We start from the raw sequence: 113358 nt of genomic DNA, 5'->3' as shown, positions 1-113358 counted from the left end.
TACGGCGACTGGTACATCAGCTCGGGCACCCGGTCCAGGTCGGTGTGCCGGAACCCGCCGATGTCGAGGAGACCGCTGAGCAGCGGGGCTCCGGACGGCGGGCTGATCAGGTCGTTGACCGCCGTCTCCTCCAGGCCCTTCACCATGGGCGTGATGGTGAAGTCCTCGTCGCGGTCCCAGGCGGTCAGCTCCTCGGTGCCGTAGATCGTCGCACCGGTGCCGTACATCATCCGGTCGGAGTCGAACGGGTCGATCTCCAGCGACTCGGTCATCCAGCCCAGCTTGGGCGCGGTCTCCGGCGGCGCGGGGCTGCCGCCGAAGGTCAGCCACGGCACGGAGGAGACGTCCATGGTGAAGCGGTCGGAGCGGTTGGGGTAGCTGCTGTACTCCCACGCCCGCGTCCAGCTCCCGCCGCTGTCGGTGCTGCGGAAGATCTGGGTGTCCGGCCACCAGGAGCTGTAGCCGGTGACCATGACCGTCCCCGGGTTCTGCCGGTCGACCGTCAGCCCGCTGTAGCCGAAGTAGGTGTCGGCCTCGGGGACCGGGCTGATGTCCGTCCACGTGCCGCTGCCGGTGTCGTAGCGCCACACCTGTCCCTTGGCGCCGTCGTAGGGGCCGCCGGTGTCGCTGGTGGCGATGTAGAGGTGGCCGCCCGCGGTGTCCAGCACGCCCTTGTGGGGGAGGTAGCCGGTGGGCTGGCCGGGCACGGCCTCCCAGGTGGCGCCGCCGTCGGTGGAGCGGTAGACCGACTCCTCCTTGTCGGCGACGCCGACGTAGACCGTCTGCGTCCGCTTCCCGGGGCTGCCGGTGCGCTCGTCGAAGACGACCCAGACGACGCCGACCTCGTCGGTCAGGTAGCTGTTGTCGCTGGTGGGATCGGGGACGTAGGTGCCCGGGTTGGGGAAGCCCGCCACCTGTGACCAGGTGGCGCCCGCGTCCGTGCTGCGCCACAGCCCGTGGCCGCTGGGGGCGCCCAGGTACAGGACGCGGTTGTCGTTGGGGTCGACGGCCAGCCGCTCGCCCATGCCCCGGCCTGGCATGTTCCCGCCAAGCTTGAAGGGGAGTTCGGTGGTCCGCCACGTCGCGCCGCGGTCGGACGAGCGCATGACCGCGCCGTTGTCCGGGTCCCAGTCGTTGGTGTAGTTGCCGACGGCGACGTATACGTTGTCGGGGTCGACGGGGTCGGTGGCCAGGGAGGCCACGCCGGTGTGGCCCCACTTGTCCCAGCCGACCGAGTCCAGCAGCGGGATCCACTCCCTGTCCGCCTGGTCCCAGCGGTAGGCGCCGCCGATGTCGGTGCGGGCGTACACCAGGTCCTTCTCGGAGCGGTTGAAGACGATGCCGGGCACGAAGCCGCCGCCGTCGATCCGGACGTTCTTCCAGGTGTAGCTCTCGGCCGAGACCTCGGCCCGCGCGTCGCCGGCACCGGGGCCGGCCGCGGCGGTGGTCGCGGAGGCGGTGAGCAAGCCGCCGGCCAGGGCCAGTGCCGCCAGGGCGGCACCGGCCGTTCGTCGTCTGCGCACGGATACGTCCTCTCCGGGCAAGACCGCCACAGGGCGGTACGGGGGTGAACCACTGGGTGGGAGCGCTCCCATATGTGCGTGGCGTGGATGCTAGTTGTCGAACGGTGTTCGCATAAGGGGGTGTGTCAAGAGGACGCGGCGGCGGGGGAGGGGCACCCACCCCGCCGGTACGAGGAGTTGCCGGACCGTCACCCACCGCTCATGATCGGGTGGACCACCCTCAGGAGGAGGCAGGATGGGGCGTTTCACTCGGAGGACCTTCGGGGTCGCGGCGGCCGGTGCGCTCTCGGGGGCGCTGCTGACCGGAGCGGGCGCGGGGACGGCCGCGGCGCGGGAGGGCGGAGCGGGCGGCGGCGGACACGGACGCGGACACGGACGCGGACGCGGACACGGACGGAGTCCCCGGATGCGCGGTATGTGGGTGGCGACCGTCGCCAACATCGACTGGCCCTCGACGGCGGGGCTGACCGCGCAGGAGCAGCAGAGGCAGTTGCTGGCGCACCTGGACACGGCGGTCGAGCGCCGCCTCAACACCGTGGTCCTCCAGGTGCGGCCCACGGCGGACGCCCTGTGGCCCTCGCCCTTCGAGCCCTGGTCGCAGTACCTCACCGGCACCCAGGGCAGGGACCCCGGCTGGGATCCGCTGGGCTTCGCGGTGCGCGAGGCGCACCGGCGCGACCTGGAACTGCACGCCTGGTTCAACCCCTACCGGGTGGCCAACCACGCCGACCCGCAGCGGCTGGTGGCCGACCACCCCGCGCGGCGCCATCCGGACTGGGTGGTGTCCTACGGGGGGAAGCTCTACTACAACCCGGGCCTGCCCCAGGTCCGCCGCTTCGTGCAGGACGCGATGTTCCACGCGGTGGAGCGCTACGACATCGACGCCGTGCACTTCGACGACTACTTCTACCCGTATCCGGTCTCCGGCCGGACCTTCGACGACGACGCGGCCTTCGAGCGGTACGGCGGGGACTTCTCCGACCGGGGCGACTGGCGGCGCCACAACGTCGACCTGCTGGTGAGCGAGGTCTCCTGCCAGCTGAAGCAGGTCAAGCCGCGCGTGCGCTTCGGTGTCAGCCCCTTCGCCGTCTGGCGCAACAAGGGCACCGACCCGGCCGGCTCCGACACCCGCGCCGGGGTGCAGACCTACGACGACCTGTACGCCGACACCCGCAGGTGGGTGCGCGAGCGCTGGGTCGACCACATCGTGCCCCAGGTGTACTGGAACATCGGCTTCGAGGCCGCCGACTACGCCCGGCTGGTGCCCTGGTGGGCCGGTGTGGTGCGGGGCACCGGAGTCGATCTGTACATCGGCGAGGCCCTGTACAAGGTGGCGGACCCGGCCCAGGGGCCGGCCTGGCACGACCCGGCCGAGCTCTCCCGGCACCTGACGCTGTGCCGGGAGCACCCCGAGGTGAGCGGCAACGTCTACTTCTCGGCCAGGCACGTCGCCGCGGATCCGATCGGAGCCATGAGCCGGGTGGTGCGGGACCACTACGGCACCCTGGTCCGGCCGCCCCGCTGACCGGCGCCCACCGCCCCGCCCCGGCACCCGCCCTCAGCGGTGCCGGGGCTCGCCGTGCTGGAACAGGGGCTCGCCGTGATGCCGCACCACCGAGTCGGGGCCGGGCGAGACCACGGTCTCGTGCCCGTCCTCGAAGCGGACCCGGTACGGCGGCTCGCCGCCGTCCCCCAGCACCTCGACGATCTCCGCGACCCTGTCGTGCTGCCCCACGGTCCTGCCGTGGATCAGCAGCAGATCACCCTCGTACGCCCGCATCTGAACCCCCTCGGTCCGATGTGCGGTGATTGCTCCCTATGCCCACGAGTCTAGGGGCGTGCCCGGGCGGCGTCCTCCCGGTGTGCGGGGGGCGGAGGGCGCGCCGGAGGCTCCCGCCCTGCTTATATGACCGGAAACAGCCGTGCACGCCCCGTTCGCCCATACGGTTCACGGTTCTACCATCCGGTAATGCACCTCCGGATCACGCTGCTCGCCGCCGCCCGCAGCTCCTCCCTGCTGGACGTGCGCTTCGAGGACGACAGGCCCCTGGACGCCACCGGATGGCGGGAGGCCGAGCGGGCCGTCCCGGTGTACGGGCACCTGGCCGGCGCGGAGCTGCGCTACTGCTCGCCGACCCTGCGGTGCCGGGAGACCGGGGAGGCGCTCGGTCTGCGGCCCATCGCGCAGCCCGCGCTCCGCGCGTGCGGCATGGGCCGCTGGCGCGGCCTCACCTTCCGGGACGTCGCCGCCCGCGAGCCGGGGGCCGTGGACGCCTGGCTCGCCGATCCCCACGCGGCCCCGCACGGCGGCGAGTCGCTGTTCTCGTTCATCCTGCGGGTCGGCGACTGGCTGGACACCCGCCCCGGCGGCGAGGACGGGGACTGCGTGATCGCCGCGATCGTGGAGCCGACGGTGCTGCGGGCGGCCGCGGTCTACGCGCTGAAGGCGCCGCCGCACACCTACTGGCGCGTCGACGTCCACCCGCTGTCGGCCGTCACCCTGACCGGACGGGCGGGGGACTGGATGCTGAGCATGGACCACTGAGCACGGGCCCACCGGAGGCGGGTCCACCGGGCCTGCCCCGCCCGCCGGGCGCGGGGCCCGGCGGGGCGCGGCGGCCGTTCCGCGCCCCGCCGGGATCACAGCTCGCGCTCGGCGTAGGCGCCCATCGCGTCCCGGACGAAGGCCGCCGTGCCCTCGCCGTACCGGGCGTACGCGGCGGTGAAGCGCGGGTCGTCGGCGTACATCTGCCCGAGCCCGGTGAACTGCTCCGCGGTCGGGCGCCTGCCCTGCCAGCCGGCCGTGACCCACTCGTAGTGCCGCCGGGTGATCGCCAGCACCTCGTCGCAGTCCGGCGCGAGGCCGGCCAGGTGGGCGCGGGCGAAGTCGCCGGCGATGCCGGCCTGCCGCTGCCGGAACCCCGTCCTGTCGTCCTCCGGCAGCGAGCGCCACCAGCGGTCGCCCCGTTCGTAGGCGTCGCGTCCCCAGCGCTCGGCCACCTCGTCCTCGTACCGGGTGTGGTCGAACCCGTCGAAAGCCTCCTGCGGCATCAGGGGCTCGCCTCCTTCCATCTTCGCCAGTGTGGTCCGCACCGACTCGATCTGCCGTCCCAGCCGCTCCCTCTCCCGTTCGAGCAGGGCCAGGTGGGTGCGCAGTGCGGCGGCCGCGTCCCGCTGCCCGTCGAGGGCATCGGAGATGGCGGCCAGTCCCAGCCCCAGTCCGCGCAGGAGCAGGATCCGCTGGAGGCGCACCAGCGCGCGCTCGTCGTAGTGGCGGACCCCGCCGCGCCCGACCCGGCTGGGGCGCAGCAGCCCGATGGCGTCGTAGTGACGCAGGGTGCGGCTGGTCGTCCCGGCCGAGCGGGCGATCTCCTGAATCGGCCACTCCATCGTCTCCGGCCCTCCGATCCGTCGGTGCCCCCGACGCTAGGGGCTTCCGCTGCGTCAACGTCAACCCGCGGCCACGGGCGCCGCCGGAGCCCGCCGCCCCGGTTCCTCCGCCGCATACTCATTGCATAAAACTTCTGTACTGCGTATAGTCATGCCATCGACGAGGAGGGAACCGATGGCGGTACGAGTGGCAGTGGCGGGGGCCAGCGGGTACGCGGGGGGCGAGATCCTGCGCCTGCTGACCGCGCACCCCGAGGTCGAGGTCGGCACCCTGACGGGCAACTCCAGCGCCGGGCAGCGCCTGGGCGCGCTCCAGCCCCACCTGCCGCCCCTGGCCGACCGCGTCCTGGAGGCCACCACGGCCGAGGCGCTGGACGGCCACGACGTGGTCTTCCTCGCCCTGCCGCACGGCCGGTCGGCCGCCATCGCCGAGCGGCTCGGCGACGGAGTGCTGGTCGTCGACTGCGGGGCCGACTTCCGGCTGAGGGACCCGGCCGCCTGGGAGCGCTTCTACGGCACTCCCCACGCCGGGACCTGGCCGTACGGCCTCCCCGAGCTGCCGGGGGCCCGCGAGGCGCTGACGGGGTCCCGGCGCGTCGCGGTCCCCGGCTGCTATCCGACGACGGTCACGCTCTCGCTCTTCCCGGCCTTCGCGGCCGGCCTGGTGGAGCCGGACGTGGTGGTGGTCGCGGCGAGCGGGACCTCGGGGGCGGGCAAGGCGCTCAAGCCCCACCTGCTGGGCAGCGAGGTGATGGGCTCGATGAGTCCGTACGGGGTCGGAGGCGTCCACCGGCACACACCGGAGATGGTGCAGAACCTCTCGGCGGTGGCGGGCGAGCCGGTGACCGTCTCCTTCACCCCGACCCTCGCCCCGATGCCGCGCGGGATCCTCGCCACCTGCACCGCCAGGGTCCGGCCCGGGGTGGACGGCGAGCGGCTGCGTGAGGCGTACGAGAAGGCGCTGGCCGCCGAGCCGTTCGTCCACCTGCTGCCCGAGGGGCAGTGGCCCTCCACCGCGGCCGTATACGGCTCCAACACCGTGCTGGTGCAGGTCGCGTACGACGAGGCCGCCGGCCGCGCCGTCGTCGTGGGGGCGCTCGACAACCTCACCAAGGGCACCGCGGGCGGCGCGGTGCAGAGCATGAACATCGCCCTCGGCATCCCCGAGACGACCGGGCTCCCCACCACCGGGGTCGCGCCGTGAGCCGCGGCGGGGACGGAAGCGCGGACGGGACGGACAGGACGAACGGTATGGACGGAGGAACGCTGTGAGCGTGACCGCGGCGAAGGGGTTCACGGCGGCGGGCGTCGCCGCCGGGATCAAGGACAACGGCGGCCCCGACCTGGCCCTGGTCGTCAACACCGGGCCGAAGCAGGCCGCCGCGGGGGTGTTCACCTCCAACCGCGTCAAGGCCGCCCCCGTGCTCTGGTCCGAGCAGGTCCTGCGGGGGGGACGGGTCTCGGCGGTCGTCCTCAACTCCGGCGGCGCCAACGCCTGCACCGGCCCGCTCGGCTTCCAGGGCACCCACGCCACCGCCGAGAGGGCCGCCGAGGTCCTCGGCCACAGCGCCGCCGAGGTGGCCGTCTGCTCCACCGGCCTCATCGGTGTCCGGCTGCCGATGGACCGGCTGCTGCCCGGGATCGAGAAGGCCGCCGCGGAGCTGTCCGCGCACGGCGGCGACCGGGCCGCCGTCGCGATCAAGACCACCGACACCGTGCACAAGACCGCCGTCGCCGAGGGCGAGGGCTGGGTCGTGGGCGGCATGGCCAAGGGCGCGGGCATGCTCGCCCCCGGGCTGGCCACCATGCTCGTCGTCCTCACCACCGACGCCGACGTGGACGCGCCCGGCCTGGACACGGCCCTGCGCGAGGCCACCCGCACCACCTTCGACCGCGTCGACTCCGACGGCTGCATGTCCACCAACGACACCGTGCTGCTGCTGGCCTCCGGGGCCTCGGGGATCACCCCGGACGCGGGGGAGTTCGCCGAGGCCGTCCGGACCGTCTGCGACGACCTGGCCCAGCAGCTCGTCCGGGACGCCGAGGGGGCCTCCAAGGACATCCGCATCGAGGTGGTGAACGCCGCGAGCGAGGACGACGCCGTCGAGGTGGGCCGCTCCATCGCCCGCAACAACCTCCTCAAGTGCGCCGTGCACGGCGAGGACCCCAACTGGGGCCGGGTGCTCTCCGCCATCGGCACCACCTCCGCGGCCTTCGAGCCCGACCGCCTGAACGTCGCCATCAACGGGGTCTGGGTCTGCAGGAACGGCTCCGTCGGCGAGGACCGCGAACTGGTGGACATGCGCTACCGCGAGGTCCGCATCACCGCCGACCTGGCCGCGGGCGACGCCTCCGCCGTCATCTGGACCAACGACCTCACCGCCGACTACGTCCACGAGAACAGCGCCTACTCCTCATGAGCACCCGCAAGCACACGGCCCTGCCCAAGGCCGAGATCCTCATCGAGGCCCTGCCCTGGCTCACCCGCCACCACGGCAGGACCGTCGTCATCAAGTTCGGCGGCAACGCCATGGTGGACGAGGAGCTGAAGGCGGCCTTCGCCCAGGACGTGGTCTTCCTGCGGCACGCCGGCCTCAAGCCCGTCGTCGTCCACGGCGGCGGCCCGCAGATCAGCGCCCACCTGGACAGGCTGGGGCTGGTCTCGGAGTTCAAGGCCGGGCTGCGGGTCACCACCGACGAGGCCATGGACGTCGTGCGGATGGTGCTGGCCGGGCAGGTGCAGCGCGAGCTGGTCGGCCTGCTCAACCAGCACGGGCCGCTGGCCGTCGGCATGACCGGCGAGGACGCCCACACCATGACCGCCACCAAGCGCTACGCGGAGGTGGACGGCGAGCGGGTGGACATCGGCCGGGTCGGCGAGATCACCCGCATCGAGACCGGCGCGATCCAAGCGCTGCTGGACGACGGCCGCATCCCGGTGGTCTCCTCCATCGCCCGCAGCGCCGACGACGGCCACGTCTACAACATCAACGCGGACACCGCGGCCGCCGCGCTCGCCGCCGAACTGGGCGCCGAGACGCTGATGGTCCTCACCGACGTCGAGGGCCTGTACGAGGACTGGCCGAACAGCGACGAGGTGATCAGCCGCCTCACCGCGAGCGAGCTGGAGAAGCTGCTGCCGGACCTGGCCAGCGGCATGGTGCCCAAGATGGAGGGCTGCCTGCACGCGGTCCGCAACGGCGTGCGGACCGCCCGCGTCATCGACGGGCGCGTCCAGCACTCCATCCTGCTGGAGATCTTCACCGACGAGGGGATCGGGACCATGGTCGTCCCGGACGAGGCCGCACCGGGCCGGGGGGAGAGGGCATGAACGACGCAGCCGACACGACCGGCACCGCGAACGCCGGCACCGCGGGGGAGGGCGCCGCGGGGGAGGGCGCCGTGTCCAACGCCGGACTGACCGGCCGCTGGCAGGGCGCGCTGATGGACAACTACGGAACCCCGCGCATCCCGATCGTCCGCGGCGAAGGCGCCCGGCTGTGGGACGCCGACGGCAGGGAGTACCTGGACTTCGTCGGCGGCATCGCCGTCAACTCCCTCGGCACCGCGCACCCGGCGGTCGTCCGGGCCGTCTCCGACCAGATCGCGGTGCTCGGCCACGTCTCCAACCTCTTCGTCGCCGAGCCGCCGGTGGCCCTGGCCGAGCGGCTGCTGCGCCTCTTCGGGCGGCCGGGGCGCGTCTACTTCGCCAACTCCGGCGCCGAGGCCGTCGAAGCCGCCTTCAAGATCGGCCGCCGGACCGGCCGGCCGCACCTGGTCGCCACCGAGGGCGGCTTCCACGGCCGCACCATGGGCGCCCTGGCGCTGACCGGGCAGCCCGCCAAGAGGGAGCCGTTCCTGCCGCTGCCCGGTGAGGTCACCCACGTGCCCTACGGCGACGCCGACGCGCTGCGGGCGGTCGTCACCGAGGAGACGGCCCTGGTGATCGTCGAGCCGGTCCAGGGCGAGAGCGGCGTCGTCGTCCCGCCCGAGGGCTACCTGGCCGAGGTCCGCGAGATCACCGCCGCCACCGGCACCCTGCTGGTGCTCGACGAGGTCCAGACGGGCGTCGGGCGCACCGGCCACTGGTTCGCCTGCCAGGCGCAGGGCGTCGAGCCCGACGTGGTCACCCTCGCCAAGGGACTGGGCGGCGGGCTGCCCATCGGCGCCACCGTCGCCTTCGGGGAGGCCGCCGAACTGCTGGCGCCCGGCCAGCACGGCAGCACCTTCGGCGGCAACCCGGTGGTGTGCGCGGCCGCGCTCGCGGTGCTGGACACCATCGAGCGCGAGGGGCTCCTGGACCACGTCAAGCGGATCGGCGGCCGGCTGCGCGACGCCGTCTGGGGGCTGGGACACCCGCTGGTCGACCAGGTCCGCGGTGTGGGGCTGCTGCTGGGTATCGTACTGACCGAACCCGTCGCGCCCCAGGTGCAGAAGGCGGCCCAGGAAGCGGGCTTCCTGGTGAACGCGTGCGCCCCGGACGTCGTCCGGCTCGCCCCGCCCCTGATCCTCGGCGAGGAGGAGGCGGACGCGCTGGTCCGCTCCCTGCCCGCCGTCCTCGACGCCGTCGACGGGACCCGACGAGCCGGAGACTGACGAGGCGATGACCGAGGCGCAGGGCACTACCAACGGGGGCGGCCCGGCCGTACCGCACACGCGGACGGCCCGGCACCGCAGGATCGTGGAGATCCTGAACCGCGAGCCGGTCCGCTCGCAGAGCCAGCTGGCCAAGCTCCTCGCCGACGACGGGCTGAGCGTCACCCAGGCGACGCTCAGCCGGGATCTGGACGAGCTGGGCGCGGTGAAGATCCGCAACACCCGGGGCGAGCTGATCTACGCCGTGCCCGGCGAGGGCGGCGACCGCACTCCCAGGGCCCCGCTGGGGGAGTCCGCGAGCGAGGGGCGGATGGCGCGCCTGGCGGGCGAACTGCTCATCTCCGCCGAGGCGTCGGCCAACCTGGTGGTGCTGCGCACCCCGCCGGGAGCCGCGCAGTTCTTCGCCTCCTCCATCGACCAGGCGGAGGTCCACGACATCATCGGCACCATCGCGGGCGACGACACCGTGCTGCTGATCAGCCGGCACCCCACCGGCGGCCAGGCCCTCGCCGACCACCTGCTGCGGCTGGCGCAGAAGCACGCCCACTGACCCGCCTCCCCGCCGGGGCCGACGGCCTCCGGCGGGCCGGGCCGGTCCTCAGCCCCGGGCCGCGGCGGCCCTCCACTCCCCGGCCAGCAGCGCCCAGACCTGGAGGTCGTGGCGGCGGCCGCCCAGGGGGAAGACGCTGCGCAGAGTGCCCTCGTGCGTCATGCCCAACCGCTTGGCCACCGCGATGCTGGGACCGTTGCGGGGGGAGACCAGCCACTCCACCCGGTCCAGGCCGCGGACGCCGACCGCCCAGTCGATCATGCGGGAGGCGGCGGTGGTCACCAGTCCGCGCCCCTGCGCCGCGGGAGCCAGCCAGGCCCCCAGCTCGCAGGAGCCCGCGGCGGCGTCGAACAGCCGGAACATCATGCCGCCCACCAGTTCGCCGTCGAGCCGGATGCCGTAGATCCTGCCCTCGTCGGCGGCCTGCCGGTCCGCGTGGCGCTGGAGGAAGGCCCGCGCGGACTCCTCGTCGGTGACGGAGTGGGCCCACGGCAGCCAGGGGGCCAGGTGGTCGCGGACGCGCTCGGTGTACGCGGCCAGCTCCGGGGCCTGCCACGGCTCCAGGGGGCACAGCTCCGCGCCGTCACCGAGAGGGGTGCTGAGCATGGGGCGGATCTCCTCGGGATCGTCCGCGGGCGCGTGGCCGCCGCGGTGGGGTGTGCACGGAACCGCTGCCACGGTAGCCACGTCCCCCGCACGGGACCATCGGAGAGCCGGACCGCCCCGCGGTCCGGCCCGGCGGCGGGGCCCTCAGCCGAGCTTCTTGTGGAAGAGCGTGGTGGGCCGCAGTACGCCCGCGGTGTCGGCGGCGTAGTCCGGGATCGTCCCGTCCTCCGTCCAGCCCGCCGAGCGGTAGAGGCGTTCGGCGGGGCTGCCGGTCTGGGTGTCCAGGACCAGCAGGGAGATCCCCGCGGCCGCCGCCTCCCGTTCGGCCAGCTCCAGCAGCGCCCTGCCCAGGCCGCGGCCGCGGGCGTCCCGGTGCACGATCAGCTTGGCGACCTCGGCGCGGTGGCGGCCGTTGGGCATGCCGCCCCGGCGCAGCTGCACGGTGCCCACGATCCGGCCGCCGTCCTCCCGGGCGACCCACAGCACCGCCTCGCCCTCCGCGACCGCGGGGGCCGTCCCCTCCCACCAGGCGGCGATTCCCGCCCGGTCGGGAGGGGCGAGGAAGCCGATGGAGGAGCCGCCCTCGACGGCGTCGCACACCAGGTCGGCGAGGTCGCCGGAGAGGGCGGGGAGGTCGGTGGCGGAGAGCCGGTCGATCACCGGGGCCGCCCTGTCCAAGGGGTCGGTTCGCACCGCATGATCAAACATCCTCCCCGGGCGGCGCGCAACAACGTTCCGCCCGGCGGTCGGCCGGCCGCCGTCAGGCGGGGGTGGGCGGCAGGGGCAGCGGCAGCCCCGGGAGGCCGTCGATGCTGGTGGCGACGTGCTCCTTCGTGTGGAAGTACGCGTCCAGCGACTCGTCCGTCTCGCGCGCGAAGCGGGAGCCGTGCAGCGGGCGGTCGCTCTCGTACGCCATCAGCGGCACGGCGTAACCGCAGGTGTCGCGGATCAGCTCGGCGGTGACCACGATGATCGCGCGCAGGCCGTGCCGGGAGTGGTCGATGCCGGGGAAGCGGCCGATCAGCTCCCTCCAGCGCGGGTCGTCGCGGAAGACGGGTTCCCCGCGGCCGTGGACGCGCACGATGTTCGGCGGGCCGGAGAAGGCACACCACATCAGGGTGATGCGGCCGTTCTCCCGCAGGTGCGCGACGGTCTCGGCGTTGGAGCCGGCGAAGTCGAGATAGGCGACGGTGCGTTCGTCGAGGACGGCGAAGGAACCCCTCAGCCCCTTGGGGGAGAGGTTGACCGTGCCGTCGCCGGACAGCGGCGCGGTGGCGGTGAAGAAGACGGGCTGCGCTTCGATGAAGTCCCGCAGCCGTCCGTCGATGCGTTCGTATGTCTTTCCCACACGGGCATCATGCCGCCGCGGGGGCGTGCGCGCCCCCCCGCCTTCGGCCCGCCGTGCCGCAGGCCGGGGGGTGCATTGACGAACCATGCGGAGGAGTGCATACTTATACCAGTCAGCGCATGCATCGTAAGGAGCCCCCCGTGACCGAGCGCGTCGTACTCGCCTACTCCGGCGGCCTGGACACCTCCGTCTGCATCGGCTGGATCGCCGAGGAGACGGGCGCCGAGGTCATCGCCGTCGCCGTGGACGTCGGCCAGGGCGGAGAGGACCTCGACGTCATCCGCAAGCGCGCGCTCGCCTGCGGTGCCGTCGAGGCGGAGGTCGCCGACGCCAAGGACGAGTTCGCCGAGGAGTACTGCCTCCCGGCGATCAAGGCGAACGCGCTCTACATGGACCGCTACCCGCTGGTCTCCGCCCTCTCCCGGCCGGCCATCGTCAAGCACCTGGTGGCCGCCGCCCGCAAGCACGGCGCCACCACCGTCGCCCACGGCTGCACCGGCAAGGGCAACGACCAGGTGCGGTTCGAGGCGGGCATCTCCTCCCTCGCGCCGGAGCTGAAGTGCATCGCCCCCGTGCGGGACTACGCCATGACCCGCGACAAGGCCATCGCCTTCGCCGAGGACAAGGGCCTGCCGATCGCCACCACCAAGAAGTCGCCGTACTCCATCGACCAGAACGTCTTCGGGCGGGCCGTGGAGACCGGCTTCCTGGAGGACATCTGGAACGCGCCGATCGAGGACGTCTACGACTACACCCAGAACCCGGCCACCCCGCGCGAGGCCGACGAGGTGGTCATCACCTTCGACAAGGGCGTCCCCGTCGCCATCGACGGCAGGCCCGTCACCGTCCTGCAGGCCATCCAGCAGCTCAACGAGCGGGCCGGGGCCCAGGGCGTCGGCCGGATCGACATGGTCGAGGACCGGCTGGTGGGCATCAAGTCCCGCGAGGTCTACGAGGCTCCCGGCGCCATCGCGCTGATCACCGCCCACCAGGAGCTGGAGAACGTCACCGTCGAGCGCGAACTGGCCCGCTACAAGCGGCAGGTCGAGCAGCGGTGGAGCGAGCTCGTCTACGACGGGCTGTGGTTCTCCCCGCTCAAGCGCGCCCTGGACGGCTTCGTCGAGGAGGCCAGCGAGCACGTGTCCGGCGACATCCGGATGACCCTGCACGGCGGACGGGCCACCGTCACCGGCCGGCGCTCCCAGAAGTCGCTGTACGACTTCAACCTGGCCACCTACGACACCGGCGACACCTTCGACCAGTCGATGGCCAAGGGCTTCATCGAGATCTTCGGCCTGAGCAGCAAGATCGCCGCCAAGCGGGACCTGGCGCAGTAGCCTGCCCCCGGCAGCCGCACACCGCCCGCCTCCTCCGCCCCCGTGGCGGGGGAGGCGGGCGTCCTCCCACCCCGCCACGTTTCTGTACGACCGGTACGCGCACGAGGAGCACCGATGACCAACGGCCCGCAGACCCCCGAGCCCGCCGCGGGCGGCGACGTACGGCTGTGGGGCGGTCGCTTCGCCGACGGTCCGGCCGAGGCCCTGGAGAAGCTCTCGGCCTCCGTCCACTTCGACTGGCGCCTGGCCCCCTACGACATCGCCGGATCGCGGGCCCACGCGCGCGTGCTGCACAAGGCCGGGCTCCTCACCGGCGACGAGCTGGAGCGGATGCTCGCCGGGCTCGACCGGCTGGCCGCGGACGTCGCCGACGGCACCTTCACCGGGACCATCGCCGACGAGGACGTCCACACCGCCCTGGAGCGCGGGCTGCTGGAGCGCCTCGGCCCGGAGCTGGGCGGCAAGCTCCGCGCCGGGCGCTCCCGCAACGACCAGGTCGCCACGCTCTTCCGGATGTACCTGCGTGACCACGCCCGAATCATCGGCGGTCTCCTCGCCGACCTGAACGAGGCCCTGGTCGCCCTCGCCGAGGCCCACCCGGACGTGGCGATGCCCGGCCGCACCCACCTCCAGCACGCCCAGCCCGTGCTCTTCGCCCACCACGTCCTCGCCCACGTCCAGGCCCTGTCCCGGGACGCCGAGCGGCTGCGGCAGTGGGACGAGCGCACCGCCGTCTCGCCCTACGGCTCGGGCGCGCTCGCGGGCTCCTCGCTCGGCCTGGACCCGCAGGCGGTCGCCGCCGACCTCGGCTTCGAGCGCGGCTCGGCGGCCAACTCCATCGACGGCACCGCCTCGCGCGACTTCGTCGCGGAGTTCGCCTTCATCACGGCGATGATCGGCGTCGACCTCTCCCGGATCGCCGAGGAGGTCATCATCTGGAACACGAAGGAGTTCTCCTTCGTCACCCTCCACGACGCCTTCTCCACCGGCTCCTCGATCATGCCGCAGAAGAAGAACCCGGACATCGCCGAGCTGGCGCGCGGCAAGTCCGGGCGGCTCATCGGCAACCTCACCGGCCTGCTGGCCACCCTCAAGGCGCTGCCGCTGGCCTACAACCGGGACCTGCAGGAGGACAAGGAGCCCGTCTTCGACTCCTGCGACCAGCTGGAGGTCCTCCTCCCGGCGTTCACCGGGATGATGGCCACCCTCACCGTCAACCGCGAGCGGATGGCCGAACTGGCCCCGGCCGGCTTCTCCCTGGCCACCGACGTCGCCGAGTGGCTGGTGAAGCGGGGCGTACCGTTCCGCGAAGCGCACGAGATCGCGGGGGAGTGCGTGAAGGTCTGCGAGGCCGCCGGGATCGAGCTGGACGAGCTCACCGACGAGCAGTTCGCGAAGATCTCCCCGCACCTGACCGGTGAGGTCCGCTCCGTGCTGAGCGTGGCGGGGGCGCTGGCCTCCCGCGACGGACGCGGCGGCACCGCGCCCTCCGCGGTCGCCGTCCAGCTCGCCGAGGTCCGGAAGGAGTTGGCCGTCCAGCGCGCCTGGGCGCAGGCCGCCTCGGGCGCGGTCCGCTAGCGCCGCATCAGGCGGCGTCCGCCCTGCCGGCGCCCCGGAGGAGGCCGGGGAGCGGCGGTGCGGTGCTTCCCGCAGCCGCCGGCCCGGTTCCGGGGCCGGAAGACTCGGACGCGGGGGAAAGCCGGTGCCCGCCGCGCCGGGACCTGCCAGGATCCCTGCATGGAGATCCGTCGCATCACTCGGGCCGAGGCCGTCCAGGACGCCGGGCACCTCTTCGACGCGTCCCCTCTTCCGGAGGGGACCGGGAGGTTCTTGGCGGACGAGCGCCACCACCTCCTGATCGCCTACGTCGACGGCGTCCCGGCCGGGATGGTCACCGGCGTCGAGATGACACACCCGGACAAGGGCACCGAGATGTTCCTGTACGAGCTGGGCGTGGACGAGTCGTTCCGCGGACGCGGCGTCGGCCGGGCCCTGGCGTCGGCGCTCGCGGACCTGGCGCGCGAACGGAACTGCTACGGCATGTGGGGGATCACGGACGAGGACAACGCGGCGGCACGGGCGACCTACCTCCGTACCGGAGGCGTCCCGGAAGAGAAGCAAGTGGTGTTCGTCTGGACCTTCGACCGGGCGTAGGGGCACAGGGCGGAGCGGCCTGCCGCACGAGCCGGTCCGGGGCGTGCTCCCCGGCTCCCGCGCCGAGTCCGCAGGACCGCCGGGCCGTGCGGGTGGCGGAGCGAGTGCGCGTCCGCGGGGTCGGCGGCGACGAAGGACAGGCCCCGCGGCCGCACCGAGCCCGAGAAGGACCGGACGGGGTTCCTTCGGTTCTGCCGTCACCTGCGCGGTCCCCAGCCGCCCGGGAACCGGATCGCGATCGTGCCCGGCGGCTCCCCCCCCGCACCCGGCCACGAGGAGCAGGGCGGCGTGATCCGCCGCTGCACCACCCGGCGGGACCGCCCCGCCGGCGACCGGCGGCCACACGCCGTCGCCGACAGGGCGGACGCTGCCCGACACGGCACCGGGACCGGGCTCCGGGGCGGCCTCCGGAAGGGGGCGCCGGGGGCTCAGGCCGCCTTGGCCTTGGTGGCGTACACGTCCACGTACTCCTGGCCCGACAGCCGCATCACGTGGCTCATCACCTCGTCCGTCACCGCCCGCAGCACGTAGCGGTCGCGGTCCATGCCGTCGTAGCGCGAGAAGTCCAGCGGCTCGCCGAAGCGGACGGTGATGCGCAGACCCGGGCCGATCCGGGGCAGGCCCCGGCCGCCGGGCTGGACGCGGTCGGTGCCGATCATCGCGAACGGCACCACCGGCGCCCCCGTCATCAGCGTCAGCCGGGCGATGCCGGTGCGGCCCCGGTACAGGCGGCCGTCGGGGGAGCGGGTGCCCTCCGGGTAGATGCCGAAGACCTTGCCCTCCTCCAGCACCCGCCGGCCGGTCATCAGCGCCGCAACCCCGCCGCGCCCGCCGTCGCGCTCCACGGGGATCATGCCGACGCCGGTGAAGAACCAGGCCATCAGACGGCCCTTGAGGCCGGTGCCGGTGACGTACTCGTCCTTGCCGATGAAGAAGACCTGCCGGTCGACGACGAGCGGCAGGACCATCGAGTCGATGAACGTCAGGTGGTTCCCGGCCAGGATCACCGGGCCGCTGCCGGGAATCCGCTCCGCCCCCTCGACCCGCGGACGGAACAGCACGCGCAGGAGCGGGACGAGCAGCGCCTTGATGAGCTGGAAACGGGACAACATGCCCTCCGGTCGTGACGGTCAGCGCGCACACCCGCGCAGGTGAGTACGGTACCCGCGGCCCCTGCCGGGCACCTGTCGGGCCCGGCCCACGAATACCCCACGACGGCGTGGTTCGCCAGTCGTTCGCGTCACGTTCCGCACGCGGTCTCCCACCGGCAAGGGACGCCCGCCTAGCATGCGCGGGTTCCGCCCCGCCGGGGCGCGGGACCGCCACAGGCGCGTGAGACTCGGGAGACCGGGAGAGGAGTGTCCATGGGACAGGCGGGCAAGGCGTCGGGACCGGACCGCAGGGCCGTGCTGGGAGCGGCGGTACTGGGTGCCGGGGCGGCGGCGATGGGTCCGGCCGCCGCGGCCGCGGCGGCCGACCGGAGCGGCACGGGCCGGGGACGCCGGAAGCTGCCGGTGCCCACGGTCGTCGCCCACCGCGGCGCCAGCGGCTACCGCCCCGAACACACCCTCGGCGCCTACCAGTTCGCCCTGGACATGGGCGCCGACATCGTGGAGCAGGACCTCGTCCCCACCCGGGACGGCCATCTGGTGTGCCGTCACGAGAACGACATCACCGGCACCACGGACGTGGCCGACCACCCCGAGTTCGCCGACCGCAGGACCACCAAGACGGTGGACGGCACCGAGCTCACCGGCTGGTTCACCGAGGACTTCACCCTGGCCGAGCTCAAGACGCTGCGCGCCACCGAGCGCATCCCGCAGACCCGCCCCGGCAACACCCTCTACGACGGCCGCTGGGAGGTGCCCTCCTTCGAGGAGGTGCTGAGCTGGGCCGAGCGCGAGGGCCGCCGGCGCGGACGCCCGGTCTGGCTGTACGTCGAGACCAAGCACCCCACCTACTTCCGCGGTCTGGGCCTGGGGCTGGAGGAGCGGCTGGCGAAGCTGCTGCGCCGGTACGGGCGGCACCGCGCCGACTCCCCGACCTTCCTGCAGTCGTTCGAGCCCGGCAGCATCCAGCGGCTGGCCCGGCTGGTGCAGACCCCGCGCGTGGTGCTGCTGTCGTCGGCCTCCTCCCGCCCCTGGGACTTCGTGGAGTCCGGCGACCCGCGCACCGTGGCCGACCTGGTCACACCCGAGGGACTGCGGTGGATCTCCGGCTTCGCCCAGGGCATCGGCCCCACGCTGGACCTGGTGATCCCCAGGGGCGCGGACGGGCGGCTGGGGCGGCCCACCACCCTGGTGCGCGACGCCCACGCCCGCGGGCTGCTGCTCCACCCCTACACCCACCGCAACGAGAACCGCTTCCTGCCCGCCGACTTCCGCCGCGGCACCGACCCCGACGCCTTCGGGGACGCCTTCGGGGCCCTGCGGGCGTACTTCGAGGCCGGCATCGACGGCGTCTTCTCCGACCACCCGGACACCGCGCTGCTGGCCGCCGAGGACTTCCGCCGGAGCTGAGCCCGCGGCCGGCCCACCCGGCCCTCCACCGGCCGTCCCCCGGGCGCGGACCGCACCCGGGGGACGGCCGTGTCACCCGGACGGGTGGCCGGCGGCCGCCCGCGCAACCGGTCGGCCGCACCGTGCCGTCACGGTGGTCGTGACACCGGACGCCGCCTCGCCCGCCCCCGCCGGACTGCCGCCGGCCCTGCGCGGCCTGCTGGCGGCCGAGTGCGCCGCGGAGGCGGCCGGGCAGGGGGTCGACCCCGCCGACCTCGAACAGGCCGTGTGGCTGCGCTGGCTGGAGCGCGGACGCGCACAGGACCCGCCGTCCCGCCCGGCCGAGTGGCTGCGGGCCGCGGTGCGGGCCGAGGTGCGCACCGCGCGCCGCCGGGCCCGGCGCGAGACCGCCTACGACCCGGCGGCGGGCGGCGCCGGAGCGGGGCGGCGCGGAGGCACCGGGGCGGCCGCCGGAGCGGAGAGCGCCGAGAGCCGGGTCCTGCGCGCCGAACGGCACCGGGCGCTGCGCGCCGCGGTGGGCCGGCTGCCCGGGCGCTGCCCCGGCGTCCTGGCCGCCCTGTTCTCGTCCCGCGACCTCACCTACCCCGAGGCGGCCCGGGAGTTGGGAATCTCACAGGGCAGTCTGGGGCCGATTCGTTCCCGTTGCATCGATTGCCTGCGCAGAATGCTCGCAGCGGAGGTTGCGCCCCCCGAACCCCGGGGAAGGGTGCGGTAAACCACCGGCGTCATCAGGGCAGACAGTTCGGGCGCGCGACCCTCGTTCCACCTGCGCGTCCGGACACCACCACACATGGGGAGTAGTGCGCACATGGGAATGAGCGTGACCATCTCCGCGGCGACGGACGTCGACGCGGAGCAGATCCTCAAACTGCAGTACCTGTGCTACCAGTCCGAGGCCGCGCTGTACGGCGACTACGGCATCGAGCCCCTCACCCAGACCCTCGACGACCTGTGCGCCGAACTGGCCCGCGGCTGCGTGCTCGTGGCCCGGCTCGGCGAGGAGGTCGTCGGATCGGTGCGCGGCAGCGTGGAGGAGGACGGCACGGCCGTGATCGGGAAGCTGATCGTGCACCCGCGCATGCAGCGGCACGGCCTGGGCAGGCGGCTGCTGTCGGCGATCGAGGCGCGGCTGGCGCAGGAGCGGTCCGCCAAGCGCTACCGGCTGTCCGTCGGCCACCGCAGCGAGGGCACCATCCGCCTCCACCGCAGCCTCGGTTACACCCCCGTGGCCACCGAGCCGGTCTCGCCCCGGCTGAGCATGGTCACCCTGGAGAAGTACCCCGCCCCCCTGGGGCGGGAGGCCGTCCGGCAGGAGTACGCCGCCAGCGCCTGACGGCCCGGCACCCGTGCCCGCGGCGAGGCGGCCCCGGCGGAACCCCTCCGCCGGGGCCGCCCCGCCGCGGCGCGGTCCTCAGACCGCGGAGGCGCTCCCGCGGCCGTCCCCGCCGCGGGAGCGGCGCAGCCACAGCAGGCCCACCACCGGCAGCACCAGCGGCAGCAGCAGGTAGCCGGCGCCGTAGTCCGACCAGACGGTGGCGTCGGGGAAGGCGTCCGGGGCCGCCACGGTCCAGGTGCCGACCGTCAGGACCCCGGCCAGCTCGGCGGTGCAGCACGCCAGGCCCACCCGGCGGGCGCCCTCGCCCCCGCGGACCAGGGCGACGGTGATGACCACGTAGACCGCCGCCGCCACCGCCGAGAGCGAGTAGGCCAGCGGCGCCTCGTGGAAGCGCGTCGAGAGCTGGTAGACCGAGCGGGAGGTGGCGCCGACGGCGAAGATCCCGTACAGCGTGACCAGCAGCCGCCCGGGGCCGCGGCCCAGCCCGCCCGCGGCACCGGCCCCGGACGCCGGCCCGGAAGGCCCCCGGTCGCGGTCGTCAGCCATGGCCGCCTCCCCACACGTCGTACAGCCGCACCTGGAGCACCGCCATCACCACCGCGCCCGCGGCGACCGTCGCCGAGCCCCACCGGGTCCGCTCGGCCAGCGACAGGAAGCCGACCGCGGGCACGCAGGCCGCGACCCCCAGCAGGTAGGAGACGAAGACCACCGTGCCGCCGTCCGGCTCCCGGCCGCGGACGAGCTGGACGACGCCGACGACCAGCTGGACCAGGGCGAGGAGGGTCACCAGGGCCATCCCGGCGAAGTGCCAGTCCTTGGTCGGCTGGTCCCGGTAGGCCGCGAAGCCGCACCAGGCGGCCAGGGCGAGCGCGGCCACGGCGACCGCGACCGTCAGCGGGATGAGCATGCCCGCACTGTATGCGAGGGCCGCATCCCGGATGAAACGACCCCTCGCCCCCGGCCGGGCGGGTGGAGGGCCCGCCGTGGTCTTGGCCACAGAACGGGCTCGGACGGGGTGCCGCCGGAGGCCGGATCCGGCCTCCTCCGGGGGTGTCGGCGCAGCTCACGGCGGGTGCGGGGGGAACGGGGCGGGAGGCTCGCGGGTCGGGTCGCCCCCACCGGTTGTCCACTATCCGGACATCAGTGTCCGCGTTTTACGTGTAGAGCCCAGGTGTCTGGTTTACTCGTCCGCATGACCGCGACGAGCCACCGCATCCCCGCGACCGAGGCGACGATGACGCCCGGTGCTCGTCGCATGTGTCGAATGTGTGACCGCTGAGGGCCCCCGCCTGAGCCGCCTCGCGCCCCGAAGCGAGACCTGAGCCCCGCCCGTCACGGCCGCCGCCCGGCCGGTGCCGGCCGGGCGCGCTCGGGCCCGTGCTCGCCCGCGCCCGCACCGCCCGCCGGCGGAGCGGAGCGCCGGTCCCCACCACCTGCCAGGAACACCCCCGTGCCCGGCGCCGTACCCCGCGCGCCGCGCACTCGACAGTGACGGACACCCAGTGATCACCACCACGGGACTCACCAAGGTCTACCGATCCCGCGGCCGCGAGGTGACGGCCCTCGACGGCGTCGACCTCCACGTCCGCGAGGGCGAGGTCTTCGGCGTCGTCGGCCGCAGCGGCGCCGGGAAGTCCTCCCTCATCCGCTGCGTCAACCTGCTGGAGCGGCCCACCTCGGGCACGGTCGTCGTCGACGGCCGGGACCTCACCGCCCTGGCCGGCCGCGGCCCGCGGGCCGGCGCCGAGCTGCGCCGGGCGCGCAGCCGCATCGGCATGGTCTTCCAGCACTTCAACCTGCTGTCCTCCCGGACCGTCCAGGGCAACGTCGAACTGCCCCTGGAGATCCTGGGCGTGCCCGGCCGCGAGCGCGCCCGCAAGGCACGGGAGCTGCTCGGACTGGTCGGCCTCGCCGACCACGCCCGCTCCTGGCCCGCCCAGCTCTCGGGCGGGCAGAAGCAGCGCGTCGGCATCGCCCGCGCGCTGGCCGGGGACCCCAAGGTGCTGCTCTCGGACGAGGCCACCTCGGCCCTCGACCCCGAGACCACCCGCTCCGTCCTGGAGCTGCTGCGCGACCTCAACCGGCAGCTCGGGCTGACCGTCCTGCTCATCACCCACGAGATGGACGTCGTCAAGACCGTCTGCGACTCGGCGGCGCTGATGCGCGACGGCAGGGTCGTGGAGTCCGGGACCGTCTCCGACCTGCTGGCCACCCCCGGCTCGGAGCTGGCCCGCGAGCTGTTCCCCCTCGCCGGCGGACGGCCCCGGGAGGGGGAGGAGGGCGGGGACCGCACCGTCGTGGACGTCACCTTCCACGGCGAGAGCACCACCCGGCCGCTGATCTCCCAGCTCTCGCGCACCTACGGCATCGACGTGTCGATCCTCGGCGCGGCGATGGACACCATCGGCGGCCGCCAGGTCGGCCGGATGCGCATCGAGCTCTCCGGCAGCCCCGAGGACAACGCCGTGCCGATCGGCTTCCTGCGCGAGCGCGGCCTCACCGTCGAGCCCGCCGCGCCGTTTGGACCCGCCGCCGGGACCACCGGGACCACCGAGACCACCGAGACCGTGAAGGAGCTGCGATGACCTGGGACGAGATGCAGCCCATCCTCCTCCAGGGCACCGTCGACACGCTCTACATGGTCGGCTGGTCCACCCTCGTCACCGTCCTCGGCGGGCTTCCGCTGGGCGTCCTGCTGGTGCTCACCGACCGCGGCGGGCTGCTGGCGAACAGAGCGGTCAACAAGGCCGTCGGCACCGTGGTCAACGTGGGGCGCTCCCTGCCCTTCATCGTCCTCGTCGTCGCCCTGATCCCCTTCACCCGCATGCTCGTCGGCACCTCCATCGGGCCGACCGCCGCCGTGGTGCCGCTCTCCATCGGAGCCATCCCCTTCTTCGCCCGGCTGGTGGAGACCGCCGTGCGCGAGGTGGACCACGGCCTGGTCGAGGCCGTGCTGTCCATGGGCGGCGGCACCGGCACGGTGGTGTTCAAGGTGCTGCTGCCCCAGTCGCTGCCGTCCCTCGTGGGCGGCCTGACCACCACCGTCATCACCCTCGTCGGCTACTCCGCCATGGCCGGCGCGGTGGGCGCCGAGGGGCTGGGCAGCAAGGCCATCACCTACGGCTACCAGCGCTTCGAGACCGGTTTCATGATCGCCACCGTCGTGGTGCTGCTCGCCGTCGTCACCGCCGTGCAGCTCCTGGGCGACGCGGTGGTGCGGCTGCTCTCCCGCCGGGAGCGCACCGCCTCCTGACGCGGCCCGGGCCCGAACCCGGGCCCCACAAGCCCCCACCCCCCACACAGGAAGCCGGACCCCTTGTCCGGCGCCCCCCGGAAACACCGGAAAGAACAGAGAAAGAGGCACTCTTCGTGCGCACCGTCCTCAAGTCCGCCGCCGCCGCGGCCACCGCCGCCCTCACCCTGGGCCTGACCGCCTGCGGCACCGACTCCGACCCCTCCGCCTCCGGCGGCCGGGGTGACGCCGACGCGCCGCTGACCGTGGCGGCCTCCCCGACCCCGCACGCCGACATCCTGGGCTTCGTCAGGGACAACCTGGCCGAGAAGGCCGGACTGAAGCTGGAGGTCAGGGAGTTCACCGACTACGTGCTCCCCAACACCGCGACCGAGAACGGCGAGGTCGACGCCAACTACTTCCAGCACAAGCCCTACCTGGACGACGTCAACGCCAAGCAGGGCACCCACCTGGTGCCCGTGGCGGGCGTGCACCTGGAGCCCCTGGGCCTGTACTCCTCCACCCTGAAGAAGGCCTCCGACCTGGGCGCCGGCGACACCGTCGCGGTACCCAACGACACCACCAACGAGGGCCGCGCCCTGAAGCTCCTGGACGACCACGGCCTGATCGAGCTCAAGGAGGGCGCCGGCCAGGACGCCACCCTGGCCGACATAGCCGACGCCAAGGGCCTGGAGTTCAAGGAGCTGGAGGCCGCCGCGCTGCCCCGCTCCCTGGAGGACGTGGACGCCGCCGTCATCAACGGCAACTACGCCATCGAGGCCGACCTGGACCCCGCCGAGGACGCGCTGGCCCTGGAGGAGGCTGAGGGCAACCCCTACGTCAACCTCCTGGTGGTCAAGGAGGGCAACGAGGACGACCCGCGGGTGAAGAAGCTCGCCGAGCTCCTGACCTCGAAGGAGGTCGCGGAGTTCATCGAGGGCAAGTACCGGGGTTCGGTCGTGGCCGCCTCGGGAACCGACGCCTCCTGAGCCGCGCGGCGGCGTGCGCCGGGCCCCGGCCTGCGGGCCGGGGCCCGGTCCTGCACACCGTCCGGGCGATGCTGCATGCTGTGCATCCGACCCCTTCAGGCTGGAGCGGCGCATGACATCCAACTTCCCGGAGACCACGATCAGTACGGAGCGGCTCGTGCTGCGTCCTCTCGAGGAGGCGGACATCCCCGCGTTCGCGGAGATGATGAACGACGAGCTGGTCACCGCGTGGACCTCCGTGCCCGTCCCCTACACCGAGGAGGACGCCCGGAAGTGGATCACCCGCGGAGCACCCGCGGAGCGCGGCGAGGGACGCGGGATCGTCTTCGCCGTCACCGAGTTCCTCACCCAGCGCCTGGTCGGCACCGTCCACCTGGGCAAGGCCGACTGGCGGGCGCGGTCCGTCGAGGCGGCCTACGTGATCGCCCCCTGGGCGCGCGGCGAGGGGTACGCCGCGGAGTCGCTGCTGGCCGCGGCCCACTGGCTGTTCCGGGACCGGGGGTTCGAGCGGCTGGAGATCCGCACGGCCGCCGGCAACACCGCCTCCCAGCAGGTGGCCCAGAAGGTCGGCTGCGTGAGCGAGGGCGTGCTGCGCAACGCCTGGATAGCCCGGATCCGCACCGAGGACGGCGGCTGGACCGACGTCCGCACGGACCTGATCGTCTGGAGCCTCCTGCCGGAGGACCTCGACGGACCGCCCGACGAGATGGCCGGGGCCGGCGGCTACCCGGCCTACCCGGAGTGGCGCTGACCGGGCCGCGGTCTCCCCGCCCCCGGGGGGACGGGGAGCGCCGGGAGAGGTAATCTCGCTGCGGCGGTCCCGCCGCCCGCCCCGCGCCGGCGCCACCGCACCACCGCAGCCACCCCCACCGCCCCCGCCCCGCGACGCGCCCAGGAGAGAGCCGACGATGGCCGACCGTGTCACCGTGATCGGGTGGGACGGCTCCCCGCTGACCGAGGCCGCCCGGTCCGCACTCGGCGCTGCCACCCTCGTCGCCGGCGCCGCCCACCACCTGGCCCTTCCCGAGGTCCCGCCCGCCGCCGAGCGCATCCGCCTGGGCAGTGTGGCGCTGGCCGCCCGCCGCATCGCCGGACACCGCGGCACCGCGGTCGTCCTCGCCGACGGAGACCCCGGCTTCTTCGGCGTCGTCCGCACCCTGCGCGCGCCCGAGTACGGCCTGGAGGTCGAGGTCGTCCCCGCGGTCTCCGCCGTCGCCGCCGCCTTCGCCCGCGCCGGGATGCCCTGGGACGACGCCCGGATCGTCGTCGCCCACGGCCGCACCCTGCGCCGCGCCGTCAACGTCTGCCGCGCGCACCCCAAGGTCGCCGTCCTCACCTCCCCCGGCGCCGGACCGGCCGAACTCGCCCTGCTCCTGGAGGGGGTGCACCGCACCTTCGTCATCTGCGAGGCGCTGGGCACCGAACGCGAGCAGGTCACCGTCCTGACCTCCGACAAGGTCGCCGACCACGTCTGGCGCGACCCCAACGTCGTGATCGTCGTGGGCGGCCGGGGCTCCGGGGGCGAACCGGCCGCCGACCGCGGCGGCTGGCTGGCCGGTCACGAGCCGGACTTCCCCTCCGCGGTGCGCGGCTGGGCCCTGCCCGCCGCCGAGTACACCGGACGGGACCCGTCCGCGGGGGCGGGCGAGGGCCGGGACTCCGCGCAGCTGCGCGCCGCCCAACTCGCCCGCCTCGGACCCCGCCCCGGCGACCTGCTGTGGGACGTCGGCGCGGGCAGCGGTGCGGTCGCCGTGGAGGCCGCGCGCTTCGGCGCGGCCGTCCTCGCCGTCGAGCGCGACGCGTCCGCCTGCGCCCGGACGACGGCCGCAGCACGGCGGTTCGGCGTCCAGCTCCAAGTGGTGCACGGAACGGCGCCGCGGGCGCTGGAGGCGCTGCCCGAACCCGACGTGGTGCGCGTCGGCGGCGGGGGAGCGCGCACCGTCGCCGCCTGCGCCGACCGCAGGCCCGAACGGATCGTCACCCACGCCGCCACCCGCGACGAGGCCGAGGCCGTCGGGCGCGTGCTGTCGGAGGCCGGGTACGCCGTCGAGTGCGCGCTGCTGCAGTCCGTGGAGCTGGACACCCGGGTCTGGGCGGAGCGGCAGAGGTCGGTCGTCTTCCTGCTCTCCGGGAGCCGGATGTGATCTGCCCCGGAGGAAGCACGACCAACCGGGAGCAGTCCTCCACCCCGGGCCTGCGCGGCACTCGGTGCCGGGTAGGCTGATGGATCGTTGTGCCGCCAACCGGGGTTGGGGCTTTGTCTGCCGATGTCCGGATGGTTCGGCGGGGGTACGTACCGCACCGCGCCCGCGCTCGTTGTCCTCGACGGCGCTGTTCGAGCGGCGCCGTTCCCGAGGCGGGGACGGGGCGGGCACCCGCTGGGGCTGCTGGAAGGAGCACTACCGATGGGCGAGGGGTACGCATGACTGACACCGGCCAGGTCCCGGGCGAGGGACTGCCGGAGAACGCAGGCGGACAGCCGGAGGGGCCGGACGCACCGGCCCACGGCGCCTACACCTTCGCGGGCCCGGTGGAGGGCGTGGCGGCGGGCGACGAGGACGATCTGCTGCTGCCCGGCTCCCAGGGCGCGTGGAGCGAGGCCTCGGCGTCCGCCCAGCACACGCCGCACCCGGCCGCGCCGGCTCCCGGCCCGTACGGGGCGCCGGGGACACAGGGCGTCCCGGGGCCCGCGGCGCAGTACCCCGCGCCGCCCGCGCAGCAGTCGACCCACGTCCAGGTGCCGCACTCCACGCCGACGCCTCCCCGGCCGCTGCACCTGGGCCCGCCCGTGCCGGAGCAGTCCGGCGCGGTGCGCTCGCTGGCCGACCGCGGCCCCAGCCCGGTGGCGCCGCCCGCGCCGACCGGCCCGGCGCACACGCCGCCGCAGGGCATGCCCGTGCGGCAGCCGGGTCCCCCCACGACGGGCCCCGAGTACTTCGACGTCGCCCACGAGGAGCCACCGGCCCCCGCCCCGGCCGCGCCGGGGGACGCCGGCCCGCTGCCGGCGGAGCCCGTCCAGGCGGACGCCTGGGCACCGCAGGCCCCGGGGCCGGTGCACGACCCGGGGCCGGTGCACGACCCGGCCGGGGTCCCGGCGCCCGCCGAGGCGCCCGAGTGGCCCGCCGGCCCGCTGCCCGGTCCCGCCGCGCCCGCCGCCGCGGAGGGCGGTGCGGTGCCCGCGCCCGAGGCCCCCGCCGGGGAGCCGTCCCCCGCGCCGGCACCCCAGGAACCCGCCCCGGTCCCCGCGGAGCCGGCCCCCGCCGAGCCCCCCGTCGCGCAGGCTCCCGTGCCGGAGCCCCCCGTTGCGGAGGTTCCCGCGTCCGAGGTCCCCGCCGGGGAGCCGGCTCCGGCCCAGCCTCCCGTCGCGCAGGCTCCCGTGCCGGAGCCCCCCGTTGCGGAGGTTCCCGCGCCCGAGGCCCCCGCCGGGGAGCCGGCTCCGGCCGAGCCCCCCGCCGCGGCGGAGGCCCCGGTGGAGGCGGAGCCGGAGCCGGAGGCCGCCGCATCCGGGGCCGACGGGGCCGCCGTGCCCGAGGCCCCCGCCGAGGAGCTTCCGGAGCAGCAGGAGCAGCAGGAGGAACCCGTCGCGCAGGCTCCCGCCGAGGACGGTGCCCAGGGCGCGGAGGCCGCCGCGGAGGACGAGGCGCCGCCCGCGCCCGCCGGGACCGCTGCCGACGCCGTTCCCGGGGCGCCCGGCGAACCGCCGACCGGGACGGTTCCCGCCGACGCCGCGGCCGCCGGCGCGGGGGAGCCCGCCCCGGCACCCGAGCAGCAGCTCGCCATGACGGCGGTGCCTGGTGCCGGGCCCCAGGTGATGGAGGCGGTGGCGGTCTCCGCCGAGCCCGCCGGCACCGCCGGGGAGCAGCCTCCGGCCGAAGCGGCGGAAGCAGCCGAAGCGATGGAAGCGGCCGAAGCGGCGGAAGCGGCCGAAGCGGCCCCGGCTGCCGCCGCCGCGGAACCGGAGTCGCCGCAGGAGGCCCCGGGCGACGGCCCGTCCGTCGCCGCGGAACAGGCGCGGCCCTCCGCCCCCGAGGGCGCGCCGGAGAGCGGGCCCGACGGCGCCCGCGGACCGGGCGGGCCCGGCGGAACCGGGGACGCGCCGGACGCCGCCGCGCCCGGGGACGCCGCCGCGTCCGCGCCCGACCCCGGCCCCGCGCCCGACCCCGGCCCCGCGCCCGGCTACGACGAGGCCGAGCGCGAGGCGCTGCACCGCGTCATGCGCGAGCGGCGCGACGTCCGCAACGGCTTCCGCCCCGACCCGATCCCGCACGAGGTGCTGCTGCGCGTCCTGGAGGCGGCCCACACCGCCCCCAGCGTCGGCCACTCCCAGCCGTGGGACTTCGTCATCATCCGCTCCGAGGAGACCCGGCGCACGATGCACGAGCTGGCCATGCGCCAGCGCGAGGCGTACGCCAGGTCGCTGCCCAAGGCGCGCGCCCGGCAGTTCAAGGAGCTGAAGGTCGAGGCGATCCTCGACACCCCGGTCAACATCGTCGTCACCGCCGACCCCACCCGCGGCGGCCGCCACACCCTCGGCCGCCACACCCAGCCGCAGATGGCGCCGTACTCCTCCGCGCTCGCCGTGGAGAACCTGTGGCTCGCCGCGCGCGCCGAGGGCCTGGGCGTGGGCTGGGTCAGCTTCTTCGACGAGCGCGAGATGGTCCGGGTGCTCGGCCTGCCCGAGCACCTGGAGGTCGTCGCCTACCTGTGCATCGGGTACGTCGACGCCTTCCCCGAGGAGCCGGAGCTGGTGCAGGCGGGCTGGTCCAAGCGGCGCCCGCTGTCGTGGGTCGTCCACGAGGAGTCCTACGGCCGCCGCGTGCTGCCCGGTGCCGACGAGCCCCACGACCTGCTCACCGAGACCCTCTCGGGCATCCGCCCGCTGGACGCCAAGGCGCTGGGCGAGGCGTGGGAGCGGCAGAAGCGGATGACCAAGCCGTCCGGCGCACTGGGCATGCTGGAGATCATCTCGGCCCAGCTCAGCGGCCTGGCCCGGCAGTGCCCCCCGCCGATCCCCGAGCCCGCGGCCGTGGCCGTCTTCGCCGGGGACCACGGTGTGCACGCCCAGGGGGTGACCTCCTGGCCGCAGGAGGTCACCGCGCAGATGGTCGCCAACTTCCTGGCCGGCGGGGCGGTCTGCAACGCCTTCGCGAACCAGGTCGGTGCCGAGGTGTGCGTGGTGGACGTGGGCGTGGCGGGCGAACTGCCGTCCGTGCCCGGCCTGCTGCCGCGCAGGGTGCGCTCGGGCACCGCGGACTTCACCGCCGGCCCCGCGCTCACCCGCGAGGAGGTGCTGCGCGCGGTCGAGGTGGGCATCGAGACGGCCCGCGACCTGGTCGCGGCGGGCAACAAGGCGCTGCTCACCGGTGAGATGGGCATCGCCAACACCACCGTCTCGGCGGCCCTGATCTCCGTCTTCACCGGCGCCGATCCGTCCGAGGTCACCGGCCGGGGCACCGGCGTGAACGACGAGATGCACGCCCACAAGGTCGACGTCGTGCGCCGCGCCCTGGAGCTGCACCGGCCCGACCCCTCCGACCCCCTGGGCGTCCTCGCCGCCGTCGGCGGCCTGGAGCACGCCGCGATGACGGGTCTGATCCTGGGCGGCGCCTCGCTGCGCACCCCGGTGATCCTGGACGGCGTGAGCGCGGGGGCGGCGGCCCTGGTCGCCCGGGCGATCGCCCCGGAGGCCCTGGCCGCCTGCATCGCGGGCCACCGCAGCGCCGAGCCCGGCCACGTCGCCGCGCTGACCAAGCTGGGCCTGCGCCCGCTGATCGACCTCGACCTCAGGCTCGGCGAGGGCACCGGAGCCCTGCTGGCGCTGCCGGTGGTGCAGAGCGCGGCCCGCGCCATGCACGAGGTCGCCACCTTCGACTCGGCGGGCGTCACCGAGAAGGGCTGACGTCCGCCGGCCGCCGGCGGGAGCGTTCCGCGTCCCCGCCGGCGGCCCGTCGGTGATCCCGGGCACAGCGGGCCGGGACACGGCGTCGTAGGCTGCTGCCGCCCGCCGTGCCCCGCGCCGGCGCCCGGCCCCGCACGACCCGTCCCGCCCGTCCCGCCCGCCCCGTCCGTCCCCGTCCCCGCCGCTCCACCGCCGCAGCGGCCGAGGAACCCCGCCCGGCCGCCGGGGCGCGCCCCGCGCCGGCCGGGGTGAGACCGCCCAAGGAGCCGCACCGCCATGTCCGACCGCCCCGACCGCTCCGAGTACCCCGCCTACCCCGTGGGCCTGCGCCTGGCAGGGCGCCGCGTGGTCGTCCTCGGCGGCGGGACCGTTGCCCAGCGGCGGCTGCCCGCGCTGCTGGCCGCGGGTGCCGACGTCCTGCTGGTCGCGCCCTCCGCCACCGCCACGGTGGAGGCCATGGCCGAGGCGGGCGAGCTGCGCTGGGAGCGCCGCGCCTACCGTCCCGGCGATCTGGAGGGCGCCTGGTACGCGGTGGTCGCCACCGACGACGCGGAGGCCAACGCCGCCGCCTCGGCCGAGGCCGAGGAGCGCCGGGTGTGGTGCGTGCGCAGCGACGACGCCGAGTCCGCCACCGCCTGGACCCCGGCGACGGGCCGCAGCGAGGGCGTCACCGTCGCCGTGCTCACCGGACGTGATCCGCGCCGCTCGGCCGCGGTGCGCGACGCGGTGGTCGAGGGCCTGCGCGACGGCACCCTGAACGCCCCCCGGCACCGGGCCCGCCGGACCGGCGTCGCGCTGGTCGGCGGCGGCCCCGGGGACCCGGACCTGATCACCGTGCGCGGCCGCCGGCTGCTGGCGGAGGCCGATGTGGTGATCGCCGACCGGCTCGGCCCGCGGGACCTGCTCGACGAGCTGCCGCCGCACGTCGAGGTGATCGACGCGGCCAAGATCCCCTACGGCCGCGCGATGGCCCAGGAGGCCATCAACGACGCCCTCGTGCACCACGCGAAGGCGGGGAGGTTCGTCGTGCGCCTCAAGGGCGGCGACCCCTTCGTCTTCGGCCGCGGGATGGAGGAGGCCCAGGCACTGGCCGAGGCGGGGATCCCGGTCACCGTGGTGCCGGGCATCTCCAGCTCGGTCAGCGTGCCCGGTGCGGCCGGGATCCCGGTCACGCACCGCGGGGTGGCGCACGAGTTCACCGTCGTCAGCGGCCACGTCGCGCCGGACGATCCGCGGTCGCTGGTGGACTGGGCGGCGCTGGCCCGGCTGCGCGGCACGCTGGTGCTGCTGATGGCCGTCGAGAAGGCCGGCGCCATCGCCGCCGCCCTGGTGGAGCACGGACGGGACCCGCACACCCCCGTGGCCGTGGTCCAGGAGGGCACCATGGCCGGGCAGCGCCGGGTGGACGCCACCTTGGCGACGGTGGCCGAGCGGATCCGGGCCGAGGGGGTCCGGCCGCCCGCGGTGATCGTCGTCGGCGACGTGGTCGAGGTCGGCCGGGACACCGGCGGTCTCCGGTGACGGCGCCGGGGGCCGGGCCGCGGTGCGGGACGGAGGGGGGTGCGCCGTGGCCGAGGGGGCGGTGATCGCCGTCGAGGACCCCGGCGACCCGCGTCTGGCCGACTACACGGACCTGACCGACGTCCAGCTGCGCCGCCGGCGCGAACCGGCCGAGGGGCTGTTCATCGCCGAGGGCGAGAAGGTGATCCGCCGCGCCCTGGCGGCCGGTTGCACGATGCGGTCGATGCTGCTGACGCCGCGGTGGGCCGAGGCGATGCGCGACGTCGTGGCGGAGGCCCGGGCCCCCGTCTACACGGTCGCCCCGGAGGTGGCCGAGCGGGTGACGGGGTATCACGTGCACCGCGGGGCCCTGGCCTCCCTGCACCGCAGGCCGCTGCCGGCGCCGGAGGCGCTGCTGGCGGACGCGCGGCGCGTCGCGGTGCTGGAGGCCGTCAACGACCACACCAACGTCGGAGCGCTCTTCCGCAGCGCCGCCGCGCTCGGCGTGGACGCGGTGCTCCTCTCCCCGGACTGCGCCGATCCCCTCTACCGGCGCTCGGTGAAGGTCTCCATGGGGGCGGTGCTCCAGGTGCCCTGGACCCGGCTGTCCTCCTGGCCGCGGGAGATCGAGCTGCTGCGCGGGGCCGGGTTCGCCACGGCGGCGCTGGCGCTGGAGGAGGACTCCCTGCGGCTGGACGAGCTGGCGGCCCGCCGCCACCCCCGGCTGGCCCTGATCCTCGGCTCGGAGGGCGACGGGCTGCGCCCCTCCACCGTCGCGGCCGCCGACGTGACGGTGCGGATCCCCATGAGCGCGGGCGTCGACTCCCTCAATGTCGCCGCGGCCGCCGCCGTGGCCTTCTACGCCACCGGGCCCGCCGCCGGATGAGCCGTTCGAGGCGACACAATCCCCCAAAGCGGGCATTACGTAACTTTACGTGATAAGTTCGACACGTCAGTACTCGGTCGGCGTGCCGGGCGACCCGGTGGACCGGGCCCGGCACGCCCGTGTCGGCGAACCGACCACACGGGGGTCCCACCGGGGGTGCGGCCCCCGGACCCGCTCCGCCCGGAGGACGGCCGCGACCGGGCCGCAGACGCACCGGCCCGGCCGCCCTCCCCAAGGGAAGGAAGGCGACCGATGAGTGTCCAGCCCGTCTCCCGCCCCCCCGCGCTCAGGGCCCTGTGGGTCCTGGCGACCGTCCAGTTCTCCGCCCTCGTCGCCCTGGTGGCCGGCATCCTCTCCGGAGCCTCGGGCACCTCCCTGCCCGGAGCCGTGCTGCACGCGGGCGGCGCGTTCGCGGCCACCCTGCCGCTCTGCCTGGCCGTCCTGTCGGTGCTCGGAACCCTGTGAGCGGCCCGGACCGCCGGAACCCGGCTACCCCCCGACGCCCGCGCCCGCGGGGACCGCGGTGGTGACGGCGCCTCCCGCCGGACCGCCCGCGGGACCGCCCAGCCCCCGCGCCGGCCCCTGGCAGCCCTGGGCCGCGGCGATGCCCAGCGCGACCAGGAGCGTCACCGTCACGAACACCACCAGTCGCTGGCGCAGCAGGTGCGGGTTGGCCGGGGGGCGCCGCCCGCCCGGCCGGGTGCCGGCCCCGGTGCGCGCGGGACGCCGGCCGGTGGGGCGCGCCGCCTTCCGGGCCGCACCGCCCGCCGCCCGTCCGCCGGCGGACGGGCGGGCACCGCCCCGCGGGGGCGTGCGCGGGACGGTCCCGCCGGAACCCTCCGGGCCGCTCCGCTCCCGGCGCGCCGAACCCCCCTGCGAGCCGGACCCCGCGGGGGCGCGGTCGCCGTCGCGCGCGGTGCGCTGCCCCGTGTACCGCTCCGTGCGCCGCCCTCCGGCCGGCCTCCCGGCGGGCGGACGCCCCGAGGACGGTCTCGCCGGGCGCACGGCCGCGCCCGTGGCGGCGCCCTCCGGCAACCCGCGCGCCTCCCGGGCGGCGATCTCCCGCAGCCGCATCGCCAGCTGCAGCGTGCTCGGCCGGTCCTCCGGGTCCTTGGCCAGACACGCCCGCACCAGGGGCGCCAGTGCCACGTGCACGCCCTGGAGCTGCGGCTCCTCGTGCACCACCCGGTACAGCATCACCTCGGAGCTCCCCTGCCCGAACGGCGAGTCGCCGGTGGCCGCGTACGCCAGCGTCGCGCCCAGCGAGAACACGTCCGTCGCGGGGGTCACCGCCGCGCCCCGCACCTGCTCGGGCGCGAGGAAACCGGGCGAGCCCACCGCCGTGCCGACGTGGGTGAGCGTGCTGGCCCCCGTCGCCCAGGCGATGCCGAAGTCGATGATGCGCGGGCCCTTGGGGGAGAGCAGGATGTTCGACGGCTTCAGATCCCGGTGCACCACACCGGCCTCGTGCACCGCCACCAGCCCCTCGGCCAGCGCCGCGCCGATCGAGGCGACCTGCGCCGCGGGCAGCGGCCCCTCCTCGTTCACCTTGTCGTGCAGCGACGGCCCCGGGACGTACTGCGTGGCGAACCACGGGCGGTCGGCCTCCAGATCGGCCGCCACCAGCCGGGCCGTGCAGCCGCCGCGGATCCTCCGCGCGGCCGAGACCTCGCGCGCGAAGCGCGTGCGGAACTCGGGGTCCTCCGCCAGGTCCGGCCGGATCACCTTCAGGGCCACCCGCTGCCCGCGCCGGTCGGAGCCGAGGTACACCACGCCCATGCCGCCCGCACCCAGCCGCCGGTGGAGCCTGAACGAGCCGACGACTCGCGGGTCCTCGCGCCGGAGCCGCACCATCGCCATGTCCTTCCCCTACCTCCGCCGGCCGTCGGACCCGGGCCCGCCCGCGGCGGGCCGGCCCCGCGCCGCCCGGTCCCTGTGACGTGCCACAGCTTACGGACTGCGGCCCCCCGGCGCCGATAGGCCGCGCACGCCGGCCCCGGCGCATGTCAGTGCCGGGTGGGAGACTGGGAAGGTGGGCGCGAGGGGATCCGGAGCGGGAGAGCCCCTGCTCGAAAGCGCCCAACGGGCCTTCCCGGAAAGGGGATCGGGTATGAAGGGCGACTGGGTCGAGATCGTGGTGGACGCGGGGGACACCACCCGCACCTACGAGATGGCGGCCACGCGTGCGGGCCGACGGGTGGAGACGCAGGTGCGCAGGGGAGTGGTGGAGGTGAGCGAGGTCACCAGGAACGGCTCGGCGGTGCGCACCGCCCGCTTCATGGCCACCCGGGTGCTGGCGCTGGTGGAGCACCCCGTGCCGCGCGAGGAGGCCTCGGAGGCGGCGGCCTGAGCGGCGGCGGGCCGTCCGCCGCGGGGCGTCCCCTCGGGGAAGTCCCCGGCAGGTCGGGGCCGTTGTCCGACCTGGGGAGTAGTCGGGGCGCGGCGGAGTCATCCTGGGGGAGGCCCCGAATCGGTACGCGGGCATGACGCCCGCACCTCCCCGGCTGCCTAGTGTTGGTGTCAAGCGGCGGGTGCGAGCACTCGTCCCCCGAGGTCAGACACCCGCCGCCCCAGACACGACAGGAGCGGAACCATGGCGCACACGGCAGAGCGCCCGTCGGCCCGGATCCCGGGCCGGCCGGCGGGAACGGCCCCCTTCGGGAGCCGGCCGGGCGATCGCCGCCACCCGCTGGTGGCCACCGCCATGGTCCTTCCGCTGGCCGTCCTGCTGGCCGTCGTCTTCGGCGGCGTGGAGGCGGTGATCACACAGGCGTCGTCCGTGGCCGGGGCCCTGGGGCTCTGACACGGGCCCGGGCTCGGGAGAGCGGCCCGAGCCGGGAGACCCGGCCACCCACCCCGTGGGGACGGGGGTACGGCGGACGGCGTGATGCCCGGGCAGTTGGGGAACTGCCCGGGCAACGCGCTGTCCGGGGCCGTACGATCGGTCCGCCGCGGACGCCCGCGGCCGCGGCGCACGGGACCGCGGGCCGGAGGGGAGGCACACCGTGGACACACCGCCCGCCGGGCACCCGCAGCACCCGGCGGCGTCCGCCTTCCCCGCCCCCGGCGCCGCCGGCCCCCCGCCCGTGGTGCTCGCCCGGCGCGCCGACGCCACCGTCGTCCGCATCGGGGGGACCGTCGCCAAGGCGCACGCCGCGGACTGCGACCGCGCCGCCCTGGGGATCCGGCTGCGCGTGGCCGCGCACCCCCTGCTGCGCGGCATCCTGCTCGCGCCGCTGCCGGCCGGCGACGGACCGGAGCCGCTGCTGGGCACCTGCCCCGACGGCCGCCCGGTCAGCCGGTGGCCCCACGGCACTCCCGTCGACCCCGGTGATCCGGCCGCCGCGCCCTGGGAGGCGGCCGGCGAACTGCTCGCCCGGCTGCACACCGTCCCGGTGGCCGACCTGCCCGGCCCGCTGCCGCCGATGCGCGGCCCGGCCGGGGTGGCGCGCGCCCTGGCGGCGATGCGGCGCGAGGCCCGCTCCCCGGCCGCCGTCCGGGCCGTCGAGGCGGCCGCGGCCACCCTGCCCGGCTGGGCGCGCGGGGAGGAGCCGCCGCCGCGGGCCGACGCCCTCTGCCACGGCGACCTCCACCTGGGGCAGTTCGTCCGGCACCCGGCGCCCCGCGGGGCCTGGCGCCTCATCGACGTCGACGACCTGGGGCTGGGCGACCCGGCCTGGGACCTCGCGCGGCCCGCCGCCTGGTTCGCCGCGGGACTGCTCGCCCCCGCCGACTTCGGCCGCTTCCTGGACGCCTACCGGGGCGCGGGCGGCACCGCCCTGTCCGGCCCCGGGGCGGAGGACCGGGCGGCCTCCGCGGACCCCTGGCCGCGGCTGGACGCGCCCGCACGGGCCCTGACGGTCCAGACGGCCGCCCGTGCCCTGGCCAGGGCGGCGGCGGAGGGCCGCGGTCCGGACGAGGTGGACCGGACGCTGGTCGACGCCTGCTCGCGCATCGCGCAGACCCGCTGATCCCCCGCGGAACCCGCCCGGGACCGCCCGCCGGCGAGACGATGCGGCCGGAAGTGCATCCGCGGGGCCTCCCCGCGCGTCCCTACCGGCACACAGAGGCGTACACGGGCGGCCGGACACACCGTCGGCCCGTGACCGAGGACACGGAGGCGAGACCGCGATGCAGTGCCCCAAGTGCCGAGCACCCATGCACACCTACGACCGCAGCGGAGTCCGGATCGAGCAGTGCAGCGGCTGCCGGGGGATCTTCCTCGACTACGGCGAACTGGAGACCCTCACCCGCCTGGAGGCCCAGTGGTCGCAGCCCGCCGCCCCGCCCCCGCCGGGCCCGGCCCCCCAGCCCTACCCGGCGGCTCCCGCCTGGGGAGCGGCACACCACGGGCACCACCCGCACCACGGGCGCCACAAGAGCTTCAGCCGGATGCTGTTCTCCTCCTGACCGGGCGACCACGTGGCCGGCCGGCCGCGGACACGACGGAGGGCCGGAGCCTGATGGCTCCGGCCCTCCGTGCCGCGTGGACGATACTGGGATTGAACCAGTGACCTCTTCCGTGTCAGGGAAGCGCTCTCCCGCTGAGCTAATCGTCCGCGATGCGGTGTTCCGCGTGCGCGATACTGGGATTGAACCAGTGACCTCTTCCGTGTCAGGGAAGCGCTCTCCCGCTGAGCTAATCGCGCTGGGCAAAGGCCCCGAGGGGCCCTCAGTGGACGATACTGGGATTGAACCAGTGACCTCTTCCGTGTCAGGGAAGCGCTCTCCCGCTGAGCTAATCGTCCGAGGTGGAGACGGGATTTGAACCCGTGTAGACGGCTTTGCAGGCCGTTGCCTCGCCTCTCGGCCACTCCACCAGAGCGGGGGCCGAAGACCCCCATCGAGCGGACGACGAGACTCGAACTCGCGACATCCACCTTGGCAAGGTGGTGCTCTACCAACTGAGCTACGTCCGCAGTGCCTCCCCCGGCGCACGTCCGGGAGCTGCCGCCGCCGACCGCTTGCGCGCTCGGTGACGTCATGAACTTTAGCGGATTCCCCGGCCAGCTCAAATTCCGTTTCCCCGGTGCGCCCGCCATAGACTCGCGGCGTGCACGATCCGGCCCCCATCGCCCGCTTCGGCGGCACCGTCGCCTCCGACCTGCGCGACGTCACCAGCGACCCCGCGGCACTGGACTCCCGGGGCTGGTGGGCCGTGGCCGCCGACTTCGAAGGGCGCCTGGTCTGCGCCCGCTTCGGCGACGTGCGCCCCGCCCCTGTCCCCCGCCCCCGCCCGGGGGCCTGGCGCGGACCGGCGCCGGACGCCTGGAAGTCCTCCCTGGACCGCGCCGCCTACACGGCCGGGGTGCGCCGCATCCGCGAGCACATAGCGGCGGGCGAGGTGTACCAGGCCAACCTCTGCCGGGTGCTCACCGCGCCCCTGCCCGACCCGGCCGCCGCCGACCCCGACGAGCTGACCGCGCTCCTGGCGCGCGGCAACCCCGCCCCCCACGCGGGCACCGTCCGGCTCCCCGCCCACGGCGTCGAGATCGCCACCGCCTCGCCCGAGCTCTACCTCGCCCGCCGCGGCCGCACCGTGGAGTCCCGCCCCATCAAGGGCACCGGCCGCACCGCCGGGGACCTGCTGGAGAAGGACCGCGCCGAGAACGTGATGATCGTCGACCTGGTCCGCAACGACCTCGGGCGGGTCTGCGCCGCCGGCTCGGTCACCGTCCCCGCCCTGTGCGCCGTCGAGCCGCACCCCGGACTCGTCCACCTCGTCTCCGCCGTCCGCGGCGAACTCGCCCCCGGTGCGGGCTGGGCCGACCTGCTGGAGCACACCTTCCCGCCCGGCTCGGTCACCGGCGCGCCCAAGTCCCGCGCCCTGAGCGTCATCCGCTCCCTGGAGACGGCCCCGCGCGGCCCGTACTGCGGGGGCATCGGCTGGGTGGACGCCGACCGCGGCACCGGCGAACTGGCCGTGGGCATCCGCACCTTCTGGATCGACCGCGCCGCGCCCGGCGGCCCGGTGCTGCGGTTCGGGACCGGCGCCGGGATCACCTGGGGCTCGGACCCGGAGCGGGAGTGGGAGGAGACCGAGCTCAAGGCGGCCCGGCTGCTCGCGGTAGCGTCGGGGGAGCGCGGCACGGAGACCGCGGCGGCCGGCGCGGCCGGCGGGGCGACCGGGTGCGCGGCGGGCAGGACCGGCGGGAGCGGAGGAACGACGCCATGGCGCTGATCTGGGTGGACGGGAAGCTGTGCGGAGCGGACGAGGCGCGGGTCTCCGTGCTCGACCACGGCCTGACCGTCGGGGACGGCGTCTTCGAGACGCTCAAGACCGTCGAGGGCCGGCCCTTCGCCCTGACGCGCCACCTGGACCGGCTCGCCGCCTCCGCCCGCGGCCTGGGACTGCCCGAGCCCGACGCGGACGAGGTGCGCCGTGCCTGCGCCGCCGTGGCCGAGGCCAACCCCGTGCCGCTGGGGCGGCTGCGGATCACCTACACCGGCGGCCTCTCCCCGCTCGGCTCCGACCGCGGCGACGCCCCGCCCACCCTGGTCGTCGCCCTGAGCGGCATCGATCCGCGCCCCGACACCACCGCGGTGGTCACCGTGCCGTGGACCCGCAACGAGCGCGGCGCGCTGACCGGCCTGAAGACCACCTCGTACGCCGAGAACGTCGTCGCGCTCGCCCGGGCCCGCCGGCACGGCGCCTCCGAGGCGCTGTTCGCCAACACCGTCGGGCAGCTGTGCGAGGGCACCGGCTCCAACGTCTTCGTCGTCCTCGGCGGCGAGCTGCACACCCCGCCCCTGGCCTCCGGCTGCCTCGCGGGCGTCACCCGCGCCCTGGTGCTGGAGTGGTGCGGGGCCAAGGAGACCGACCTGCCGCTGGACGCCCTGGAGCGGGCCGAGGAGGTCTTCCTCACCTCCACCACGCGCGACGTCCAGGCCGTCCGCCGGATCGACGACCGCGAGCTGCCCGGCGCGCCGGGACCGGTCACCGCCGAGGCCATGCGGGCCTTCGCCGAGCGCTCGGCGGCCGACGTCGACCCCTGATCCGTCCGCACCGCCGCCGGCGGTGCGGACGCGGGGCCGGAACCCCGGTGACAGGGAGGCGCCGCGCCGGGTAGAAACCAGGCGATGACCACCACCTTGCGCCCCACCGGACCCGAGCGGCACGCCGAGGACGGCTCCCGCTCCCGCTCGTACGACATCTGCGTCAACGGCCGCCCCGTCGGGAGCGTGCGCCTGACCGCCGACGGGCGGCCGGGCCCGCTGTCCACCGGGCGGCTGGAGGACCTCGCCGTCCGCGAACCCGACCGCCGCCGGGGCCGGGCCACCGTCGCCGCGCTCGCCGCCGAGGAGGTGCTGCGCGGCTGGGGGTGCCGCCGGGCCGAGGTGCGGATACCGGCCGGCGCCGAGCCGGCCCTGCGGCTCGCGGCCGCCCTGGGGTACGCCGAGCGCAACCGGCACCTGGCCAAGGAGCTGCCGCCGTCCCCGGCCGGGGTGCCGGAGGCGCCGGAGGGCTCCGCGGTGCGCCCGCTGGAGCGCGGCGAGTACCCGGCGTGGCTGGAGTCCCGCACGGCGTCGTACGCCCGCCACTGGACCGGGCGGGGCCTGTCGGCCGCGGAGGCCCGGCGCAGGTCCGAGGAGAGCCACGCCGCGCTGCTGCCGCACGGGCCGGACACCCCGCGCACCGCCCTGCGGGCCCTCGTCCGCGACGGCGCGGTCGTCGGCACGCTCTGGCTGGCCCTGGAGGCCCCCCACGGGCCGGGCGGATGGGTCTACGACGTCGAGGTGGAGGCGGAGCACCGCGGCCGGGGCCACGGCCGGACCCTGCTGCTGGACGCCGAGCGCGTCTGCCTGGCGGCCGGGGTGCGCGTCCTCGGGCTGAACGTCGTGGCGGACAACACCCCGGCCCGGCGGCTGTACGAGTCGCTCGGCTACCGGCCGACCGCCCACCACCTGGACAAGACGCTGCTGTAGGGGTGCCGCCCGGCCCCGGGCGGCGCCCCGCGCCGCCTCCGCGTCAGCCGGCCGCGTCCCGGCCCAGGAGCCGGTCGGCGATCTCCTCGATCCGCTCGCGCAGGCCCTCCTGGCTCCTTCCGCCGTCCAGCCGCTCGCCGCCGATCACGTACGTCGGGGTGCCGGTGACCCCGATCGCCCGGCCCTCGGCCTGGTCGGCGTCGACGGCCAGCAGGTGCCGGCCGTCGATCAGCGCGGTGTCCACCTCCTCGGCGTCCAGACCCAGCTCCCGCGCCACCTCCACGAGCAGCTCCTCGCCGCGGCGGCCGAGCTCCTCGGCGCGGGCCAGGACCGCCGCGACGTACTCGTCGCCGCGGCCCTGCGCGTACGCCTCCTCGGCGGCCTGCGCGGCGGCGTAGGCGTGGCGGTGCTTCTCCAGCGGGAAGTGGCGCAGTCTGATCTCCAGGGCGTCGCCGTACCGCTCGCGCAGCGCGCGCAGGTCGGCCGCGGCCCGGTGGCAGTCGGGGCACTGAAGTTCGCACCACACGTCCAGGACGGCGCGGGTGGCGGGGGTGGGAGGGGAGTCGTTCATGGGGCCAGTCTCCCAGCCGCCCTCCGCGGCACCGTCCCGCGGTGGGGTCCGGCGGCCCCGGCCGTCGGCCCGCAGGAGGAGGACCCCCCGGAGATCCCCCGGACTCCGGGGCCCGGGGCGTGGCACGTACGGGGTGGGGCGCGGCACGATGGAGACATGCTGACCACGACCGTCTGCGCGGCCCTCTCCGCGGCGGGGCTGGCCGTCGCCTTCCTGACGGCCTACCGCCGCCGCTTCGCCGCGGCCACCCGCATCGCCGCCCTCGCCCTGGTGCCCGTCGGGCTGGCGATGTCCGGCCTGCTCGGGCTGTTCGGCGAGGTGGGCGGCGCGGTGGCCGCCTGGGCCTCGGACCTGGTATTCGAACCGACGGTGTGGGCGGGCTTCGGCGTGCTCGCCGCGGCGGTGGTCCTCTTCGTGGCGGGCGGCGCCGCCGCGCGGCGCACCCGGAGCCGTGCGGGCGGCGGCGGGAGCCGCCGGGAGCTGCGGGCCGCGGAGCGGGATGCCGCGCAGTCCGCAGCGAAGCCCGCCCTGGGAGCGGAGCGGAAGCCCGGCCGGACGGCCGCCGGCGAGGACGACTTCTCGGACATAGAAGCGATCCTGCGCAAGCACGGCATCTGAATCGGGTGAACCGTGCCGGGAGCCCCGCCCGACGACCGCTGCGGCGGTCCGCCGTGGGCCATCATCCCGGCGAGATGCAGCACACCACCGAGGACCGCCGTCCCGCCCCCGACGCCCCCGACCCGCCGGATCCGCAGGCGCGCGGCTGCCTGTACGCCCTCTCCCAGCCGCCGCTGATGCTCTTCCTGGCCGTCGTCGCGGGACTGGTCTTCCTGGCGGCGGCGCACGACCTGCTCCTGCTCTGACCGCCGCGCGGGTCCGCGGCCGCGGACCCGCCGGCCCCGCGCACCCCGTCAGCTCCCGGCGGCCTCGCGCTGCCGCGCCCGGTAGGCGGCCACGTGCAGCCGGTTGCCGCAGGTGCGGCTGTCGCAGTAGCGGCGCGAGCGGTTGCGGGACAGGTCGATGAAGGCGCGGCGGCAGTCGGGGGCGGCGCAGCGGCGCAGCCGCTCCCGCTCCCCGGCGACGATCAGGAAGGCCAGCGCCATGCCGCCGTCCGCCGCCAGGTGGTCGGCCAGGGAGGCGCCGGGGGCGAAGTAGTGGATGTGCCAGTCGTAGCCGTCGTGGTCGGTGAGCTGGGGAGTGGTGCCGGCGGCGGCGACGAGCGCGTTCACCAGTTCGGCCGCGCCCCGGGAGTCGGGCGCGGCGAACACCTCCGCGAACCGCTCGCGCACCCTGCGCACGGCGGCCAGGTCCGCCTCGTCCAGCCTCTCCACGCCGCTGAGGGAGTTGCGCTCCACGTAGGCGCACAGGGCGCGGACGTCGGTGAGGGTGTCGGGGCCGTACTCGTCGGGAGCGGTGTTCAGCAGGTCGACGACGCTGTCGAGCGCGCACCGGGTGTCGTGGTTGATCAGCACGGTCGTCGCTCCCTGGCCGGTGTCTCGTCGGCGGCCCCGTGGGCCCTGCTGCGGTGAGACTCTAGCCGCTTCCGCACGCACGGCGACGCCGCCGCCGGGTGGGATCGGCGGCGGCGCGCGTCGGCGCAGGGGCCGGGCCCCGAGCCGTCGCCCCGAGTCGGACGGCAGCGGGGCTCCGGGCGCGTCAGCTCTCCGCGAGGATGTGGGAGAGCTCCGTGTCGAGGTCGAAGTGCCGGTGCTCGGTGCCGGGGGGGACCGCGGCGTCGGTCCGCTTGAGGAAGGACTCCAGGGCCCGCGCGGGGGCCTCCAGCAGGGCTTCGCCCTCCGGGGAACTGAGAGCGATGCAGACGACGCCCTGGCCGTGGCTGCGGGACGGCCACACGCGGACGTCCCCCGTACCCGTGGGACGGTGCAGCCCTTCGGCGAGGAGGTCGCGGGCGAACACCCACTCGACGGTCTCCTCGGCGCCGGTGTGGAAGGTGGCGTGCACGGCGTAGGGGTCGGCCGTGTCATACCGCAGGCCCGCGGGTACAGGCAGGGAGGACTCGCTCGATACAACGAGGCGCAGGTGCAGCTCGCAGCTGACCGTGGTGTTCATAAGCGCCAGGGCCTTTCGCTCAGTGTGCGCTCGGGGATTCGCACGTCGGCCAGATCGACATGCCACCTACGGGAGGGATGTAAACCCCTCTGCACCTTTTGTTGTCCTTCATGTCATTCGGATGGAGGAATGGTCATTTGGCGGGTGCTCCATCGGGGCGAAGGGGGGAGGGGCCTCGGGTAGTCTGGGCCGGGTGAAAACCGAGAGTAAGGAAGGGGCCCTCGGTTCGCGGGCGCCGCATTTCATCAAGTCCTCCCGGGCGCTCCATCTGAGCTGGCAGGTGGGGGTCTTCCTCGTCGGGTCCGCCGTGGTCTTCGCCGGGGTGCTGATGCTCGCACTCCCCGGGCCCGGATGGCTGGTGATCTTCTCGGGGCTGGCGATCTGGGCGACGGAGTTCGTCTGGGCCCAGCTCGTCCTGCGCTGGACGCGGCGCAAGGTGTCGGAGGCCGCCAAGCGCGCGCTCGACCCGAAGGTCCGCCGCCGCAACATGCTCATCACGGCCCTCGGGCTCGCCGTCGCCGCGGCGCTCATCGGGGTCTACCTGGCCCGGTACGGGCTGGAGGTGCCCTGGGAGGTCGCCGGCTGAGGGATCGGCGCCGGCTCTGCCGGGGCGGGGTGCCGCGGTGGTCACGAGCACCCGCTGACATGCGGTAATGTTGTCGGCGCACCGGGGCGATTAGCTCAGCGGGAGAGCGCTTCGTTCACACCGAAGAGGTCACTGGTTCGATCCCAGTATCGCCCACCGCAGACCGGGGCCCGGAAGGACGCAGTCCTTCCGGGCCCCGGTCGTCGTCCTGCCCGTGGTCGTCGTCCTGCCCGGGGCCGGTGCCGCGCCCCCGGCCCGCGTCGGCTCCGGATGATCGGCGGTGAATTCCGTCCGAACCGTTGACGCCCCTCCCCGTCATCCCTAGGTTAACCCGGCAAGCGCTTGCCTAAAACGTTTCAAGCACTCGGGGTGGCGGGACGAACCCGCCCGGGAGGGGCGTGTCATGAGTTCTCGACGGAGCAGGATCACCAGCCTGCGGGCGCTGGGCGCCGGTCTTGCCGCACTGGGGCTGCTCGCCTCCGGATGCGGAGGCGGCGGTGACAGCGCGAACGGCAAGGTGACGATCCGCTACTCCTGGTGGGGCGCGCAGGACCGGGCCGACATGATCAACAAGACCATCGACCTGTTCGAGAAGGAACACCCGAACATCGAGGTCAAGACCGACTTCCAGGAGTACAACGACTTCTGGACCAAGTTCAACACCCAGGCCGCGGGCGGCAACCCGCCGGACGTCTTCCAGAACTCCCACGCCTTCCTGCGCAAGTACGGGCAGAAGAACCTGCTGCTGGACCTCAACGCCCAGGTGAAGGCGGGCAACCTGGACCTGGGCGACTTCCGGCAGGGCCTGGACAAGGCCGGCGAGGTCGACGGGAAGCTCCTGGGCGTGCCGGTGGGCGCCAACACCTTCTCGCTCGTCTACGACGTGAAGGCGTTCGAGGAGGCCGGCGTCACCCCCGAGCCCGGATGGACCTGGGAGGACTTCGACGAGGCCGTCGAGAAGATCGGCGCCTCGAAGGAGGACTTCTGGGGCGCCAGCGACAACGGCGGCGTGATGTACCTGTACGACCTGTACCTGCGCCAGCAGGGCAAGGCCTTCTTCACCGAGAAGGGGCTGGGCTTCTCCGAGGCCGACCTGAAGAAGTGGTGGGGCGACCACAACGCGAAGAACAAGAAGGGGCTGCTCGTCCCGGCCAAGCAGTCCGAGCAGGTCAAGCCCAAGTCCTCGCTCAGCGCCGGCCTGTCGGCCGCCGAGTTCACCTGGGACAACTTCCTGGTCCGCTACACCTCCGAGACCGACAGGGAACTCGCCCTGGCGCCGATCCCGACCACGGACGGCGAGAAGACCGGGCAGTACCTCTCCTCGCTGATGCTCAGCGCCTCCGCCCGCACCAAGCATCCGGAGGAGGTCGCCACGTTCATCGACTTCATGGTCAACGACCCCGAGGTCGGAAAGATCATGGGCTACAACCGCGGCGTCCTTCCCACCAACGCGCAGTTCGAGGCGTACGAGCCCAAGGGCCCCGACGCCCTGATCGCCGAGTACGAGAACAGCGTCACCGAGTACCTGGAGCCCATCACGCCGCACCCGGCCGGCGCCGACACCGTGGAGGCCGCCTTCCTGAGCATCTACGGCTCGATCGCCCAGGGCACCACCTCGGTCGACGCCGGAGTCGCCCAGTTCTTCGACGAGGCGAAGACCGCGCTCGGCTCGTGATCCAAGGGGAAAGCTCCGTGACAAGCACCGACACCCACACCCCGGTCGTGGACGGCGAGGAGCGCCGGGCCCGGCAGCCCCGGCACCCCGCGCCGTCCCCCGGGTCCGACGCCACCGCACGGCGGCGGGCCCGGCGGGAGACCCTGGCCGGCTACCTGTTCCTCTCCCCGTGGTGCCTCGGCATCCTGCTGCTCACCCTGGGGCCCATGCTCGTCTCGCTCTACCTGGCGTTCACCGACTACAACCTCTTCGACTCGCCCCGCTGGGTCGGCCTGCAGAACTTCTCCGAGATGTTCTCCGACGACCGCTGGTGGCAGTCGGTGCGGGTCACCGGGGTGTTCGTGCTGATCGCCACCCCGCTGAAGCTCGCCATCGCGCTCGGCGTGGCGATGCTGCTGGTCAAGCCCCGCAAGGGGCAGGGCTTCTACCGCTCGGCCTTCTACGCCCCCTCGCTGATCGGGGCGAGCGTGAGCATCGGCATCGTCTGGCGTGCGCTGTTCCAGGACGACGCGGTCGTGGACCGCTCCCTGAGCCTGTTCGGCTGGACCGGCGGCGGCTGGGTCGGCGACCCCGAGTGGTCGATACCCACGTTGATCGCGCTGTCCGCCTGGCAGTTCGGCGCACCGATGGTCATCTTCCTGGCCGGCCTCAAGCAGGTGCCCCGCGAGCTGTACGAGGCGGCCCAGGTGGACGGAGCCGGCGCCTGGCGGCGGTTCTGCTCCATCACCCTCCCCATGATCTCCCCGGTGGTCTTCTTCAACCTCCTGCTGGAGATCATCCACTCCTTCCAGATCTTCACCTCCGCGCTCGTCGTCGCCGGCCCCGTCGTCGGACGCGCGGGCGGCCCCGGCGACTCGCTGCTCGTCTACACCTGGTACCTGTACGAGCAGGGCTTCTCCAACCTCCGCATGGGCTACGCCTCCGCGATGGCGTGGATGCTGCTGGCCGGGATCGCCGTGGTGACCGCCGCACTGTTCTGGTCCCAGCGCCGCTGGGTGCACTACGAGGAGGGAGGCCGATGAGCGCCCCCGCCGGAACCGCCCGCCCCGCACGTGCCGGCACCGCCGGGCACAGGCGGCTGGGATCGCTCCTGTGGCACGTCGGTGCCCTGGCCGTCCTGGTCGTCGTGCTCTACCCCGTGATCTGGGTGGTCGGTGCCTCCCTCAAGCCGGGCGACAAGATCGTGGGCAGTCTCCAGCTGCTGCCCACCGACCCGATCACCGACAACTTCGAGCGGCTCGCCGACGGCATCGCGGGCATCGGCATCCACACCTTCTTCCTCAACTCCCTGTTCGTGGCGCTGGGCTCGGTGGTCGGGGTGCTGTTCTCCTGCTCCCTGGCGGCCTACGCCTTCGCCCGCATCCGCTTCGCGGGCCGCAACGTGCTGTTCACGCTGATGATCGGCACCCTGCTGCTGCCCGTCCACGTCCTGCTGGTGCCGCAGTACGTGCTGTTCCAGAAGATGGAGCTGATCAACACCTACGTGCCCCTGCTGCTGGGCAAGTTCCTCGCGGTGGACGCCTTCTTCGTCTTCCTGATGGTGCAGTTCATGCGGAACCTCCCCAGGGAGCTGGACGAGGCGGCCCGCATCGACGGCTGCGGCCACTGGCGCATCTACTGGACCATCGTGCTGCCGCTGTGCCGCCCCGCGCTGATCACCAGCGCCATCTTCGCCTTCATCTGGGCCTGGAACGACTTCCTCGGCCCGCTGCTCTACCTCAACGAGCCCGACAAGTACACCGTCTCGCTGGGGCTGAAGATGTTCATGGACCAGGACAGCCTCGCCGACTACGGAGGCATGATCGCCATGTCGCTGGCGGCCCTGCTGCCGGTGCTGCTGTTCTTCCTCGCCTTCCAGCGCCACCTCGTCGAGGGCGCGGCCACCTCGGGACTCAAGGGATGAGGGCCGCCGTGGACACCGCGCCCGCCGCCGGGGGGAGCGGGCCCACCGCCGCCGGTTCGGGGGCGGCGGTGGGCCGGGGTTCCCCGGCGGGCCGGTTCGCGCTCTTCGCCGAGTGCCTGCTGGCCGGTGTCTGGCTGCTGCTCGCCGCGCTGCCGCTGGTGACCGCGCTGCCGGCGTTCGCCGCCGCCTGCGGGCACCTGCGGCGGTACCTGGACGCCGAGCAGGCCGGGTGGCGGGAGTTCGCCGCCGAGTGGGCGGCGGCCGTACGCGCCGGCTGGCGGTTCTCGCTGCTGTGGTGGGCCGCCTTGGCCCTGCTCGTCTTCGATCTGCGGGCGGCCTCCTCCGGGGTGCTGCCCGGCGGGCCGGCGGCGGTCGCCGCCGGGGCCGCCGCGGCCGCCGCCGTGGTGGCCGTGGCGGTCACCGGGCTGCGCGCGGCGGCCGCCTGGCGCCCGGGCGCGGACTGGGCCGGTGCCGGGCGTGCGGCGGCCCGCCGGGCCTGGCGCGCCGATCCGGGCGGCTCGCTGCTGCTCGCGGGCGGGCTGGCCGTCACCGCCGTCGCCGCCTGGATGCTGCCCCCGCTGATCGCTCCGGCGCTCGGCTGCCTTGCGGCCTGCGCGGTCGCCGTCGAGCGCCGGTACGCCCACCGCTGACCGGGCCGGGCGGGGCGTCCTCCGCGTCCCGCCGGGCCCGCCGTCCCCCTCACCCCCCACCCGACCGGGCGGTCCGGTCCTCCGGCCGGACCGCCCGGACCCCCGCCATGTCATGAGCCTGACATAAGAATGGGAGTGTCCATGTCCCCGATCCCCCGCCGCACCGTGCTCCGGGCGGCAGCCGTCGCCGGTGCCGCCGCCCACTCCTCCCTGCTGCTCGGCGCCCCCGCCCACGCGGCCCGCCCCGCCGCGGACGGCCCGAAGACCGCGGACGGCCCGGTACGGATCACCTGGCTGGAGGAGGGCGGCCTCGGCGCGGCCCCCGGCAGCACCTTCGGCGTGCCCTGGCCCAAGGGAGGGGTCAGGGCCGGCACCGAGTTCTCGCTCGCCGCCGAGGACGGCAGGAAGGTCCCCGTCCAGACCTGGGCCACCGCCTACTGGCCCGACGGCACCGTCAAGTGGACCGCGCACGCCGTCGGCCCCGAGGCCGGGGACGCCGCCGCCTACCGCCTCACCCCCGGCGCCGCCCCGGCCGCCCCCGCCAAGGCCGTCACCGTCGGCCGCAGGGGCGGCACCGTCGAGGTGGACACCGGCGCCATCACCGTCCGCATCGGCCAGGACGGCAAGGCCCTGGTGAAGTCCGTCCGCAGGGGCGGCACCGAGATCGCGCGGAACGGCCGCCTCGTCCTCCTCCGCCAGGGGGAGATCGACGACGGTGACCAGGGCTCCCAGAAGTGGGAGCGCTTCGACGGCGACATCGAGAAGGTCACCGTCGAACAGGACGGCCCCGTACGGGCGGTGGTCCGCATCGAGGGCAGGCACCGCAGGGGGAGCCGCGGCTGGCTGCCGTTCGGCATCCGCCTGTACTTCCACGCGGGCGCCGAGTCCTTCCGGATGCTGCACACCATCACCTACGACGGGGACGAGCACAAGGACTTCATCCGCGGCCTCGGCGTGCGCTTCACCGTCCCGATGCGCGACGAGCACCACGACCGGCACATCCGCCTCGGCGGCGAGGGCCGGGGCCTGCTGTCGGAGGCCGTCAGGGGCATCACCGGCCTGCGCCGCGACCCCGGGGCCGAGGTGCGCGCCCGGCAGGTCAGGGGCGAGAAGCTGCCCGACCCCGCCACCTGGGACCAGCGCGTCACCAGCCGGCTGCAGTACATCCCCACCTGGGGCGACTACACCCTCGGCCAGCTCTCCGCCGACGGCTTCACCGTCCGCAAGCGCACCAAGCCCGGCCACGGCTGGATCGCCGCGGGCGGCGGACGCCGGGCCTCGGGCTTCGGCTACGTGGGCGGCGTCAGCGGCGGACTCTCCTTCGGGCTGCGCGACTTCTGGCGCAAGCACCCCACCCAGCTCGACGTACGCGGCGCCGCGGACGACGAGGCCGAGGTCACCGTCTGGCTCTGGTCGCCCGAGGCACAGCCGATGGACCTGCGCTTCTACCACGACGGGCTCGGCCAGGACACCCACGAGAAGCAGCTCGAGGGCCTCAACATCACCTACGAGGACTACGAGCCGGGCTTCGGCACCCCCTACGGCATCGCCCGCACCAGCGAGCTGATGTTCTGGGCCAACGCCGCCACCCCCGACGCCGAGACCCTCGCCCGCCAGGCCGAGGCCGTCCAGACCCCGCCCCAGCTCGTGGCGCCGCCCGAACACCTGGCCGCCACACAGGTCTTCGGCGGCCTGTTCGCCCCCGTCGACCGCTCCACACCCGCCAAGGCGAAGCTGGAGGACCACCTGGACTTCCTCTTCACCTACTACAAGGAGCAGGTGGAGCAGCGCCGCTGGTACGGCTTCTGGGACTACGGCGACATCATGCACACCTACGACCCGGACCGGCACCAGTGGCGGTACGACGTCGGCGGCTACGCCTGGGACAACTCCGAGCTCTCCCCGGACCTGTGGCTGTGGTACGCCTACCTGCGCTCCGGCCGCGCCGACATCTTCCGCTTCGCCGAGGCCATGACCCGCCACACCGGCGAGGTCGACGTCTACCACCTCGGCGAGTGGGCCGGACTCGGCACCCGCCACGGCGTCCAGCACTACGCCGACAGCGCCAAGCAGCAGCGCATCTCCACCGCCGTCTACCGGCGCCCGTACTACTTCCTCACCGCCGACGAGCGCTGCGGCGACCTCATGCACGCCCTCGTCGACTCCGACGAGACCTTCCTCGCCCTCGACCCCCTGCGCAAGATCCGCACCGAGCCCTACGAGCCCGACCCCAGGGCCCTGGCCATCGGACTGGGCACCGACTGGAGCGGACTGGCCGCCGCCTGGCTCACCGAGTGGGAGCGCCGCGGGCCGAAGGCGGCGAAGGCCGAGGAGAAGCTCAAGGCCACCATGCGCACCATCGCGCGGATGCCCAACGGCTTCTGCACCGGCGAGGGCCTCTACGACATCGAGACCGGGGAGTTCGCCGAGACGGGGAAGAAGGTCTCGATGAGCCACCTGAGCGCGATGTTCGGACAGGTGGAGATCTGCGCCGAGCTCATCCACCTCACCGACGTCGAGGGCTTCGAGGAGGCCTGGCTCCAGTACTGCCGCCTCTACGGCGCCACGCGGGAGGAGCAGCAGGCCGAACTCGGCGGGTACGCCACCAACCTCATCCTCCAGCAGGGGCACTCCCGCCTCACCGCCTACGCCGCCTCCCGACTGGAGGACGAACGGGACAAGTACGCCACCCGCGCCTGGCGGGAGTTCTACACCAAGGACCGGTGGGGCTACTCCGAGTCCTCGCCCTGGAGGACGGAGAGGATCACCGGCCCCATGGCGCTGGTGGAGGGCAGCGGGGCGTCCTGGGTGGACACCAACACCACCGCCCTGTACGGCCTGGCCGCCATCCAGAACCTCGCCCTGATCGGGGACCGCATCCCGGAGTGACCCGGACGGGGCGGACGGGCCGGCTCCCGTCCGCCCCGCCGGACCCCGGCGCGGCAGCGCGCCCCCGTGCCCGCCGCCGGGCACGGGGGCGCGCACGGGGGAACGAAGGGCGCACGGACCGGACACCGGCTCCGCCTGGCGGCCGGCAGTCCGCGGCGGCGGGCGGCCGGCCGCCACGGCTCCGCGTCGATCCCCACCGGTTCCCCCGCCCCCGGACCGGTCCGCGGTGCCGGTCCCCGGGGAGCGGGCCGGGGCCGGGACGCCCGGGGGAGTGGCAGGGGGCAGCCGGGGCAGGAGGGGGGCGGAACGTCCGGCATGCGCGGAGTGCGGCGCGCACCGGGGAGGACGGACATGGACGGTGGTGCTCGGCGGCGGCCGAGCACCACCGCCCCCGTGCGCAGGAGGGGGTCGTGGGCCTGAACCACTACCGCTTCCGCAGCGTCTGGGAGGTGGGGGCACCGGCGGCGGAGGTCTACGGGGTCCTGGAGCGGGCCGGGGAGTACCCGGCGTGGTGGCCGCAGGTGCGCGGGGCCGTCCGCGGGGACGGCGGGACCGGGCCGGACGGCTGGTCCGGCACCGTCCGCATCCGCTCCCTGCTGCCGTACGAGCTGCGCCTCGCCGTCCGGCTGACCCGTCGCGAACCCGCCGCCGGGCGCCTGGAGATCGCGATGGACGGGGACCTGCGGGGCCGGGCGGGCTGGCAGGTGGTGCCGTGTCCCGGCGCGCCGGGCACCACCCGGGTCCGCTTCGAGCAGGAGGTGGAGGCGCGCAGGCCCCTCCTGCGGCTGCTGGCCCCGGTCTGCCGCCCCCTGCTGACCGCCAACCACGCGCTGATGATGCGGGCCGGGCGGCGCGGGCTGCGGCGGGTGCTGGAGGAGCGCGGCGGCGCGCGCGGCGGGCGGCCGGGGAGGGGGTCGACGGCGGGGCGCGGCAAGGGGTTTGGATGAACCCCCGGCCCCCCTGTATTGTTCTCGTCGTGCCGCAGGGCACCGCGAGGGCGATTAGCTCAGTGGAAGAGCGCTTCGTTCACACCGAAGAGGTCACTGGTTCGAACCCAGTATCGCCCACCAGCCGACGAGGCCGGTTCCGTCCGACGGAACCGGCCTCGCGCGTTCTCCGGGGCGGTCCGCCGTCCGGGACGCCCCTCGCCCCGGGGCGAGGGCCCGCCGCGCTGCGGCCCCTCGGGGGCTCAGACCGCCGCGGCCGCCACCGGGGGCCGCAGCGGCCAGGCCGGGTCGACCTCCTCCTGCGACCCGTTGCGCGCGAACCACGCCTGGAGGCCGCGGGCCTGCGCCGCGTGCCAGACCTCCTGCAGGGTGTGCAGCTCGGCGGGCGAGAGCGACGACAGCCGCCGGGCGAAGCGCCGCCCCACCTCCCGTACGACCCCCAGGGCGGCGGTGGCGTCCGCGGCGGCGTCGTGCGCGCCGGCCAGCTCCACGCCGTAGTGGGCGCACAGGTCGGTCAGGGTGCGGCGGCCCCGGCGGTAGCGGTCCAGGTGCTTGTCCAGCACCCGGGGGTCCAGCACGCGCAGCGGCGCCGGGCCGCAGGCGCCGGCCAGCGGGGCCCCCAGGTGCCGGCGCAGCTCCCGGTCCAGCAGCGTCAGGTCGAACGGCGCGTTCATCACCACCAGCGGCCGGCCGGCCTCCCCCTGCTCGGCCAGCGCCCGGACGACCTCGCCGAGCACCTGCGCCGGGGGCCGGCCGTGCTCGCGCAGGTGCTCCCCGGTCAGCCCGTGCACGGCGGACGCCGGTTCGGGGACGGGCACACCGGGGTCGACCAGCCAGTGCTCGGCGCGCACCGGGGCGTCCGGCGCGTCCTGGACGACGAGGGCGGCCGAGACGATCCGGTCCCGCTCGGTGTCCACTCCCGTGGTCTCGGTGTCGAAGGCGGCCAGCGGCCCCTCGTACCACACCGTCATGTTCCCGTTCCCCTCCGTGTCGATGCCGGACCCGGACCGGCGCGCCGCCGGTCCGGCGGGCCGCGCCCGCCGACGGGGCTGATACCTCACCCGGCCCGGCGCCAACCCCTCCGGCCCGGTGGCGCGCAACCGTTTCGCGGCGGGGGTACCCGGCTCGGTACGATTCACCGTGCGCGGCGATCGTCCGCGCCTCGAGGCAGAACCCGAGTCGCAAGGCAGTCAGGAGAGACCGGTGGCGGACGTCCGTGTGATCATCCAACGCGATTCCGAGCGGGAAGAGCGCGTGGTGACCACGGGCACCACGGCCGCCGCCCTCTTCGAGGGCGAGCGCTCCGTCGTCGCCGCGCGCGTCGGCGGGCAGCTGAGGGACCTGGCGTACGAGCTCGCCGAGGGCGACGAGGTCGAGCCGGTGGAGATCTCCAGCCCCGACGGCCTGGACATCCTGCGGCACTCCACCGCGCACGTGATGGCCCAGGCCGTCCAGGACCTCTTCCCGGAGGCCAAGCTCGGCATCGGCCCGCCCATCAGGGACGGCTTCTACTACGACTTCGACGTCGCCGAGCCGTTCACCCCGGACGACCTCAAGCGCATCGAGAAGCGGATGCAGGAGATCGTCAAGCGCGGCCAGCGCTTCTCCCGCCGGGTGACCGGCGACGAGGAGGCCCGCGAGGAGCTGGCGGCCGAGCCGTACAAGCTGGAGCTGATCGGGCTCAAGGGGAACGCCGCCGAGGCCGCCGAGGGGGCGTCGGCGGAGGTCGGCTCGGGTGAGCTGACCATCTACGACAACCTCGACGCCAAGACGGGCGAGCTGTGCTGGAAGGACCTGTGCCGCGGTCCGCACCTGCCCACCACCCGCGCCATCCCGGCGTTCAAGCTGATGCGGTCGGCCGCCGCGTACTGGCGGGGCAGCGAGAAGAACCCGCAGCTCCAGCGGATCTACGGCACCGCCTGGCCGTCGAAGGACGAGCTGAAGGCGCACCTGGAGTTCCTGGCCGAGGCCGAGAAGCGCGACCACCGCAGGCTCGGCGCCGAACTGGACCTGTTCTCCATCCCGGAGGAGCTGGGCTCGGGCCTGGCGGTCTTCCACCCCAAGGGCGGCATCGTCCGCCGGGTGATGGAGGACTACTCCCGCAAGCGGCACGAGCAGGCGGACTACGAGTTCGTCAACACCCCGCACATCACCAAGGAGGGCCTCTTCGAGACCTCCGGGCACCTGCCGAACTACGCCGAGGGGATGTTCCCGCCCCTGGAGTTCGAGGGGCAGAACTACCGCCTCAAGGCGATGAACTGCCCGATGCACAACCTGATCTTCAAGGCGCGCGGGCGCTCCTACCGGGAGCTGCCGCTGCGGCTGTTCGAGTTCGGCACGGTCTACCGCTACGAGAAGTCCGGCGTGGTGCACGGCCTGACCCGGGCCCGCGGCTTCACCCAGGACGACTCGCACATCTACTGCACCAAGGAGCAGATGCCCGACGAGCTGGACAGCCTGCTCACCTTCGTGCTGGACCTGCTGCGGGACTACGGCCTGAGCGACTTCTACCTGGAGCTGTCCACCCGCGACGACTCCGAGAAGTTCATCGGCGAGCCCGAGGAGTGGGAGGAGGCCACCGAGATCCTGCGGCAGGCCGCCGGCAAGCAGGGCCTGGAGCTGGTGATGGATCCGGGCGGCGCCGCCTACTACGGTCCCAAGATCTCGGTCCAGGCCCGCGACGCCATCGGCCGGACCTGGCAGATGTCCACGATCCAGGTCGACTTCCAGCAGCCCAAGCGGTTCGAGCTGGAGTACACCGCGGCCGACGGCTCCCGGCAGCGGCCGGTGATGATCCACCGGGCGCTGTTCGGGTCGATCGAGCGGTTCTTCGCCGTGCTGCTGGAGCACTACGCGGGCGCCTTCCCGGCGTGGCTGGCCCCGGTGCAGGCGGTCGGCATCCCGATCGGCGACACCCACGTCCCCTACCTGGAGGAGTTCGCCGCCAAGGCGAAGGCCGCCGGGCTGCGGATGGAGGTGGACTCCTCCTCGGACCGGATGCAGAAGAAGATCAGGAACGCGCAGAAGAGCAAGGTGCCGTTCATGATCATCGCCGGTGACGACGACATGGCGGCCGGGGCGGTGAGCTTCCGCTACCGCGACGGCTCGCAGAAGAACGGCGTGCCGGCCGACGAGGCGATCGCGGAGATCGTCAAGGCGGTCGAGGACCGCGTGCAGGTCTGACGGCCGCCCGCCGCGGCCGGCGGCCGGGCCCCGGAGCGACAGCGCCCCGGGGCCCGCGCCGTCTTCGGCCCCGGCACCCGGATCCGCCCCGGCGGCGCACCGCGGGCCGGTGAAGTCCTATGCTGGCCCGCATGAGCAGCGAGCCGGAGCAGCAGATCGGAGTGGGGTCGCCGGACGCCTTCCAGCGCCTGTGGACGCCCCACCGGATGGCCTACATCCAGGGCGAGAACAAGCCGAGCGGCCCGGGGGCCGACGACGGCTGCCCGTTCTGCGCCATCCCGGCCAAGTCCGACGAGGACGGGCTGGTGCTCGCCCGCGGCGAGCACGTCTACGCGGTGCTCAACCTCTACCCGTACAACGGCGGCCACCTGATGGTCGTGCCCTTCCGGCACGTCGCCGACTACACCGACCTCACCGGCGAGGAGACGGCGGAGCTGGCCGACTACACCAAGCGGGCCATGCGGGCGCTGCGCGCCGCCTCCGGGGCGCAGGGGTTCAACATCGGCATGAACCAGGGCGCGGTCGCGGGCGCCGGGATCGCCGCCCACCTGCACCAGCACGTCGTTCCGCGCTGGGGAGGCGACACCAACTTCATGCCGGTGGTGGGCCACACCAAGGTGCTGCCGCAGCTGCTGGCCGACACCCGCCGGATGATCGCCGAGGTCTGGCCCGCCTCCTGACCCCGCGCCGGAGCCGCGCCCGCCCCCGCTCGGCGGAGACCGGGACCGCCGCCGGCCCCGCGCACCTCCGTGCGCGGGGCCAGCGGCGGTCGTCGTGTTCCGTCAGGCGTCGTAGACGTCGGGCCTGCCCGGCTCGGCCGCCTGCACCTGGCCGCTGAGCGCCAGCGAGCGGGCGTCGAACTTCGTGACGTCCACGCCGTTCTCCCGCAGCACCTTCATCGCCGCCGAGTGGACCGCCCGCAGCACCGGGGTGGCCGCGCGCAGCGCGTCGTCGGCCATGAAGCGGTGCCGCCACGGCTGGTCGGCCCAGGCGTGCCGCAGGCCGAACGGCTCGGGGAGGGTCAGCTTGCCGCCGAGGAAGTCCAGCACCTGCGGGAACCAGGTCAGGGGGGCGCGTGCGGTCAGCCGCACCACCTCCCTGGCCTCGATCAGGGGAAGGGCGATCTCCTTGGTCTCCCAGAACCTGACCGTCTTGGAGACCGTCTTGCTCCGCGCCTTGGGCTTGTCGAAGAAGACCGGGTGCACCGGGCCCAGGGCGTGACCGGTCACCTCGATGCGCAGCGTGTGGTGCAGCATGGTCACGTTGATCAGCATGGTGAGCACCAGCTGGCCGTCCCACAGGACGAACTGCACGCCCAGGTAGTGCCGGTTGCCGCTGCCGAACTGCTGCTCGTTGCAGATCCGCTGGACCTCGAAGTCCTTGATGCGGTACGCCTCGACCTCCTGGCCGTCGGGCCGCGCCACCTCCGAGGCGCCCTCCCCGATCGGGGCGACGACCCAGTGCCGGACGGAAGGGGGCGGGAAGCCGCCGGTGTGCAGCGAGGTGCGCTCCAGCATCCGCAGCCGGTCGTGGATCGCGCGGGCGACGTCCCAGCTCCTGAAGGGGTTGATGTCCTTCCCCGGCGTGGCGGGCACCAGCTCCTCGGCGAGCTGCCAGCTGCCCCACCGGGTGCCCATGCCCAGTATCCCCTTGGGACCGGCGTAGAAGACCAGGTTGCTGCGCTGCTCGGCCGTCAGTTTGGCCAGATTCAGCCGGATCTCCTCCGCCCCCGCGTCACCGGGGTTGTGCGGCACCGCCTCGGGGACCTTGGCGCCGATGCCGCCGCCCGACAGCAGACCCTCCCAGCGGGAGCGCAGGTCCTTGGCGTAGCGCTCGCAGACCTGCTTGGCCCACAGCCAGCCCAGGACCGGGGCGACCAGCATGGCGCGCAGGTAGATCCCCCAGAACCCGGTGAACGGCAGCTGGACCAGGAAGACCACCGCCAGCACCCCGATCCCGGCGAGCGCGGCCATGCCCAGCGGGCCCGCCTTCCTGTCCTGTGAGCCCGCCAGTGTCCGGCGGAGCTGGAAACCGCCGAGCCACAGCAGCACACCGGGCAGGAAGAGCAGGCCGAAGAGCGCCATCACGGCGGTGAGCCGGGCGTCGCGCTGCCGGCGGATGCGGTTGGCCGCCAGGCAGTGCTCGACCACGGTCTGCGGATCGCAGCCGAAGGACTGGATCAGCGGCTTCCGGGCGCCGCCGAGCGTCCGCACCTGCACGGCCCGGGCGAACGCCTCGCCCAGGTTCGGCTCGAACAGGGAGAAGCGGGGCGCCGAGACCTTGACGGCCTCGTTGGCCTTGGCGAGGTCCGTCACCGGCCCGTCCCGGTAGGCGGCCGAGGCCAGTGCCTGGGTGGCGGCGGTCTGCCCCCCGCCGGCCCCCGTCAACGGGACCTGGGCGCCGGGACTGAAGTCGTACGCGCCGCCCTCGACGTCATCGAAGCCCGCCAATGGTGCCCCCACTCCGCTCGCGCCGTCCGACGTCAGGCTCGTTCCCACCGTTCCCAACCGCGGCCCGCCGCACACCTGTTGGCGCGCACGCACCGAGCCCGCCGCCGCGGCGTTCAGCGTATCCTCATTCCGGCTCCCGCTCCCGTCCGCCGCGGCTCCCGCCCCCCGGAGGCCGCCGGATCACGCCACACCGGCCCCGGCCTGCTCGCGGATCCTCGCCTCCACCTGGCGCGGCACCGGTTCGTAGCGGAGCCGCGTGCGGCCGAACCGGCCCGTGCCGTGGGAGAGGGAGCGCAGGTCCACCGCGTAGCGGCCGATCTCCGCCTCCGGGACCTCCGCCCTGACCAGCGTGCTGCCGCCGGGCACCTGCTCGGTTCCGGTGACGCGGCCGCGCCGCCCGGACAGGTCGCCCATCACCGCCCCCACGTACTCGTCGGAGACGGTCACCCGCACCTCGGCGACCGGCTCCAGCAGGTGGATCCGCGCCCCGGCGGCCGCGTCCCGCAGGGCCAGCGCGCCGGCCGTCTGGAAGGCGGCGTCGGAGGAGTCCACCGAGTGCGCCTTGCCGTCGACGAGGGTCACCCGGACGTCCACCAGCGGATAACCGGCGGCGACACCGCGCGCCGCCTGGGCCCGTACGCCCTTCTCCACCGACGCCACGAACTGGCGCGGCACGGCGCCGCCCACCACCGCGTCGGCGAACTCGACGCCGGAGCCGGGCGGGAGCGGCTCCACGGTGATGTCGCAGACGGCGTACTGGCCGTGGCCGCCGGACTGCTTGACGTGCCGCCCGTGCCCGGCCGCCGGCGCGGCGAACGTCTCGCGCAGCGCCACCCGGTGCGCCACGGCGTCGACCCGGACGCCGTACCGGGAGCGCAGCCGCTCCAGCGCCACGTCCCGGTGGGCCTCGCCCATGCACCACAGCACCACCTGGCCGGTGTCGGGGTCCTGCTCCAGACGCAGGGTGGGGTCCTCGGCGGCCAGCCGGGCCAGGCCCTGGGAGAGCCGGTCCTCGTCGGACCTGCCGTGCGCCTCGACGGCGACCGGCAGCAGCGGGTCGGGCATCACCCAGGGCTCCATCAGCAGCGGGGCGCCCCGGTCCGACAGGGTGTCGCCGGTCTCGGCCCGGGAGAGCTTCGCGACGCAGGCCAGGTCGCCCGCGACGGCCTTCGGCAGGGGGCGCTGCCGGCTGCCGAAGGGGGCGGTCAGGGCGCCGACGCGCTCGTCCTCGTCGTGGTCCTGGTGCCCGCGGCCGGCCAGGCCGTGGCCGGAGACGTGCACTGCCGCGTCCGGGCGCAGGGTGCCGGAGAAGACCCGTACCAGCGACATCCGCCCCACATAGGGGTCGGAGGAGGTCCTGACCACCTCGGCGGCCAGCGGACCGTCCGGGTCGCAGGGGAGCGGGGGGAGCGGACGGCCGTCGGGGGTGGCGACCGGGGGGGCCTCGCGCTCGGCGGGGGAGGGGAAGCCGCGGGTGACCAGCTCCAGCAGCTCCACGGTGCCCAACCCCTGCCGGGCGCCCTCGGCAGCGGGCGCGGCGGCCAGCACGGGGTGGAGGACGCCGCGGGCCACGGCCTTCTCCAGGTCCCCGACCAGCGTCTCGAACCGGATCTCCGCGCCGCCGAGGTAGCGGTCCATCAAGGTCTCGTCCTCGCTCCCGGCGATGATGCCCTCGATGAGCCGGGCCCGGGCGGCGGCGATCAGCGGCAGATGCTCGGGGTCCGGGTCGCGCTCGACGCGCTCCCCGGAGGAGTAGTCGAAGATCCGCTGCGACAGCAGCCCGATCAGCCCGGCGACCGGCGCGTGCCCGTCGGGGCGCTCCTCGCCGTGCAGGGGCAGGTACAGGGGGAGCACGGCGTCGGGGTCGTCGCCGCCGAAGACCCGGCGGCAGACCTCCGCCGTCTCGTCGAAGTCCGCGCGCGAGGCGTCCAGGTGCGTGACCACCAGGGCCCGCGGCATGCCGACCGCCGCGCACTCCTCCCACACCAGCCGGGTCGGGCCGCTCACGCCGTCGGCGGCCGAGACGACGAAGAGCGCCGCGTCCGCCGCCCGCAGGCCGGCCCGCAGCTCCCCGACGAAGTCGGCGTGGCCCGGGGTGTCCAGCAGGTTGATCTTGATCCCGTTCCACTCCAGGGGGACCAGCGACAACTGCACCGAGCGCTGCTGCCGCCGCTCGATCTCGTCGTGGTCGGAGAGGGTGTCGCCGTCCTCCACCCGCCCCGCCCGGCTCACGGCCCCCGATGCCAGGGCCAGTGCGTCGACCAGTGTCGTCTTCCCCGCACCGCTGTGGCCGACCAGCACCACGTTCCGCAGGGAACCGGGGCGGTCGGCCGCCGGTGCCGCTCCGGCGGCCCCGGCGCGCGTGCTCGTCCTGTCGCCCATCTCCTCCGCCTCCCGGTCGGCCCAGCGGGCCGGATGGTCGGGCCGGCACGGCACCCGGCCGCCGGACCGGCGGGCCGTTCCCGGCCCCGTGCCCGGCGGGCGCCGCGCGGAATGTGCTTCCTTCGAGCTTTCCACCGGCAGTGAAGTCCGTCCATACGAGGGCATACCGTGCCATGTGAGCTACACGGCGCACACCGAGCGCCAGCGGACCGAACGGGACGCGGCGGGCGCCCGCCCGGCTCCGCACCTCCCCGGCTCCCGCAGGCCGCGCGCACGGGCCGTGACGCGCCGACGGCGGGCGGACGGCGGCTGGCTACGATGGGCGGCGCCGACGGCCCCCTGACCGCCGGCCCGTCACGACCCCCGGGAAGGCCATGCTGAACAAGTACGCGCGTGCTTTCTTCACGCGTGTTCTCACGCCGTTCGCCGCTCTGCTCCTCCGGCTGGGGGTCAGCCCCGACACGGTCACGCTCATCGGCACCGGCGGGGTCGTGACGGGGGCACTGGTCTTCTTCCCGCGCGGCGCGTTCTTCTGGGGCACCGTCGTCATCACCCTGTTCGTCTTCTCCGACCTGGTCGACGGCACCATGGCGCGGCAGTCGGGCCGCTCCAGCCGCTGGGGCGCGTTCCTCGACTCCACCCTCGACCGCGTCGCCGACGCCGCCGTCTTCGGCGGCATCGCGCTGTGGTACGCGGGCGGGGGCGGCGATCCGGTGCTGTGCGCGGTGGCGATCTTCTGCCTGGCCAGCGGCCAGGTGGTGTCGTACACCAAGGCGCGCGGCGAGAGCATCGGGCTGCCGGTGAACGTCAACGGGCTGGTGGAACGGGCCGAGCGGCTGGTGATCACGCTGGTGTGCGCCGGGCTCGCCGGGTTCGAGGAGGCCTTCGGCGTCCCGCACATCGGGGTCCTGCTGCCCGTCGCCCTGTGGGTGGTGGCCGGGGGCAGCATGGTGACGATCGCCCAGCGGATGGTGACCGTGCGCCGTGAGGCCGCCGAGGCGGACGCCGCCACGGCCCCGGAGGGCGGGGCATCGTGAGGGACCGCCTGACCGACGGCCTGTACGGCCTGGGCTGGGGCGCGGTCAAGCGGCTCCCCGAGCCCGCCGCCGCGGCGCTGGGCCGCACGATCGCCGACGCCGCCTGGCGGCGCCGCGGCCAGGGCGTCCGGCGCCTGGAGGCCAACTACGCGCGGGTCGTCCCCGGCGCCGGGCCCCGGGAGCTGGCGGAACTCTCCCGCGCCGGGATGCGCTCCTACCTGCGTTACTGGATGGAGTCCTTCCGGTTGCCGGTGTGGAGCGCGCAGCGCGTCCGGGAGAGCGTCGAGGTCGAGAACCTGGACCGGCTCACCGGCACCCTCGACGCCGGCCGCGGCGTGGTGCTGGCCCTGCCGCACATGGGCAACTGGGACCTGGCCGGCGCCTACCTCACCGCCGGCCTGGGCATTCCGTTCACCACCGTCGCCGAACGGCTGAAGCCCGAGAGCCTGTACGACCGCTTCGTCGCCTACCGGGAGGGCCTGGGCATGGAGGTGCTGCCGCACACCGGCGGCGCCGCCTTCGGCACCCTGGCCCGGCGGCTGCGCGCGGGCGGCCTGGTGGCCCTGGTGGCCGACCGGGACCTGTCCGCCTCCGGCATCGAGGTCACCTTCTTCGGCGAACCGGCCCGGATGCCCGCGGGCCCTGCCATGCTGGCCCTGCAGACCGGGGCCGCGCTCCTCCCGGCCCACCTGTGGTTCGACTCCACCCCCGTGATGAAGGGCCGGGTCCTGCCCGCCGTCGAGCCCCCCGAGGAGGGCTCCCGGAGGGAGAAGGCCGCGGCCATGACCCAGGCGGTGGCCGACGGCTTCGCCGCGGGCATCGCCGAGCACCCCGAGGACTGGCACATGCTCCAGCGGCTGTGGTCGGCCGACCTCACGCCCCGGCCGGGAGCGGGACCGCGGTCCGCGGACCCGGCGGACCGGGGGACGGGGGAGCGGTGAGGATCGGCATCGTCTGCCCCTACTCGTGGGACGTCCCCGGCGGCGTCCAGTTCCACATCCGCGACCTGGCCCAGCACCTCATCGGCCTCGGGCACGAGGTGTCCGTCCTCGCCCCCGCGGAGGAGGAGACGCCCCTGCCGCCGTACGTCGTCCCCGCCGGGCGGGCCGTCCCCGTCCCCTACAACGGCTCGGTGGCCCGGCTGAACTTCGGCTTCCTCTCGGCGGCGCGGGTGCGCCGCTGGGTGCACGAGGGCGCCTTCGACGTCCTGCACATCCACGAGCCCGCCACGCCCTCGCTCTCCCTGCTCGCCTGCTGGGCCGCGCAGGGACCGATCGTGGCCACCTTCCACACCTCCAACCCGCGCTCCCGGGCGATGATCGCCGCGTATCCGATCCTCCAGCCCGCGCTGGAGAAGATCAGCGCGCGGATCGCCGTCAGCGAGTACGCGCGCCGCACCCTGGTCGAGCACCTGGGCGGGGACGCGGTCGTCATCCCCAACGGCGTGGACGTCGGTTTCTTCGCCGGGGCCGAGCCCAGGGCCGAGTGGCAGGGCCGCGAGGGCGGGAGCACGATCGGCTTCATCGGGCGCATCGACGAACCCCGCAAGGGCCTGCCCGTGCTGATGCGGGCGCTGCCGCGGATCCTGGCCGAACGCCCCGGCACCCGGCTGCTGGTCGCCGGGCGCGGCGACGAGGAGGAGGCCGTCGCCGGCCTGCCGCGCGACCTGCGCCCCCGGGTGGAGTTCCTCGGCATGGTCAGCGACGAGGACAAGGCGCGGCTGCTGCGCAGCGTGGACCTGTACGTCGCCCCCAACACCGGCGGCGAGTCCTTCGGCATCATCCTGGTCGAGGCGATGTCCGCCGGGGCCCCGGTGCTCGCCAGCGACCTGGACGCCTTCGCCCAGGTGCTGGACGGGGGAGAGGCGGGGGAGCTGTACGCGAACGAGGACGCCGACGCACTGGCCGCCGCCGCGGTGCGCCTGCTGGGCGACCCGGGCCGGCGCGCCGAGCTGCGCGCACGCGGCAGCCGCCATGTGCGCCGCTTCGACTGGGCCACCGTCGGCGCCGACGTCCTGGCCGTCTACGAGACGGTCGCCGACGGCGCCGCCGCGGTCGCGCCGGACGAGCGCGCCGGACTGCGGGCCCGGCTGGGCCTGACCCGGGACTGAGAACCGACGAGGAGCCAACCGTGATCACCACGATCGTCTGGGTCGCGGCGGCGCTGCTGCTCGTCGCCGTCTACCTGAGCTGGACCGCCGGCCGCCTGGACCGGCTGCACGCCCGCATCGACGCGGCCCGCGCCGCCCTGGACGCCCAGCTGCTGCGGCGCGCCTCCGTCGCCCAGGAGGTGGCCACCTCCGGGGTGCTCGATCCGGCCGCCTCGATCGTCCTGTACCAGGCCGCCCACGATGCCCGGCAGGCCGAGGAGGACCACAGGGAGGTCGCCGAGAGCGAGCTCAGCCAGGCGCTGCGCGCGGTGTTCGCCGACGCCGCCCAGCTGGAGGCGGTGCGGGCGGCGCCGGGGGGCGAGGCGACCGCCGAGGAGCTGGGCGCCGCGGTGCGCCGGGTGCCGATGGCGCGGCGCTTCCACAACGACGCCGTACGCGCCGCCCGGGCCCTGCGCCGGCACCGCACGGTGCGCTGGTTCCGGCTGGCCGGGCACGCGCCCTTCCCGCTGGCCTTCGAGATGGACGACGAGCCGCCCGCCGTCCTCGCGGACCGCTCCGGTTCCACCGGGGAAGGCCACTGACTTCGGATTGGCCCTTGATTCGAGGCCAGTGGCGGCGTTCCATCGGTTCTGTCGTGCGGATCACTGCGAACTGGACCGGGTGATGGCCCCGGAAGCGGATCGAACAGTCCTACGATGGTGTCACCGCACGGTCACCGGGCCGTGTCGCGTGCGGGCGGCCGGCCGGCCGCCGGCGGCACCGAGGTCCGCGGACCGGCCCCGGTCGGCGCGGTTCGCCGCCGTCCGCCGCCGTCCACCGTCCCAACCGTCGTCGAGTGAGGTCAACCTTGTCCACCACGCCGTCCACCACGTCCCCCAGCACGCCCGAGACCGGCACCGCGCGCGTCAAGCGCGGCATGGCCGAGCAGCTCAAGGGCGGTGTGATCATGGACGTCGTCACGCCGGAGCAGGCGAAGATCGCCGAGGACGCCGGCGCCGTCGCGGTCATGGCCCTGGAGCGGGTGCCCGCCGACATCCGCAAGGACGGCGGCGTCGCCCGCATGTCCGACCCCGACATGATCGAGGGCATCATCGACGCCGTCTCCATCCCGGTGATGGCCAAGTCCCGCATCGGCCACTTCGTCGAGGCCCAGGTCCTCCAGGCGCTCGGCGTGGACTACATCGACGAGTCCGAGGTCCTCACCCCGGCCGACGAGGTCAACCACAGCGACAAGTGGGCCTTCACCACGCCCTTCGTCTGCGGCGCCACCAACCTGGGCGAGGCCCTGCGCCGGATCGCCGAGGGCGCGGCCATGATCCGCTCCAAGGGCGAGGCCGGTACCGGCAACGTCGTCGAGGCCGTCCGCCACCTGCGCCAGATCCGGGGCGAGATCGCGCGCCTGAGGGGCCTGGACAACAACGAGCTCTACGCCGCCGCCAAGGAGCTGCGCGCCCCGTACGAGCTGGTCAAGGAGGTCGCCGAGCTGGGCAAGCTGCCGGTGGTGCTGTTCTCCGCCGGCGGTGTGGCCACCCCGGCGGACGCCGCGCTGATGCGCCAGCTCGGTGCCGAGGGCGTCTTCGTCGGCTCCGGCATCTTCAAGTCCGGCGACCCGGTCAAGCGTGCCGCCGCCATCGTGAAGGCCACCACCTTCTACGACGACCCCAAGGTCATCGCCGACGTCTCCCGCGGTCTGGGCGAGGCCATGGTCGGCATCAACTGCGACACCCTGCCCGAGGCCGAGCGGTTCGCCGGCCGGGGCTGGTGACCGGCCGCCGCGACTGAGCCCGGACGGCGGGCGGCCCGCCCCGGCAGGCCGCCCGCCGTCCGGCGTTCCCGCCCCTCCCCGTCCCGCACGTCCGTCCACGAAGAGGTACGTCCCGTGACCATTCCCACCGGAGAGACCGCCGCCACCATCGGTGTCCTCGCCCTCCAGGGCGACGTCCGCGAGCACCGCGCCGCGCTGGAGGCGGCCGGGGCCGCCGTCCGCGAGGTGCGCCGCCCGCAGGAGCTCGCCGAGGTCGACGGGCTGGTGATCCCCGGCGGCGAGTCCACCACCATCCACAAGCTGGCCGCCGCCTTCGGCCTGCTGGAGCCGCTGCGCGAGCGCGTCCGCGCGGGCATGCCCGCCTACGGGTCCTGCGCGGGCATGATCATGCTCGCCGACAAGATCCTCGACCCGCGGTCCGGCCAGGAGACGATCGGCGGCATCGACATGATCGTGCGCCGCAACGCCTTCGGGCGGCAGAACGAGTCCTTCGAGGCGCCCGTGGAGGTCGCGGGCGTGGCGGGCGGACCGGTCGAGGGCGTCTTCATCCGCGCCCCCTGGGTGGAGTCCACCGGGGCCGGCGTGGAGGTGCTCGCGGTCCACGACGGGCACCCCGTCGCGGTGCGCCAGGGCCGGCTGCTGGCCACCGCCTTCCACCCCGAACTCACCGGCGACCACCGGGTGCACCGCCTCTTCGCCGAGATGGTGCGCGCACCGGGCCGGTGAGACGGCTGTAGGATCGGCGCGTCGAATTCCCGTTGGTGACATCGAAGGAGCGAGGCTGTGTCCGGCCACTCTAAGTGGGCAACCACCAAGCACAAGAAGGCCGTGATCGATGCCAAGCGCGGCAAGCTCTTCGCCAAGCTGATCAAGAACATCGAGGTCGCGGCCCGGATGGGCGGCCCCGACCCCGACGGCAACCCCACCCTGTACGACGCCATCCAGAAGGCGAAGAAGAGCTCCGTCCCCAACAACAACATCGACCGCGCGGTCAAGCGCGGCGCCGGCCTGGAGGCGGGCGGCGCCGACTACCAGACGATCATGTACGAGGGGTACGGGCCCAACGGCGTCGCGCTCCTGATCGAGTGCCTCACCGACAACCGCAACCGCGCCGCCTCCGACGTGCGCGTCGCCATGACCCGCAACGGCGGTTCCATGGCCGACCCGGGGTCGGTGTCCTACCTGTTCAACCGCAAGGGCGTCGTCATCGTCCCCAAGGGGGAGCTGACCGAGGACGACGTGCTGGCCGCCGTCCTGGACGCGGGCGCCGAGGAGGTCAACGACCTCGGCGAGTCCTTCGAGGTGATCAGCGAGGCGAGCGACCTGGTCGCGGTGCGCACCGCCCTGCAGGAGGCGGGCATCGACTACGACTCGGCGGACGCCAACTTCCTGCCCACCATGCAGGTGGAGCTGGACGAGGAGGGCGCCCGCAAGATCTTCAAGCTGATCGACGCCCTGGAGGACAGCGACGACGTGCAGAACGTCTTCGCCAACTTCGACGTGTCCGACGAGGTCATGGCGAAGGTCGACGCCTGACCCCGGTCCCGCCCCTCCCCGCCGCCGTGTCACCCGCAGGCGTTGTCAGCGGCAGCCGATAGCCTGCGGGAACAGGTGACCGAACGACAGGTGGACGAGAGGGGGCCGCGGTGCGCGTGCTCGGCGTGGACCCGGGGCTGACCCGCTGCGGCATCGGCGTGGTGGAGGGCACCGCGGGCCGCCCGCTGCGGATGGCGGGAGTCGGCGTCGTCCGCACCCCCGCCGAGGCGGAGACGGCCGAGCGGCTGGTGGCGGTCGAGCGCGGCATCGAGGAGTGGCTGGAGGAGCACCGGCCCGACGTCGTGGCCGTCGAGCGGGTCTTCAGCCAGCACAACGTCCGCACCGTGATGGGCACGGCGCAGGCCAGCGCGGTGGCCATGCTCTGCGCCGCCCGGCGCGGCCTCCCCGTCGCCCTGCACACCCCCAGCGAGGTCAAGGCCGCCGTCACCGGCACCGGCCGCGCCGAGAAGGCCCAGGTCGGCGCCATGGTGGCCAGGCTGCTGCGGCTGGACTCCCCGCCCAGGCCGGCGGATGCCGCCGACGCCCTCGCGCTGGCCATCTGCCACATCTGGCGCGCCCCCGCGCTCAACCGCCTCCAGCAGGCCCACGAGCGGCAGCTCCGCCTCGCGCGGGCCCGCTCCGGGGCCGTCCGAGCGGCCCCGGTGGGCCGCGCCGCCGGGGCCGCCCCCTCCACCGCACGCACTCCCGAGGACACCCCATGATCGCCTTCGTCTCCGGAGCGGTGGCCGCCCTCACCCCCGACACCGCCGTGGTCGAGGTCGGCGGCGTCGGCATGGCCGTCCACTGCACCCCGGGCACCCTCGCCCGCCTGCGGGTCGGCGAGCAGGCCCGGCTGGCCACCTCGCTGGTGGTCCGCGAGGACTCCCTCACGCTGTACGGCTTCGCCGACGACGACGAGCGCCAGGTCTTCGAACTGCTCCAGACGGCCAGCGGGGTCGGTCCCCGGCTGGCCCAGGCCATGCTCGCCGTGCACAGTCCCGACGCGCTGCGGACGGCCGTCGCCACCGGTGACGAGAAGGCCCTCACGGCCGTGCCCGGCATCGGCAAGAAGGGCGCGCAGAAACTGCTGCTGGAGCTGAAGGACCGGCTGGGCGAGCCGGTGGGAGCCGCCGCGGCCGGAGCCGGGCGGGCGGGGGGTCCCGCCGCCGCGGAACCCGGCTGGCGCGAGCAGCTCCACGCCGCCCTGGTCGGCCTCGGCTACGCGCCCCGCGAGGCGGAGGACGCCGTCGCCGCCGTCGCCCCGCAGGCGGAGGCCGCGCTGGCCGACGGCGGCCGGGCACCGGTGCCCCAGCTCCTGAGAGCCGCCCTGCAGACCCTGAACCGCGCACGCTGAGCCGAGCCGCGCCGCCCGCGGGCACCGTACAGGGGCACCGCGGACGGCGCGTCCGGCGCCGGACCGACGAGAGACCGACCATGACGCCGCACGCCCGCCCCACCCGCTCCCCGTCGCGCGCCCCCGCCCTGCCGGGCCGGGCGCCGCACCGCCCGGCCGCCCGTCCGCAAGGCCCCCTCCGCACCGGCGGCCCGGCGGGCGGCGAGGGGAGGGCGGCGCGGTGACCCGGGACGACCACCCCGCCGAGGGGTCCGCCGAGCGCCTAGTCGGCGCCACCGCGGACGGCGAGGACAGCGCCGTCGAGGCGGCCCTGCGCCCCAAGGACCTGACGGAGTTCATCGGCCAGACCAAGGTGCGCGAACAGCTCGACCTGGTGCTGCGCGCCGCCCGCGCCCGCGGCGCCACCGCCGACCACGTCCTGCTCTCCGGAGCCCCGGGCCTGGGCAAGACGACCCTGTCCATGATCATCGCCGCGGAGATGGGCGCCCCCATCCGGATCACCTCGGGCCCGGCCATCCAGCACGCCGGCGACCTGGCGGCGATCCTGTCCTCCCTCACCGAGGGCGAGGTCCTCTTCCTCGACGAGATCCACCGGATGTCCCGGCCCGCCGAGGAGATGCTCTACATGGCGATGGAGGACTTCCGGGTCGACGTCATCGTCGGCAAGGGACCCGGCGCCACCGCCATCCCGCTGGAGCTGCCGCCCTTCACCCTGGTCGGCGCCACCACGCGGGCCGGTCTGCTGCCGCCGCCGCTGCGGGACCGGTTCGGCTTCACCGCCCACATGGAGTTCTACGAGCCGGCCGAGCTGGAGCGGGTCGTCCACCGCTCCGCCCGCCTGCTGGACGTCGCGATAGACGCCGAGGGCGCCGCCGAGATCGCGGGCCGCTCCCGCGGCACCCCCCGCATCGCCAACCGGCTGCTGCGCCGGGTGCGCGACTACGCCCAGGTCAGAGCCGACGGCGTGATCACCAAAGAGGTGGCCGCCCGGGCACTGGCGGTCTACGAGGTGGACGACCGCGGCCTGGACCGGCTGGACCGCGCGGTGCTCGACGCCCTGCTCAGGCTCTTCGGCGGCGGGCCGGTCGGCCTGTCCACCCTGGCCGTCGCGGTGGGGGAGGAGCGCGAGACGGTGGAGGAGGTCGCCGAGCCGTTCCTCGTCCGCGAGGGGCTGCTGGCCCGTACCCCCCGGGGCCGGATCGCCACCCCCGCCGCGTGGGCCCACATGGGTCTCACCCCGCCGCAGCCGCCACCGGCCGCCGGACCGGGGCAGCCCGGTCTCTTCGGATCCTGACGGCGCGCGAACCCACCCGCAACGGAACCCGGGTGCGATGCTTGACGTTGTTCCCCGGGTGCGGGCTCGCTTAGACTCCGCCGATGCCTTCCGTCCCGGACGGCACGACCACACCCCCGAATACCAGGCCGCCCCCCAGCGGTCGTGCGAAGGAAACCTTCCGCCGTGGATATCGCATTCTTCCTCCCCCTCATCATCCTCATCGGGTTCATGTTCCTGATGACGCGCTCGGCCAAGAAGAAGCAGCAGCAGGCCATGCAGATGCGTGACCAGATGCAGCCGGGCACCGGTGTCCGAACCATCGGCGGCATGTACGCGCGGGTCAAGGAGGTCCGCTCCGACACGGTCGTGCTGGAGGTCGCGCCGGGCGTGCACGCCGTCTACGCCAAGAACGCCGTGGGCGCCGTGCTGGAGGCCGACGAGTACGAGGGCATCATCGACGGCGAGCGGGAGCACGACGACGCCCCCGCCGTCCCGGACGACGCCTCCTCGCTGACCTCCGGGGGCGCCACCGCGTCCGACGCCGCGGGCAGGACCGACCTGAGCAAGGCCGACGACGCCTCCGCCGACGACGCGGAGTCCGAGGACGGCAAGCGGAACGGCGACACCGACTCCAAGTGAGTCGCTCCGCCGCCGGGCCCCGCGGGCCCGGCGGCGCCGCACGCCCTCACGACAACTTCGCGTGCCGTGCGCGGCGGTCACCCGTGCGCGGGCGGTTGGACAGGGAGATACGAGAAGGTGGCAGCACCGAAGAAAGGTCGCAGACCGGGGAGCACCCAGGGGCGTCCGTGGCGCCCCCTGGCGGTCATCCTGGTGGCCATGGCGGCACTCACCGGGGTGATGTTCGTCTCCGGGCACACGACGCCCCGCCTGGGCATCGACCTCGCCGGCGGCACCAGCATCACGCTCACGGCCAAGGCCCAGCCGGGCAAGGAAGAGGCGATCAACGAAACCAACATGAACACCGCCGTCTCCATCATCGAGCGGCGGGTCAACGGTCTGGGAGTCGCCGAGGCCGAGGTGCGGACCGAGGGCGCCGAGAACATCGTCGTCAACATCCCGCGGGGGACGGACGAGAAGCAGGCGCGGGAGCAGGTCGGCACCACCGCCCAGCTCGCCTTCCGGCCGGTGCTGACCGTCGTCTCCGGGACCCCCGCGGCCCCCGATCCCTCGGCGAGCCCGTCGGGCGGCGCCTCGGCGGAGGACGGGGAGCAGCAGGCGGAGGACGAGGCGGCGGGGGACGGCGAGCCCTCCGGCAGCCCCTCCCCCAGCGCCTCCACCCAGGGCCGGGCCGTCACGGACGGCCTGTCGGCCGCCGACTCGGCGTCCCCCGACCCCCGGGCGTCCGCCTCCGGTGAGGAGGAGGCCGAGCCGGAGCCGTCCGCGGAGGCCCCCGCACAGGGGACCGACATCCCGGCCGAGCTCCGGAAGAAGCTCGACGCGGCCGACTGCACCACCGCCGAGGGCCGCGCCACGGTGGCCCAGGAGGCCGCACAGGCCGGGAACCCCGAGTCCGTGGTCGCCTGCGACGAGTCCGGCCAGTTCAAGTACGCGCTCGGCTCCGTCGCCGTCCCCGGCACCGACGTCACCGACGCCAAGACCCTCTTCGACGACCAGCGCGGTCAGGGCTGGGTCGTGACGATGGAGTTCGACTCCGACGGCTCCGAGAAGTTCGCCGACATCACCGAGGAGCTCTCCACCCAGGTCGAGCCGCGCAACCAGTTCGCGATCGTGCTGGACGGCGAGGTCGTCTCGGCCCCGCGCGTCTCCGAGCGCCTCGGCGGCGGCAGCGCGGAGATCTCCGGCAGCTTCACCCAGGAGTCCGCCGACGAACTGGCGAACATCCTGTCCTACGGCGCCCTGCCGCTCTCCTTCGAGGAGAGCAACGTGACCACGATCTCGCCCACGCTCGGCTCGGAGCAGCTCAAGGCCGGCCTGATCGCCGGTGCCATCGGCCTGCTGCTCGTCGTCGTCTACCTGGTCTTCTACTACCGGGTGCTGGCCCTGGTGGCGATCGCCAGCCTGATCGCCGCCGCCGTCCTGACCTACGTGGTCATGACCCTGCTCGGCCCGGCCATCGGCTTCGCCCTGAGCCTCCCGGCCGTGTGCGGCGCCATCGTGGCCATCGGCATCACCGCCGACTCCTTCATCGTCTACTTCGAGCGGATCAGGGACGAGATCCGCGAGGGCCGCAGCGTCAGGGCCGCCTTCGAGCGGGCCTGGCCGAGCGCCAGGCGGACCATCCTCGTCTCCGACGTGGTCTCGATCATCGCCGCGATCGTGCTGTTCATCGTCTCGGTCGGTTCGGTGCAGGGCTTCGCCTTCGTGCTCGGCCTGACGACGGCCCTGGACCTGGCCATCGTCTTCCTGCTGACCAAGCCGATGATGACGATCCTGGCGAGCCGGAAGCTCTTCGCCGACGGCCACCCCTGGTCGGGACTGGACCCGAAGCGGCTCGGGGCCACCCCGCCGTTGCGCCGCGGCCGCCGTACGGCCGCCCCCGCCGAACCGAAGGAGGCCTGAGATGTCACGACTCGGTGATCTCGGTGGCAAGCTCTACCGCGGAGAGGCCAGCTACGACTTCATCGGCAGGCGGAAGCTCTGGTACGGCGTCACCCTGGCGCTGATGCTGATCTCCCTGGCCGGCCTGGGAGTCCGCGGCCTGTACATGGGCATCGAGTTCCAGGGCGGAGCGGTCTTCACCACCCCGCCGACCAAGTTGTCCGTGGCGGAGGCCCGCGAGACGGCCCTGGACGTCTCCGGCGCGGAGCCGCGCATCCAGGAGCTGGGCAGCGGTGCGCTGCGCATCCAGGTGACCGGGCTGGACAAGGCGGAGTCCGAGAAGACCCGGGCCGCCCTGGCGGAGGAGCTCGGGCTGGAGACCCAGGAGCTCGACACCGAACTGGTGGGACCGAGCTGGGGCGACCAGATGAGCAGCAAGGCCATGCAGGGCCTGGCCGTCTTCCTGGTGCTGGTGAGCGTCTACCTGGCCATCGCCTTCGAGTGGCGCATGGCCGTGGGCGCGATGGGCGCCCTGATGCACGACCTGGCGGTGACCATCGGCGTCTACGCCATCGTCGGCTTCGAGGTGACCCCGGGCACGGTGGTCGGCATCCTGACGATCCTCAGCTACTCGCTGTACGACACGGTGGTCGTCTTCGACAAGGTCAAGGAGAAGACGCGGGGCTTCGGCAAGCAGTCCCGGTACACCTACGGCGAGCTGGCCAATCTCGGCATCAACGCCACGGTGGTCCGCTCGGTCAACACCTCGGTGGTGGCGCTGCTGCCGGTGGCCGGCCTGCTGTTCATCGGCACCGGCCTGCTGGGCGGCGGCATGCTGAAGGACATCTCGCTGTCGCTGTTCATCGGTCTCACCGCCGGTACGTTCTCCTCCATCTTCATCGCCACCCCGATCGTGGTGGACCTCAAGCTCCGCGACCCGGAGATCAAGGCCCACGACCGCCGGGTGCTGGGCAAGCGCGCCAAGGGCGGCGCCGACGCCGACGCCGAGGGGGAGTCCGAGCCGGTGCCCGCCACCGCGGCGGCGCCGGCCGGGTCCGTCGCGGCACCCCGCGCGCCGGAGTCCGGCGCCCGGGGGCGGGGCCGCCCGTCGGGACGGCGGCGGTGATCCGATGACCTCCCCGACCATCGGTTCCGAAGCCCTGCGGGGCCTGCTGCTGAGCAGGATCCGGGACGTGCCCGACTACCCCAAGCCGGGAGTGCTGTTCAAGGACATCACCCCGCTGCTGGCGGACCCGGAGGCGTTCACCGCGCTCACCGACGCGCTGGCCGGCCTCGCCCGGGAGCGCGGGGCCACCAAGGTCGTGGGCCTGGAGGCGCGCGGCTTCATCCTGGCCGCGCCGGTGGCGGTGCGCGCGGGCATCGGCTTCATCCCCGTCCGCAAGGCGGGCAAGCTGCCCGGCGCCACCCTGTCCCAGGCGTACGAGCTGGAGTACGGCAGCGCCGAGATCGAGATCCACGCCGAGGACCTCGCCCCCGGCGACCGGGTGCTGGTGATCGACGACGTGCTGGCCACCGGCGGCACCGCCGAGGCGTCGCTGCGCCTCATCCGCCGCTCGGGGGCGCAGGTCGCCGGAGTGGCGGTCCTGATGGAGCTGGGCTTCCTGCCCGGCCGCACCAGGCTGGAGGCGGAGCTGGGCGGTGCCCCGCTGGACGTGCTGATCACCGTCTGACCGCGGACCGGGCACCGGCCCGGCCCCGGCGACCGGCCCCGCGGCACCGCGCCGCGGGGCCGGTCCCTCGTCTCCCGACCGCCGGTCCCTCGTCTCCCGACCGCCGGCCCCTCGGCGGCCCGGCCGGTCCCAGGGCGCCGCGGACGCCGGCGGACCGGCCGGACGGGAGCACCGGCACCCGCCCGGCCGACACGGCGGAAACCGCCCCTCCGTCGCCTCCCGCCCCCTGCCGTGCCACCCTCGGAAGGGTGGGACACCACCCCGGCGCCCCCAGCGCACGCCCGGCCCGTTCCGGCGCACGGGTGGATACCATGGCAGTCCGGCCAGTTCCCGGCCGGAACCTCCCTCTTCCCCCGCCACCGGCGAGGAGGGGGCCCACCGAGGAGTTGCCCTTGCCAGACGAGGCCCAGCCGCTCACCGCAGCACAGCACCAGGACGCCGGGCCGGCGTCGAAGTCCGCCGGGGCGAACGCCACCGCGGCCGGGAAGCGCGGCGGCAACCCCAAACCGTCGCCTCCCACCGCCGGCCAGTCCCGCACGGGCTCCTCCGCACCGCCCGGCGGCAAGCGCGACGAGGCGGCCCAGCGGGAGAAGGCGCCCGCCACCCGCGGCGTCTCCGGCGTCTCGGGCCGCTCCGGGTCCTCCAACCGGGTCCGCGCCCGGCTGGCCCGCCTGGGCGTCCAGCGCTCCAGCCCGTACAACCCCGTCCTGGAGCCGCTGCTGCGGATCGTGCGGAGCAACGACCCCAAGGCCGACACCGCCACCCTGCGGCAGATCGAACGCGCTTACCAGGTCGCCGAGCGCTGGCACCGGGGGCAGAAGCGCAAGAGCGGCGACCCGTACATCACCCACCCGCTGGCCGTCACCACCATCCTCGCCGAGCTGGGCATGGACCCGGCCACGCTGATGGCCGGCCTGCTGCACGACACGGTGGAGGACACCGAGTACGGCCTGGACACCCTGCGCCGCGACTTCGGCGACCAGGTGGCCCTGCTGGTGGACGGCGTCACCAAGCTGGACAAGGTCAAGTTCGGCGAGGCCGCGCAGGCCGAGACGGTCCGCAAGATGGTCGTCGCCATGGCCAAGGACCCCCGCGTGCTGGTGATCAAGCTCGCCGACCGCCTGCACAACATGCGCACCATGCGCTACCTCAAGCGGGAGAAGCAGGAGCAGAAGGCGCGCGAGACCCTGGAGATCTACGCGCCGCTCGCCCACCGCCTAGGCATGAACACCATCAAGTGGGAGCTGGAGGACCTCGCCTTCGCGATCCTCTACCCCAAGATGTACGACGAGATCGTGCGCCTGGTGGCCGAGCGCGCCCCCAAGCGCGACGAGTACCTGGCGACCGTCATCGACGAGGTCCAGGCCGACCTGCGCGGCGCCCGCATCAAGGCGACCGTCACCGGCCGGCCCAAGCACTACTACAGCGTCTACCAGAAGATGATCGTGCGGGGCCGCGACTTCGCCGAGATCTACGACCTGGTGGGCATCCGCGTCCTGGTCGACACCGTCCGCGACTGCTACGCGGCGCTGGGGACCGTCCACGCCCGGTGGAACCCGGTGCCGGGGCGGTTCAAGGACTACATCGCGATGCCCAAGTTCAACATGTACCAGTCGCTGCACACGACGGTCATCGGGCCGGGCGGCAAGCCGGTCGAGCTGCAGATCCGCACCTACGACATGCACCGCCGCGCGGAGTACGGCATCGCCGCGCACTGGAAGTACAAGCAGGACGCCGTCGCCGGCGCCTCCAAGGTCCGCACCGACGCGCCCGCGAAGAAGGGCGACGCCGTCAACGACATGGCGTGGCTGCGGCAGCTGCTGGACTGGCAGAGGGAGACCGAGGACCCGGGCGAGTTCCTGGAGTCGCTGCGCTTCGACCTCTCCCGCAACGAGGTCTTCGTCTTCACGCCCAAGGGGGACGTGATAGCGCTCCCGGCGGGTGCCACCCCGGTGGACTTCGCCTACGCCGTCCACACCGAGGTCGGCCACCGCACCATCGGCGCCCGGGTCAACGGCCGGCTGGTGCCGCTGGAGTCCACCCTCGACAACGGCGACCTGGTGGAGGTCTTCACCTCCAAGTCGCCCGGCGCGGGCCCGTCCCGCGACTGGCTGGGCTTCGTCAAGTCGCCGCGCGCCCGCAACAAGATCCGCGCCTGGTTCTCCAAGGAGCGCCGCGAGGAGGCCATCGAGCAGGGCAAGGACGCCATCGTGCGGGCCATGCGCAAGCAGAACCTGCCGATCCAGCGCATCCTCACCGGCGACTGGCTGGTCACCCTCGCCCACGAGATGCGCTACCCCGACATCTCGGCGCTCTACGCCGCGATCGGCGAGGGGCACGTCTCCGCGCAGAACATCGCCCAGAAGCTGATCCAGGCCATCGGCGGCGAGGAGGCGGCCAACGAGGACATCGCCGAGACCGCCCCGCCCCTGCGCCGGCGGACCAAGCGGCGCGCCGGCTCCGACCCGGGGGTGGTCGTCAAGGGCGTGGACGACGTCTGGGTCAAGCTGGCCCGGTGCTGCACGCCGGTGCCCGGGGACCCGATCCTCGGCTTCGTCACCCGCGGCAACGGGGTGTCCGTCCACCGCGCCGACTGCGTCAACGTCGACTCCCTCTCGCGGGAGCCGGAGCGCATCCTGGACGTGGAGTGGGCGCCCACCCAGTCCTCGGTCTTCCTGGTCGCCATCCAGGTCGAGGCGCTGGACCGCTCCCGGCTGCTGTCGGACGTCACCCGCGTGCTGTCCGACCAGCACGTCAACATCCTCTCCGCGGCCGTCCAGACCTCCCGCGACCGGGTGGCCACCTCCCGCTTCACCTTCGAGATGGGCGACCCCAAGCACCTGGGGCACGTCCTGAAGGCGGTGCGCGGCGTGGAGGGCGTCTACGACGTCTACCGCGTCACCTCGGCCCGCCGCTCGTAGCCCCGCCCGCGCGGAAGGGCCCGGCACCCCGTTCCCGGGGTGCCGGGCCCTTCCGTGTTCCCTTCCCTCCCCGGTCGGGGAGGGAAGGGGAGCGCGGGGCCTCAGCCGCCGAGCTCCTGCAGGCCCTTGAGCGCCTGGTCCAGCAGGGCCTGACGGCCGGCGAGCTCCTTCTCCAGCTTCTCCGCCTTGGCGGTGTTGCCGGCCGCGCGGGCCTTGTCGATCTGCCCGCGGAGCCTGTCCACCGCGTCCTGGAGCTGACCGGTCAGCCCCTCGGCCCGGGCCCGGACCTCGGGGTTGGTACGGCGCCACTCGGCCTCCTCGGCCTCCTGGATCGCCCGCTCCACCGCGTGCATCCGGCCCTCGATCCGCGCCCGGGCGTCCCGCGGCACGTGGCCCACGGCGTCCCAGCGCTCGTTGATCGCGCGGAAGGCCGCCCGGGCCGCCTTCAGGTCGGTGACGGGCAGGAGCTTCTCCGCCTCGGCGGCCAGCTCCTCCTTGCGGGTCAGGTTCTCCCGCTGCTCGGCGTCCCGCTCGGCGAACACCTCGTTGCGTGCCGCGAAGAAGACGTCCTGGGCGCCGCGGAAACGCTGCCACAGGGCGTCCTCGTGCTCGCGCTGGGCGCGGCCCGCGGCCTTCCACTCCTGCATCAGCTCGCGGTACCGGGCCGCCGTCGGGCCCCAGTCCGTGGAACCGGACAGCGCCTCGGCCTCGGCGACGAGCTTCTCCTTGCGCCGCCGCGCCTCCTCGCGCTGCGCGTCGAGCGAGGCGAAGTGGGCCTTGCGGCGCTTGGAGAAGACCGAGCGGGCGTGCGAGAAGCGGTGCCACAGCTCGTCGTCGGACTTGCGGTCCAGCCGGGGCAGGCCCTTCCAGGTGTCCACCAGCGCGCGCAGCCGCTCCCCGGCCGTCCGCCACTGGTCGCTCTCCGCCAGTGCCTCCGCCTCGGCGACCAGCTCCTCCTTGGCCTTCCGGGCCTCCTCGCTCTGGCGGGCCCGGGCCGCCCTGCGCTCCTCGCGGCGGGCCTCGATCACCCGGGTGAGCTCGTCCAGCCGCCTGCCCAGGGCCGCCAGGTCGCCCACCGCGTGCGCCTCGTCGACCTGCTGCCGCAGGTGGTCGACGGCCGCCAGGGCGTCCTTGGCCGACAGGTCGGTGGTCTTCACCCGGCGCTCAAGGAGGTCGATCTCCACGACCAGGCCGTCGTACTTGCGCTCGAAGTAGGCGAGGGCCTCATCGGGGGAGCCGGCCTGCCACGATCCGACGACCCTCTCGCCGTCGGCGGTACGCACGTAAACGGTCCCCGTCTCGTCGACGCGGCCCCACGGGTCGCTGCTCACAGCGCCTCCTCCACATGACGCCGTCGGGAGGCGTGCTCTCCCGGGCGTCGTCCACAGTTGTCATCCGGCCGACAGTCGGAGTCGGCCGGTCGGGCCAGTTCCGCTGACCGACCAGGGGTTTTGCCGGGCCGTCGGCGCAGGCACCCTACACAACGCCCAACATAGGCGACCGGTGCCCGCCCTGTCCGCATTCCCGGTGACCCAAATCCGGGCGCGGGCCCGGGGCGCGGCGGGCTCGGCCGGCCGCGCCCCGGACCCGGCCGGTCAGCCCTTGCGCACGGTCGCCTTGTCGATCACGACGGTCGCGTTCGGCGCGGTGTTCCCGGTCTGCGGGTCCGGCGTCGCCCCGGCCTCCGCGATCTTCTTCAGCACGTCCATGCCCTGGGTGACGGTGCCGAAGGGGGTGTAGTCCGCGGGCAGCGGGCTGTCCTCGTAGACCAGGAAGAACTGGCTGCTGCCGCTGTCCCGGTTCTCGCCGGTCTGGGCGTTGTACCGGTTGGCCATGGCCACCGTGCCCGCCGGGTAGGTGCCGCCCTTGATCCGCGGGTCGTCGAGGTTCTCGTCCGGGATGGTGTAGCCCGGGCCGCCGGTGCCGGTTCCGGTGGGGTCGCCGCACTGCAGCACGTGGATGCCCTCGGTGACCAGGCGGTGGCACTTGGTGTGGTCCAGGAAGCCCTCGCCCGCCAGGAACGCGAAGGAGTTCACGGTGCGCGGGGTCTTGGCGGCGTCCATCTCGATCCCGATGTCGCCGCAGGTGGTCTCCAGCGTCATGGTGTAGGAGGCCGACTCGTCGATCGACATCTTCGGCTCCTTCTTCCACTGCTTGCCGTTCGGCTCGCCCTTCGCCGGCCTGCCGCAGGGGTCCGGGGCCTTGCTGGTCGGCGCGGCCGAGGGCTTCGCCGAGGCGCCGTCGTCCTTCCCCTCGTCCCCGGCCAGCCCGGCGAAGGCCGCGTAGACGCCTCCCACCACCAGCACCAGGGCCAGGCCGCTGGCGACGGCCGCGGTGCGGATCCGGGCCTTGCGCCGTGCCTCGGCCCGCCGCCTCTGCTGCCGCAGGTACTTCTCGCGGGCGAGCTGCTTGCGCCGCTGCTCACTGCTGACCACGGGTCGTCTCCTTGTCGATCCTTCGGGGGTGTCCTGGGGCGTGTGTGCGCACACGTGTGCCAAGGCCTGGGCCGTACCGTATACGGGATACGGGTTCGCGGGCCCCGCCGCGTCGCCGGTAGGCTCTTGGCGGCGGCCGGCCGCCGTTGCGACGGCCGCCGAATCCCAGACGGACGACCGAAGGACGATCGTGCTCATTGCCGGGTTCCCCGCCGGGGCCTGGGGGACCAACTGCTACCTGGTCGCCCCCGCCGCCGGCGAGGAGTGCGTGATCATCGACCCGGGCCACCAGGCCGCCCAGGGCGTCGAGGAGGCCATCGCCAAGCACCGGCTCAAGCCCGTCGCCGTCCTCCTCACCCACGGCCACATCGACCACGTCGCCTCCGTGGTCCCGGTGTGCGGCGCGCACGACGTGCCCGCCTGGATCCACCCGGAGGACAGGGAGATGATGAGCGACCCCGAGAAGTGGCTCGGGCGCTCCATCGGGCAGCCGCTGATGGGCGAGCTCACCGTGGGCGAGCCCGGCGACGTCCGCGAGCTGGCCGACGGTGCCTCGCTCTCCCTGGCGGGCCTGGAGCTGGCCGTCTCGCACGCGCCGGGCCATACCAGGGGGTCGGTGACCTTCCGGACGCCCGGACAGGCCGACGTTCCGCCGGTGCTGTTCTCGGGCGACCTGCTGTTCGCCGGCTCCATCGGACGCACCGACCTGCCCGGCGGCGACCACGCCGAGATCCTGCGGTCGCTGGCACGCGTGTGCCTGCCCCTGGACGACTCGACCGTGGTGCTGTCGGGCCACGGCCCCCAGACCACCATCGGCCGCGAGCGCGCCACCAACCCGTTCCTGCGGGAGGTGGCCGCCGGCGGCCCGTCCGGAACGGAAGGCGGCTCGGCCGCCCCGCGACGAGGAATGTGACGACGAAGAAGACGTGAGCACCTTCTCCGCCCCCCGGGGCACCTACGACCTGATCCCGCCGGAGTCCGCCGACTACCTGGCGGTGCGCGAGGCGATCGCCGCACCGCTCAGGCGCGCCGGCTACGGCTACATCGAGACCCCCGGTTTCGAGAACGTGGAGCTGTTCGCCCGCGGCGTCGGCGAGTCCACGGACATCGTGACCAAGGAGATGTACACCCTCACCACCAAGGGCGGCAGCAGGCTGGCGCTGCGGCCCGAGGGCACCGCCCCGGTCGTCCGCGCCGTGCTGGAGCACAACCTGCACCGCGGCGCGCTGCCGGTGAAGGTGTGGTACTCCGGGTCCCAGTACCGCTACGAGCGGCCCCAGGCCGGCCGCTTCCGGCACTTCTCGCAGGTCGGCGCCGAGGCGCTGGGCGCCGAGGACCCGGCCCTGGACGCCGAGCTGGTCATCCTGGCCGCGGACGCCTACCGCTCGCTGGGGCTGAAGGGCTTCCGGCTGCTGCTGAACTCCCTGGGCGACCGCGAGTGCCGCCCCGCCTACCGCGAGCGGCTCCAGGAGTTCCTGCGCGGCCTGGACCTGGACGAGGCCACCCGCGCCCGCATCGAGATCAACCCGCTGCGGGTGCTGGACGACAAGCGCGAGGCCGTCCAGAAGCAGCTCACCGGCGCCCCGATGATGCGCGACCACCTGTGCCAGGCGTGCCGGGAGTACCACGAGCAGGTGCGCGGGCTGCTGACGGCGGCCGGCGTCGCCTTCGAGGACGACGAGAAGCTGGTGCGCGGCCTGGACTACTACACCCGCACCACCTTCGAGTTCGTCCACGACGGGCTGGGCTCGCAGTCCGCGGTCGGCGGCGGCGGCCGCTACGACGGCCTGTCGGAGATGCTCGGCGGGCCCCCGCTGCCCTCGGTGGGCTGGGCGCTGGGTGTGGACCGCACGGTGCTGGCCCTGCGCGCCGAGGGCGTGCGGCTGCCCGAGCCCTCGCCCACGCAGGTGTTCGCCGTGCCGCTGGGCGAGCAGGCGCGGCGGGAGCTGTTCGGCGTCGTCACCGAGCTGCGCCGGCAGGGGGTCGCGGCGGACTTCGCCTACGGTGGCAAGGGCCTGAAGAACGCCATGAAGTCGGCCAACCGCTCCGGCGCCGCCTACGCGGTGGTGGCCGGGGAGCGCGACCTGGCCGAGGGAGTCGTGCAGGTCAAGGACCTCGGCAGCGGCGAGCAGGGCCCGGTGGCGCTGGAACGGGTGGTGACGGAACTGCGACGGAAGCTCGCCTGACTCGTTGGGCGTTGTGCAGAATGAAAACCCCCACCTGAGACGACGGGATGACCGCCATGACGACGACCACGGCACCACGAGACGATCTGGCACGCACCGCCGAGGACGCGCCCGTACGACGTGGTGCCGTGGGCGCCGGCCGGGCCTACGCCCTGCTGCTGGTGATCACCGGCCTGGCCGGGGTGCTCGCGGCCTGGGTGATCACGGTCGACAAGTTCAGGCTGCTCGAGGCCGAGATCGCCGGTGAGGAGTTCATCCCGGCGTGCAGCCTGAACCCGATCGTCTCCTGCGGCGACGTGATGGAGAGCGCGCAGGCCGAGGCGTTCGGCTTCCCCAACCCGGTGCTGGGCCTGGTCACCTACGGGATCATCGTCTGCGTCGGCATGAGCCTGCTGGCGGGGGCGAGGTTCCCGCGCTGGTACTGGCTGACCATGAACGCCGGGATGCTCTTCGGTGTCGGCTTCTGCACCTGGCTGATGTACCAGTCGCTGTACAACATCGGCTCGCTGTGCCTGTGGTGCAACCTGGCCTGGGTCGCCACGCTGCTGATGTTCTGGTACACGACGTTCCGTAACGTCCGCAACGGCTTCCTGCCCGCACCGGGCTGGCTCCGCAGCACGGTGACGGAGTTCCACTGGGTGATCCCGGCGGTGCACATCGGCATCATCGGCATGCTGATCCTGACCCGCTGGTGGAGCTTCTGGACGAGCTGACCGGCGGCCGCCGCACGGCCGCGACGGGCCGCCCCGCACCCGCGGGGCGGCCCGTCGCCGTCCGCCCGCACCCGCGGGGCGGGCACGGGGCGGCGGCGAGGTGTCGGCGGCGTGTCCTAGGGTTGCGACACGTGGAAGAGGATCTGTTCACCGCCGCGGCAGAGGAGCGCCGGGAGAAGGACCCCGCCGGCAGGCCGCTGGCGGTCCGGATGCGCCCGCGCTCCCTGGACGAGGTCGTCGGCCAGCGGCACCTGCTGCGCCCCGGCTCCCCGCTGCGCCGCCTGGTCGGCGAGGGCGGGAAGGGCCCGGCCGGGCCGTCGTCGGTGATCCTGTGGGGGCCGCCGGGCACCGGCAAGACGACCCTGGCCCACGTCGTCAGCCTGGCCGGCGACAAGCGCTTCACGGAGCTGTCGGCGATCACCGCCGGAGTCAAGGAGGTGCGGGCCGTCATCGACGGCGCGCGCCGCTCCTCGGGCGCCTACGGCAAGGACACCGTCCTCTTCCTGGACGAGATCCACCGCTTCAGCAAGGCCCAGCAGGACTCCCTGCTGCCCGCCGTGGAGAACCGCTGGGTGACGCTGATCGCGGCGACGACGGAGAACCCGTACTTCTCGGTGATCTCCCCGCTGCTGTCCCGCTCGCTGCTGCTCACCCTGGAGCCGCTGACCGACGAGGACCTGCGCGGGCTGCTGCGCCGCGCGGTGTCCGACGAGCGCGGGCTGGGCGGCGCGGTGAGTCTGCCCGAGGACGCCGAGGCCCACCTTCTGCGGATCGCCGGGGGGGACGCGCGGCGGGCGCTGACCGCCCTGGAGGCCGGCGCGGGGGCGGCCCTGGCCAAGGGCGAGGACGCCATCACCCTGGAGACGCTGGAGGAGGCCGTCGACCGCGCCGCGGTGACGTACGACCGCGACGGCGACCAGCACTACGACGTGGCCAGCGCGCTCATCAAGTCCATCCGCGGCTCGGACGCGGACGCGGCGCTGCACTACCTGGCCCGGATGATCGAGGCGGGGGAGGACCCGCGGTTCATCGCCCGGCGGCTGATGATCTCCGCCAGCGAGGACATCGGCCTGGCCGACCCCACCGCCCTGCAGACGGCCGTCGCCGCCGCGCAGGCGGTGGCCATGATCGGTTTCCCCGAGGCGCGCATCACCCTGGCCCAGGCCACCATCGCCCTCGCCCTCGCCCCCAAGTCCAACGCCGCCTACCTGGCGATCGACGCCGCCCTGGCGGACGTGCGGGCCGGCCTGGCCGGCCCCGTGCCCCCGCACCTGCGCGACAGCCACTACCAGGGGGCGCGCACGATGGGGCACGGCGAGGGCTACCAGTACCCGCACGACCTGCCCGGCGGCATCGCCGCGCAGCAGTACGCCCCCGACGCCGTCCACGGCAGGCGCTACTACGAGCCCACGCGCTACGGTGCCGAGGCCCGGTACGCCGAGGTGGCCGAGCGGGTGCGGGCCAGGCTGCGCGGCGAGCCGCGGCGGGAGCCCCGCGGGGAGCGGCGCGCCGAGCCCCCCGGAGAGGGCGGGCAGCCGGGGAAGGGGTGAGGCACCGCGGCCCGGGGCGGCCCTGCCCGCCGCCTGCCGGACGGCCGGCGTCAGCCGGCCGAGGCCGCGTCGAACAGGGCGTGGACGGCCCTGCGCAGCCCGGCGACGTCCCGCACCGGCCGGGGGAAGTCGAAGCGCGCGTCGAAGCTCCGGCCGTCCGCGCAGAACCGCACCCGCAGCCCGAAGCGGTCCAGGGCCACCGGCACCACCCGCTCCCAGGCGCCGCAGGCCCGCTCGCGCTCGCCCAGCAGCGAGCACAGCCCGTGCACCAGGTCGCCGTGGGCGGCCGCGAGGTGCTGCAGCAGCCCGGCCTCGTGGCGCGCCAGCGGGTCGGGCGGGGCGGCGGCGAACTCGTCCGGCTCGACCGGGCCCTCGCCCCACAGGTCGTCGACCCATCCCTCGCCCACCTCCAGCCGCAGCAGCGTCCACGAGGGACCCGGGAACGGTCCCGCCGGGTGCCGCTCGGTCAGCAGCCGGGCGCAGGCGGCCCGGTCCCGGCCGGCCACGGGGGTGAGCCAGCCGGCCAGGCGGGCCCGGCCGCGGATGCGGTGGGGGACGGCGACGGGGGCGACGTCCGTGATCTCCATCACGGCCACCAGGTCGTCGCCCCGGGCGTGGGCGGCGGCCCGGGCGGCGGGGGAGTCCGCCGGGACCAGCAGCACCACGTCGCCGCCGCGGGTGACGGCACGGGTCTCGGGCGCGCCCTGCCCGGGGGACGGGTCGTGGGGCTCGACGCCGGGAATGACCAGGGCGGCCGACGCGTTCGACTCCACGAGGGTGCGCAACCGCTCGGCGGCCCCGGGCCGCCGGACGTCCGATTCCTCCTCGGGACGCGGCTGACTCCTCCCCGCGCCTTCCGCGCCGCCGGCGGTACCGTGGTCCTCTTCGGTGCCGCCGGCGCCGCGCGCGGAACCGGCGCCGGGCAGGGGACTCCCAGGTCGAAACATGCGTTCTCCTCCGCTAAGGTTAGGCTCGCCTAAATTACACGGAGGTCCGTTCAACGTGAACCAGTCGCGTCCCAAGGTCAAGAAGTCGCGTGCGCTCGGCATCGCGCTGACGCCGAAGGCCGTCAAGTACTTCGAGCAGCGTCCCTACCCGCCGGGCGAGCACGGCCGGGGCCGCAAGCAGAACAGCGACTACAAGGTCCGGCTGCTGGAGAAGCAGCGGCTGCGCGCCCAGTACGACATCAGCGAGCGCCAGATGGCCCGCGCCTACGAGCGCGCCCGGAAGGTCGAGGGCAAGACCGGCGAGGCCCTGATCGTCGAACTGGAGCGCCGCCTGGACGCGCTCGTCCTGCGCTCGGGGCTGGCCCGCACCATCTACCAGGCCCGCCAGATGGTCGTGCACGGCCACATCGAGGTCAACGGCCGCAAGGTCGACAAGCCCTCCTTCCGCGTCCGCCCGGACGACGTGGTGGCCGTCCGCGAGCGCAGCCGCGCCAAGCACCCCTTCCAGGTGGCCCGCGAGGGCGGCTACGCGCCCGACGGCGAGACCCCGCGCTACCTCCAGGTCAACCTCGAGGCGCTGGCGTTCCGCCTGGACCGCGACCCGAACCGCAAGGAGATCCCGGTCATCTGCGACGAGCAGCTGGTCGTCGAGTACTACGCCCGCTGAGGCGCCCCGCGCACGTGCGGGACGCCCGGCGCGCCCGGCCTCCGGCCCCTCGGCCCTCCACCGCCTCCGGCGGGGAGGGCCGCCGCCGTTTCCGGGGCGGGAGCGCCGACGCGCCCGGCCCGGTGCGGGCCCGGCCCGCTGCCCGCCCCGGCGCGCCGCGGCGGGGGCGCGGGGGCGGGGGAATCCGGTACGGGAGGGGCTCTGTGGCGCGATAAGGTCGGTATTCGCCGTCGCACCCGTGGAACCGGTGGGCGAAGACCCCCCGCGCGTCGCAGGCCGCGGCGGCCTACCCCCGTACGACCGACCGAGGGAAGCGGTGCAGCGTGTCCGGTGGAGAGGTGGCCGGCCTCCTGGTGGCCGTCTTCTGGGCGATCCTGGTGTCGTTCCTCGCCGTGGTGCTGGTGAGGCTCGCGCAGACGCTCAGGGCTGCGACCAGACTGGTGACAGGAGTGACGGAGCAGGCGGTCCCCCTCCTCACCGAGGCGTCCGCCGCCGTCCGCTCGGCGCAGAGCCAGCTCAGCCGGGTGGACGCCATCGCCTCCGACGTCCAGGAGGTCGCGGCCAACGCCTCGGCGCTCTCCTCCACCGTCTCCACCGCCCTCGGCGGGCCGCTGGTGAAGGTCGCGGCGTTCGGCTACGGCGTACGCCGCGCCCTCGGCCGCCGGGGCGAGGAGCCACGCCCGAAGCGGACCGTCGTGGTGGGCCGGTCCGTGCCGGCCGCGCGCCGGGCCGCCCGCGCACGCCGTGACGCCCGCGGCGGGAAGGACTGATCCACCGTGTTCCGCCGCGCCTTCTGGTTCGGTGCCGGCGCCGCCGCCGGCGTCTGGGCCACCACCAAGGTCAACCGCAAGCTGCGCAGCCTCGCCCCCGAGAGCCTCGCCGCCCGTGCGGCCGGGCAGGCCGTGGAGGCCGGGCACCGGCTGAAGGAGTTCGCCCTCGACGTCCGCGCCGGAATGGCGCAGCGCGAGAGCGAGTTGAACGACGCACTGGGGCTGACGGCCGCCGACCCGGCGCCCCTCGGCACCGCCACCGACCGCCCCGGGCTCCCGCCGCGGTCCGTGCCCCGGACCCCCTCCGGACCGCGCGCCCGCCGCGAGCTCGGCACCAACCACCCGTACGACCGGAATGAGGACCACTGATGGAGTCGGCTGAAATCCGCCGCCGCTGGCTGCGCTTCTTCGAGGAGCGGGGGCACACCGTCGTGCCGTCGGCGTCGCTGATCGCGGACGACCCGACGCTGCTGCTGGTCCCGGCGGGCATGGTCCCCTTCAAGCCGTACTTCCTGGGGGAGGCCACCCCGCCGTACCAGCGCGCCACCAGCGTGCAGAAGTGCGTGCGCACCCCCGACATCGAGGAGGTCGGCAAGACCACCCGGCACGGCACCTTCTTCCAGATGTGCGGCAACTTCTCCTTCGGGGACTACTTCAAGGAGGGGGCCGCCCGCCTCGCCTGGGAGCTGCTCACCACCTCGCAGGACGAGGGCGGCTACGGCCTGGACCCGGAGCGGCTGTGGATCACCGTCTACGAGGAGGACGACGAGGCCGAGCGCATCTGGCGCGACGTCGTCGGCGTCCCCGCGGAGCGGATCCAGCGGCTGGGCAAGAAGGACAACTTCTGGGACATGGGCGTGCCCGGCCCCTGCGGCCCCTGCTCCGAGATCAACTACGACCGCGGCCCGGAGTTCGGCCCCGAGGGCGGCCCGGCCGTCAACGACGAGCGCTACGTGGAGATCTGGAACCTGGTCTTCATGCAGTACGAGCGCGGGCCGGGCCAGGGCAAGGACTACCCGATCGTCGGCGACCTGCCCAGCAGGAACATCGACACCGGCCTCGGCCTCGAGCGCCTGGCGATGATCCTCCAGGGCGTGCGCAACATGTACGAGACCGACACCCTGCGCGCGGTCATCGACAAGGCCACCGCCCTGACCGGCGTGGCCTACGGCGACGCCGAGGACAGCGACGTCTCCCTGCGCGTGGTCGCCGACCACATGCGCACCTCCGTGATGCTCATCGGCGACGGCGTCACCCCCGGCAACGAGGGCCGCGGCTACGTGCTGCGCCGCATCATGCGCCGCGCCGTCCGCAACATGCGCATCCTGGGCGCCGAGGGGCCGGTCGTCGGCGAGCTGGTCGACGTCGTGATCGGCACGATGGGGCAGCAGTACCCGGAGCTGATCACCGACCGGCAGCGCATCGAGACCGTCGCGCTCGCCGAGGAGGCCGCCTTCCTCAAGACCCTCCGGGCCGGCACCAACATCCTCGACACCGCCGTCACCGAGACCAAGGCCGCCGGCGGGACCGTCCTGCCCGGTGAGAAGGCCTTCCTGCTCCACGACACCTGGGGCTTCCCGATCGACCTCACCCTGGAGATGGCCGCCGAGCAGGGCCTGTCCGTGGACGAGGACGGCTTCCGCCGCCTGATGAAGGAGCAGCGCGAGCGGGCCAAGGCCGACGCGCGGGCCAAGAAGACCGGCCACGCCGACCTCAGCTCCTACCGCGAGGTCGCCGACAGCGCCGGGGCGACCGTCTTCACCGGCTACACCGACACCGAGGGCGAGGCCAGCGTCGTCGGCCTGCTGGTGAACGGCCTGCCCGCCCCGGCCGCCTCCGAGGGCGACGACGTCGAGGTGGTGCTCGACCGCACCCCGTTCTACGCCGAGGGCGGCGGCCAGCAGCCCGACACCGGCCGCATCCGCCTGGACTCCGGCGCCGTCATCGAGGTCCGCGACGTCCAGCAGCCGGTGCCCGGCGTCACCGTGCACAAGGGCACCGTCCAGGTCGGCGAGGTCACCGTCGGCGCCGGCGCGTACGCCGCCATCGACGTCACGCGCCGCCGGGCCATCGCCCGCGCCCACAGCGCCACCCACCTCACCCACCAGGCGCTGCGCGACGCCCTGGGGCCGACGGCCGCCCAGGCCGGCTCCGAGAACGCCCCGGGCCGCTTCCGCTTCGACTTCGGCTCGCCGACGGCCGTGCCCGGCACGGTGCTCACCGACGTCGAGCAGAAGATCAACGAGGTTCTCGCCCGTGAACTCGACGTCACCGCCGAGGTGATGAGCATGGAGGAGGCCAAGCGGCAGGGCGCCATCGCCGAGTTCGGCGAGAAGTACGGCGACCGGGTGCGCGTGGTGACCATCGGCGACTTCTCCAAGGAGCTGTGCGGCGGCACCCACGTGCACAACACCGCCCAGCTCGGCCTGGTGAAGCTGCTGGGCGAGTCCTCCATCGGCTCCGGCGTGCGCCGCGTGGAGGCCCTGGTCGGCGTGGACGCCTACCAGTTCCTCGCCCGTGAGCACACCGTGGTCTCCCAGCTCACCGAGTTGGTCAAGGGCCGTCCCGAGGAACTGCCGGAGAAGGTCTCCGGGATGCTCGCCAAGCTCAGGGAGGCGGAGAAGGAGATCGAGCGCTTCCGTGCCGAGAAGGTGCTGGCCGCCGCCGCGGGGCTGGCCTCCTCCGCCCGGGACGTGGGCGGCGTCGCCTTCGTCGGGGGCCGGGTGCCCGACGGCACGGCCGCCGACGACCTGCGCAAGCTCGTCCTGGACGTGCGCGGCCGGATCCAGGGCGGACGCCCGGCCGTGGTGGCCCTGTTCACGGTGGCGAACGGCCGCCCGCTGACGGTCATCGCCGTCAACGACGCCGCCCGCGACCGCGGACTGAAGGCCGGCGACCTGGTCCGAACCGCCGCCAAGACCCTCGGCGGCGGGGGCGGCGGCAAGCCGGACGTGGCCCAGGGCGGCGGCCAGAACCCGGACGCCGTCGACGAGGCCGTCGCCGCCGTCGAGCGCCTGGTGGCGGAGGCCGCCTGATGCGACGCGGCAGGCGGCTCGCCGTCGACGTCGGGGACGCCCGGATCGGGGTCGCCTCCTGCGACCCCGACGGGGTCCTGGCCACCCCGGTGGAGACCGTGCCGGGACGCGACGTCCCGGCCGCCCGCCGGCGGCTGGCCGCACTCGTCGCCGAGTACGAGCCCCTGGAGGTCGTGGTCGGGCTGCCCCGCTCCCTCAACGGGGGCGAGGGCCCGGCCGCGGCCCGGGTGCGGGCCTTCGCCCGGGAGCTGGCCCGGGACGTCGCCCCGGTGGCCGTCCGCCTGGTGGACGAGCGGATGAGCACCGTCACGGCGGCCCAGGGCATGCGCGCCTCGGGCGTCTCGTCGAAGAAGGGCCGCGGCCGGATCGACCAGGCCGCGGCCGTGGTGATCCTGCAGAGCGCCCTGGAGACCGAACGGGTGTCCGGCGAACCCCCGGGGGAGTGCGTCGGGGCGGCCACCTGATAGCGGTACGGTAACGTTCCGCCTCGGACGGCGCTGTTCGAATACCAAGCCGTACGGCGGATACGGCTCTTCGGACGCAGGCGCCCGTGCGTACCGCAACCGTCTGCCGCCCTGCGGCTCTAGGGGACCGATGACTGAGTATGGCCGGGGCACCGGCTCCGAACCGTGGCACCCTGAAGACCCCCTCTACGGGGACCAGGGGTGGAACGGAGCCCAGCACGGGGCTCAGCAGGAGGACTGGGACACCCACGACGGGCAGGGGCAGTACCGGCAGCACCAACAGCCCCCCCACTCCCAGCAGCAGCACCACGCCCCCCACGGCGGGCAGGACTGGGAGAACCGGGGCGGGCAGCCCGCGGATCCGTACGGCGACTCCTACGGCGGCGGGCAGCACCAGCAGCACCAGCAGCACCAGCAGCAGTACGGCGGTGAGCCGTACGGGGGCCACGGGCAGCAGGCCGATCCGTACGGGCACGGGCAGCAGTCCGCGGACCCCTATGGGGGCGGGCAGCACCAGCAGCACCAGCAGTACCAGCAGCAGTACGGTGGTGAGCCGTACGGGGGCCACGGGCAGCAGGCCGATCCGTACGGGCACGGGCAGCAGTCCGCGGATCCGTACGGCGACTCCTACGGCGGCGGGCAGCACCAGCAGTACCAGCAGCAGTACGGCGGTGAGCCGTACGGGGGCCACGGGCAGCAGGCCGATCCGTACGGGCACGGGCAGCAGTCCGCGGACCCCTACGGCGACCCCTACGGCGGCGGGCAGCACGCCGGCCACCCCGGTTCCCCGGAGCCCCACCAGCAGCACGGGCCGCCGGAGCAGCAGCACGGCCAGGAGGGGCCGGGGCAGCACGACCCGTACGGCCGGGAGGCCCCGCAGCGGCCGGAGCAGGGCCGCCGCCGCGGCGACCCGGAGCCCGGGCCCGACGAGGAGACCGGCTGGGACCCGGGCCCCGACCAGGGCGAACACGCCTTCTTCGCGGACGACGGCGGCGACGGCGGCGATGACGGCGACGGCGGCGACGAGGACGGCGGGCGCCCCGGCCGCGGACGCAAGGGGAAGGGCCGGAACGGCCTGGCCTGCCTCACCGTCGCCGCCGTGCTGGTGGGCGGAGTGGGAATCGGCGGGTACTTCGCCTACGACTTCTACCAGAGCCACTTCGCCGCGGCGCCGGACTTCTCCGGTGACGGCACGGGCGAGGTCCAGGTCGAGATCCCCGAGGGCAGCAGCCTGGCGCAGATGGGAGCCATCCTGAGGGAGGCGGGCGTGGTCAAGAGCCAGGACGCCTTCATCGAGGCCTCCAACGCCAACCCCAAGGCCAAGTCCATCCAGGCCGGCGTCTACATGCTCCGCAAGGAGATGTCCGCCGAGGCGGCCATCGGGATGATGCTCGACCCCTCCAGCCAGAACGCCCTGATCATCGCGGAGGGCAAGCGGGCCTCGGAGATCTACACGCTGATCGACGAGAAGCTCGGCCTGGCGGAGGGCACCACCGCCAAGGCCGCCGAGGAGGCGGACCTCGGCCTGCCCGAGTGGGCCGGCGGCAACCCCGAGGGCTTCCTCTTCCCCGCCAAGTACACGGTCGGCGCGAAGACCGCCCCCGAGGACCTGCTCAAGCAGATGGTGGAGCGGGCCGAGCGGGAGTTCGAGAAGGCCGGTCTGCAGGACCACGTCGAGCAGCTCGGCCTGGACTCGCCGCTGGACGTGCTCACCGTCGCCAGCCTGGTGCAGGCGGAGGGCAAGTACAAGCACGACTTCGTGAAGGTCTCCCGCGTCGTCTACAACCGGCTGAAGTCCGACAACACCGAGACCAACGGCTACCTGCAGTTCGACTCGACCTACAACTACGCCAAGAACCAGTACACGCTGGACGTGCCCTCGCCCAGCACCATGGCGAAGTTCGACCACCCGTACAACACCTACGCCAAGAAGGGCCTGCCGCCCGGGCCGATCAACAGCCCCGGAGCCGAGGCGCTGCACGCGGCGGTGGAGCCGGCCGAGGGCGACTGGTACTACTTCGTGTCGATCACGGAGGACAACACGGTGTTCTCCGACACCTACCAGGAGCACCAGAAGAACGTGCAGCAGTACGAGAAGGCCCAGCAGTGAGCGGTACGGGTACGGAGGCGGACGCGGTCCCGGCGGGTCCGGGAGGAGGCGGCGGGGCCGGGCGGCGGGCGGCGGTCCTCGGCTCGCCCATCGCCCACTCCCTGTCCCCGGTCCTGCACCGGGCCGCCTACGCGGAGCTGGGCCTGGAGGGCTGGACGTACGGCCGGTTCGAGGTGGCCGAGGACGGCATCGGGCCGTTCCTGGAGAAGGCCGCCGCCGACGGCGACTGGGCCGGGCTGTCGCTGACCATGCCGCTGAAGCGGGCCGTCATCCCGCTGCTGGACGGGATCGGCGACACCGCCGCCTCCGTCGAGGCGGTCAACACCGTGGTCTTCGCCGGCGGCGGCCGCCTCCTGGGCGAGAACACCGACATCCCGGGCATGGTCGCCGCCCTGCGCGAGCGCGGCGCCGGGGGCGTCCCGGGCGCCGCCGTGCTCGGGGCCGGGGCCACGGCCTCGTCGGCGCTGGCCGCCCTGGCCCGGGTCTGCACCGGAGAGGTCACCGCATACGTCCGCAGCCGGGAGCGGGCCGAGGAGATGCGCGGCTGGGGCGAACGGCTGGGGGTGCCGGTGACGACGGCCGACTGGTCGCGGGCCAGGGAGGCGCTGACCGCCCCCCTGGTGGTCGCGACCACCCCGGCGGGCGCCACCGACGACCTGGCCGGGGACGTCCCCGGGCGGCCCGGCATCCTCTTCGACGTGCTCTACGAGCCCTGGCCGACCCCGCTGGCCGCGGCCTGGGCCGGCCGCGGCGGGAGGGTCGTCGGCGGCCTGGACCTGCTGGTCCACCAGGCCGTCCTCCAGGTCGAGCTGATGACCGGGCGCTCCCCGGCGCCGCTGGCGGCGATGCGCGCCGCGGGCGAGGCGGCGCTCGCGGGCCGCGCGGGCGCCGGCCGGGCGGGCTGACGCCGGCCGGGGCCGCCGCCGGGCTTCCGGACTCCGGGACGGGCGTCCCGCCTGCTGGACTCGGGCCGGTCCCAAAGGGCCGGCCGTGAAAGGATCGGGACCCAGGACGTAAGGGCCCGGACTGAGGAGCACAGGTGAGCAGGTTGCGTTGGCTGACCGCGGGGGAGTCGCACGGCCCCGCACTGGTGGCGACGCTGGAGGGACTGCCCTACGGCGTGCCGATCACCACCGGCATGGTGGCGGACGCGCTGGCGCGGCGGCGGCTGGGCTACGGGCGCGGCGCCCGCATGAAGTTCGAGCGCGACGAGGTCACCTTCCTCGGCGGCGTCCGGCACGGTCTGACCCTCGGCTCGCCGGTCGCCATCATGATCGGCAACACCGAGTGGCCCAAGTGGGAGAAGGTCATGGCGGCCGACCCGGTCGACGAGGCCGAACTCGCCGAGCTGGCCCGCAACGCGCCCCTGACCCGCCCCCGCCCCGGCCACGCCGACCTGGCCGGCATGCAGAAGTACGGCGTGGGCGACGCGCGCCCGATCCTGGAGCGGGCCTCGGCGCGGGAGACCGCGGCCCGCGTGGCGCTGGGCGCGGTGGCGCGCTCCTACCTGAGGGAGACGGCCGGCATCGAGATCGTCAGCCACGTCGTGGAGCTGGGCGGCGCCAAGGCCCCGGCCGGGCTGCTGCCGGTGCCGGAGGACGTGGAGCGGCTGGACGCCGATCCGGTCCGCTGCCTGGACGCCGAGGCGAGCAGGGCGATGGTCGAGGTGATCGACCGGGCCCACAAGGACGGCGACACCCTCGGCGGCGTGGTCGAGGTCGTCGCCCACGGCGTGCCGGTCGGCCTGGGCTCCCACGTGCACTGGGACCGCCGGCTCGACGCCCGGCTGGCCGCGGCGCTGATGGGGATCCAGGCCATCAAGGGCGTGGAGGTCGGCGACGGCTTCGAGCTGGCCCGGGTGCCCGGCTCGAAGGCCCACGACGAGATCGTCCCCACCGGGGAGGGCATCCGCCGCTCCTCGGGGCGGTCGGGCGGCACCGAGGGCGGGCTGTCGACCGGCGAGCTGCTGCGGGTGCGGGCCGCGATGAAGCCCATCGCCACCGTGCCGCGGGCGCTGGCCACCGTGGACGTCACCACCGGCGAGCCCACCCGGGCCCACCACCAGCGCTCGGACGTGTGCGCGGTCCCGGCCGCGGGCATCGTCGCCGAGGCGATGGTCGCGCTCGTCCTGGCCGACGCGGTCGCGGAGAAGTTCGGCGGCGACAACGTCGCCGAGACCCGCCGCAACGTCACCGGCTACCTCGACGGCCTGGAGATCCGGTGAGCGCCGGGCCGGGCCCGGCCGTGGTCCTGGTGGGTCCGCCCGGTGCGGGCAAGTCCACCGTGGGCTCCCTCGTCGCCCGGCGGCTGGGGGTGTCCCTGCGCGACACCGACGCGGACATCGAGGCCGCCGAGGGCAGGCCGATCCCGGAGATCTTCGTGGAGGACGGCGAGCCGCGCTTCCGGGAGCTGGAGCGGCAGGCCGTGCGCGCGGCCCTCACCGGGCACGACGGGGTGGTCTCGCTCGGCGGCGGCGCCGTCATGGACCCGGGCACCCGCGAGCTGCTCGCCGGGCTGCCCGTGGTCTTCCTGGACGTGCCGCTCGCGGACGCGGTCCGGCGCGTCGGACTGGACGCCCCGCGCCCCCTGCTGGCCGTCAACCCCCGGCAGCAGTGGCGCACGCTGATGGAGCGCCGCCGCCCGCTGTACGAGGAGGTGGCCCGCGCGGTCGTCGACACCGGCGGCCGCGACCCGGAGGAGACCGCGCAGGCGGTCCTGGACGCACTCGACCTGAAGGACGCATGAGCACCGCATCCCCCACCCGCATCACCGTCGGCGGCAGCGCGGGCACCGCACCCTACGACGTCCTCGTCGGACGGCAGCTCCTGGGCGAGCTGCCGGGGCTGATCGGCGCCGACGCCCGCCGTGTCGCCGTGATCCACCCCGAGGCGCTGGCCGAGACCGGCGAGGTGCTCCGGGAGGACCTCGCCGAGCAGGGCTACGAGGCCGTCGCCATCCAGGTGCCCAACGCCGAGGAGGCCAAGACCGCCGAGGTCGCCGCCTACTGCTGGAAGGCGCTGGGGCAGTCCGGCTTCACCCGCACCGACGTCGTCGTCGGCGTCGGCGGGGGGGCGACCACCGACCTGGCGGGCTTCGTCGCCGCCACCTGGCTGCGCGGGGTGCGCTGGATCGCGGTGCCCACCACCGTGCTGGGCATGGTGGACGCCGCGGTCGGCGGCAAGACCGGCATCAACACCGCCGAGGGCAAGAACCTGGTCGGCGCCTTCCACCCGCCGGCCGGGGTGCTGTGCGACCTGGCGGCGCTGGAGTCCCTGCCGGTGCACGACTACGTCAGCGGGCTGGCCGAGGTCATCAAGGCGGGCTTCATCGCCGACCCGGCCATCCTGGAGCTGATCGAGGCCGACCCGCAGGCCGCGCGCCGCCCCGACGGGCCGCACACCGCCGAGCTGATCGAGCGGTCCATCCGGGTCAAGGCGGACGTGGTCTCCGCGGACCTGAAGGAGTCGGGCCTGCGGGAGATCCTCAACTACGGCCACACCCTCGCCCACGCCATCGAGAAGAACGAGCGCTACAACTGGCGGCACGGCGCGGCCGTGGCGGTCGGCATGGTCTTCGCCGCCGAACTCGGCCGCATCGCCGGCCGCCTGGACGACGCCACCGCCGACCGCCACCGCGCGGTCCTGCAGGCGGTCGGGCTGCCCGTCACCTACCGCGGCGACCAGTGGCCCAAGCTGCTGGAGACGATGAAGGTCGACAAGAAGACCCGCGGCGACCGGCTGCGCTTCATCGTCCTGGACGGCCTGGCCAGGCCCACCGTCCTGGAGGGACCGGACCCGGCGATGCTGCTCGCCGCGCACGCGGAGATCGCCGCGTGAGCGCCGCCGCACCGCGGAAGGTGCTCGTCCTCAACGGCCCCAACCTCGGCCGGCTGGGCTCGCGCGAACCCGACGTGTACGGCTCCACCTCCTACGCGGGGCTCGTCGAGCGCTGCACGGAGCTGGGGAAGGAGCTGGGCCTGGAGGTGGAGGTCCGCGAGACCAACGACGAGGGCGAGATGATCCGCTGGCTGCACGAGGCGGCCGACGGATCGGTCCCGGTCGTCCTCAACCCGGGGGCCTTCACCCACTACTCCTACGGGATGCGCGACGCCGCCGCCCAGCGCACCGCACCGCTGGTCGAGGTGCACATCTCCAATCCGTACGCCCGCGAGGAGTTCCGGCACACCTCGGTCGTGGCGGCCGTGGCCTCGGGCACGGTCGCCGGCTTCGGCATCGGCTCCTACGAACTGGCCCTGCGCGCCCTCGCGGAGGGATCGGCGGGCTGAGCGCCCGTCCGGGCACCAACCGGGCTCCCCGGCCGTTCACACCGGACAGGCCGGGGAGGGTACGGTTCGGTACCGACAGGCGAGGTGACACCGCCCGGACCCACCGGAACGGCGCAGGACACCCGTACGGAAACGGAGTTGGGACCGGATGCAGCAGTACGGGACGCAGCGGCCCGTCCCGCCCTCGGGCTCCCCCCAGGGCCACACCCAGGGACATCCGCCGTACCCTCCTCGACCCCACCCCCCGGCGCCTCCGCAGCCCGCCCACCGCCCGGGATGGAGCGGACCGGGCCAGGCGCCGCCCCCGCCCCCCGCGCCCGCGCCGCCCCCGGTCTCGCCCCCTCCCGCCTCCGCGCCCACCCCGGCCCCTCCGCCGCAGTCCCCGGACGCCACCGGGCACCTCCGGCTGCCGCCCGGGGCGCCGGTGCAGATCTCCGGGGCGCCGGACCGGACCGCCGGCCCCGTCACCGTGGAGGCCGCCCACACCGCCGCCGTCGCCGTCCTGCTGATCGGACCGGCCGGCGCGGGCAAGACCACCGTCGCCCGCTACTGGGCCGACACCCGCCGCGTCCCCACCGCGCACATCAGCCTCGACGACGTCCGCGAATGGGTCCGCTCGGGCTTCGCCGACCCGCAGTCCGGCTGGAACGAGCACTCCGAGGCGCAGTACCGCCTCGCCCGCCGCACCTGCGGCTTCGCGGCCCGCAACTTCCTGGCCAACGGCATCTCCTGCATCCTGGACGACGCGGTCTTCCCCGACCGGCCCGTGGTCGGTCTCGGCGGCTGGAAGCGCCACGTCGGCCCCGGCCTGATCCCCGTCGTGCTGCTGCCCGGCCTGGAGGTCGTCCTGGAGCGGAACGCCGAGCGCACCGGAAACCGGCGGCTGTCCGACGAGGAGGTGGCCCGCATCCACGGCCGGATGGCCGGCTGGTACGGCTCGGGTCTGCCGATCATCGACAACTCCCGGCAGGACGTGGCGACCACCGCGCGGCTGCTGGACGAGGCCGTGGCCCGCAGCCTCACCAGTCCGCCCAGCTGGTAGCCGCACCCCCCAGCGGGGGCGCCGCACGACCGGGGCCCGCGCGCCGGCGGCCCCTTCCGGACGGCCCGCGCGGCCAAGGGGGCGTGCGACGCCCGTCCGGACGTGTCGGTGCGCCCCCGCGCGCCCCCGTGCGTAGGCTCGGGGCATGTCCGAGGTGCACGCCGCCCGCCGTTCCCGACTGCGCGACCGCCGGACGACGGCGGGCGGCGGGGCCGTCCTGGTCTCCCGCCCCGCCAACGTCCGCTACCTGACCGGGTGCTCCCTGCCCGGCGCCGTCCTGCTGCTCGGCGCGGACGGCCGCGACACGCTGCTGCGCCCGCCCGGACCGGCCGCCGGCGACCACGCGGACCCCTCCGGCGCCGCCGACGGGCTGTACCACGTCACCCTCCCGGGCGACGGCGTGGACGCGGCGGTCGCCGCCGCGGGGCTGGCCGCCTCCCGGGGGGCGGCGGCGCTGGCGGTGGAGGAGCACGACCTGTCCGTCGCCCGGCACCGGGCCCTGGCCTCGGCCGCCCCCGGGCTGCGGCTGGCCGACCTGGGCCGCGCGGTGGAGCAGCAGCGGCTGGTCAAGGACGAGGAGGAACTGGCCGCGCTGCGGACCGCCGCCGAGATCACCGACCACGCCCTGGGCGAGCTGCTGGAGTCCATCCTGGTCGGCCGCACCGAGCGTCACCTGGCGCTGGAGCTCGAACGGCGCCTGATGGACCACGGGGCCGACGGCCCGGCCTTCCCGACCTCCGTCGCCACCGGCCGCAACTCCGGGCTGGCCGGCCACCGGCCCACCGACCGCAGGGTGGAGGAGGGCGACTTCCTCACCGTGCGGATGGGCGCGCGCTACCACGGCTACCGCTGCCGGATCGGCCGGACCTTCGTGATCGGACCGGCCCCCGCCGACTGGCAGGTCGAGCTGTACGAGCTGGTCTTCGCCGCGCAGCGCGCCGGACGGGAGGCGCTGGCGCCGGGCGCGGAGTACCGCGGGGTCGACCGGGCGGCGCGCCAGCCGCTGGAGGCGGCCGGGTACGGGGAGCTCCTGGAAGCGGCCACCGGGCACGGGGTGGGGCTGGAAATCGGTGAGGACCCTCGGTTGTCACCTGCGGCCATGGGTAAACTGGACGCTTGCGTGCCGGTCACCGTCGGACCGGGGGTCCACCTCCCGGGACGGGGCGGCGTCCGGATCGACGACACGCTCGTCGTCCGCCCGCAGGCGGACGGCGGACCGGAGCTACTCACCATCACGACCAAGGAGCTGCTCGCCCTGTGACACGGGGGCGGCTCCGGGTCCGTCCGCAGCAGCAGCAGTCTCAGGAGATTCCGCGACCGTGGCCACCACGAACGACCTCAAGAACGGCATGGTGCTCAAGCTCGAAGGGGGCCAGCTCTGGTCCGTTGTCGAGTTCCAGCACGTCAAGCCCGGCAAGGGCGGCGCCTTCGTCCGCACCAAGCTCAAGAACGTGCTCTCCGGCAAGGTGGTCGACAAGACCTTCAACGCCGGCACCAAGGTCGAGACGGCCACCGTCGACAAGCGGGGCATGCAGTTCTCGTACAAGGACGGCTCCGACTTCGTCTTCATGGACACCCAGACCTACGACCAGATGCCCATCGGCCCCGAGGTCGTCGGCGACGCCGCCAACTACCTGCTGGAGGGTCAGGACTGCACGGTCGCCGTCTACGAGGGCAACCCGCTGTACATCGAGCTCCCGGCCGCCGTCGAGCTGGTGGTGGAGTACACCGAGCCGGGTGTCCAGGGCGACCGCTCCACCGGCGGCACCAAGCCCGCCAAGCTGGAGACGGGTTACGAGATCGGCGTTCCGCTCTTCATCACCACCGGTGAGAAGATCAAGGTCGACACCCGTTCCGGTGAGTACCTCGGCCGGGTGAACAGCTAACCGTGGCTGCCCGTAGCAAGGCCCGCAAGCGGGCCTTCCAGATCCTGTTCGAGGCCGACCAGCGCGGCAGCGCGGTGACGGCCGTGCTGGCGGACTGGATCCGGCACGCGCGGACCGACGAGCGGCAGCCGCCGGTCGGCGAGTACACGATGCAGCTGGTCGAGGGGTACGCGCAGCACGCGGACCGGATCGACGAGCTGATCTCCACCTATGCCGTGGGCTGGACCCTGGACCGGATGCCCGCGGTGGACCGCAACCTGCTCAGGCTCGGCGCCTACGAGCTGGTCTGGGAGGACGGGGTCCCCGACGCGGTGGTGATCGACGAGGCGGTGCAGCTCGCCAGGGAGTTCTCCACCGACGAGTCCCCGTCCTTCATCAACGGCCTGCTGGGCCGGCTCAAGGAGCTCAAGCCGACGCTGAGGCGTGCCTGAACGCGGCGGTGAGGAGCCGGACGCGACGGAAGGGAGGGCCCGGACACCGCTGGTGTCCGGGCCCTCCCTTCGCGGTCCCGAGGCTGCCGCCCGCGCCGCAGGACGCAGGGGGCACCGGTGGGCCCGCCGCCGTCCGGTCCCGTCCGACGGCGGGCCCACCGGACGGCGGCGGTACGTTTCTGCGGCCGTGCTCCTGCCCGCGGCCGACCGCAACCGCCCGGGCGCCCGCCCGGAGCGGAAGAGGAGCGGCCCCTCTCAGGCCTCCTCGTGCTGGACCGCGCGGCGCGCGTCGGCGTCCAGCACACCCCAGCCGATGAGCTGCTCGGTCAGGACCGACGGCGACTGGTCGTAGATGACGGCGAGGGTGCGCAGGTCGTCCTGCCGGATCGACAGCACCTTGCCGTTGTAGTCGCCGCGCTGGCTCTGGATCGTCGCGGCGTACCGCTGCAGCGGTCCGGCCTTCTCGGAGGGCACGTGGGCCAGCCGCTCCAGATCCAGGACGAGCTTCGGCGGCGGCTCGGCGGCTCCGCCCGGCGTGCTGCCCGGCAGCAGTTCCTGCACCGGGACGCCGTAGAAGTCCGCCAGCTCGGCCAGGCGCTGCACGGTCACGGCACGGTCGCCGCGCTCGTACGAGCCGACCACGACCGCCTTCCAGCGGCCCTGCGACTTCTCCTCCACACCGTGGAGGGAGAGGCCCTGCTGGGTGCGGATGGCGCGGAGCTTGGCCCCGAGCTGTTTGGCGTATTCGCTGGACATATGGCTCCCCGGTGGACGTCTTCGTAACTCACTGTGATGTTACGCAGCGTAATGTCCGGCGTCAAGCCGGGCGGTCCATACCGGGGGTGCGCCGGGTGCGCAGCCCCGCGCGGCCGCCTCCGGCGCGCCGCGGGCGGCGCCCTCCGCACGGCGCGGTCCGCGCGCGGCGTGCGGAGGCCCGGACCCGCGGACGGCCGGGCGGGCGGACCCTGGTACCGTTGACGGCGCACCGATCGACGTCCTTTAAGACCCGTCCCGTGAGGCGGGGAAGGAGGTCCGTTTCCCATGCACGGCATGGACGGAGACAGCTCTGCCCAGGTCCGGCCCGTTCTGGAGGCACCGGACATCGCGCGGGTCCTGACCCGCATCGCCCACGAGATCGTCGAGCGCGCCAAGGGCGCCGACGACGTGGTGCTCCTCGGCATCCCCACCCGCGGCGTCCACCTGGCCCGGCGGCTGGCGGCCAAGCTGGAGGGGATCACCCCGCGACCGCAGCCGGTCGGGTCCCTCGACATCACCATGTACCGCGACGACCTGCGCATGGGCCCCGCCCGCGCCCTGGCCCGCACCGAGATCCCCGCCGAGGGCATCGACGGCCGGCTGGTCGTCCTGGTCGACGACGTCCTCTTCTCCGGCCGCACCATCCGCGCCGCCCTCGACGCGCTGAACGACATCGGCCGCCCCCGCGCCGTACAGCTCGCGGTCCTCGTCGACCGCGGCCACCGCCAGCTGCCGATCCGCGCCGACTACGTCGGCAAGAACCTCCCCACCTCACTGCGGGAGACGGTCAAGGTCCAGCTCACCGAGGAGGACGGCCGCGACGGCGTGCTCCTGGGCGTCCACGAGGCCGCTCCCTCCGGCGGGCGGTAGCCCGCGCCCGCCCACCGCCCGGCCCCGAGGGCCCCGGCGTCCCGGAACCCCGCCCGCACGGCCGCGGGCCCGGCCGTGCCCGCGGCCGGGCCGCACTCACCCGCACCCGCCCGCGCCCGGCCCCGCCCTCCGGCCGCCGCCCGACCGCCCCGCCCTGCCCACCACCCACGGAAGGCACACAGATGAAGCGCCACCTCATCTCGGCCGCCGACCTCACCCGCGACGACGCCGTCCTGATCCTGGACACCGCCGAGGAGCTGGCCCGGGTCGCAGACCGGACGATCCGGAAGCTGCCGACCCTGCGCGGCCGCACCGTCGTCAACCTCTTCTTCGAGGACTCCACCCGCACCCGGATCTCGTTCGAGGCCGCGGCCAAGCGGCTCTCCGCCGACGTCATCAACTTCTCCGCCAAGGGCTCGTCCGTCTCCAAGGGCGAATCCCTCAAGGACACCGCGCTGACCCTGGAGGCGATGGGCGCCGACGCCGTCGTCATCCGCCACCACGACTCCGGTGCCCCGCACCGCCTGGCCACCTCCGGCTGGATCGGCGGCTCGGTGGTCAACGCCGGCGACGGCACCCACGAGCACCCCACCCAGGCGCTGCTGGACGCCTTCACCCTGCGCCGCCGCCTGGTGGGGGGCAGCGGCGGGGGAGCGGGCAGGGACCTGTCCGGCCGCCGCGTCACCGTCGTCGGCGACATCCTGCACAGCCGCGTCGCCCGCTCCAACGTGCACCTGCTCACCACGCTCGGTGCCGAGGTGACCCTCGTCGCCCCGCCCACCCTGGTGCCGCTCGGCGCCGAGACGTGGCCGTGCGAGGTCTCCTACGACCTGGACGCGGTGCTGCCCAAGTCCGACGCGGTGATGATGCTGCGCGTCCAGCGCGAGCGCATGAACGCCGCCTTCTTCCCCACCGAGCGCGAGTACGCCCGCCGCTACGGCCTGAACGGCGACCGCATGGCGCGGATGCCCGAGCACGCCGTCGTGATGCACCCCGGGCCGATGAACCGCGGCATGGAGATCACCGCCGAGGTCGCCGACTCCGACCGCTGCACCGCCGTGGAGCAGGTCGCGGGCGGCGTCACCATCCGGATGGCGGTCCTCTACCTGCTGCTGGGCGGCGCCGAGCCCGCCGCCAGCACCCCCGCGCCCCCCTCCGCGTCCGCCGCCGAGAGCACCACCCGCACCGAGGAGAACGCATGACGACCACCGAAGAGAACACCGGCCGGACCCTCATCCGCGGCGCGCGGATCCTCGGCGGCGAAGCGGGCGACGTCCTGATCGACGGCGGCACCGTCGCCGAGGTCGGCACCGGGCTGGCCGCCGGCGGGGCCACCGTGGTCGAGGCCGACGGGCGGATCCTGCTGCCGGGCCTGGTCGACCTCCACACCCACCTGCGCGAGCCCGGCCGCGAGGACTCCGAGACGGTCCTGACCGGCACCCGCGCCGCCGCGGCCGGCGGCTACACCGCCGTCCACGCCATGGCCAACACCTTCCCCGTGGCCGACACCGCCGGCGTGGTGGAGCAGGTCTGGCGGCTGGGGAGGGAGTCCGGCTACTGCGACGTGCAGCCCGTCGGCGCCGTCACCGTCGGCCTGGAGGGCAAGCAGCTCGCCGAGCTGGGCGCGATGCACGACTCGGCCGCCTCCGTGCGGGTCTTCTCCGACGACGGCAAGTGCGTGGACGACGCGGTGATCATGCGCCGGGCGCTGGAGTACGTCAAAGCCTTCGACGGCGTGATCGCCCAGCACGCCCAGGAGCCCCGGCTCACCGAGGGCGCGCAGATGAACGAGGGAGTGGTCTCCGCCGAGCTGGGCCTGGGCGGCTGGCCCGCCGTCGCCGAGGAGGCGATCATCGCCCGCGACGTATTGCTGGCCGCGCACGTCGGCTCCCGGCTGCACATCTGCCACCTGTCCACGGCCGGCTCGGTGGAGATCGTCCGCTGGGCCAAGTCCAAGGGCTGGAACGTCACCGCCGAGGTCACCCCGCACCACCTGCTGCTCACCGACGAGCTGGTGCGCTCCTACGATCCGGTCTACAAGGTGAACCCGCCGCTGCGCACCGAGGCCGACGTGACGGCCCTGCGCGAGGCGCTGGCCGACGGCACCATCGACTGCGTGGCCACCGACCACGCCCCGCACCCCCACGAGGACAAGGACTGCGAGTGGGGCGCGGCCGCCATGGGGATGCTCGGCCTGGAGACGGCCCTCTCCGTCGTCCAGCACACCATGGTGGAGACCGGGCTGCTGGACTGGGCGGGCGTCGCCGACCGGATGTCCTTCCGGCCCGCCGCCATCGGCCGGCTGGCCGGCCAGGGCCGGCCCATCTCGGCAGGCGAGCCCGCCAACCTCGTCCTGGTCGATCCGTCCTACCGTGGAACGGTGGATTCCGCACGGTTCGCGTCCCGCAGCCGCAACACCCCCTACCAGGGCCGCGAGCTGCCGGGCCGCGTCACGCACACCTTCCTGCGGGGCAGGGCGACAGTCATGGACGGAAAGCTCGTATGAACATCTCACCGGTGTCCCTCGCCATCCGGCACACCGCCGCACCCCAGTCCCAGCAGGTGACGGACTGGGCGCCCAGGATCGCCTGGGTGGTCGGCCTGCTGCTGGTCGTCGCCCTGCTGTACTGGCTGATGCGCGAGGGCTGGAAGTGGCGGGCCGTCCTCCAGTCCGACCTGCCCGGACTCCCGCAGGCGCCCGCCGACCCGGGCGAGCCGAGGCTGGCCATGACCGGCCGCTACCACGGCACCACCACGGCCGGGCAGTGGCTCGACCGGATCGTCGCCCACGGCCTGGGCGCCCGCAGCCGGGCCGAGCTCACCCTCACCGAGCGCGGTGTGACCGTGGTGCGGCCCGGGGCGAACGACTTCTTCATCCCCGCCGGGCGGCTGCGCGACGCCCGGCTCGACAAGGGCATCGCGGGCAAGGTCCTCACCGAGGACGGCCTGCTGGTGATCACCTGGGAGCACGGCGGGAGGCTGCTGGACTCCGGCTTCCGCTCCGACCGCGCGGCCGAGCACGCCGCCTGGCGCGACGCGCTGCGGGCGATGTCCGCCGGGCCCGCCGGCCGGGCTCCCGGCACCACCGACGCACACCACGGCACCACCGACGCTGCCACCACCACGCACCACGAGGAAGACACACGATGACGACCTCCACCCGCACAGCCGCGAGGGTGCCCGCCGTACTCGTCCTGGAGGACGGCCGCACCTTCCGCGGACGCGCCTACGGGGCCGTGGGCGAGACCCTGGGCGAAGCCGTGTTCTCCACCGGCATGACCGGTTACCAGGAGACCCTGACCGATCCCTCCTACCACCGCCAGGTGGTCGTCATGACCGCCCCGCACATCGGCAACACCGGCGTCAACGACGAGGACCCGGAGTCGAAGCGGATCTGGGTGGCCGGCTACGTCGTGCGCGACCCGGCCCGCAGGCCCTCCAGCTGGCGCTCGGTGCGCACCCTGGACGAGGAGCTCGCCGCCCAGGGCGTCGTCGGCATCAGCGGCGTCGACACCCGGGCGCTCACCCGCCACCTGCGCGAGCGCGGGGCGATGCGGGTGGGCATCTTCTCCGGCGACGCGCTCGCCGACGAGGCGACCCTGCTGGCCAGGGTGAGGAACGCCCCGCAGATGGCCGGCGCCGACCTGGCCGCCGAGGTCGCCACCGCCGAGCCCTACACCGTCCCCGCCGTCGGGACCAAGCGGTTCACCGTGGCCGCCGTGGACCTGGGCATCAAGGGCATGACCCCGCGCCGGATGGCCGAACGCGGCATCGAGGTCCACGTGCTCCCCGCCACCGCCACGATCGAGGACGTCTACGCGGTCGACCCGGACGGGGTGTTCTTCTCCAACGGCCCCGGCGACCCCGCCACCGCCGACCACCCCGTCTCCGTCATGCGCGGCGTCCTGGAGCGGTCCACGCCGCTGTTCGGCATCTGCTTCGGCAACCAGGTCCTCGGCCGCGCGCTCGGGTTCGGCACCTACAAGCTGAAGTACGGCCACCGCGGCATCAACCAGCCCGTGCAGGACCGCACGACCGGCAAGGTCGAGGTCACCGCGCACAACCACGGCTTCGCGGTGGACGCGCCCGTGGACGCGCCCAGCGACACCCCCTACGGGCGCGCCGAGGTCTCCCACGTCTGCCTCAACGACGGCGTGGTCGAGGGCCTGCGCCTGCTGGACCGCCCCGCCTTCAGCGTCCAGTACCACCCCGAGGCCGCGGCCGGCCCGCACGACGCCGCCTACCTGTTCGACCGCTTCGTCTCCCTGATGGAGGGCCAGCGTGCCTAAGCGCACCGATATCCAGTCCGTCCTGGTCATCGGCTCCGGCCCGATCGTCATCGGGCAGGCCGCCGAGTTCGACTACTCCGGCACCCAGGCGTGCCGCGTCCTCAAGGCCGAGGGCCTGAGGGTGATCCTGGTCAACTCCAACCCCGCCACGATCATGACCGACCCGGAGATCGCCGACGCCACGTACGTCGAGCCGATCACCCCGGAGTTCGTCGAGAAGATCATCGCCAAGGAGCGCCCCGACGCGCTGCTGCCCACCCTCGGCGGCCAGACCGCGCTGAACACCGCGATCTCCCTCCACGAGGCCGGCACCCTGGCCGAGTACGGCGTCGAGCTGATCGGCGCCAACGTCGAGGCGATCCGCAAGGGCGAGGACCGCGACCAGTTCAAGGAGGTCGTGAAGGCCGTCAACGCCAGGATCGGGCACGGCGAGTCCGCCCGCTCGGTGATCTGCCACTCCATGGAGGAGGTCCTGGCGGGCGTCGAGGAGCTCGGCGGCTACCCCGTGGTCGTCCGGCCCTCCTTCACCATGGGCGGCGCCGGCTCCGGCTTCGCCCACGACGAGGAGGAGCTGCGCCGCATCGCCGGGCAGGGGCTGGCGCTCTCGCCGACCACCGAGGTGCTCCTGGAGGAGTCCATCCTCGGCTGGAAGGAGTACGAGCTGGAGCTGATGCGCGACCGCAACGACAACGTCGTGGTGGTCTGCTCCATCGAGAACTTCGACCCGATGGGCGTCCACACCGGCGACTCCATCACCGTCGCCCCGGCGATGACGCTCACCGACCGCGAGTACCAGGTGCTGCGCGACATCGGCATCGCCGTCATCCGCGAGGTCGGCGTGGACACCGGCGGCTGCAACATCCAGTTCGCCGTCAACCCGGAGGACGGCCGGGTCATCGTCATCGAGATGAACCCGCGGGTCTCGCGCTCCTCGGCGCTGGCGTCCAAGGCCACCGGCTTCCCGATCGCCAAGATCGCCGCCAAGCTGGCCGTGGGGTACTCCCTCGACGAGATCCCCAACGACATCACCGAGCAGACCCCGGCCTCCTTCGAGCCCACCCTCGACTACGTGGTGGTCAAGATCCCGCGCTTCGCGTTCGAGAAGTTCCCCGGCGCCGACGCGACCCTCACCACCACCATGAAGTCGGTGGGCGAGGCCATGGCCATCGGCCGCAACTTCCCCGAGGCGTTCAACAAGGCGCTGCGCTCGCTGGAGAAGAAGGGCAGCCAGTTCGACTTCTCCTCCCCGGTCGGGGAGAAGGACGAGCTGCTGGCCGCCGCCCGCCGTCCCACCGACGGCCGGATCAACACCGTCATGGACGCGATGAGGGCCGGGGCGAGCCCCGAGGAGGTCTTCGAGGCCACGAGGATCGACCCCTGGTTCGTCGACCAGCTCTTCCTGATCAAGGAGATCGCCGACGAGCTGGCCGAGGCCCCCCGCCTCGACCCCGAACTGCTGGCCGAGGCCAAGCGGCACGGCTTCTCCGACGCCCAGATCGCCGCGATCCGGGGACTGCGCGAGGACGTCGTGCGCGAGGTCCGCCACGCCCTGGGCGTGCGTCCCGTCTACAAGACCGTCGACACCTGCGCCGCCGAGTTCGCCGCGAAGACCCCGTACTTCTACTCCTCCTACGACGAGGAGAGCGAGGTCGCGCCGCGGACGAAGCCCGCCGTGATCATCCTCGGCTCGGGGCCCAACCGCATCGGCCAGGGCATCGAGTTCGACTACTCCTGCGTCCACGCCTCCTTCGCGCTGCGCGACGCGGGCTACGAGACGGTGATGGTCAACTGCAACCCCGAGACCGTCTCCACCGACTACGACACCTCCGACCGGCTCTACTTCGAGCCGCTCACCCTGGAGGACGTCCTGGAGATCGTCCACGCGGAGCAGCAGGCGGGCCCCGTGGCGGGCGTCGTCGTCCAGCTCGGCGGCCAGACCCCCCTCGGCCTGGCCCAGGCGCTCAAGGACAACGGCGTGCCCATCGTCGGCACCTCCCCGGAGGCCATCCACCTGGCCGAGGACCGCGGCGCCTTCGGCCGCGTCCTGGCCGAGGCCGGGCTGCCCGCGCCCAAGTACGGCACCGCCTTCTCCTTCGAGGAGGCCAAGGAGATCGCCGCCGGGATCGGCTACCCGGTCATGGTCCGCCCCTCCTACGTGCTGGGCGGACGCGGCATGGAGATCGTCTACGACGAGCCCTCGCTGGGGGACTACCTCACCCGCCACGCGGGCCTGATCTCCGAGCACCCCGTGCTGATCGACCGCTTCCTCGACGACGCCGTCGAGATCGACGTCGACGCGCTCTACGACGGCCGCGAGCTCTACCTCGGCGGTGTGATGGAGCACATCGAGGAGGCGGGCATCCACTCGGGCGACTCCGCCTGCGCCCTGCCCCCGATCACCCTGGGCGGATACGACATCAAGCGGCTGCGGGCCTCCACCGAGGCCATCGCGCGCGGCGTGGGGGTGCGCGGACTGATCAACATCCAGTTCGCGCTGGCCGGGGACATCCTCTACGTGCTGGAGGCCAACCCGCGCGCCTCCCGCACCGTCCCCTTCACCTCCAAGGCCACGGCCGTCCCCCTGGCCAAGGCCGCCGCCCGGATCTCGCTGGGCGCCACCATCGCCGAGCTGCGCGCCGAGGGCATGCTGCCCGCCTCCGGCGACGGCGGCACCCTGCCGCTGGACGCGCCGATCTCGGTCAAGGAGGCCGTGCTGCCCTGGACCCGCTTCCGCGACGTCCACGGCCGCGGCGTGGACACCGTCCTCGGCCCGGAGATGCGCTCCACCGGCGAGGTCATGGGCATCGACTCGGTCTTCGGCACGGCGTACGCCAAGTCCCAGGCCGGCGCCTACGGCGCGCTGCCCACCAAGGGCCGGGCCTTCGTCTCGGTCGCCAACCGGGACAAGCGCTCGCTGATCTTCCCGGCCCGCGAGCTGGTCTCCATGGGCTTCGAGCTGCTGGCCACCTCCGGCACCGCCGAGGTGCTGCGCCGCAACGGCATCGACGCCACCGTGGTGCGCAAGCAGAGCGAGGGCGAGGGGCCGAACGGCGAGCGGACCATCGTCCAGCTCATCCACGACGGGGAGGTCGACCTCATCGTCAACACCCCCTACGGCACCGGCGGCCGCCTGGACGGCTACGACATCCGCACCGCGGCCGTGGCCCGCGCGGTGCCCTGCCTGACCACGGTCCAGGCCCTGGCGGCCGCCGTGCAGGGCATCGAGGCCACCTCGCGCGGGGAGGTCGGCGTCCGCTCCCTCCAGGAGCACGCCGAACGCCTCGTCGCGGCCCGCGGGCAGTGACACGGGAGGGGGACACCGGACGATCCGGTGTCCCCCTCCTCACGAACCCCCCCCCACGGCCCCGCGCCCCCGCCCCGCCCCCGTGCGGCCCGCCCCGCGAGCCGCCGCACGGCCCGGGCCCCTGCCGGGGGCCCGTCCCCGCCCGTCCCGCCGCCCGGAAGACCCGCATGTACCCGCTGCTGTTCACCCTGCTCCTCAAACGCCTCGACCCGGAGCGGGCGCACCACCTCGCCTTCGCCCTGATCCGGCTGACCGCCCGCGTCCCCGGTCTGCGCGCCCTCGCCGCGGCCGTCCTCGCCCCGACCCGGAGCCAGCGGCGCGCCCTGGCCACCGAGGCCTTCGGCCTGCGGATGCGCGGCCCCTTCGGGCTGGCCGCCGGCTTCGACAAGAACGCCGTCGGCATCGACGGGCTGACCATGCTGGGCTTCGACCATGTCGAGGTCGGCACCGTCACCGCGCAGGCCCAGCCCGGCAACCCCCGGCCGAGGTTGTTCCGCCTGGTCGCCGACCGGGCGCTGGTCAACCGGATGGGCTTCAACAACGACGGCTCCGCGGCCGTCGCGGCCCGCCTGGGCGGGCGGCGCGCCGTCTTCCCGGCCACCGTGGGCGTCAACATCGGCAAGACGAAGGCCACGCCCGAGAGCGAAGCCGCCGACGACTACGCGACCTCCGCCGGGCGCCTGGCCCCGCACGCGGACTACCTCGTCGTCAACGTCTCCTCGCCCAACACCCCCGGGCTGCGGAACCTCCAGGCCACCGAGCACCTGCGCCCCCTGCTGACGGCCGTGCGCGCCGCCGCCGACGCCGCGGTGCCCACCCGCCGCGTCCCCCTGCTGGTCAAGATCGCCCCCGATCTGGCGGACGAGGACGTCGACGCCGTCGCCGACCTCGCCGTCGAACTGGGCCTGGACGGCGTCATCGCCACCAACACCACCATCGCCCGCGACGGGCTGGGGCTGACCGCCGGCCGCGCGGAGATCGAGGCCGCCGGCGCGGGCGGGCTCTCCGGGGCCCCGCTGAAGGACCGCTCCCTGGCGGTGCTGCGCCGGCTGTACGCGCGCGTCGGCGACCGCGTCACCCTGGTCGGGGTCGGCGGGGTGCGCACCGCCGACGACGTCTGGGAGCGCATCCTGGCCGGCGCCACCCTCGTCCAGGGCTACAGCGCCTTCGTCTACGAGGGGCCGCTGTGGTGCCGCCGCATCCACCGGGGCTTGGCCGCGCGGCTGGCCGCGAGCCCGTACGCCACCCTCGCCGAGGCCGTCGGCGCCGACACCAGGAAGGTGACCTCCCGATGAGCACCCCCGCCCCGCAGCCGTCCCCCGAGCCGTTCGGCGCCCGGCTGCGCCGCGCCATGGACGTCCGCGGCCCGCTGTGCGTGGGCATCGACCCGCACGCCTCGCTGCTCGCGGCCTGGGGCCTGGAGGACGACGTGGCGGGTCTGGAGCGGTTCACGCGCACGGTGGTGGACGCGCTCGCCGGGGAGGTGGCCGTCCTCAAGCCGCAGTCCGCCTTCTTCGAGCGCTTCGGCTCGCGCGGCGTCGCCGTGCTGGAGCGGGCCATCGCCGACGCCCGCTCGGCCGGGGCGCTGGTGCTCACCGACGCCAAGCGCGGCGACATCGGCTCCACCATGGCCGCCTACGCCGCCGCCTACCTCGACCCGGGCAGTCCGCTGTTCTCCGACGCGGTGACCGTCAGCCCCTATCTGGGCTTCGGCTCGCTGCGGCCCGCTCTGGACGCGGCCCGGGCGGCCGGCGCGGGGGTCTTCGTGCTGGCACTGACCTCCAACCCCGAGGGCGCCGAGGTGCAGCGCGCCACGGCGGCGGGCGGGAGGCCGGTGGCCCAGACGGTCCTGGACCACATCGCCCGCGAGAACGCCGGGGCCGGTCCGCTGGGCTCGGTGGGCGCCGTGGTGGGCGCGACGCTGGGCCGGGCCGGCGTGGACCTGGCGGTGAACGGCCCGCTGCTGGCGCCCGGGCTGGGGGCTCAGGGGGCCACCGCGGAGGACCTGCCGGAGGTGTTCGGCGACGCCGTGCGCAACGTCGTGCCGAGCATCAGCAGGGGAGTGCTGGGGCACGGCCCCTCGGTGGCGGCGCTGCGCGAGTCCGCGGCGCGGGAGGCCGAGCGCCTCCGGCAGGTCCTGGCCTGATCCGCGGCGCCGGCGGCGGCCCGCAACCCCGCCGCACCGCCTGCGCGGGGCCCGCCGCCGGATCCCCCGCGGCGGGCCTCCCCGCCGGGTCCGGTCCGCCGGGAACCGGATGGAACCGGGGCGTCCGCCGGACGCGGACCGGTTGCGGGTGGGACGGGGGTCCGGGGCGGGATTTCCGGCGCACACCCTCCCGAGTGCGTCCGTTTTGCCCAGTGAAGTCCGGGTCGGCTGAAGTCTGACCTGGACTTTTCGTCTGTTCTCGCTGACTCTGGCGTTCAGGGCCGCTAGTCTCCGACGAGAGCACCGCGAATTCTGGGGTCTTCCCAGGTGGAAGCGCCGGGCGCGGGGTCGCCCCGAGTCCGGCGGGCCGGACCCGGGGCGCCGGGTCCGGAGGCTCCGGGAGACGTGTTGCTCTTTGCTCCGCAGGTGCGGGGCCACTAGGTTCCTCACCGATCCGTATCCGACCAGTTCTACATCCGAGGTGACGTAGGCGTGGCTCTTCCGCCCCTTACCCCTGAACAGCGCGCAGCCGCGCTCGAGAAGGCCGCCGCGGCTCGCCGGGAGCGCGCCGAGGTCAAGAACCGACTGAAGCACTCCGGCGCTTCGCTCCACGAGGTCATCAAGCAGGGCCAGGAGAACGAGGTCATCGGCAAGATGAAGGTCTCCGCCCTCCTGGAGTCCCTGCCCGGCGTCGGCAAGGTCCGGGCCCGCCAGATCATGGAGCGGCTCGGCATCTCCGAGAGCCGCCGGGTGCGCGGTCTGGGCTCCAACCAGATCGCCTCCCTCGAGCGCGAGTTCGGCGGCGGCTCCGCCTGACGTTCCCGGGCGCTCTCGGGAACCGGGATAATCGCCGTATGAGTGAACGTCCGCGGCTGACCGTGCTCTCCGGCCCCTCCGGGGTCGGCAAGAGCACGGTCGTCGCCCATCTGCGCAAGGTCCATCCGGAGATCTGGCTCTCGGTGTCCGCCACCACCCGCAGGCCCCGTCCCGGCGAGCAGCACGGCGTCCAGTACTTCTTCGTGGACGACGAGGAGTTCGACAAGCTGGTCGCCAACGGGGAGCTGCTGGAGTGGGCCGAGTTCGCCGGCAACCGCTACGGGACGCCGCGGCAGGCCGTGCTGGAGAAGCTGGCGGCCGGGGACCCGGTGCTGCTGGAGATCGACCTCCAGGGCGCGCGCCTGGTGCGCGCGTCGATGCCCGAGGCCCGGCTCGTCTTCCTCGCCCCGCCCAGCTGGGACGAGCTCGTCCGCCGGCTCACCGGCCGCGGCACCGAGTCCCCCGAGGTCATCGAGCGGCGGCTGGAGGCCGCCCGGGTCGAGCTGGCGGCCGAACCGGAGTTCGACGTGACCCTGGTCAACACCTCCGTCGAGGACGTCAGCCGCGAGCTGCTAGCCTTGATGAAGGTTTCGTGATCGTCGCCGTACCGCCGGACAGCAGCCACCGGGTCCCGGGGCACCGGCGGCAGGCCCCCGGCCTCCCGGGGCGCCGTCGGATCACCGCCCGTATTGTCCACCGCAGCGGAAGGTAGAGCGTGTCCTCTTCCATCACCACGCCCGAGGGCATCATCAATCCGCCGATCGATGAGCTGCTCGAGGCCACCGACTCGAAGTACAGCCTGGTGATCTACGCCGCCAAGCGCGCGCGCCAGATCAACGCCTACTACTCGCAGCTCGGCGAGGGCCTGCTGGAGTACGTCGGCCCCCTGGTGGACACCCACGTCCACGAGAAGCCGCTGTCGATCGCGCTCCGCGAGATCAACGCCGGCCTGCTGACCTCCGAGTCCACCGACACCCCGGCGCAGTGAGCCGGCCGCCGGTGCCCGCGGGCGCACCGGCGTGACACACCACGGGCCCGGCAGCACCGCTGCCGGGCCCGTGGTGTGTCATGAGGAGGAGAGCGGACGGCCGGCGCGTCCCCGCGGACGGGAGGGGCGCGCCCGGACGGACACGGAGCCGGGGAGAGGCGAGAGATGGACAGGTCCGACAAGCCCAGGGTGGTCCTGGGGGTCAGCGGTGGGATCGCCGCCTACAAGGCGTGCGAGCTGCTGAGGCGGCTGACGGAGTCCGGCCACGACGTGCGGGTGGTGCCGACCGCGTCGGCGCTGCGGTTCGTCGGCGAGCCCACCTGGGCGGCGCTGTCGGGCAACCCCGTCACCACCGGGGTGTGGGACGACGTCCAGGAGGTCCCGCACGTGCGCATCGGCCAGGAGGCGGACCTCGTCGTCGTCGCCCCGGCCACCGCCGACACCCTGGCCAGGGCCGCCCACGGCCTCGCCGACGACCTGCTGACCAACACCCTGCTCACCGCCCGCTGCCCGGTGGTCTTCGCGCCCGCCATGCACACCGAGATGTGGGAGCACCCCGCCACCGTCGAGAACGTGGCCACGCTCCGCCGCCGCGGCGCGGTCGTCGTCGAGCCCGCCGTCGGGCGGCTGACCGGCAAGGACACCGGCAAGGGGCGGCTGCCCGAGCCCGCCGAGATCTTCGAGGTCTGCCGCCGGGTGCTGGCCCGCGGCGCCGCGGGCCGGCCGGACCTGGCCGGGCGGCACGTCGTGGTCAGCGCGGGCGGCACCCGCGAGCCGCTGGACCCGGTCCGTTTCCTGGGCAACCGCTCCTCCGGCCGCCAGGGGTACGCCCTGGCGCGCACCGCCGTGGCGCGCGGCGCCCGGGTGACCCTGGTCGCGGCCAACACCGCCCTGGCCGACCCCGCCGGGGCGGACGTGGTGCGGGTGGGCACGGCCGTCCAGCTCCGCGAGGCCGTGCTGAAGGCCGCGGCGGACGCGGACGCGGTGGTCATGGCCGCCGCGGTGGCCGACTTCCGGCCCGCCGACTACGCCCAGAGGAAGATCAAGAAGCGGGAGGGGCGGGAACCGGAGCCCGTCGCGCTGGTCCGCAACCCCGACGTCCTGGCCGAGCTCTCCGCGGAGCGCCCCCGCCCCGGGCAGGTGGTCGTCGGCTTCGCCGCCGAGACCGACGACGTCCTGGCCAACGGCCGGGCCAAACTCGCCCGCAAGGGGTGCGACCTGCTCGTCGTCAACGAGGTGGGGGAGGAGAGGACCTTCGGCTCGGACGAGAACGAGGCCGTGGTCCTGGGGGCGGACGGCAGCGAGACGCCCGTGCCGCACGGCCCCAAGGAAGCCCTGGCCGACATCGTGTGGGACGAGGTCGTCCGCAGGCTGAGCGCGGAATGACGCCCCCGGGAGGCGGCCCCCGGGCCGGCGCACGCCCCGCCGCGAGGCGCCGGAGTGCCGGAGTGCGAGACGTACTGGCCGAACCGTGACAGGCTGCGGATAAACTGGCGGCGGACCGTGCCCGGGCACCCCGGGCACCGGATCCGTACACCAGTCAGCCAGCAGCCGCTGCAAACCCAGGGAGCGATGTGTCCCGCCGCCTGTTCACTTCGGAGTCCGTGACCGAGGGTCACCCCGACAAGATCGCCGACCAGATCAGCGACACCATCCTCGATGCCCTCCTGGCCCAGGACCCGGCCTCCCGGGTCGCGGTGGAGACGATGATCACCACCGGTCTGGTGCACGTGGCCGGCGAGGTCACCACCGCCGCGTACGCCGACATCCCCACGCTGGTGCGCAGCAAGGTCCTGGAGATCGGCTACGACTCCTCCAAGAAGGGCTTCGACGGTGCCTCCTGCGGGGTGTCGGTCTCCATCGGCGCGCAGTCGCCGGACATCGCCCAGGGCGTGGACACCGCCTACGAGACCCGGGTGGAGGGCGACGAGGACGAGCTGGACCGGCAGGGCGCCGGGGACCAGGGGTTGATGTTCGGCTACGCCTGCGACGAGACCCCGGAGCTGATGCCGCTGCCGATACACCTGGCCCACCGGCTCTCGCGCCGCCTGAGCGAGGTGCGCAAGAACGGCACGGTCCCCTACCTGCGCCCGGACGGCAAGACGCAGGTCACCATCGAGTACAACGGCGACAAGGCCGTGCGTCTGGACACCGTGGTGGTCTCCTCCCAGCACGCGAGCGACATCGACCTGGACTCGCTGCTGGCTCCCGACATCCGCGAGTTCGTCGTCGAGCACGTGCTGGGCGAGCTGGTGGCCGACGGGATCAAGCTGGACACCGACGGCTACCGGCTGCTGGTCAACCCCACCGGGCGGTTCGAGATCGGCGGGCCGATGGGCGATGCGGGCCTGACCGGCCGGA

General features: G+C 74.3%; 107 protein-coding genes and 7 tRNA genes (1 of these 114 only partly in view). 89 read left to right on the top strand and 25 right to left on the bottom strand.

What is annotated here, in order from left to right:
• Positions 1 to 1523 carry the 5' portion of a cellulose binding domain-containing protein gene (locus tag ACFSJS_RS17880; protein ID WP_380901504.1) on the bottom strand. 1153 nt of this gene lie to the left of the window's left edge, so 1523 of the gene's 2676 nt are visible here — the first part of the coding sequence; its start codon is at positions 1521 to 1523; its stop codon lies off the left edge, out of view.
• 235 nt (positions 1524 to 1758) lie between these two features.
• Between ACFSJS_RS17880 and ACFSJS_RS17875 the strand changes: the two genes are divergently transcribed.
• Positions 1759 to 3048 (top strand): glycoside hydrolase family 10-like protein, encoded by a 1290-nt coding sequence (locus ACFSJS_RS17875; RefSeq protein WP_380901502.1) that lies wholly within the window; start codon positions 1759 to 1761, stop codon positions 3046 to 3048.
• 33 nt (positions 3049 to 3081) lie between these two features.
• On the opposite strand, the gene ACFSJS_RS17870 is transcribed toward ACFSJS_RS17875, so the two are convergent.
• Entirely contained in the window at positions 3082 to 3303 is a 222-nt protein-coding gene (locus ACFSJS_RS17870) for a DUF1918 domain-containing protein (RefSeq protein WP_380901500.1), read from the bottom strand.
• 189 nt (positions 3304 to 3492) lie between these two features.
• Here ACFSJS_RS17870 and ACFSJS_RS17865 point away from each other — a divergent pair, with 189 nt between their 5' ends.
• The gene (locus tag ACFSJS_RS17865; RefSeq protein WP_380901498.1) at positions 3493 to 4068 is read left to right on the top strand and encodes a histidine phosphatase family protein; all 576 of its coding nucleotides are present in this window, start codon (positions 3493 to 3495) and stop codon (positions 4066 to 4068) included.
• 95 nt (positions 4069 to 4163) lie between these two features.
• Here ACFSJS_RS17865 and ACFSJS_RS17860 read toward each other — a convergent pair whose 3' ends face one another.
• Entirely contained in the window at positions 4164 to 4913 is a 750-nt protein-coding gene (locus ACFSJS_RS17860) for a MerR family transcriptional regulator (protein ID WP_380901496.1), read from the bottom strand.
• Positions 4914 to 5088: 175 nt separating this feature from the next.
• Here ACFSJS_RS17860 and argC point away from each other — a divergent pair, with 175 nt between their 5' ends.
• The 5 genes from argC (at position 5089) to ACFSJS_RS17835 (ending at position 10059) form a co-directional block, all read left to right on the top strand.
• Positions 5089 to 6117 carry an N-acetyl-gamma-glutamyl-phosphate reductase gene (gene argC / locus ACFSJS_RS17855; RefSeq protein ID WP_380901494.1) on the top strand — a complete coding sequence of 343 codons (1029 nt, stop codon included), beginning with the start codon at positions 5089 to 5091 and terminating at the stop codon, positions 6115 to 6117.
• A 64-nt stretch (positions 6118 to 6181) separates the two neighbouring features.
• On the top strand, positions 6182 to 7333 hold the full coding sequence (gene argJ, locus ACFSJS_RS17850; protein ID WP_380901492.1) for a bifunctional glutamate N-acetyltransferase/amino-acid acetyltransferase ArgJ: 1152 nt from the start codon (positions 6182 to 6184) through the stop codon (positions 7331 to 7333).
• Positions 7330 to 8244 carry an acetylglutamate kinase gene (gene argB, locus ACFSJS_RS17845; RefSeq protein WP_380901490.1) on the top strand — a complete coding sequence of 305 codons (915 nt, stop codon included), beginning with the start codon at positions 7330 to 7332 and terminating at the stop codon, positions 8242 to 8244. Before argJ ends, argB begins: the two co-directional genes overlap by 4 nt.
• A gap of 71 nt (positions 8245 to 8315) precedes the next feature.
• Complete coding sequence (locus ACFSJS_RS17840) at positions 8316 to 9509, top strand: acetylornithine transaminase (RefSeq protein WP_380901787.1); 1194 nt, start codon at positions 8316 to 8318, stop codon at positions 9507 to 9509.
• A 7-nt stretch (positions 9510 to 9516) separates the two neighbouring features.
• Positions 9517 to 10059: an arginine repressor gene (locus tag ACFSJS_RS17835; protein ID WP_380901488.1), complete on the top strand. Its 543-nt coding sequence runs from the start codon at positions 9517 to 9519 to the stop codon at positions 10057 to 10059.
• A gap of 48 nt (positions 10060 to 10107) precedes the next feature.
• On the opposite strand, the gene ACFSJS_RS17830 is transcribed toward ACFSJS_RS17835, so the two are convergent.
• The 3 genes from ACFSJS_RS17830 to ACFSJS_RS17820 all read right to left on the bottom strand — a co-directional run bounded on the left by ACFSJS_RS17830 (position 10108) and on the right by ACFSJS_RS17820 (position 12013).
• Positions 10108 to 10665 carry a GNAT family N-acetyltransferase gene (locus tag ACFSJS_RS17830; RefSeq protein ID WP_380901486.1) on the bottom strand — a complete coding sequence of 186 codons (558 nt, stop codon included), beginning with the start codon at positions 10663 to 10665 and terminating at the stop codon, positions 10108 to 10110.
• A gap of 144 nt (positions 10666 to 10809) precedes the next feature.
• Positions 10810 to 11358, bottom strand: coding sequence for a GNAT family N-acetyltransferase (locus ACFSJS_RS17825; RefSeq protein ID WP_380901484.1), 549 nt, complete (start codon positions 11356 to 11358; stop codon positions 10810 to 10812).
• Between the two features lie 67 nt (positions 11359 to 11425).
• Positions 11426 to 12013: a pyridoxamine 5'-phosphate oxidase family protein gene (locus ACFSJS_RS17820; protein WP_380901482.1), complete on the bottom strand. Its 588-nt coding sequence runs from the start codon at positions 12011 to 12013 to the stop codon at positions 11426 to 11428.
• Positions 12014 to 12153: 140 nt separating this feature from the next.
• On the opposite strand from ACFSJS_RS17820, the gene ACFSJS_RS17815 reads away from it, so the two are divergent.
• The 3 genes from ACFSJS_RS17815 (at position 12154) to ACFSJS_RS17805 (ending at position 15504) form a co-directional block, all read left to right on the top strand.
• Positions 12154 to 13350, top strand: coding sequence for an argininosuccinate synthase (locus ACFSJS_RS17815; RefSeq protein ID WP_380901480.1), 1197 nt, complete (start codon positions 12154 to 12156; stop codon positions 13348 to 13350).
• Between the two features lie 114 nt (positions 13351 to 13464).
• Positions 13465 to 14928, top strand: a complete 1464-nt coding sequence (gene argH, locus ACFSJS_RS17810) for an argininosuccinate lyase (protein WP_380901478.1) — start codon at positions 13465 to 13467, stop codon at positions 14926 to 14928.
• Positions 14929 to 15087: 159 nt separating this feature from the next.
• On the top strand, positions 15088 to 15504 hold the full coding sequence (locus ACFSJS_RS17805) for a GNAT family N-acetyltransferase (RefSeq protein WP_380901476.1): 417 nt from the start codon (positions 15088 to 15090) through the stop codon (positions 15502 to 15504).
• Positions 15505 to 15932: 428 nt separating this feature from the next.
• Here ACFSJS_RS17805 and ACFSJS_RS17800 read toward each other — a convergent pair whose 3' ends face one another.
• On the bottom strand, positions 15933 to 16613 hold the full coding sequence (locus ACFSJS_RS17800; RefSeq protein WP_380901785.1) for a lysophospholipid acyltransferase family protein: 681 nt from the start codon (positions 16611 to 16613) through the stop codon (positions 15933 to 15935).
• 255 nt (positions 16614 to 16868) lie between these two features.
• Here ACFSJS_RS17800 and ACFSJS_RS17795 point away from each other — a divergent pair, with 255 nt between their 5' ends.
• From ACFSJS_RS17795 to ACFSJS_RS17785, 3 genes are all read left to right on the top strand, one after another.
• Complete coding sequence (locus ACFSJS_RS17795; RefSeq protein ID WP_380901474.1) at positions 16869 to 18023, top strand: glycerophosphodiester phosphodiesterase; 1155 nt, start codon at positions 16869 to 16871, stop codon at positions 18021 to 18023.
• A 139-nt stretch (positions 18024 to 18162) separates the two neighbouring features.
• On the top strand, positions 18163 to 18738 hold the full coding sequence (locus tag ACFSJS_RS17790; RefSeq protein WP_380901783.1) for an RNA polymerase sigma factor: 576 nt from the start codon (positions 18163 to 18165) through the stop codon (positions 18736 to 18738).
• 93 nt (positions 18739 to 18831) lie between these two features.
• A complete protein-coding gene (locus ACFSJS_RS17785; RefSeq protein WP_380901472.1) occupies positions 18832 to 19356 on the top strand; it encodes a GNAT family N-acetyltransferase in 525 nt (174 codons plus the stop codon).
• A gap of 78 nt (positions 19357 to 19434) precedes the next feature.
• Here ACFSJS_RS17785 and ACFSJS_RS17780 read toward each other — a convergent pair whose 3' ends face one another.
• Both ACFSJS_RS17780 and ACFSJS_RS17775 read right to left on the bottom strand, forming a co-directional pair.
• A complete protein-coding gene (locus ACFSJS_RS17780; RefSeq protein WP_380901470.1) occupies positions 19435 to 19905 on the bottom strand; it encodes a hypothetical protein in 471 nt (156 codons plus the stop codon).
• Positions 19898 to 20266, bottom strand: a complete 369-nt coding sequence (locus ACFSJS_RS17775; protein ID WP_380901468.1) for a hypothetical protein — start codon at positions 20264 to 20266, stop codon at positions 19898 to 19900. The genes ACFSJS_RS17780 and ACFSJS_RS17775 overlap by 8 nt, the downstream gene beginning before the upstream one ends.
• A gap of 595 nt (positions 20267 to 20861) precedes the next feature.
• On the opposite strand from ACFSJS_RS17775, the gene ACFSJS_RS17770 reads away from it, so the two are divergent.
• The 9 genes from ACFSJS_RS17770 to ACFSJS_RS17730 all read left to right on the top strand — a co-directional run bounded on the left by ACFSJS_RS17770 (position 20862) and on the right by ACFSJS_RS17730 (position 32330).
• Positions 20862 to 21944 carry a methionine ABC transporter ATP-binding protein gene (locus tag ACFSJS_RS17770; RefSeq protein ID WP_380901466.1) on the top strand — a complete coding sequence of 361 codons (1083 nt, stop codon included), beginning with the start codon at positions 20862 to 20864 and terminating at the stop codon, positions 21942 to 21944.
• The gene (locus tag ACFSJS_RS17765; RefSeq protein WP_380901464.1) at positions 21941 to 22612 is read left to right on the top strand and encodes a methionine ABC transporter permease; all 672 of its coding nucleotides are present in this window, start codon (positions 21941 to 21943) and stop codon (positions 22610 to 22612) included. Before ACFSJS_RS17770 ends, ACFSJS_RS17765 begins: the two co-directional genes overlap by 4 nt.
• A gap of 116 nt (positions 22613 to 22728) precedes the next feature.
• On the top strand, positions 22729 to 23580 hold the full coding sequence (locus tag ACFSJS_RS17760) for a MetQ/NlpA family ABC transporter substrate-binding protein (protein ID WP_380901462.1): 852 nt from the start codon (positions 22729 to 22731) through the stop codon (positions 23578 to 23580).
• A gap of 112 nt (positions 23581 to 23692) precedes the next feature.
• The gene (locus tag ACFSJS_RS17755; protein ID WP_380901460.1) at positions 23693 to 24331 is read left to right on the top strand and encodes a GNAT family N-acetyltransferase; all 639 of its coding nucleotides are present in this window, start codon (positions 23693 to 23695) and stop codon (positions 24329 to 24331) included.
• A 157-nt stretch (positions 24332 to 24488) separates the two neighbouring features.
• Positions 24489 to 25724 (top strand): precorrin-6y C5,15-methyltransferase (decarboxylating) subunit CbiE, encoded by a 1236-nt coding sequence (gene cbiE, locus ACFSJS_RS17750; RefSeq protein ID WP_380901458.1) that lies wholly within the window; start codon positions 24489 to 24491, stop codon positions 25722 to 25724.
• Between the two features lie 278 nt (positions 25725 to 26002).
• On the top strand, positions 26003 to 29479 hold the full coding sequence (gene cobT / locus ACFSJS_RS17745; RefSeq protein WP_380901456.1) for a nicotinate-nucleotide--dimethylbenzimidazole phosphoribosyltransferase: 3477 nt from the start codon (positions 26003 to 26005) through the stop codon (positions 29477 to 29479).
• Between the two features lie 276 nt (positions 29480 to 29755).
• Complete coding sequence (gene cobA / locus ACFSJS_RS17740; protein WP_380901454.1) at positions 29756 to 31000, top strand: uroporphyrinogen-III C-methyltransferase; 1245 nt, start codon at positions 29756 to 29758, stop codon at positions 30998 to 31000.
• Between the two features lie 46 nt (positions 31001 to 31046).
• Positions 31047 to 31865, top strand: a complete 819-nt coding sequence (locus ACFSJS_RS17735) for a TrmH family RNA methyltransferase (RefSeq protein ID WP_380901452.1) — start codon at positions 31047 to 31049, stop codon at positions 31863 to 31865.
• A 252-nt stretch (positions 31866 to 32117) separates the two neighbouring features.
• Positions 32118 to 32330: a hypothetical protein gene (locus tag ACFSJS_RS17730; protein ID WP_380901450.1), complete on the top strand. Its 213-nt coding sequence runs from the start codon at positions 32118 to 32120 to the stop codon at positions 32328 to 32330.
• Positions 32331 to 32354: 24 nt separating this feature from the next.
• On the opposite strand, the gene ACFSJS_RS17725 is transcribed toward ACFSJS_RS17730, so the two are convergent.
• Positions 32355 to 33725, bottom strand: coding sequence for a serine/threonine-protein kinase (locus ACFSJS_RS17725; protein WP_380901448.1), 1371 nt, complete (start codon positions 33723 to 33725; stop codon positions 32355 to 32357).
• A gap of 250 nt (positions 33726 to 33975) precedes the next feature.
• Between ACFSJS_RS17725 and ACFSJS_RS17720 the strand changes: the two genes are divergently transcribed.
• From ACFSJS_RS17720 to ACFSJS_RS17705, 4 genes are all read left to right on the top strand, one after another.
• A complete protein-coding gene (locus tag ACFSJS_RS17720; RefSeq protein ID WP_380901446.1) occupies positions 33976 to 34215 on the top strand; it encodes a hypothetical protein in 240 nt (79 codons plus the stop codon).
• 243 nt (positions 34216 to 34458) lie between these two features.
• On the top strand, positions 34459 to 34668 hold the full coding sequence (locus ACFSJS_RS17715) for a hypothetical protein (protein ID WP_380901444.1): 210 nt from the start codon (positions 34459 to 34461) through the stop codon (positions 34666 to 34668).
• 202 nt (positions 34669 to 34870) lie between these two features.
• Positions 34871 to 35836: a phosphotransferase family protein gene (locus ACFSJS_RS17710; RefSeq protein WP_380901442.1), complete on the top strand. Its 966-nt coding sequence runs from the start codon at positions 34871 to 34873 to the stop codon at positions 35834 to 35836.
• Between the two features lie 160 nt (positions 35837 to 35996).
• Positions 35997 to 36275, top strand: a complete 279-nt coding sequence (locus ACFSJS_RS17705) for a TFIIB-type zinc ribbon-containing protein (RefSeq protein ID WP_380901440.1) — start codon at positions 35997 to 35999, stop codon at positions 36273 to 36275.
• A 77-nt stretch (positions 36276 to 36352) separates the two neighbouring features.
• Here the strand turns inward: ACFSJS_RS17705 and ACFSJS_RS17700 are convergent.
• The 5 genes from ACFSJS_RS17700 to ACFSJS_RS17680 all read right to left on the bottom strand — a co-directional run bounded on the left by ACFSJS_RS17700 (position 36353) and on the right by ACFSJS_RS17680 (position 36784).
• Positions 36353 to 36424, bottom strand: a tRNA-Val gene (locus tag ACFSJS_RS17700).
• Between the two features lie 18 nt (positions 36425 to 36442).
• Positions 36443 to 36514, bottom strand: a tRNA-Val gene (locus tag ACFSJS_RS17695).
• Positions 36515 to 36541: 27 nt separating this feature from the next.
• A tRNA-Val gene (locus ACFSJS_RS17690) sits at positions 36542 to 36613 on the bottom strand.
• A 1-nt stretch (position 36614) separates the two neighbouring features.
• Positions 36615 to 36685: transfer RNA gene (locus tag ACFSJS_RS17685), tRNA-Cys, on the bottom strand.
• Between the two features lie 26 nt (positions 36686 to 36711).
• Positions 36712 to 36784 (bottom strand) — tRNA-Gly (locus ACFSJS_RS17680).
• 134 nt (positions 36785 to 36918) lie between these two features.
• Here ACFSJS_RS17680 and ACFSJS_RS17675 point away from each other — a divergent pair.
• The 3 genes from ACFSJS_RS17675 (at position 36919) to ACFSJS_RS17665 (ending at position 39791) form a co-directional block, all read left to right on the top strand.
• Positions 36919 to 38046 (top strand): chorismate-binding protein, encoded by a 1128-nt coding sequence (locus ACFSJS_RS17675; RefSeq protein WP_380901438.1) that lies wholly within the window; start codon positions 36919 to 36921, stop codon positions 38044 to 38046.
• Positions 38037 to 38861: an aminotransferase class IV gene (locus tag ACFSJS_RS17670; RefSeq protein ID WP_380901436.1), complete on the top strand. Its 825-nt coding sequence runs from the start codon at positions 38037 to 38039 to the stop codon at positions 38859 to 38861. Before ACFSJS_RS17675 ends, ACFSJS_RS17670 begins: the two co-directional genes overlap by 10 nt.
• 84 nt (positions 38862 to 38945) lie before the next feature.
• On the top strand, positions 38946 to 39791 hold the full coding sequence (locus ACFSJS_RS17665) for a GNAT family N-acetyltransferase (protein ID WP_380901434.1): 846 nt from the start codon (positions 38946 to 38948) through the stop codon (positions 39789 to 39791).
• A gap of 43 nt (positions 39792 to 39834) precedes the next feature.
• Here ACFSJS_RS17665 and ACFSJS_RS17660 read toward each other — a convergent pair whose 3' ends face one another.
• A complete protein-coding gene (locus ACFSJS_RS17660) occupies positions 39835 to 40362 on the bottom strand; it encodes a DsbA family protein (protein WP_380901432.1) in 528 nt (175 codons plus the stop codon).
• Between the two features lie 156 nt (positions 40363 to 40518).
• Here ACFSJS_RS17660 and ACFSJS_RS17655 point away from each other — a divergent pair, with 156 nt between their 5' ends.
• Positions 40519 to 40980, top strand: a complete 462-nt coding sequence (locus tag ACFSJS_RS17655) for a hypothetical protein (protein ID WP_380901430.1) — start codon at positions 40519 to 40521, stop codon at positions 40978 to 40980.
• A 74-nt stretch (positions 40981 to 41054) separates the two neighbouring features.
• Positions 41055 to 41225, top strand: coding sequence for a hypothetical protein (locus tag ACFSJS_RS17650; protein WP_380901428.1), 171 nt, complete (start codon positions 41055 to 41057; stop codon positions 41223 to 41225).
• A 48-nt stretch (positions 41226 to 41273) separates the two neighbouring features.
• On the opposite strand, the gene ACFSJS_RS17645 is transcribed toward ACFSJS_RS17650, so the two are convergent.
• Positions 41274 to 41834, bottom strand: coding sequence for a CGNR zinc finger domain-containing protein (locus tag ACFSJS_RS17645; protein WP_380901426.1), 561 nt, complete (start codon positions 41832 to 41834; stop codon positions 41274 to 41276).
• Between the two features lie 184 nt (positions 41835 to 42018).
• A complete protein-coding gene (locus ACFSJS_RS17640; protein ID WP_003959770.1) occupies positions 42019 to 42432 on the bottom strand; it encodes an SsgA family sporulation/cell division regulator in 414 nt (137 codons plus the stop codon).
• Between the two features lie 121 nt (positions 42433 to 42553).
• Between ACFSJS_RS17640 and ACFSJS_RS17635 the strand changes: the two genes are divergently transcribed.
• The 9 genes from ACFSJS_RS17635 (at position 42554) to ACFSJS_RS17595 (ending at position 51205) form a co-directional block, all read left to right on the top strand.
• A complete protein-coding gene (locus ACFSJS_RS17635) occupies positions 42554 to 43018 on the top strand; it encodes a TIGR02611 family protein (RefSeq protein WP_380901424.1) in 465 nt (154 codons plus the stop codon).
• Positions 43019 to 43102: 84 nt separating this feature from the next.
• Positions 43103 to 43174 (top strand) — tRNA-Val (locus ACFSJS_RS17630).
• Positions 43175 to 43421: 247 nt separating this feature from the next.
• Positions 43422 to 44693, top strand: a complete 1272-nt coding sequence (locus tag ACFSJS_RS17625) for an ABC transporter substrate-binding protein (protein ID WP_380901422.1) — start codon at positions 43422 to 43424, stop codon at positions 44691 to 44693.
• 17 nt (positions 44694 to 44710) lie between these two features.
• Entirely contained in the window at positions 44711 to 45715 is a 1005-nt protein-coding gene (locus ACFSJS_RS17620; protein WP_380901420.1) for a carbohydrate ABC transporter permease, read from the top strand.
• Positions 45712 to 46596 (top strand): carbohydrate ABC transporter permease, encoded by an 885-nt coding sequence (locus tag ACFSJS_RS17615; protein ID WP_380901418.1) that lies wholly within the window; start codon positions 45712 to 45714, stop codon positions 46594 to 46596. Before ACFSJS_RS17620 ends, ACFSJS_RS17615 begins: the two co-directional genes overlap by 4 nt.
• Positions 46597 to 46604: 8 nt before the next feature.
• Positions 46605 to 47246, top strand: coding sequence for a hypothetical protein (locus ACFSJS_RS17610; protein WP_380901416.1), 642 nt, complete (start codon positions 46605 to 46607; stop codon positions 47244 to 47246).
• Between the two features lie 141 nt (positions 47247 to 47387).
• Entirely contained in the window at positions 47388 to 50135 is a 2748-nt protein-coding gene (locus tag ACFSJS_RS17605; RefSeq protein WP_380901414.1) for an exo-rhamnogalacturonan lyase family protein, read from the top strand.
• 410 nt (positions 50136 to 50545) lie between these two features.
• Entirely contained in the window at positions 50546 to 51082 is a 537-nt protein-coding gene (locus ACFSJS_RS17600; RefSeq protein WP_380901412.1) for an SRPBCC family protein, read from the top strand.
• Positions 51083 to 51130: 48 nt separating this feature from the next.
• Positions 51131 to 51205 (top strand) — tRNA-Val (locus ACFSJS_RS17595).
• 119 nt (positions 51206 to 51324) lie between these two features.
• On the opposite strand, the gene ACFSJS_RS17590 is transcribed toward ACFSJS_RS17595, so the two are convergent.
• Positions 51325 to 52053, bottom strand: coding sequence for an exonuclease domain-containing protein (locus ACFSJS_RS17590; protein WP_380901410.1), 729 nt, complete (start codon positions 52051 to 52053; stop codon positions 51325 to 51327).
• Between the two features lie 232 nt (positions 52054 to 52285).
• On the opposite strand from ACFSJS_RS17590, the gene thrS reads away from it, so the two are divergent.
• Complete coding sequence (gene thrS, locus ACFSJS_RS17585; protein WP_380901408.1) at positions 52286 to 54265, top strand: threonine--tRNA ligase; 1980 nt, start codon at positions 52286 to 52288, stop codon at positions 54263 to 54265.
• Positions 54266 to 54384: 119 nt separating this feature from the next.
• Positions 54385 to 54945 carry an HIT family protein gene (locus ACFSJS_RS17580; RefSeq protein ID WP_380901406.1) on the top strand — a complete coding sequence of 187 codons (561 nt, stop codon included), beginning with the start codon at positions 54385 to 54387 and terminating at the stop codon, positions 54943 to 54945.
• A gap of 102 nt (positions 54946 to 55047) precedes the next feature.
• Here the strand turns inward: ACFSJS_RS17580 and ACFSJS_RS17575 are convergent, their stop codons facing one another.
• Positions 55048 to 56715 (bottom strand): hypothetical protein, encoded by a 1668-nt coding sequence (locus tag ACFSJS_RS17575; protein ID WP_380901404.1) that lies wholly within the window; start codon positions 56713 to 56715, stop codon positions 55048 to 55050.
• A 180-nt stretch (positions 56716 to 56895) separates the two neighbouring features.
• The gene (locus tag ACFSJS_RS17570) at positions 56896 to 59097 is read right to left on the bottom strand and encodes an elongation factor G-like protein EF-G2 (RefSeq protein ID WP_380901402.1); all 2202 of its coding nucleotides are present in this window, start codon (positions 59095 to 59097) and stop codon (positions 56896 to 56898) included.
• Between the two features lie 374 nt (positions 59098 to 59471).
• Between ACFSJS_RS17570 and pgsA the strand changes: the two genes are divergently transcribed.
• The 15 genes from pgsA to ACFSJS_RS17495 all read left to right on the top strand — a co-directional run bounded on the left by pgsA (position 59472) and on the right by ACFSJS_RS17495 (position 75307).
• Entirely contained in the window at positions 59472 to 60134 is a 663-nt protein-coding gene (gene pgsA, locus ACFSJS_RS17565; RefSeq protein WP_380901400.1) for a phosphatidylinositol phosphate synthase, read from the top strand.
• Positions 60131 to 61075, top strand: a complete 945-nt coding sequence (locus ACFSJS_RS17560) for a phosphatidylinositol mannoside acyltransferase (protein WP_380901398.1) — start codon at positions 60131 to 60133, stop codon at positions 61073 to 61075. The genes pgsA and ACFSJS_RS17560 overlap by 4 nt, the downstream gene beginning before the upstream one ends.
• Complete coding sequence (locus tag ACFSJS_RS17555) at positions 61072 to 62244, top strand: glycosyltransferase family 4 protein (RefSeq protein WP_380901396.1); 1173 nt, start codon at positions 61072 to 61074, stop codon at positions 62242 to 62244. Before ACFSJS_RS17560 ends, ACFSJS_RS17555 begins: the two co-directional genes overlap by 4 nt.
• A gap of 23 nt (positions 62245 to 62267) precedes the next feature.
• On the top strand, positions 62268 to 62825 hold the full coding sequence (locus tag ACFSJS_RS17550; protein ID WP_380901780.1) for a hypothetical protein: 558 nt from the start codon (positions 62268 to 62270) through the stop codon (positions 62823 to 62825).
• A gap of 266 nt (positions 62826 to 63091) precedes the next feature.
• A complete protein-coding gene (gene pdxS / locus ACFSJS_RS17545; protein ID WP_380901394.1) occupies positions 63092 to 64009 on the top strand; it encodes a pyridoxal 5'-phosphate synthase lyase subunit PdxS in 918 nt (305 codons plus the stop codon).
• Between the two features lie 120 nt (positions 64010 to 64129).
• The gene (gene pdxT, locus ACFSJS_RS17540) at positions 64130 to 64735 is read left to right on the top strand and encodes a pyridoxal 5'-phosphate synthase glutaminase subunit PdxT (RefSeq protein ID WP_380901778.1); all 606 of its coding nucleotides are present in this window, start codon (positions 64130 to 64132) and stop codon (positions 64733 to 64735) included.
• Between the two features lie 57 nt (positions 64736 to 64792).
• Entirely contained in the window at positions 64793 to 65545 is a 753-nt protein-coding gene (locus ACFSJS_RS17535) for a YebC/PmpR family DNA-binding transcriptional regulator (RefSeq protein WP_380901392.1), read from the top strand.
• Positions 65546 to 65655: 110 nt separating this feature from the next.
• Positions 65656 to 66267, top strand: coding sequence for a crossover junction endodeoxyribonuclease RuvC (gene ruvC, locus ACFSJS_RS17530; protein ID WP_380901390.1), 612 nt, complete (start codon positions 65656 to 65658; stop codon positions 66265 to 66267).
• Complete coding sequence (gene ruvA / locus ACFSJS_RS17525) at positions 66264 to 66899, top strand: Holliday junction branch migration protein RuvA (protein WP_380901388.1); 636 nt, start codon at positions 66264 to 66266, stop codon at positions 66897 to 66899. The genes ruvC and ruvA overlap by 4 nt, the downstream gene beginning before the upstream one ends.
• Before the next feature lie 220 nt (positions 66900 to 67119).
• The gene (ruvB, locus tag ACFSJS_RS17520; RefSeq protein ID WP_380901386.1) at positions 67120 to 68193 is read left to right on the top strand and encodes a Holliday junction branch migration DNA helicase RuvB; all 1074 of its coding nucleotides are present in this window, start codon (positions 67120 to 67122) and stop codon (positions 68191 to 68193) included.
• A gap of 165 nt (positions 68194 to 68358) precedes the next feature.
• On the top strand, positions 68359 to 68814 hold the full coding sequence (gene yajC, locus ACFSJS_RS17515) for a preprotein translocase subunit YajC (RefSeq protein WP_380901384.1): 456 nt from the start codon (positions 68359 to 68361) through the stop codon (positions 68812 to 68814).
• A gap of 117 nt (positions 68815 to 68931) precedes the next feature.
• On the top strand, positions 68932 to 70716 hold the full coding sequence (gene secD, locus ACFSJS_RS17510; protein WP_380901382.1) for a protein translocase subunit SecD: 1785 nt from the start codon (positions 68932 to 68934) through the stop codon (positions 70714 to 70716).
• Between the two features lies 1 nt (position 70717).
• Positions 70718 to 71821: a protein translocase subunit SecF gene (secF, locus tag ACFSJS_RS17505; protein ID WP_380901380.1), complete on the top strand. Its 1104-nt coding sequence runs from the start codon at positions 70718 to 70720 to the stop codon at positions 71819 to 71821.
• Between the two features lie 4 nt (positions 71822 to 71825).
• Positions 71826 to 72386, top strand: coding sequence for an adenine phosphoribosyltransferase (locus ACFSJS_RS17500; RefSeq protein WP_380901378.1), 561 nt, complete (start codon positions 71826 to 71828; stop codon positions 72384 to 72386).
• Positions 72387 to 72778: 392 nt separating this feature from the next.
• Complete coding sequence (locus tag ACFSJS_RS17495) at positions 72779 to 75307, top strand: RelA/SpoT family protein (protein ID WP_380901376.1); 2529 nt, start codon at positions 72779 to 72781, stop codon at positions 75305 to 75307.
• A 101-nt stretch (positions 75308 to 75408) separates the two neighbouring features.
• On the opposite strand, the gene ACFSJS_RS17490 is transcribed toward ACFSJS_RS17495, so the two are convergent.
• Positions 75409 to 76638: a DUF349 domain-containing protein gene (locus ACFSJS_RS17490; protein WP_380901374.1), complete on the bottom strand. Its 1230-nt coding sequence runs from the start codon at positions 76636 to 76638 to the stop codon at positions 75409 to 75411.
• A 264-nt stretch (positions 76639 to 76902) separates the two neighbouring features.
• Positions 76903 to 77742, bottom strand: a complete 840-nt coding sequence (locus tag ACFSJS_RS17485) for a peptidylprolyl isomerase (protein WP_380901372.1) — start codon at positions 77740 to 77742, stop codon at positions 76903 to 76905.
• Between the two features lie 190 nt (positions 77743 to 77932).
• On the opposite strand from ACFSJS_RS17485, the gene ACFSJS_RS17480 reads away from it, so the two are divergent.
• The 4 genes from ACFSJS_RS17480 (at position 77933) to ACFSJS_RS17465 (ending at position 82191) form a co-directional block, all read left to right on the top strand.
• On the top strand, positions 77933 to 78655 hold the full coding sequence (locus ACFSJS_RS17480; RefSeq protein WP_380901370.1) for an MBL fold metallo-hydrolase: 723 nt from the start codon (positions 77933 to 77935) through the stop codon (positions 78653 to 78655).
• Between the two features lie 13 nt (positions 78656 to 78668).
• On the top strand, positions 78669 to 79928 hold the full coding sequence (gene hisS / locus ACFSJS_RS17475) for a histidine--tRNA ligase (protein ID WP_380901368.1): 1260 nt from the start codon (positions 78669 to 78671) through the stop codon (positions 79926 to 79928).
• Between the two features lie 56 nt (positions 79929 to 79984).
• Positions 79985 to 80641, top strand: coding sequence for a vitamin K epoxide reductase family protein (locus ACFSJS_RS17470; protein ID WP_380901366.1), 657 nt, complete (start codon positions 79985 to 79987; stop codon positions 80639 to 80641).
• 131 nt (positions 80642 to 80772) lie between these two features.
• Complete coding sequence (locus ACFSJS_RS17465; RefSeq protein WP_380901364.1) at positions 80773 to 82191, top strand: replication-associated recombination protein A; 1419 nt, start codon at positions 80773 to 80775, stop codon at positions 82189 to 82191.
• Between the two features lie 50 nt (positions 82192 to 82241).
• On the opposite strand, the gene ACFSJS_RS17460 is transcribed toward ACFSJS_RS17465, so the two are convergent.
• Complete coding sequence (locus ACFSJS_RS17460) at positions 82242 to 83138, bottom strand: DUF2470 domain-containing protein (protein WP_380901362.1); 897 nt, start codon at positions 83136 to 83138, stop codon at positions 82242 to 82244.
• A 55-nt stretch (positions 83139 to 83193) separates the two neighbouring features.
• Between ACFSJS_RS17460 and rpsD the strand changes: the two genes are divergently transcribed.
• The 15 genes from rpsD (at position 83194) to nusB (ending at position 97828) form a co-directional block, all read left to right on the top strand.
• Complete coding sequence (gene rpsD / locus ACFSJS_RS17455; protein ID WP_380901360.1) at positions 83194 to 83805, top strand: 30S ribosomal protein S4; 612 nt, start codon at positions 83194 to 83196, stop codon at positions 83803 to 83805.
• 323 nt (positions 83806 to 84128) lie between these two features.
• On the top strand, positions 84129 to 84575 hold the full coding sequence (locus tag ACFSJS_RS17450) for a DUF948 domain-containing protein (RefSeq protein WP_380901358.1): 447 nt from the start codon (positions 84129 to 84131) through the stop codon (positions 84573 to 84575).
• Between the two features lie 6 nt (positions 84576 to 84581).
• The gene (locus tag ACFSJS_RS17445; protein ID WP_380901356.1) at positions 84582 to 84944 is read left to right on the top strand and encodes a DUF6167 family protein; all 363 of its coding nucleotides are present in this window, start codon (positions 84582 to 84584) and stop codon (positions 84942 to 84944) included.
• Positions 84944 to 87610 carry an alanine--tRNA ligase gene (gene alaS / locus ACFSJS_RS17440; RefSeq protein ID WP_380901354.1) on the top strand — a complete coding sequence of 889 codons (2667 nt, stop codon included), beginning with the start codon at positions 84944 to 84946 and terminating at the stop codon, positions 87608 to 87610. The genes ACFSJS_RS17445 and alaS overlap by 1 nt, the downstream gene beginning before the upstream one ends.
• Positions 87610 to 88074, top strand: coding sequence for a Holliday junction resolvase RuvX (gene ruvX, locus ACFSJS_RS17435; RefSeq protein ID WP_380901352.1), 465 nt, complete (start codon positions 87610 to 87612; stop codon positions 88072 to 88074). The genes alaS and ruvX overlap by 1 nt, the downstream gene beginning before the upstream one ends.
• A 130-nt stretch (positions 88075 to 88204) precedes the next feature.
• Positions 88205 to 90184 (top strand): endolytic transglycosylase MltG, encoded by a 1980-nt coding sequence (gene mltG / locus ACFSJS_RS17430; protein WP_380901350.1) that lies wholly within the window; start codon positions 88205 to 88207, stop codon positions 90182 to 90184.
• Complete coding sequence (locus ACFSJS_RS17425) at positions 90181 to 91089, top strand: shikimate dehydrogenase (protein WP_380901348.1); 909 nt, start codon at positions 90181 to 90183, stop codon at positions 91087 to 91089. Before mltG ends, ACFSJS_RS17425 begins: the two co-directional genes overlap by 4 nt.
• A gap of 134 nt (positions 91090 to 91223) precedes the next feature.
• Positions 91224 to 92408 carry a chorismate synthase gene (aroC, locus tag ACFSJS_RS17420; protein ID WP_380901346.1) on the top strand — a complete coding sequence of 395 codons (1185 nt, stop codon included), beginning with the start codon at positions 91224 to 91226 and terminating at the stop codon, positions 92406 to 92408.
• On the top strand, positions 92405 to 92929 hold the full coding sequence (locus ACFSJS_RS17415; protein ID WP_380901344.1) for a shikimate kinase: 525 nt from the start codon (positions 92405 to 92407) through the stop codon (positions 92927 to 92929). Before aroC ends, ACFSJS_RS17415 begins: the two co-directional genes overlap by 4 nt.
• Positions 92926 to 94020 (top strand): 3-dehydroquinate synthase, encoded by a 1095-nt coding sequence (aroB, locus tag ACFSJS_RS17410; RefSeq protein WP_380901342.1) that lies wholly within the window; start codon positions 92926 to 92928, stop codon positions 94018 to 94020. The genes ACFSJS_RS17415 and aroB overlap by 4 nt, the downstream gene beginning before the upstream one ends.
• Positions 94017 to 94469, top strand: coding sequence for a type II 3-dehydroquinate dehydratase (gene aroQ / locus ACFSJS_RS17405; protein WP_380901340.1), 453 nt, complete (start codon positions 94017 to 94019; stop codon positions 94467 to 94469). Before aroB ends, aroQ begins: the two co-directional genes overlap by 4 nt.
• Before the next feature lie 148 nt (positions 94470 to 94617).
• Positions 94618 to 95511, top strand: coding sequence for an AAA family ATPase (locus tag ACFSJS_RS17400; RefSeq protein ID WP_380901338.1), 894 nt, complete (start codon positions 94618 to 94620; stop codon positions 95509 to 95511).
• 145 nt (positions 95512 to 95656) lie between these two features.
• A complete protein-coding gene (locus tag ACFSJS_RS17395) occupies positions 95657 to 96772 on the top strand; it encodes a M24 family metallopeptidase (RefSeq protein WP_380901336.1) in 1116 nt (371 codons plus the stop codon).
• 58 nt (positions 96773 to 96830) lie between these two features.
• Positions 96831 to 97397 carry an elongation factor P gene (gene efp / locus ACFSJS_RS17390; protein WP_380901334.1) on the top strand — a complete coding sequence of 189 codons (567 nt, stop codon included), beginning with the start codon at positions 96831 to 96833 and terminating at the stop codon, positions 97395 to 97397.
• Between the two features lie 2 nt (positions 97398 to 97399).
• Complete coding sequence (gene nusB / locus ACFSJS_RS17385) at positions 97400 to 97828, top strand: transcription antitermination factor NusB (protein ID WP_380901332.1); 429 nt, start codon at positions 97400 to 97402, stop codon at positions 97826 to 97828.
• A gap of 255 nt (positions 97829 to 98083) precedes the next feature.
• On the opposite strand, the gene bldD is transcribed toward nusB, so the two are convergent.
• Complete coding sequence (bldD, locus tag ACFSJS_RS17380; RefSeq protein WP_093850776.1) at positions 98084 to 98584, bottom strand: transcriptional regulator BldD; 501 nt, start codon at positions 98582 to 98584, stop codon at positions 98084 to 98086.
• 294 nt (positions 98585 to 98878) lie between these two features.
• Between bldD and pyrR the strand changes: the two genes are divergently transcribed.
• The 13 genes from pyrR to metK form a co-directional block, all read left to right on the top strand.
• A complete protein-coding gene (pyrR, locus tag ACFSJS_RS17375; RefSeq protein ID WP_380901776.1) occupies positions 98879 to 99454 on the top strand; it encodes a bifunctional pyr operon transcriptional regulator/uracil phosphoribosyltransferase PyrR in 576 nt (191 codons plus the stop codon).
• A gap of 182 nt (positions 99455 to 99636) precedes the next feature.
• A complete protein-coding gene (locus tag ACFSJS_RS17370; RefSeq protein WP_380901330.1) occupies positions 99637 to 100656 on the top strand; it encodes an aspartate carbamoyltransferase catalytic subunit in 1020 nt (339 codons plus the stop codon).
• Positions 100653 to 101960: a dihydroorotase gene (locus ACFSJS_RS17365; protein WP_380901328.1), complete on the top strand. Its 1308-nt coding sequence runs from the start codon at positions 100653 to 100655 to the stop codon at positions 101958 to 101960. Before ACFSJS_RS17370 ends, ACFSJS_RS17365 begins: the two co-directional genes overlap by 4 nt.
• Positions 101957 to 102604 (top strand): PH-like domain-containing protein, encoded by a 648-nt coding sequence (locus ACFSJS_RS17360; protein ID WP_380901326.1) that lies wholly within the window; start codon positions 101957 to 101959, stop codon positions 102602 to 102604. The genes ACFSJS_RS17365 and ACFSJS_RS17360 overlap by 4 nt, the downstream gene beginning before the upstream one ends.
• On the top strand, positions 102601 to 103743 hold the full coding sequence (gene carA / locus ACFSJS_RS17355; protein WP_380901324.1) for a glutamine-hydrolyzing carbamoyl-phosphate synthase small subunit: 1143 nt from the start codon (positions 102601 to 102603) through the stop codon (positions 103741 to 103743). Before ACFSJS_RS17360 ends, carA begins: the two co-directional genes overlap by 4 nt.
• Positions 103736 to 107047 carry a carbamoyl-phosphate synthase large subunit gene (carB, locus tag ACFSJS_RS17350; protein ID WP_380901322.1) on the top strand — a complete coding sequence of 1104 codons (3312 nt, stop codon included), beginning with the start codon at positions 103736 to 103738 and terminating at the stop codon, positions 107045 to 107047. Before carA ends, carB begins: the two co-directional genes overlap by 8 nt.
• Before the next feature lie 167 nt (positions 107048 to 107214).
• Positions 107215 to 108342 (top strand): quinone-dependent dihydroorotate dehydrogenase, encoded by a 1128-nt coding sequence (locus tag ACFSJS_RS17345; RefSeq protein WP_380901320.1) that lies wholly within the window; start codon positions 107215 to 107217, stop codon positions 108340 to 108342.
• Complete coding sequence (gene pyrF / locus ACFSJS_RS17340) at positions 108339 to 109193, top strand: orotidine-5'-phosphate decarboxylase (protein ID WP_380901318.1); 855 nt, start codon at positions 108339 to 108341, stop codon at positions 109191 to 109193. Before ACFSJS_RS17345 ends, pyrF begins: the two co-directional genes overlap by 4 nt.
• Before the next feature lie 492 nt (positions 109194 to 109685).
• Positions 109686 to 110009, top strand: coding sequence for an integration host factor (locus ACFSJS_RS17335; RefSeq protein WP_162465720.1), 324 nt, complete (start codon positions 109686 to 109688; stop codon positions 110007 to 110009).
• A 38-nt stretch (positions 110010 to 110047) separates the two neighbouring features.
• Positions 110048 to 110605 (top strand): guanylate kinase, encoded by a 558-nt coding sequence (gmk, locus tag ACFSJS_RS17330; protein ID WP_380901316.1) that lies wholly within the window; start codon positions 110048 to 110050, stop codon positions 110603 to 110605.
• A 119-nt stretch (positions 110606 to 110724) separates the two neighbouring features.
• Positions 110725 to 110997: a DNA-directed RNA polymerase subunit omega gene (gene rpoZ, locus ACFSJS_RS17325; protein ID WP_380901314.1), complete on the top strand. Its 273-nt coding sequence runs from the start codon at positions 110725 to 110727 to the stop codon at positions 110995 to 110997.
• A 165-nt stretch (positions 110998 to 111162) separates the two neighbouring features.
• Positions 111163 to 112383: a bifunctional phosphopantothenoylcysteine decarboxylase/phosphopantothenate--cysteine ligase CoaBC gene (gene coaBC, locus ACFSJS_RS17320; protein ID WP_380901312.1), complete on the top strand. Its 1221-nt coding sequence runs from the start codon at positions 111163 to 111165 to the stop codon at positions 112381 to 112383.
• 188 nt (positions 112384 to 112571) lie between these two features.
• A partial coding sequence (gene metK, locus ACFSJS_RS17315; protein WP_380901310.1) for a methionine adenosyltransferase occupies positions 112572 to 113358 on the top strand: 787 nt, incomplete at its 3' end.

The organism is Streptomyces desertarenae (assembly GCF_042681365.1).
GTDB classification, from domain to species: domain Bacteria; phylum Actinomycetota; class Actinomycetes; order Streptomycetales; family Streptomycetaceae; genus Streptomyces; species Streptomyces desertarenae.
This window is presented reverse-complemented; position numbering and strand designations above follow the sequence as displayed.

Bases quoted from the DNA above. Each gene is read 5' to 3' on its own strand.
- ACFSJS_RS17875 (WP_380901502.1), top strand. From the start codon at position 1,759: ATGGGGCGTTTCACTCGGAGGACCTTCGGGGTCGCGGCGGCCGGTGCG.
- ACFSJS_RS17870 (WP_380901500.1), bottom strand. From the start codon at position 3,303: ATGCGGGCGTACGAGGGTGATCTGCTGCTGATCCACGGCAGGACCGTG.
- ACFSJS_RS17865 (WP_380901498.1), top strand. From the start codon at position 3,493: ATGCACCTCCGGATCACGCTGCTCGCCGCCGCCCGCAGCTCCTCCCTG.
- ACFSJS_RS17860 (WP_380901496.1), bottom strand. From the start codon at position 4,913: ATGGAGTGGCCGATTCAGGAGATCGCCCGCTCGGCCGGGACGACCAGC.
- argC (WP_380901494.1), top strand. From the start codon at position 5,089: ATGGCGGTACGAGTGGCAGTGGCGGGGGCCAGCGGGTACGCGGGGGGC.
- argB (WP_380901490.1), top strand. From the start codon at position 7,330: ATGAGCACCCGCAAGCACACGGCCCTGCCCAAGGCCGAGATCCTCATC.
- ACFSJS_RS17835 (WP_380901488.1), top strand. From the start codon at position 9,517: ATGACCGAGGCGCAGGGCACTACCAACGGGGGCGGCCCGGCCGTACCG.
- ACFSJS_RS17830 (WP_380901486.1), bottom strand. From the start codon at position 10,665: ATGCTCAGCACCCCTCTCGGTGACGGCGCGGAGCTGTGCCCCCTGGAG.
- argH (WP_380901478.1), top strand. From the start codon at position 13,465: ATGACCAACGGCCCGCAGACCCCCGAGCCCGCCGCGGGCGGCGACGTA.
- ACFSJS_RS17805 (WP_380901476.1), top strand. From the start codon at position 15,088: ATGGAGATCCGTCGCATCACTCGGGCCGAGGCCGTCCAGGACGCCGGG.
- ACFSJS_RS17795 (WP_380901474.1), top strand. From the start codon at position 16,869: ATGGGACAGGCGGGCAAGGCGTCGGGACCGGACCGCAGGGCCGTGCTG.
- ACFSJS_RS17785 (WP_380901472.1), top strand. From the start codon at position 18,832: ATGGGAATGAGCGTGACCATCTCCGCGGCGACGGACGTCGACGCGGAG.
- ACFSJS_RS17780 (WP_380901470.1), bottom strand. From the start codon at position 19,905: ATGGCTGACGACCGCGACCGGGGGCCTTCCGGGCCGGCGTCCGGGGCC.
- ACFSJS_RS17775 (WP_380901468.1), bottom strand. From the start codon at position 20,266: ATGCTCATCCCGCTGACGGTCGCGGTCGCCGTGGCCGCGCTCGCCCTG.
- ACFSJS_RS17765 (WP_380901464.1), top strand. From the start codon at position 21,941: ATGACCTGGGACGAGATGCAGCCCATCCTCCTCCAGGGCACCGTCGAC.
- ACFSJS_RS17755 (WP_380901460.1), top strand. From the start codon at position 23,693: ATGACATCCAACTTCCCGGAGACCACGATCAGTACGGAGCGGCTCGTG.
- cbiE (WP_380901458.1), top strand. From the start codon at position 24,489: ATGGCCGACCGTGTCACCGTGATCGGGTGGGACGGCTCCCCGCTGACC.
- cobT (WP_380901456.1), top strand. From the start codon at position 26,003: ATGACTGACACCGGCCAGGTCCCGGGCGAGGGACTGCCGGAGAACGCA.
- cobA (WP_380901454.1), top strand. From the start codon at position 29,756: ATGTCCGACCGCCCCGACCGCTCCGAGTACCCCGCCTACCCCGTGGGC.
- ACFSJS_RS17730 (WP_380901450.1), top strand. From the start codon at position 32,118: ATGAGTGTCCAGCCCGTCTCCCGCCCCCCCGCGCTCAGGGCCCTGTGG.
- ACFSJS_RS17725 (WP_380901448.1), bottom strand. From the start codon at position 33,725: ATGGCGATGGTGCGGCTCCGGCGCGAGGACCCGCGAGTCGTCGGCTCG.
- ACFSJS_RS17720 (WP_380901446.1), top strand. From the start codon at position 33,976: ATGAAGGGCGACTGGGTCGAGATCGTGGTGGACGCGGGGGACACCACC.
- ACFSJS_RS17715 (WP_380901444.1), top strand. From the start codon at position 34,459: ATGGCGCACACGGCAGAGCGCCCGTCGGCCCGGATCCCGGGCCGGCCG.
- ACFSJS_RS17705 (WP_380901440.1), top strand. From the start codon at position 35,997: ATGCAGTGCCCCAAGTGCCGAGCACCCATGCACACCTACGACCGCAGC.
- ACFSJS_RS17670 (WP_380901436.1), top strand. From the start codon at position 38,037: ATGGCGCTGATCTGGGTGGACGGGAAGCTGTGCGGAGCGGACGAGGCG.
- ACFSJS_RS17665 (WP_380901434.1), top strand. From the start codon at position 38,946: ATGACCACCACCTTGCGCCCCACCGGACCCGAGCGGCACGCCGAGGAC.
- ACFSJS_RS17660 (WP_380901432.1), bottom strand. From the start codon at position 40,362: ATGAACGACTCCCCTCCCACCCCCGCCACCCGCGCCGTCCTGGACGTG.
- ACFSJS_RS17655 (WP_380901430.1), top strand. From the start codon at position 40,519: ATGCTGACCACGACCGTCTGCGCGGCCCTCTCCGCGGCGGGGCTGGCC.
- ACFSJS_RS17650 (WP_380901428.1), top strand. From the start codon at position 41,055: ATGCAGCACACCACCGAGGACCGCCGTCCCGCCCCCGACGCCCCCGAC.
- ACFSJS_RS17640 (WP_003959770.1), bottom strand. From the start codon at position 42,432: ATGAACACCACGGTCAGCTGCGAGCTGCACCTGCGCCTCGTTGTATCG.
- ACFSJS_RS17635 (WP_380901424.1), top strand. From the start codon at position 42,554: ATGGAGGAATGGTCATTTGGCGGGTGCTCCATCGGGGCGAAGGGGGGA.
- ACFSJS_RS17625 (WP_380901422.1), top strand. From the start codon at position 43,422: ATGAGTTCTCGACGGAGCAGGATCACCAGCCTGCGGGCGCTGGGCGCC.
- ACFSJS_RS17615 (WP_380901418.1), top strand. From the start codon at position 45,712: ATGAGCGCCCCCGCCGGAACCGCCCGCCCCGCACGTGCCGGCACCGCC.
- ACFSJS_RS17605 (WP_380901414.1), top strand. From the start codon at position 47,388: ATGTCCCCGATCCCCCGCCGCACCGTGCTCCGGGCGGCAGCCGTCGCC.
- ACFSJS_RS17590 (WP_380901410.1), bottom strand. From the start codon at position 52,053: ATGACGGTGTGGTACGAGGGGCCGCTGGCCGCCTTCGACACCGAGACC.
- ACFSJS_RS17580 (WP_380901406.1), top strand. From the start codon at position 54,385: ATGCTGGCCCGCATGAGCAGCGAGCCGGAGCAGCAGATCGGAGTGGGG.
- ACFSJS_RS17570 (WP_380901402.1), bottom strand. From the start codon at position 59,097: ATGGGCGACAGGACGAGCACGCGCGCCGGGGCCGCCGGAGCGGCACCG.
- pgsA (WP_380901400.1), top strand. From the start codon at position 59,472: ATGCTGAACAAGTACGCGCGTGCTTTCTTCACGCGTGTTCTCACGCCG.
- ruvA (WP_380901388.1), top strand. From the start codon at position 66,264: ATGATCGCCTTCGTCTCCGGAGCGGTGGCCGCCCTCACCCCCGACACC.
- secF (WP_380901380.1), top strand. From the start codon at position 70,718: ATGTCACGACTCGGTGATCTCGGTGGCAAGCTCTACCGCGGAGAGGCC.
- ACFSJS_RS17500 (WP_380901378.1), top strand. From the start codon at position 71,826: ATGACCTCCCCGACCATCGGTTCCGAAGCCCTGCGGGGCCTGCTGCTG.
- ACFSJS_RS17470 (WP_380901366.1), top strand. From the start codon at position 79,985: ATGACGACGACCACGGCACCACGAGACGATCTGGCACGCACCGCCGAG.
- ACFSJS_RS17460 (WP_380901362.1), bottom strand. From the start codon at position 83,138: ATGTTTCGACCTGGGAGTCCCCTGCCCGGCGCCGGTTCCGCGCGCGGC.
- alaS (WP_380901354.1), top strand. From the start codon at position 84,944: ATGGAGTCGGCTGAAATCCGCCGCCGCTGGCTGCGCTTCTTCGAGGAG.
- ruvX (WP_380901352.1), top strand. From the start codon at position 87,610: ATGCGACGCGGCAGGCGGCTCGCCGTCGACGTCGGGGACGCCCGGATC.
- mltG (WP_380901350.1), top strand. From the start codon at position 88,205: ATGACTGAGTATGGCCGGGGCACCGGCTCCGAACCGTGGCACCCTGAA.
- aroB (WP_380901342.1), top strand. From the start codon at position 92,926: ATGAGCACCGCATCCCCCACCCGCATCACCGTCGGCGGCAGCGCGGGC.
- ACFSJS_RS17400 (WP_380901338.1), top strand. From the start codon at position 94,618: ATGCAGCAGTACGGGACGCAGCGGCCCGTCCCGCCCTCGGGCTCCCCC.
- ACFSJS_RS17395 (WP_380901336.1), top strand. From the start codon at position 95,657: ATGTCCGAGGTGCACGCCGCCCGCCGTTCCCGACTGCGCGACCGCCGG.
- bldD (WP_093850776.1), bottom strand. From the start codon at position 98,584: ATGTCCAGCGAATACGCCAAACAGCTCGGGGCCAAGCTCCGCGCCATC.
- pyrR (WP_380901776.1), top strand. From the start codon at position 98,879: ATGGACGGAGACAGCTCTGCCCAGGTCCGGCCCGTTCTGGAGGCACCG.
- ACFSJS_RS17370 (WP_380901330.1), top strand. From the start codon at position 99,637: ATGAAGCGCCACCTCATCTCGGCCGCCGACCTCACCCGCGACGACGCC.
- ACFSJS_RS17365 (WP_380901328.1), top strand. From the start codon at position 100,653: ATGACGACCACCGAAGAGAACACCGGCCGGACCCTCATCCGCGGCGCG.
- ACFSJS_RS17360 (WP_380901326.1), top strand. From the start codon at position 101,957: ATGAACATCTCACCGGTGTCCCTCGCCATCCGGCACACCGCCGCACCC.
- carA (WP_380901324.1), top strand. From the start codon at position 102,601: ATGACGACCTCCACCCGCACAGCCGCGAGGGTGCCCGCCGTACTCGTC.
- ACFSJS_RS17345 (WP_380901320.1), top strand. From the start codon at position 107,215: ATGTACCCGCTGCTGTTCACCCTGCTCCTCAAACGCCTCGACCCGGAG.
- pyrF (WP_380901318.1), top strand. From the start codon at position 108,339: ATGAGCACCCCCGCCCCGCAGCCGTCCCCCGAGCCGTTCGGCGCCCGG.
- gmk (WP_380901316.1), top strand. From the start codon at position 110,048: ATGAGTGAACGTCCGCGGCTGACCGTGCTCTCCGGCCCCTCCGGGGTC.
- coaBC (WP_380901312.1), top strand. From the start codon at position 111,163: ATGGACAGGTCCGACAAGCCCAGGGTGGTCCTGGGGGTCAGCGGTGGG.